A 115,343-nucleotide genomic window follows, 5' to 3' on the forward strand; every position below is an offset into this window, starting at 1 on the left:
CGCCCGCCGCCACCGCTGGCGGCAGGCCCTGCTGCACGGAGCCGTCGACATCCTGGGCATCGGCTCGGCCTCCCTCGGGCTGGCCGCCTTCGCCGTCCATCCGTCAGTCGAACAGCCCTGGTATCCCGCCACATGGGGGATGGCCGCCGTCCCCGCGGTCGTCATCTGCGCCCTCGCCTACCTCGCTGCGACCCGCGCCCTGCTGTGGTACGCCATCGTGCCGCGCGACGGCGGCCTGCCCACCGTCGCCCGGACGGCCCTGATCCGGCAGGGCCTGGTCGGTGTCGCCCTGCTGGGCATCTCGCCGCTGATCATCGTGGTCGCCGTCCAGCTCCCGGTCCTGCTGCCGCTCTTCGCGGTGCCGCTGATCGCCCTGGACTCCACGCTCTGGATCGCCCGCGCCCGCGCCGAGGAGCAGCTGCGGGACCCGCTGACCGGTCTGCCCAACCGCCAGTGGCTGCTGGAACGCGCCTGGACGGCGATCGACGACGCGGAGCGGGGCGGCGAGCGCACCGCCCTGGTCCTGATCGACCTGGACAAGTTCCGGTCCGTCAACGACACACTCGGCCACATGGCGGGCGACCGGCTGCTGCTCCAGATCGCCGACCGCCTGCGGCTCGCCCTGCCCCGGGGCGCCGAGGCCGCCAGGCTCGGCGGCGACGAGTTCGCGGTGCTGCTGCCCACCTGCGACTCACCGACCAGGGCCCAGCGCATCGCCCGCTCGCTGGTGGGCGCGCTGAGCTCGCCGTTAAGTCTCGACGGACTCACCCTGGTGCTGGAGGCCAGCGCCGGGGTCGCCGTCTACCCCGATCACGCCTCCGACGCGGAGGGCCTGCTGCGGCGCGCCGACGTCGCCATGTACCAGGCGAAACGCGACCGCAGCGGCGTGGAGGTCTACGAGGCCAAGCGGGACGGCAACACCCCCGACCGCCTCGGCCTGCTGGGCGACCTTCGGCGCGCCCTGGACGCCGGCGACGTCGAGCTGCACTACCAGCCGAAGGTCCGGTTCGACGGGCAGGTGGCCGGGCTTGAGGCGCTGGTGCGCTGGGTGCACCCCGAGCGGGGCCGGGTCAGCCCCGAGGACTTCATCGCCATCGCCGAGACGTCCGGGCTGATGCCCCGGCTCACCGAGTACGTGCTGGAGAAGGCCCTCGGCCAGATCGCCCGCTGGCGGGCGATGGGTCTGGAGGTCCCGGTCGCGGTGAACGTCTCCCCGCGTGACGTGCACTCGCCCGGTTTCGCCGGGGCGGTCGCCGCCCGGCTCGCCCGGCACGGCGTCCCGCCCGGGTCGCTGCAGCTGGAGATAACGGAACACGTACTGCTGGAGGACCCGCAGCGGGCCGCCGACACCCTCGCCGGTCTCACCGGCCACGGTGTGAAGATGTCGCTGGACGACTTCGGTACCGGCTACTCCTCGCTGGTGCATCTGCGGCGGCTGCCGGTCAGCGAGCTCAAGATCGACCGGTCGTTCGTGGCCAGGCTGGTGGTCGACACGGAGGACGCGGAGATCGTGCGCTGCACGGTCGACCTCGCGCACTCGCTCGGCCTGCTGGTCGTCGCCGAGGGCGTCGAGGACGACGAGACCTGGGAACGCCTGCGTGACCTGGGCTGCGACGCCATCCAGGGCTGGCTCGTCGCCGCCGCGATGCCTCCGGACGAGGCGACGGCGTGGCTCCGGCTGCGCGGCCGTACCGGATGGCACCGCCCCGCCGAGCTCGAAGCCGCGCGGGCGTCGGCCGCGGCCACGGCCGTGGCTGCCGCCACAGCGACCGCCGCGGCGGCGGCCACGGCAGCCGTGACGGCTCCCGCGCCCGCGGCGCGGGCCGTGCCGGACGCCGGCTGAGCCGCCCTCCCGGGCCCCGCCGGCCGGTGCCTCGCGACGGCCCTCGCGACGGCCCCGCGACGGCCCGCCGCCGACCGTTTCGCCCCGGGGGCGGCCGCCCCCATAGGATTGGGCCGGAAACCACCGAACTCACTCCCAGAGGATCGCTGCATGCCTGGCATCACGCGCGAGGAGGTCGCCCACCTCGGCCGGCTGTCGCGTCTTGAGCTGAAGGACGAAGAGCTCGACCACTTCGCCTCGCAGCTGGACGAGATCATCGGCGCGGTCGCCCGCGTCTCCGAGGTGGCCGGCGAGGACGTACCACCGACCTCCCACCCGCTGCCGCTGACCAATGTCATGCGCCGTGACGAGGTCAGGCCCGGCCTGACCTCGGCCGAGGCCCTGTCCGGCGCCCCGGCCCAGGAGCAGCAGCGCTTCAAGGTGCCGCAGATCCTGGGGGAGGACTGATCATCATGACGGAACTGACCAGGCTCAACGCAGCCGAGACCGCCGCGGTCGTCGCCAAGGGCGAGGCCTCCGCCGTCGAGGTCGCCCAGGCGCACCTGGACCGCATCGACGCGGTCGACGAGAAGGTGCACGCCTTCCTGCACGTCGACACCGAGGGTGCGCTGAAGGCGGCCCGGGCCGTCGACGACAGGCGCGCCGCGGGCGAGACGCTCGGCCCGCTGGCCGGCGTCCCCCTCGCACTGAAGGACATCTTCACCACCAAGGGCGTTCCGACGACCGTCGGCAGCAGGATCCTCGAAGGCTGGATCCCGCCGTACGACGCGACGCTCACCACCCGCCTGCGCCGGGCCGGCATCGTGATCCTCGGCAAGACCAACATGGACGAGTTCGCCATGGGGTCCTCCACCGAGAACAGCGCCTACGGCCCGACCGGCAACCCCTGGGACCTCACCCGGATCCCCGGCGGTTCCGGCGGCGGCAGCGCGGCAGCGCTCGCCTCCTTCCAGGCGCCGCTGGCGATCGGCACGGACACCGGCGGCTCGATCCGCCAGCCCGCCGCCGTCACCGGCACGGTCGGCGTCAAGCCGACGTACGGCGCGGTGTCGCGCTACGGCATGGTGGCGTTCAGCTCGTCCCTGGACCAGGGCGGGCCCTGCGCCCGTACGGTCCTGGACGCGGCCCTGCTCCACGAGGCCATCGCCGGCCACGATCCGCTGGACTCGACCTCTGTCGACGCTCCCGTACCGCCGGTCGTCGAGGCCGCGCGCAACGGCAACGTCAAGGGGCTGCGGGTCGGCGTCGTCAAGGAGTTCGGCGGCGAGGGCTACCAGTCCGGTGTCGTCGAGCGCTTCAACGACGCGGTCGAGCTGCTGCGCGAGCTGGGCGCCGAGATCGTCGAGCTGTCCTGCCCGTCGTTCACGTACGCGCTGGCCGCGTACTACCTGATCGCGCCGTCCGAGGCATCCTCGAACCTGGCCCGCTTCGACGGCCTGCGCTACGGCCTGCGGGTCGGCGACGACGGCACCCGCTCCGCCGAGGAGGTCACCGCGCTGACCCGCGAGGCCGGTTTCGGCCCCGAGGTCAAGCGCCGGATCATGCTCGGCACGTACGCGCTCAGCTCCGGATACTACGACGCGTACTACGGCAGCGCCCAGAAGGTCCGCACCCTGATCACGCGGGACTTCGAGCGCTCCTTCGGCCAGGTCGACGTGATCATCTCGCCGACCACGCCGACCACCGCCTTCCCCATCGGGGAGCGGGCGGACGACCCGATGGCGATGTACCTCGCCGACCTGTGCACCATCCCGGCCAACCTGGCGGGCAACTCGGCCATGTCCGTACCCTGCGGCCTCGCGCCGGAGGACGGGCTCCCGGTCGGGCTGCAGATCATCGCGCCCGCCCTGGCCGACGACCGGCTCTACCGTGTCGGTGCCGCCGTGGAGGCGGGCTTCACCGCACGCTGGGGACACCCGTTGCTGGAGGAGGCTCCGACGCTGTGAGCAAGCTGGAGAAGGCCAAGGGCTTCAAGAAGTCCAGGCCTGGCACCTATCTGTCCATCGGTACGACCCTCTTCGGCGCCGTCAGCGTCATCAAGCAGGTGAAGCGGGGCCGGTCCGAGAGCGACAAGCTGCTTCTGCTGGACGCGGTCATCAGTGCCGCGGCGATCGCCACCGGCGTGGCCCTGCTGGTGCGTGAGCTGCGCCGGCTGGGTGACGACGACGTGCTGGCCGGTTGATAGGGATGACTGAGGAATGACTGTGACTGACGACCTGGTGTCGTACGAGGACGCCCTCGCGGTGTACGACCCGGTGATGGGCCTTGAGGTCCACGTCGAACTCGGCACCGCGACCAAGATGTTCTGCGGGTGTTCGACGACGCTGGGTGCCGAGCCCAACAGCCAGGTCTGCCCTGTCTGTCTGGGCATGCCCGGCGCGCTGCCGGTGGTCAACGCGATCGGCGTGGAGTCGGCCATCAAGATCGGCCTCGCGCTCAACTGCGAGATCGCGCAGTGGTGCCGCTTCGCCCGGAAGAACTACTTCTACCCGGACATGCCGAAGAACTTCCAGACCTCGCAGTACGACGAGCCGATCGCCTTCAACGGCTATCTGGACGTCTCGCTGGAGGACGGCGAGGTCTTCCGGGTGCAGATCGAGCGCGCCCACATGGAGGAGGACACCGGCAAGTCCACCCACGTGGGTGGTGCCACCGGCCGTATCCACGGCGCCTCGCACTCCCTCCTGGACTACAACCGGGCCGGCATCCCGCTGATCGAGATCGTCACCAAGCCGATCGAGGGCGCGGGCGCCCGCGCCCCCGAGGTCGCCAAGGCGTACGTCGCCGAACTGCGCGAGCTCATCAAGGCGCTCGGTGTCTCCGAGGCCCGGATGGAGATGGGCCAGATGCGCTGCGACGTCAACCTGTCGCTGCGTCCGCACGGCCGGGAGAAGTTCGGCACCCGCAGCGAGACCAAGAACGTCAACTCGCTGCGCAGTGTCGAGCGCGCCGCGCGCTTCGAGATCCAGCGGCACGCGGCCGTGCTCAACGGCGGCGGCACGATCATCCAGGAGACCCGGCACTTCCACGAGGAGGACGGCTCCACCACCGCCGGCCGCATCAAGGAGGAGGCCGAGGACTACCGGTACTTCCCCGAGCCGGACCTGGTCCCGATCGCGCCGGCGCGCGAGTGGGTCGAGGAACTGCGCGGCGCACTGCCCGAGCTGCCGAGCGTCCGGCGCAAGCGCCTGCAGGAGGGCTGGGGCATCTCCGACCACGAGATGCAGTCGGTCCTCAACGCCGGGGCGATCGATCTGATCGTCGCCACCGTCGACGCGGGCGCCGACGCGGCCTCCGCCCGCAAGTGGTGGATGGGCGAGCTGGCCCGCCGCTCCAACGAGGACGCCGTGGAGCTCGCGGAGCTGCCGATCACCCCGGCGCAGGTCGCCCGGGTCTCGGCGCTGGTCGCGGCCGGTGACCTCAACGACAAGCTGGCCCGCCAGGTCATCGAGGGCGTACTCGCCGGCGAGGGCGACCCGGACACGGTCGTCGAGAAGCGCGGCCTGAAGGTCGTCTCGGACGAGGGGGCGCTCGGCGCCGCCGTCGACGAGGCCATCGCGGCCAACGCGGCGATCGCCGACAAGATCCGCGGGGGCAACCTCGCGGCGGCCGGCGCGCTCATCGGCGCGGTCATGAAGATCACCCGGGGCCAGGCCGACGCCAAGCGCGTCCGTGAGCTGGTGCTGGAGAAGCTGGGCGTGCAGGGCTGACACCTGCCCGCGTGCGGGCATGCGCGTCGGCTCGCGTCGGCTCGCGACGGCTCGCGACGGCTCGCGACGGCACGAGGCGGTCCTCCCGGTCGGGAGGGCCGCCTCCTGTCATGAGCAGCCCGATTTGACCCTGTCTGGGAATTCCGTTAGCGAGCTGTGACCATTCCCACGTAGCCCCCTGTGGATCTTTTCGGCCTGAAACAGTGGCCTGCGTATCTGTTGTGTTCTTTGAGGGTGATTCCCCTGAAAGATCCAGCTTCGTCCAGGGGAAGAGCAGAGGGAATGGCCGCACTCGCACGCTGGTGTCTGAACCGTCGTCTCGTAGTCCTCGCACTGTGGCTCGCCGCCCTCGTCGGCCTGAGCACGGCGGCCGCCCTCGCCGGCTCCGCCTACACCAACGACTACGAGATACCGGGCACGGAGTCGGGTCAGGCCACCGCCCTGCTCACCCAGGCCTTCCCCGGCCGCTCCGGCGACAGCGACACCATCGTCTGGCACACGGCCAAGGGCACGGTACGCGCCACCGACGTCCAGGAGCGCCTGACCAAGGCCCTGGACAAGGTCGCCGCACTGCCCGGCGTGGCCTCCGTCACCAGCCCGTACGGGACCGACGGCGCCGCCCGGATCAGCGACGACGGCCACACCGCCTACGCGACCGTGACCTTCGGCCGGCAGGCGCAGGACATCGGCACCGGCGAGGCGCAGGCGGTCGTCGACGCGGCGAAACAGGCCGCGAGCGACAACGTCGAGGTCGAGCTCGGGGGCAGCGCGATCGCCCTGACGGAGCCCACCACGACACACCTCAGCGAGCTGGTCGGGGTCGCCGTCGCGGCCGTCGTGCTGCTGCTGGCCTTCGGGTCGCTCTTCGCGATGTTCCTGCCGATCATCACCGCGCTGGTCAGCGTCGGCACCGCCTACATGGGCATCGTGCTGCTCGGCCACGTCATGACGGTCGCCGACTTCGCGCCGATGCTCGGCATGCTGATCGGCCTGGGCGTCGGCATCGACTACGCGCTCTTCATCGTCACCCGGCACCGCAGAGGCCTCAAGCAGGGCCTGCCGGTGCGCGAGGCCGCCGAGAAGGCGGTCAGCACCACCGGCAGGGCGGTGGTCTTCGCGGGCGGCACGGTCTGCGTGGCGCTGCTGGGGATGCTGATCCTGCGGCTGAGTTTCCTCAACGGCGTCGCCGTCGCCGCCTCACTGACCGTGCTGCTGACGGTGGCCGCCTCGGTGACCCTGCTGCCCGCGCTGCTGGGCATGATCGGGATGAAGGCACTCAGCCGGCGCGAACGGGCCCGGCTCAGCGAGCACGGCCCGCAGCCCACCCTGCCCACCGGGTTGGCCGCCCGCTGGTCGGCCTTCGTCGAACGCCACCCCCGGCTGCTCGGCACGGCCGCCGCCGCCGTGATGCTGGTGCTGGCGCTGCCCACGCTCTCCCTGCACCTCGGCTCCTCCGATCAGGGCAACAACGCGTCGACGACCACCACCCGCAAGGCGTACGACCTGCTGTCCGACGGATTCGGCCCCGGCTTCAACGGGCCGCTCCAGCTGGTCGCCCAGACCGGCAACGCCGCCGACAAGGTCGCCCTGGAGCAGCTGACCGCCACCCTGCGGCACACCGAGGGGGTCGCCGAGGTCGGCGTGCAGTCCGCCGGGCACGGCAGCGAGATCGAGGTCGTCACGGTCGTCCCCGCCACCTCCCCGCAGTCACAGGCCACCGACGACCTCGTGCGGCACCTGCGCGACGACGTCATCCCCGCCGCCGAGGACGGCACCTCGCTGCGGGTCCGTGTCGGCGGGGTGACGGCCAGCTACGGCGACTTCGCCTCGGTGGTCATCGGCAAGCTGCCGCTCTTCATCGGTTCGGTGGTGGCCCTGGGCTGCCTGCTGCTGCTCCTGGCCTTCCGCAGCATCGGCATCCCGCTCAAGGCCGCCGTCATGAACATCGCGGCCGTCGCCTCCTCCTTCGGCATCGTCGTCGCGATCTTCCAGTGGGGCTGGGGGAGCGAGCTGCTGGGCCTGGGCAGCGCCGGGCCGATCGAGCCCTTCCTGCCGGTCATCATGGTCTCCGTGCTCTTCGGGCTCTCCATGGACTACCAGGTCTTCCTGGTCAGCCGCATGTACGAGGAGTGGCAGGAGACCCACGACAACCGCCGGGCGGTCCGGGTCGGCCTGGCCGAGACCAGCCGGGTGATCAACTCGGCGGCCGTCATCATGATCTCGGTGTTCCTCGCCTTCGTCCTGAGCGGCGACCGCACGATCGCGATGTTCGGCATCGGGCTCGCGGCGGCCGTCGCCCTGGACGCCTTCATCCTGCGCACCCTCCTGGTACCGGCCCTGATGCACATGATGGGCAGCTGGAACTGGTGGCTCCCGGCCTGGCTGGAGCGCCGCCTTCCGCGCCTGAGCATCGAAGGCCCGGCGCCGGCGGCCGTCCCGGCCACGGATTCCGCGGAAACGCTCAGAGAACTCTCAGAATCCGCACCTACGGTGAGCGCCCATGGAGACCACGAAGACCGCTGAGGCGGCCGAAAGCGCCACCGGTACCGAAATCGACGCCACGGCGGCCGAGGTCGAGACGGACAAGGATCTTCTCGTCGAAGGCGAGAACGACACCGCGGACAACGAGCACGAAGACAGCGACGCGGACGACGAGCACTACGCGCACAAGGACACGGCCGGCGCCGCGCCCGCCGCCAAGGCGCCGGTCCTGGCCGGTGCCGCCGCCGTGATCGCGGCGGGCCTGGGCCTGTCCTCGCTGACCGGCACCTGGATCGCCGACCTGATGGCCGAGCGGCAGAACATCATCGCCCAGGCCGCGGGCACGGCCACCACCACCAACCAGCAGATCGCGATGCTCTACGGCACGCCCTGGCACACCACCGCCCTGTTCAACGGCCTGTTCGCGTTCGCCGCGATCCTGGTCGGCGGCATCGTGCTGCTCACCGCCAGGACCTCCGCCCCCTGGGTGCGCGCCCTGGCCTGGGGCGCCCTCGCCCTCGGCGTGATCGGCCTGTTCATCGCCGGTGTGATGTGGTTCGACGTGTTCACCGACATCCCGCATGTGGCCGAGACGGCCACGACCTCCAGCAGCACCGGCTGACCCCGGCCGGCCCCGGCCGCCCCGGGCGACGGCCTGAGGCGTGAGGCACCGGGCATAAGGCACCTGAGGCGTCGCCTAAGGCCCCGGGGCCCCGGAGTCGGGGCAGTTGCCCGATGCGGCGCACCCCCCTTGGAGACGAGTCTTGTCGTAACGCGACAGACACGTCTCCAAGGGAGCACACCATGTACGAGTACGAACTCGCCCAGCTGAAGTCCGCCGAACTCCGCCGCCAGGCGCAGCAGTGGCGCCGGGCGAACGCCGCCACCGACGCCGCCCGGCTCGTCAGTGAGACCGAGGGGCGGGTGGTCGGGCGCGGGCGCGGTGGTCTACGGCATGCCCTGCGGGCCCTACGTCCGCACAGCGCCTCGTGACCACGGCGGCGGACGGAGAATCCGGTACCGCGGTGTCGGACCCGCGTGCGATGCTCGGGACCGTGCAGACCCAGTCCGTCAGCCCCGTCTTCGTCGGCCGCAGCCGCGAGTTGACCCGCCTCACCTCAGCGCTCGCCCGCGCACACGCGGGCGAGCCGCAGGCGTTGCTGGTGGGCGGTGAGGCGGGGGTCGGCAAGAGCCGTCTGCTGGAGGAGTTCCTCGGCGCGGCCGGCGCCACCGAGTTCGTGGCGGCGGTCGGCGGCTGCATCGAGATCGGCGCGGAAGGCCTGCCCTTCGCCCCGGTGTCGACCGTGCTGCGCTCACTGCACCGCGCCCTCGGCGAGGAACTGCCCGCCGCGGCGGCCGGCCAGGAGGGCGAACTGGCCCGGCTGCTGCCCGAGCTCGGCACCCCCGACGCGGTCCGTGACTCGCACGACGAGCACGGCCGGGCCCGGCTCTTCGAGCTCACCGCCCGCCTGCTGGAGCGGCTCGCCGAGACCCGCACCCTGGTCATCGTCCTGGAGGACCTGCACTGGGCGGACCGCTCCACCCGCGAGCTGCTGGCCTACCTCTTCCGTTCGCTCGGCCGGGGCCGGCTGCTCGTCCTGGCCACCTACCGCTCCGACGACATCCACCGCCGGCACCCGCTGCGCCCCTTCCTCGCCGAGCTCGACCGGATGCGCACCGTCGACCGGATCGAGCTGCGCCGCTTCAACCGGGACGAGGTGCGCGAACAGGTCGCCGGGATCCTCGCCGGTGAGCCCGTCCAGACGCTCGTGGACACCGTCTTCAGCCGCTCCGACGGCAACCCCTTCTTCGTCGAGGAGCTGGCCTGCAGCATCAGCCAGGGCTGCCGCAGCGGCCTGAGCGACAGCCTCCGCGACCTGCTGCTGGTCCGGGTGGAGATGCTGCCCGACGCCGCGCAGCGGGTGGCCCGGGTGGTCGCCGAGGGCGGCTCCACCGTGGAGTACGCCCTGCTCGCGGCAGTCGCCGGCCTCGCCGAGGACGAACTGATCGAGGCACTGCGGGCCGCCGTCGGCGCCAACATCCTGCTGCCCACCGACGACGGGGACGGGTACCGCTTCCGCCACTCCCTGGTCCGCGAGGCCGTCGGTGACGATCTGCTGCCCGGCGAGCGCGGCCGGATAGCCCGCCGCTACGCCGAGGCACTGGAGGCCGACCCCTCGCTCATCCGCGGTGACGAGTTCCCCGCCAGACTGGCCAGCTACTGGTATCACGCCCATGACGCCGCCAAGGCCCTGCCCGCCGTGCTGCGTGCCTCGGTCGCCGCCCGGTGCCGGCATGCCTACGCCGAGCAACGGCACATGCTGGAACGGGCGTTGGAGCTGTGGGACAGCGTCGACGACGAGGTCAGGAAGGGGTTCTTCCTGGCCGACTACGGCGAGATCCACCGGACCTGGTGCGCCTGCGACCCGCACACGACACCGCTGCGGTATCTGGATCTGCTGTGCGAGATCACGGTCGCCGCGACGTACAGCGGCGATCAGGCGGCGGCGTACGAGATCGCCAAGCGGGCTCTGCGGCTGCTGGAGGACGGCCAGGAGCCCCTGCGCGCCGCCTGGTTCTGGATACGCAGCTCCCAGCTCAAGCGGGCGCTGGCGCGCGGCGACGGCTGGGCGGAGATCGCCCGGGCGCAGGAACTGGTGCGCGGGCTGCCGCCGTCCGCCGTGCACGCCGAGGTGCTGGAGATCGCCGCGGGCTGGGGCATGAACTACAACCCCGGCCCGGACAGCATCGGCACCGCCGAACGGGCCATCGAGGTGGCCCGGTTGGTGGGCGCCGAGGACATCGAGATGTACGCGAGGATGACCCTGGGCATCCTGATGGTCGACTCCGGCTCGGTGGAGGACGGCCTGGCCGAGCTGACCGCCGTCCACGAGCGGGCACGCACCTTCGACGACCACGGCAAACTGTTCGTCAATGTGTCCGCGAACCTCGCGGCCGCCCTGGAGGGTGTGGGACGGTCGGCGGAGGCGGTGAAGGTGGCCCGCGCCGGGGCGGAGGCGGCCGTGCGCGGCGGACTGCGCGACCCCGCCGCGTTCGCCCTCGCCAACCAGGCCGAGTCGCTGCTCGCCCTGGGTCAGTGGGACGAGGCCGGCCGACTGGCGGCCCGCGGCCGGTCCGACACCAAACACGCCCTCTACCTCGGCTGGGCGGCCACCACCACCGCCCAGCTCGCCGTGCTGCGCGGCGACTTCGATACCGCCGTCACCGAACTGGACGCGGCCCGCAGCCGGTTCGGCTCCGACGACCACCAGCCGCAGAACGCCATCCCGCTGCGCCATGTGGCCGCCGCCGTCGCCGCCGGACGCGGCCGCTTCGCCGAGGCCCGCGCCGAGGTCGAGGCCGCACTCGACGAGGGCTTCGCCCCCGGCATGCACCGCTACGCGTGGCCGCTGCTGCACACCGCCGCCGCCGTCGAGGCCGACGCCGCCGGACTGCCCGCCACCGAACCCGGCCGCGCCGGGGTGATCGCCCGGATCCGCAAGGCCGCCGCCCGGCTCCCCACCCTCGCCCCCGTCTGGGCCGCCCACGCCCTGCTGGTCGAAGCCGAACTCGCCCGCGCGCAGGGCCACGTCGACCCCGCCCTCTGGTCGGCCGCGCAGGCCGCGTTCGCCGTCCTCGACCGGCCCTACCAGCTCGCCCGGATCCGTCTGCGGCACGCCGAGGCACTGGTCGCCTCGGGGGAGCGCGAGGACCGCGAGTGCGCCGCGGACCTCCTGTTCGCCGCCCACGCCACGGCCGACCGCCTCGGCGCCCTGCCCCTGCGTGACGCCGCCGCCCAACTCGCGCAGCGCGCCCGCCTCTCCCTGCGGGCGGCACCCGCGGCGGTCGCGGTCCCCGTCGAACCCTTCGGCCTCACCACCCGCGAACGCGAGGTGCTGCGCCGGGTCGCCGCCGGCTACACCAACCGCAGGATCGCCGAGGAGCTGTTCATCTCACCCAAGACCGCGAGCGTCCATGTCTCCAACATCCTCGCCAAGCTGGCCGTCTCCAGCCGTGGTGAGGCCGCGGCCCTGGCGCACCGGCTCAGGCTGTTCGCGGACGCCGTATGACCACCGCGCCCGAGCCGAGGTCTGCCGGACCGCGGCCCGGGTCGCTGTCCCCGGCCTTGTCCCGGTGCAGCTCAAGGCGGTTGTGCTGGTCCTCGGTGTGCTGACGGCCCGGTGCGAACAGTTCATCGACGAGGCCGAACATCGCGTCCCCCCGGCGGCACGGCTTCGCGCCGGCGTACGTCAGCGCACCGACAGCCGCAGGATCCGGTCGTCACCGCTGCGGGGATCGCCCCGGCCGTCGGTGTTGCTGGTGGTGAGCAGCAGACCGCCGTCCTGGTCGGCGACGACCGTACGCAGCCTGCCGTAACGGCCGGTGAAAAAGGCGCGCGGGGCGCCCGCCCCCTTCGCCCGCAGCGGGATCCGCCACAGCCGCGCGCCCTTGAGCGAGGCCATCCAGATCGAGCCCCGGGCGTACGCGATACCGCTCGGCGAGGCGTCGTCGGTGTGCCACACGGCGACCGGGTCGGCATACCCCTTCCGGTGACCGACGCCCTCGACGACCGGCCAGCCGTAGTTCCGGCCCGGCTTGACCAGGTTGAGCTCGTCCCAGGTGTCCTGGCCGAACTCCGCCGCCCACAGCCGCCCCCGGGCGTCCCACGCCAGGCCCTGCACATTGCGGTGGCCGTACGAGTAGACCACCGACCCCGGGAAGGGGTTGCCCTCGGCGGGTTCGCCGTCGGGCGTCATACGGAGGATCTTGCCGCCCAGGGACGCGCGGTCCTGCGCCTTCCCGCGGTCGCCGCTCTCCCCGGTGCCGGCGTAGAGCATCCCGTCCGGGCCGAAGGCGATCCGCCCGCCGTTGTGGATCGCCCCGTGCGGGATGCCCCGCAGGACGGTGTCGGGCGCCCCGAGCTGCTCGCCCGAGGGCCGGTCCTCGTCGTACAGGAGGCGGGCCACGCGGTTGTCGGACACCGTGCTGAAGTACACGTACACCAGGTGGTCACCGGCGAAGTCCGGCGACAGGGTCAGCCCCAGCAGCCCGCCCTCACCCCCGGCGGACACCCCGGGCACCGTGCCGACGGTGGTCCTGCGGCCGGTCTTCGCGGCGACCCTGACGATCTTCCCGCTGTCGCGCGAGGCCACCAGCAGATCGCCCTCGGGAAGCAGCGCCACGCCCCACGGGGTGTTGAGCCCGGTCGTGACCGTCGCCGTCACCTCGGCCTTGCCCCGGGCCGGCGCCGCGGAGTCCGAGGCGTCCGGGTCCGGCGCCGTACCTCCCGTCCCCGTCCCCGCCGCCGTCGCCGACCGTGACGCCGGTCCTGAGGAGGCGTCCGGCAGGACCGGGCTCCTGGTGCCGGACGAGCACCCCGCCACCGGCAACGCGGCGACGGCGAGCACGACAGCGAGCACGACGGTGGCACTGCCGCTTCGGCTTCGGCTTCGCACGACGTTCCCTCCCCGGACGGTCGATGCCTCCAGCACACCACATCCGGCCGGTGGCCGCCCGGAAGACCGCGACCGGACCCGGAGCCCGGTCACCCCGGTCACGCCGGTCGCCTCAGTCCCAGGACCCCCGGGCGGCGGGGAGTGCGGCGATCTCCGCGAAGTCGGCCGCGGCCAGGCGGACTCCGGCGGCGGCCGCGTTCTCCGCGGTCCAGCGGGCCTGTTTGGCGCCGGGGACCGCGACGACCTGCCGCCCCTGCGCGAGGACCCAGGCCAGGGCGACCTGCGCGGGCGTCGCGCCGTGCCGTTCGGCGACCCTGCGCAGGCCGGCGACGATCGGCTGGTTGGCGGCCATCATCTCGGCGGTGAAACGCGGATGCCGGGCCCGTACGTCATCGGGCTCGAACCCCTGCCCCGGCGTCAACGTACCGGTGAGGTAGCCGTTGCCGAGCGGCATGGCCGCCAGGAAACCGACGCCGCGCGCGGCGCACCACGGGAGCAGGTCGTCCAGGGCGTCGGGCGACCACACCGACAGCTCGGCCTGCACGCAGCTGACCGGGAAGACCTGCTGGATCCGCCGCAGCTGCCGAAGCGTTTCGTCGTGCGTGCGCCCCGCGGACGCGCGCCGCCACCCCTGCGCGGAACCCGCGTTGCGCGGGCCTCTGCGGTTCTCGGGCCACCGCCCGGCGCGCGCCCCGACCGCGCACAGCCCCAGCGCGCGCACCTTGCCCGCCGCCACCAGTTCCGCCATCGCGCCCCAGGTCTCCTCGACCGGGATCTCCGGGTCGGCGCGGTGCAGTTGGTACAGGTCGATGACATCGGTCTGGAGCCGCCGCAGCGAGGCGTCACAGGCCCTTCTGACGTACCCCGGGCGCCCGTTGGCGACGATGTGCTGCTCACCGACGAGCAATCCGACCTTCGTCGACACGAAGACGTCCCGGCGCCGCTCCTTGAGCACCCGCCCCACCAGCAGCTCATTGGTGAAGGGCCCGTACATGTCAGCGGTGTCGAGCAGCGACGTGCCGGCGTCCAGCGCGGTGCGCACAGCGCGCAGCGAGGTCTCGCCGTCCTGCCGCGAAGCGCTGTACGCCCAGTTCATCGGCATGCACCCGAGCCCCACGGCGCCCACGTCAAGAGCCGCCGCGCCGATCGTCCTGCGCTCCACCTTGGCTGACCTCCCTCGGCCGCCCACTGTGCCATAGCGTGCCGACCATGACCGACCAAGCACCCCGGCCCGCCCCCACCGTGTGGCTGCCCATCCCTCCCGCCGAGATCGAGGGACTGCCCGAAGGCCCCGAATACGTCTTCTGGAACGGCGAACCGGACTTCCCGGCCGATCCGGCCCGCGCCGAGTTCTACGCCGTGCCCTACATGCAGCCGGCCGAGGTGACCGCCCGCCCGCTACCGCGGATGACGCGGCTGCGCGTCGTCCAGACCCTCAGCGCCGGCGTCGACCATGTCACCCCCCACCTGCCGCGACTCCCGGCCGGCGTACGGCTGTGCAACGCCAGGGGAGTGCACGAGGCGAGCACCGCCGAGCTGACCCTCGCGCTCGTCCTCGCCTCGCTGCGCGGCATCCCCCGCTTCGTGCACGGCCAGGACGCGCAGGAGTGGCACTCCGGCTTCTATCCGGCACTCGCCGACCGCACCGTGATGATCATCGGCTACGGAGCGATCGGCGCCGCCATCGAGGACCGGCTCGCGCCCTTCGAGTGCGGGCGGATCATCCGGGTCGCGCGCTCCGCGCGCGCCTCCGCGCGCGGGCCGGTGCACGCCCTGACCGAACTGCCGGGGTTGCTGCCCGCCGCCGACGTGGTGATCCTGTCCACGCCGCTCACCGACACCACCCGCCACCTGGCCGGGCCGGAGTTCCTGGCCCGCCTCAAGGACGGCGCCCTGCTGGTGAACATGGCCCGGGGACCCGTCGTCGACACCAGGGCGCTGCTGGCCGAACTGGAGTCCGGCCGGATCCGGGCCGCGCTCGACGTCACCGACCCCGAGCCGCTGCCGGCCGGGCATCCGCTGTGGCACGCCCCCGGCGTCCTCATCAGCCCCCATGTCGGCGGATCCACCTCGGCGTTCTGGCCCCGGGCCAAGCGGCTGCTGGCCTCCCAGCTCCGGCGGTTCGTGGCCGGCCAGGAACCGGACAACGTCGTCACGACCACCTGAACTCCGCTCCGTCACGCCGTGAACGCACCAGGTGACAACCGCCCCTGCCTGTAGTCACGCTGTGTAGAGGAACTATGTCCCTGAGTGACGGTACTGGTGTATCGTCCCGATCGGGGTATGCGCCTCGCGGGGCTCCGAGGACCGCGAACGGGCGCAGGAACACACAGGACTTGATGGGGGGCGACGGGCGTGCACTGCCAATGGAGAAAGAACCCGACGCGGGACCTCAGCGGGCTGCCACCGCGACGCCGGACCGCGCCGTGAGTGCCACCGGGGCACTGCTCGCCGGACCGCCCGTGCAGGGCGCCGGCCGGGCCGGCCTGCTGCCCCAGCTGCTGGTCGCGGTGTTCTGCGGAGGATACGCGACCGGCGCCGCCTTCGGCTGGGGCTCGCCCGAGCTCGCCCTGGTCATGGGCGACTTCGGCCTCTCGGCCGCCGCGCTCGCCGCCACCGTCTCCTGCGTGGTGTACGCCCGGCACGGCTCGGGCCGGCGGCACCGCCCCGCCTGGGCCCTGTTCGCCGTCTCCTCCTCCATGGTCGGGCTCGGCAACGGCGTCTGGGGCTGGTACGAGGTGGTGCTGCGCGCGCCGGTGCCGCGCACCTCCATCGCCGACTTCTGCTTCCTGCTCTTCGCCCCGCCCGCCATCGTCGGCCTGCTGCTGCTGGCCAAGCGCCCCGTCACCCGGGCCGGCTGGGTCTGCCTGGCCCTGGACGCCTGGCTGATCGGCGGCTCGCTGCTCACCCTGTCCTGGAGCCTGGCACTGGCCCACGCCGCCCAGTGGGAGGGCCGCAGCACCGCCCGCATCGCGCTCTCGCTCGCCTACCCGCTGCTGGACATCATGCTGGTCAGCATGGTGCTGGCACTGCACTTCCGGCGCACCTCGGCCAATCGCGCGGCCGTCAACACCGCCATCGCGGCGCTCGCCCTCACCGTGCTGTGCGACGCGCTGTTCACCTCACCCCTGCTGCGCGAGCACTACCGCTCCGGCCAGATCCTGGACGCGGGCTGGTTCGCCGGCAGCATGCTCCTCGCGTACGCCCCCTGGGTGGCCCGGCGCGAGCCCGACCGGCCCCGGCCCGCCCCGGGCCCGGCCCCCGCTCCCGCCCGCCGGGTCACCGGATCGCTGTCCGCCCTCACCCCGTACCTGGCAGCGGCCGTCAGTGTGCTGGGCATCCTCTACAACGCCATCGACGGCCACCGGATCGACCGCGTGGTGCTGCTCACCGGCTGCTTCGTGGTGCTCGCGCTCGTCGTACGCCAGGGCATCATGCTGCTGGACAACATCTGCCTCACCCAGGAGCTGGCCCAGAAGGAGAACCACTTCCGCTCCCTGGTGCAGGGCTCCAGCGACGTCATCATGATCGCCGCCCCGACCGGCGTCCTGCGCTACGTCAGCCCCGCCGCCCAGGGCGTCTACGGGCGGGACGCCGAGGACATGGTCGGCACCGAACTGGCCTCGCACATCCACCCCGAGGACCTGGGCCGGGTGCTGCACGAGGTGCGCCGCTTCCTGGCCGCCCACCCCGTCGACGAGCCCTGCACCCGGATCGAGTGCCGGATCCGCTCGGGCCGCGGCGGCTGGCTGCACGTCGAGTCCACCGTCAACCGCTACCAGGGCGGTCTGATCTTCAACAGCCGCGACGTCACCGAACGCGTACGTCTGCAGGCGCAGCTCCAGCACAGCGCCTCGCACGACGCGCTCACCGACCTGCCCAACCGGGCGCTGTTCACCGAACGCACCCGCCAGGCGCTCAGCGGCCGCCGGGCCGGGGACGGCGAGGCGGGCGGCGTCGCGGTGCTCTTCATCGACCTGGACGGCTTCAAGGCGGTGAACGACACGGTCGGCCACCAGGCCGGCGACGAACTGCTCGTCCAGGCCGCCCGCCGGCTCCACGAGTCCGTCCGGTCGGGCGACACCGCGGCCCGCCTGGGCGGCGACGAGTTCGCCGCCCTCATCTCCGGCTCCAGCACCGACCCCGGCAAGCGCGAGCAGCAGGTGCGCGAGATCGCCGACCGGCTGCGCGGCTGCCTCTCCGAGCCCTACCGCCTCGACGGCGCGGGCGCCGAGGTCCGCGTCGCCGCCAGCATCGGCGTCGCCTTCGCCGAACCCGGCATGGCCCCCGGCGAGCTGCTGCGCAACGCCGATCTGGCGATGTACCGCGCCAAACAGGCCGGCAAGGGACGCGTCGAGCTCTACGCGCCGCACATGCAGGCGGACCACCGGCGCGAGGTGGTGCGCAGGACCGAACTGGCCGGGCGGCTGCGCACCGCGCTCCAGGACGGCGAGTTCACCCTGCTCCACCAGCCCGTCGTGGAACTGCGCAGCGGCCTGGTCACCGCCGTGGAGGCACAGGCCCGCTGGCGCTCCGCCCAGGGCATCCTGTTCACCCCCGCCGAGTTCCTGCGCGTCGCCGAGGACTCCGACCGCACCAGCGAACTGAGCCGCTGGGTGCTCGCCGAAGCCGTCGGGCAGGCCGCGCTGCGCCAGGACCGCGGCCACGCCGTCCCGGTGGCCGTACGGGTCTCCGCGCACCGCCTGATGGACCGCGACTCCGCCGCCAAGGACATCGAGGCCCTGCTGACCCGCCACGAACTGCCGCCGGGCGGCCTGGTGCTGGAACTCACCGACCAGGACCCCCGGATCTCGCTCAGCGAACTGGAGCGCCGGCTGAGCGCGCTGCGCAGACTCGGCGTACGGATCGCCCTGGACGGCTTCGGAGCCGGCTTCGCCGCCCTGACCGCGCTGCGCAGGCTGCCGGTGGACGTGGTCCGGCTCGACCGCTCCTTCACCGACGGCGTGGTCGAGTCCCCGAGGGTCCACAAGATCACCGCTGGTCTGCTGAGGATCGCCGGCGAGCTCGGCATCCGCACCGTCGCCGACGGGGTGGACCGGCCGGAACAGGTCGCCGCGCTGCGCTCCATGGGCTGCACGCACGGCCAGGGCATGGCCTTCTCCGGTCCGCTCGACGAGCACCGGCTGCGCTCCGCGCTGTCCCGCGGCTGCTACCCCGTACCCAGGGAGGTGATGGCGCTGACCAGCGCGGCTCTCGCGGCGCACGGCAACCGTGTGACCGAGGAGCTACGCTCAAATAGTGAGACCGCAGTCCCGCCCGCTTGACACTCCGCACAGGCCAGGAGGAAGGTCAGTGCCATGCGCACCCGAATCCTCGTACTTGGAAAGCGCGTCGGCTGACCCGAGGTCCCTCACCACCTCGTGGAACGCACCGACGCGCTCCCCTCGCTTGCCTTCCGGCACGAGGGGTTTTTTGTTGCCCGGGACTTAGACAAACCACCCTCAAATCTTCGCCAGAGAAGAGATCGCAGATGACCGAGCAGGCCACCGGGGCCCACCACCCGCAGCCGCGGGCCCGCGGCGCCGCGCCGCAGACCGCCTCCGCCCCCGAGCGCGTCACCGGCGCCCAGTCCCTCATCCGCTCCCTGGAGGCGGTCGGCGCCGACACGGTGTTCGGTATCCCGGGCGGTGCGATCCTTCCCGCGTACGACCCGCTGATGGACTCCACCAAGGTCCGTCACGTCCTGGTCCGGCACGAGCAGGGCGCCGGCCACGCGGCCACCGGGTACGCCCAGGCCACCGGCAGGGTCGGCGTCTGCATGGCCACCTCCGGCCCCGGCGCCACCAACCTGGTGACCCCGATCGCCGACGCCCACATGGACTCGGTGCCGCTGGTCGCGATCACCGGCCAGGTCCCCTCCAAGGCGATCGGCACGGACGCCTTCCAGGAGGCGGACATCTGCGGCATCACCATGCCGATCACCAAGCACAACTTCCTGGTGACCGACCCGGACGACATCCCGCGCACCATCGCCGAGGCGTTCCACATCGCCTCCACCGGACGCCCCGGCCCGGTCGTGGTCGACATCGCCAAGGACGCGCTGCAGAACCAGACCACCTTCTCCTGGCCCCCGCAGACCGACCTCCCGGGCTACCGCCCGGTCACCAAGCCGCACGCCAAGCAGATCCGCGAGGCCGCCCGGCTGATCAACGAGGCCAAACGCCCGGTGCTGTACGTCGGCGGCGGCGTCCTGAAGGCCCGCGCCACCACCGAGCTGCGGATCCTCGCCGAGATCACCGGCGCCCCGGTCACCACCACCCTGATGGCGTTGGGCGCCTTCCCCGACAGCCACCCGCAGCACATCGGCATGCCCGGCATGCACGGCCAGGTCTCCGCCGTCGCCGCCCTTCAGCGGGCCGACCTGATCGTGGCGCTCGGCGCCCGCTTCGACGACCGCGTCACCGGCAAGCTGGACAGCTTCGCCCCGTACGCCAAGGTCGTGCACGCCGACATCGACCCGGCTGAGATCGGCAAGAACCGCGCCGCCGACGTGCCGATCGTCGGCGACGCCCGCGAGGTGCTGGCCGACCTGATCGTCGCCGTCCAGGCCGAGCAGGAGGCCGGCCACAAGGGCGAGGCCGCCAAGACCGGATACGCGGACTGGTGGAAGCAGCTCAACAGCTGGCGCGACACCTACCCGCTGGGCTACGACCTCCCCGAGGACGGCAGCCTGTCCCCGCAGCAGGTCATCCAGCGGATCGGCGAGCTGGCCCCGGAGGGCACCCTGTTCGCGGCCGGCGTGGGCCAGCACCAGATGTGGGCCAGCCAGTTCATCAGGTACGAGAAGCCCAACACCTGGTTCAACTCCGGCGGCGCCGGCACCATGGGCTACGCCGTCCCCGCGGCGATGGGCGCCAAGACCGGTATGCCCGACGCGACCGTCTGGGCCATCGACGGCGACGGCTGCTTCCAGATGACCAACCAGGAACTGGTCACCTGCGCGCTGAACAACATCCCGATCAAGGTCGCCATCATCAACAACGGCGCCCTCGGCATGATCCGCCAGTGGCAGTCGCTCTTCTACAACCAGCGCTACTCCAACTCCGTCCTGCACGCCGGTGACACCAACGCCGGCCAGAGCTCCCACCACGGTGCCAGCGCCGCGCCGAACGCCGGCACCCGCATCCCGGACTTCGTCAAGCTGTCCGAGGCCATGGGCTGCGTGGGACTGCGCTGCGAGGACCCCGCCGACCTGGACGCGGTCATCGCCAAGGCCAACTCGATCAACGACCGCCCGGTGGTCGTCGACTTCATCGTCCACGAGGACGCCATGGTGTGGCCGATGGTCGCCGCCGGCACCTCCAACGACGAGATCATGGCGGCCCGCGACGCGCGTCCCGACTTCGGCGACGCGGCCGACGACTGAGCCCACGACCGAGCAGAGGAACGACACCCGACATGTCCAAGCACACCCTCTCCGTCCTGGTCGAGAACAAGCCCGGTGTCCTCGCCCGGATCACGGCCCTGTTCTCCCGGCGCGGATTCAACATCGACTCCCTGGCGGTCGGCACCACCGAGCACCCCGAGATCTCGCGCATCACCATCGTGGTGAACGTGATCGAGGCACTGCCGCTGGAGCAGGTCACCAAGCAGCTCAACAAGCTCGTCAACGTCCTGAAGATCGTCGAACTGGAACCCGGTGCGGCCGTTCAGCGGGAACTCGTTCTGGTGAAGGTGCGGGCCGACAACGAGTCCCGCTCCCAGATCGTGGAGATCGTCCAGCTGTTCCGCGCCAAGACCGTGGACGTCTCGCCGGAGGCCGTCACCATCGAGGCCACCGGCAGCGCCGACAAGCTGGAAGCCATGCTCAAGATGCTGGAGCCCTTCGGTATCAAGGAACTCGTCCAGTCCGGCACCATCGCCATAGGGCGCGGCGCCCGATCCATCACCGACCGCTCGCTGCGCGCGCTCGACCGGTCCGCGTAAGCCCGCGACCGCATAGCGAGACCCCGAAACCTTCATCCGCCCACCGGACGTAACCTGTGGGCAACCCGCCAGATCCAAGGAGAGACCCCAAAGTGGCCGAGCTGTTCTACGACGACGACGCCGACCTTTCGATCATCCAGGGCCGCAAGGTCGCGGTCATCGGCTACGGCAGCCAGGGCCACGCCCACGCGCTGTCGCTGCGCGACTCGGGCGTCGACGTCCGTGTCGGCCTGCAGGAGGGCTCGAAGTCCAAGGCCAAGGCCGAGGAGCAGGGCCTGCGCGTCGTCTCCGTCGCCGAGGCCGCGGCCGAGGCCGACGTCATCATGATCCTCACCCCGGACCCGATCCAGGCCCGTGTCTACGAGGAGTCCATCAAGGGCAACCTCAAGGACGGCGACGCGCTGTTCTTCGGCCACGGCCTGAACATCCGCTACGGCTTCATCAAGCCCCCGGCCGGCGTCGACGTCGCCCTGGTCGCCCCCAAGGGCCCGGGCCACCTGGTCCGCCGCCAGTACGAAGAGGGCCGCGGCGTCCCCTGCATCGCCGGTGTCGAGCAGGACGCGACCGGCAACGCCTTCGCGCTCGCGCTCTCTTACGCCAAGGGCATCGGCGGCACCCGCGCCGGCGTCATCAAGACCACCTTCACCGAGGAGACCGAGACCGACCTCTTCGGTGAGCAGGCCGTGCTCTGCGGCGGCACCGCCGCCCTGGTCAAGGCCGGTTTCGAGACCCTGACCGAGGCCGGCTACCAGCCGGAGATCGCGTACTTCGAGTGCCTCCACGAGCTCAAGCTCATCGTGGACCTCATGTACGAGGGCGGCCTGGAGAAGATGCGCTGGTCGATCTCCGAGACCGCCGAGTGGGGCGACTACATCACCGGCCCCCGCATCATCACGGACCAGACCAAGGCCGAGATGAAGAAGATCCTCGCCGAGATCCAGGACGGCACCTTCGCCAACAACTGGATCGCCGAGTACAACGCCGGCCTGCCCCGGTACAACGAGTACAAGAAGGCCGACGAGAACCACCTGCTGGAGACCACCGGCCGCAAGCTCCGCAAGCTGATGAGCTGGGTCGACGAGGAGGCGTGAGCCCCCACGCCGGGGCCCGGGGCACCGCCCCCCGGCCCCGGCGGTCCGCGCCCCCCGGACGCCACGGCACAAGCGAGGCTTTGTCCAGGGCGTACACCCTTACGAGGGTGATCCTTCCAGGAAGGCGCAGGACGCCGTCCGGCGCGCCGATACACTCCATCAACAAGCGCGTCAGGCTCACAGCGTCGTGCGTCTTCCACGCGGCATGCCATCCCTCTCCACCGCCTTCGGCCGTCGGGACGCGGCCGTCGGCCAGGGACTAGTGAGGACTCACGTGAGCAACCCCGTCGTACTCATCGCTGAAGAGCTGTCGCCTGCGACCGTCGACGCCCTTGGACCGGATTTCGAGATCCGGCACTGCAACGGCGCCGACCGAGCCGAGCTTCTGTCCGCGATCACCGATGTCGACGCCATCCTGGTGCGCAGCGCCACCAAGGTCGACGCGGAGGCCATCGCCGCCGCACCGAAACTGAAGGTCGTCGCCCGCGCGGGCGTCGGTCTGGACAACGTCGACGTGGCCGCCGCCACCAAGGCCGGCGTGATGGTCGTGAACGCCCCGACCTCCAACATCGTCACCGCCGCCGAGCTGGCCTGCGGTCTGCTGATCTCCGTCGCCCGCAACATCGCGCCCGCCAACGCCGCGCTCAAGCAGGGCGAGTGGAAGCGCAACAAGTACACCGGCGTGGAGCTGGCCGAGAAGACCCTCGGCGTCGTCGGCCTCGGCCGGATCGGCGCGCTGGTCGCCCAGCGCATGTCGGGCTTCGGCATGACGATCGTCGCGTACGACCCCTACATCCAGCCCGCGCGCGCCGCGCAGATGGGCGTGAAGGTGGTCTCCCTCGACGAGCTGCTGGAGATCTCCGACTTCATCACCGTGCACCTCCCCAAGACCCCCGAGACGGTGGGGCTGATCGGCGAGGACGCGCTGCACAAGGTCAAGCCGTCGGTCCGGATCGTCAACGCCGCGCGCGGCGGGATCGTGGACGAGGAGGCGCTGGCGTCGGCCCTGAAGGAGGGCCGGGTCGCGGGCGCGGGCCTGGACGTCTACGCCAAGGAGCCGTGCACCGACTCCCCGCTGTTCCAGTTCGACAACGTGGTGGCCACCCCGCACCTGGGCGCCTCCACCGACGAGGCGCAGGAGAAGGCCGGTATCGCCGTCGCCCGTTCGGTGCGGCTGGCCCTCGCGGGCGAACTGGTGCCGGACGCGGTCAACGTCCAGGGCGGCGTCATCGCCGAGGACGTCAAGCCGGGTCTGCCGCTCGCCGAGAAGCTGGGGCGGATCTTCACCGCGCTGGCCGGTGAGGTCGCGGCCCGCCTCGACGTCGAGGTCCGCGGCGAGATCACCCAGCACGACGTGAAGGTGCTGGAACTCTCCGCGCTCAAGGGCGTCTTCGAGGACGTCGTCGACGAGACGGTGAGTTACGTCAACGCCCCGCTCTTCGCGCAGGAGCGCGGCGTCGAGGTGCGGCTGACCACCTCCAGCGAGTCCCCGGACCACCGCAACCTGGTCACCGTGCGCGGCACGCTGGCCGACGGCCAGGAGATCGCGGTCTCCGGCACGCTGGCCGGTCCCAAGCACATCCAGAAGGTCGTGGCCGTCGGTGACGACGACGTGGACCTGGTCCTCGCCGACCACATGGCCTTCCTCCGCTACACCGACCGCCCCGGCGTGGTCGGCACCGTCGGCCGGATCCTCGGCGAGGCCGGCATCAACATCGCCGGCATGCAGGTGGCCCGCGCGGTGCCCGGCGGCGAGGCGCTCGTGGCGCTGACCATCGACTCCGCGGTCCCGGCGCAGGTCCTCACCGACATCGCCGAGGAGATCGGGGCGAGCTCCGCCCGCGCGGTCAACCTCGAAGCCTGACCCGACCGCCGACCGCCGACCGCCGACCGCCGACCGCCGACCGCCGACCGCCGACCGCCGACCGCGGACCGCCGGCCGGCGCGACCGGCCGCACAGCGCACACATCAGGCCCCGGGAGGATTCCCGGGGCCTGGTGCGCATGATCGGGGCCGGTTAGGGTTACCCGGTCGGTGATGAGGACGGTGGGGAGACCGGTACGCATGGGGGCGGGACGGACCGCGGAGCACGGCGTCACCACACTCGCACCGGACCGCACCCGGATCCGTAGCCGGACACGAATAGGCCTGAGCACGGTCGCCCTGACCCTGCTCTGCTTCGCCGTCATGCTCGGCGTCGGCCTCCAGCAGTGGTCCGACGCCCGCCTCGGCGGCTTCGACCTCGGCATCTTCGACCAGGCGATCCGCGAGTACGCGCACTTCCACCTGCCGCGCTCACCCATCAAGAACTTCCACCACGAGTTCCCGCCCGGCTTCTCCCTCCTCGGCGACCACTTCTCCCCGGTCCTGGTGCTCCTCGCGCCGCTGTACTGGCTCTGGGACGACCCCCGGATGCTGCTGGTCGCCCAGGCCGCGCTCTTCGCCGCCGGGGTGCCCCTGGTCCGCCGCATCACCGCCCGCTGCTTCGCCGACGCCGCCCCCGAGATCACCCGTACGGCCTCCGCCCTCGCAGCCCTGGTGTACGCGCTGGGCTGGCCGCTGTTCATGGCCTCCCGCGAGGGCTTCCACGAGGTGGCCTTCGCCGTGCCGCTGACCCTGCTGATGCTCGAACGCGGCCAGGCCCGCCGCTACGGCGGGGTGGGCGTCGCGGCCCTGCTGCTGGTGTGCACCAAGGAGGACCTGGGGCTGCTGGTGGCCGCGTACGGCACCGTACTGGCCGTACGCGGATACGGCCGGGAGGACGACCGGCGCGGGGTGTGCACCGGGCTGGCGCTGCTGGCCGCCGGTCCGGCCGCCAGCTGCGCGGCGATCCGCTGGCTGATCCCCGCCATGGGCGGCGAACCGGGGTACTACTGGAACTACGGACGGCTCGGCCCCGACATCGGCTCGGTCGCCGCCCGCCTGCTGACCGACCCGGTCACCTCGTTCTCGCTGGCCGCCGACAACTGGGCCAAGGTCTCCCTGCTGCTGTGGCTGTTCCTGCCGCTGCTGTTCCTGCCGCTGGGCTCCGGTACCGCGCTGTGCGCGCTGCCGCTGCTGGCGGAGCGGCTGTTCTCCGACAACCCCAGCCACTGGTCGATGTCCCACCACTACGACGCCTTCCTGTGGCCCCTGCTGCTGGTCGCCGCCGTCGAGTCGCTGGGCCGGATGTACCGGCTCGCCCCGGTCCGGGCCCGCCAGTGGGCCGCCGTCGCGGTCACCGCCTGCCTCGCCCTGGGCGTGGCCATGGGCGTGGCCCGGCTCGCCGACCCCGCCCACTGGACCCCGAACGCCTCCGAACGGGCACTGGCCGAGGCCGCCACGTACATCCCCGACGGCGTCACCGTCGAGGCCGACAACAGCATCGCCCCGCACCTGACCGCCCGTACCCGCACCGTCATCGCCGACGGCACCCCGCGCGGCGCCGACTACGTCCTGCTCCAGAGCGTGAAACGGACCTTCCCGTTCGGCTCCGCCGCCGAGGAGGGTGCCCGCGTGCCGCTGCTCCTGGCTCACGGTTACGAGAAGCTGTGGGCCCGTGACGGCGTCGTACTGCTGGTCCGCGCCGAGGACCGGGCCATCCCCGGCATGAGCCGGCCGGACGAGAACAGCACACCGGTCAAGGACGTGCCGTGACAGCCGCGCCGACCGGGCCCGGGCCCGCCGCGCCCGCGCGCGCCGCGCCCGCCGCGCCCGCCCGGATCAGACTCACGGCGGCCGGGGCCGCCCTGCTGACGGTCGCCACGGCGCTGGGCATCAGGGCAGGCTGGCACGGCGAGGCCGCCAAGTACGCCGGCGACGCGCTCTACACCGTGCTGCTCCACACCCTGGCCGTACTGGCGGTGCCCCGGGTCCGGCCCCGGACCGCGGCGGCCACCGCGCTGGCGGTCAGCTGGCTGATCGAGTTCCTCCAGCTCACGCCGGTCCCCGCGGAACTGTCCGGGCGCAGCACCCTGGCCCGCCTCGTCCTGGGTTCCACCTTCAACGCCCCCGACCTGCTCTGGTACGCGGTGGGCGCCGCCGCGGCCTGGCTCGCGCACACCGCGGCGCGCCGAGCGGGCAGGGCGGACCTCGACCTGTAGGTTCCACGACTTCGTGCGCACCGGCTGCCCAGGGCGGCCGCGTCGAGCGGGCCGCGGCCGTCGGGGGAGACGAGCCGGTGCGCGCGCGACGGGGGAGGACCCGGGGGCACACGGTCGGATGCGGGAGCAGGCCGGTGCTCGGGACGGGTCCGAGAGTGGTACGCGGTATGACGATGGAGCGGTTCGGGTCGGCGTGCCGCCGTGAGGCGCTCAGTCGCGGTAGGCGGTGACCGCGATCTGGACGAACGAGCGGATCAATGGATTCGTGTCGCTCTCGTTCCATGCCACCACCACACGGCTCGGCGGCATGTCGATCAGCGGCACCACGGTGAGCCCCTGTGCCGGCTCGTGGGCCAGGAGTGTCATGCCGACCGTGCCGTTCCAGAGAACGGCTTGCCGGCATTCCTGGACGGCGCGTACCACCGGCCCCTCGCGAGGTTCTCCGCCGTTCCAGTACGACTGCCAGACCGGATCGGTTCCCTCCGGGAACAGGAACCAGCGGTGGTCGGCCAAATCGGCCAGCTTCAGGCTGTTGCGGCAGGCCAGCGGATCGTCGGCGCGCAGCAGTGCTCCCACCGGGTCGGCGCGCAGCTCGCGCACGGTCAGGCCGGTCTCGTCGAACGGCCCGCGGGTCAGGGCGACGTCGACCAGCCGGGCGTGCAGCCCGCAGGTGGGATCGGTCAGGCCGGTCTCGCGGATGCGGACCCCGACGCGTGGGTGTCGCCGGTGGTACGCGTCGGCCAGCCGGGTTGCGTCCGGGTCGGTGCCGTCACCCAGGATGCCGACGGTGAGAGTCGCGGTGCCGGCCGCCGCGGCCACACGTGCGCGTCCCCGGTCTGCCTGGTCGAGAAGGGCGCGCGCTTCGTCGAGCAGTACCACCCCCACCGCAGTGAGCGCGACCCCGGCGGACGACCGGTCGAACAGCGTGGCGCCGATCTCGGTCTCCAGCTGCTTGATCGCCCGGCTCAGCGGCGGCTGACTCATGTGCAGCCGGGCGGCGGCCCGGCCGAAGTGGAGTTCCTCGGCGACCGCCACGAAATAGCGCAGCGTGCGTAGCTCCATGCCGCAACGATACCTTTACGGTATCGAGGTCACGGGATGGGTCTTGGACAGCCGCAGCTCCCCGGCAGTGCAATCGACGCATGAACGTCGCGTATTGGATCCTTGCCGGCCTGCTCGCCCTCTTCTACCTCTACGGGGGCGGAGTGAAGGTGGTCCGCAGCCGTGAGCAGCTCCGACCGATGATGGCCTGGGTGGACAGCACCCCGATGCCGGCCGTCCGGGCCATCGGGGTGATCGAAGTGCTCGGTGCGTTCGGGCTGATCCTGCCGCCGATGACCGGCATCGCGCCCTGGCTGGCCCTGGCTGCGGCGATTGGGTTCGTGGTCCTGCAGATCGCCGCGACCAGGGTTCACCTGAGCCGCGGAGACCGGCAGATCGCCCTCAACATCGGGCTCATTGTCGCGGGGGCCGTGACCATCTGGCCGGCGACAACATGGCTGTGACTTCAGGCATGACCAGTGACCTGCGAGTTCGCAATACGATCACGAGCCGGCGCTCTTGAGGCGGTGCCAGTAGATCTGTGCGCAGGCCAACGAGGCGAAGGCGCAGTCGAGTTCGCGTCGTCGTTCCCAGCGCACAGCGAGCCCTGTACTGCGGCGACGCCATGGGCACCCTGTGGTTTCGGTGACCCCGCCAGGCTCCGTACCGGCCTCCGCCGGACGGTACGGAGCAGCCGGTACCGGGACGCCGAGAGCCGGATTGCCGCGGACCGCGGAACCTGGAAGGGCTGTAGGGAGAACGGGCCCGGCGGGCCGGGACTCGGCCTCGCAGCGATGCGACCATCGAGGGGGCGCTGGCCATCGTGCGTGACCTTGCCCTCTTCCTTGCCGACGAACGTGGCAAGCCGGACTGGGCACTTGCCGACCTCCAAGACGTCGAAGCCTTCCTCGCTGGTCAGCCCAAGGGCCGACAGCGTCGACTGGTCGTGCTCGGACGATAAGGCAGCCCCCTCCGGCGCCGTCGAACAGATGGCGCCGGGCAGCCAGACCTCCGAGAAGACCGTCGCCGCGGCGACGAGACCCCTCGCCTCCGCCTCAGGTACCGATTCCGCGTACCTGAGGCGGAGGCAGCGCGGGCAATGGATCGGGACAGTGGGAGCGTGCTCGGCCGCACCGTGTCCGATGTGCGGCGGGACGTCATTGCCGATCGCTGCAGAAAGGCTGGCCCCGTCATGTTCGCCACGCAGAGGCGCGAGATCGCACCGCTCTCGTCGGACCGTTCCACGCTGAAAATGGTCGCGGGATGCCTCGGCGCCGGACTCGCGCTGGGTGTCACGACGAACTTGGCGCAGGGCTGGCTGCCGGGCGACTGGAATCAGATCGCCAACTCGGGGGCGGTCTGGTCGGCGGTCGCCTTCGTCGCCGGCGCGCTGCTGGCGCACCGGGGCGTGCGGGTGGCGGTGGCCGGAGGCCTGACCGCGGAGGTGGGCCTGGTCACCGGCTACTACGCGTTCGCCGAATTCGGCCGTGGCGGCATGGGCATGCTGACAACCGGGCTGGTGTGGCTGGTCATGGCGGTCGTGGCCGGACCGCTGTTCGGCGCCGCCGGGGCATGGTGGCGGTGCGGCAGCCTCCGGCGCCGTATCGTGGGGGGCGCCTCAGTGGCCGGAGCGATCGGCGCGATGCCGGCGGAAACCAGACGATGCCGCCCAGTTCGACCAGGTTGAAGAGACCCAGGGCGTCAAGCGGGTCGTCGCCGTCTCGGCGCTCGGCCGCGGTACCCCCATGGCCGAGCACGCCGGATACGTCACCGCCTCGCTCGCCATGGACGACCTGCTGGCCAGCAGCGGCATCGGTTACCGGGCGCTGACAATGCCCTCGTTCATGGAAAACCTGCTGCGCCAGACCGCGCTGCTCAAGAGCCAGGGGATGTTCACCTCGCCCATCACCGGAGAGCGCCGGATGCCCTTCTGCGCCGTCAGGGACATCGCCGAGGTTGCCGCCAACCTCCTGCTCGACGACACCTGGAGCGGCGTCGATGAGGTTCCCGTGCTGGGGGCGGAGGACCTGTCCTTCGACGACATGGCGCAGATCATGTCTGAGGTCCTGCAGCGCCCTGTCCGCTTCCAGCAGGTATCGGGCGCGGACTTCAAGGCCCGGATGATGCAGTTCGGCACGTCCGACGCCATGGCCCAGGGAGCGCTGGACATGGCGTTGGCCAAGGACGCCGGGATGGACAACGCGGTGGCACGCACCGTTCAGGCCAGCACACCCACCAACTTCCGCCAGTGGTGCCAGGACGTACTCAAGCCGGCCGTCCTCGCCTGAGCCCGACGGCGACGAAAGGCGAAACGAACCCATGACCGGACAGCACATGACCACAACCAGCACCGTGCTGAACGAGGACCAGATCCAGGACAAGCTCCAGGACAAGCTCCAGCACTTCGCCGACGGGTTCTGCTTCCAGCGGCGTTCTCCGATCCTGCACGCCCCGTCCGACCAGGGGCTCGACTACGAGGAGGTCACGTTCCCCTCCAGGGACGGAGTGCCGTTGGAGGGCTGGTTCATCCCGGCGTCCGGCTCGGACAAGCCGTCCACCACCTGGTCCCACGCCTGCTCCACATCGGCCTCGGGCACCACACCGGGGCGCCGGTAGCCGGCCAGGAACCGTACGTTCTCCAGCAGGACCGGAACCGCTCCGGACCAGATCTCGTACTCCCAGCCGTGCTGCCTGAACAGCTCACCCGGCCAGGCCAGGGCTTCCACGATCTCCGGGTCCTGCAGCCGGTCCGCCGGTTTGACGTTGACCACCCGCACTGTTCCCGAGCGCATGACCAGCAGGAAGTCAGGGACATGGTGCCGCACCCGGTCACCGATCCGAGCCGCCAGCCAGCACGGCTGGGCGAAGATCCCCTGCACCGCAGGATCAAAATCCGCCAGCAGCAGCCGGGCCAGCTCCAACCGGCTCTCATGGACCACGTGCCCGCCCGTCGTCGCGCACGAGTACTTCCCCGAGTGGTGGGCCATCCCATGTACCGACCGGACATCCCGCCACGGTTTCGACTCCGTGAAGTCCGCCAAACGCAGCCGTTGTACCGGCACCTCACGTACTGAAGCGTCCTCGTACCGGATCGACGCCGTTGGAACCGTGCGTGTACGACGGGTGTCGCCCGCTCTCCGTACTGCCATGCTGGGACGGTACGGAGCGCGAACGGCACGCACTCACGGAAGATCGAAAGAGACCGCTACTGAACGTAGACGCTGTCAACGGAATCGCGGATTTGCTAATCCACTGCTAACGAACTGCCCTCATTGCTAGCGGAGTTGCGGATCCTAGACGGATCCTACAAGGGCCTCAGAGGCGGGCGGCCTTGAGGCCCATGTGCAGCAGCAGCCGGTCCTCGCCGCTGTCCAGGTCGAGTCCGGTGAGCTGCTCGACCCGGGACAGCCGGTAGTACAGCGTCTGGCGGTGGATGCCCAGCTCGGACGCGGTACGCCCGGCCTGCCCCGCGCAGTCGAGGTAGACCTCGGCGGTACGGGCGAGCTCGGCGTGCTGGGGCTCCAGCAGAGGACGTACGGCGGGGTCGGGGGCGGTGGTGAGCGCGGCCAGCAGACGGTAGGGGCCCAGGGTGGACCAGTCGGCGACCGGACCGAGGGCGGGACGGGCACGGGAGGCGCGGGCGGCGGCCTGGGCCTCGTGCCAGGCGTCGGCCAGGCCCTCCAGACCCCGGCGCGGCGCGCCGACCCCGGCGCCCGCCCCCGCCGAGGCCTCCAGCAGCCGGCCGCCGGCGGTGTGCGCGGGGGACAGCACCTCGGGCGACCGCAGCCGGACCAGCGCCGCCAGCGCCGGCCCCTGCGGTACCAGGCACAGGGCCGCAGCCCCCGGCACCGTACGGATCCCCGGCGCCTCGCCCGCCGTCCAGGGCAGCACGCAGACCAGGGCGTGCCACGCCTGCGCGTCGCTGCCCAGCAGCGCGCGCAGCGGGTCGGCGGAGCCGCCGGCCAGCGCGCTGCCCAGCTCACGCCCCAGGTCGCCGCCCGCCCGCACCTCGTCGGCCAGCAGCGCGCCGATCCGCTCGGCCACCTCCATGGCGGCGGCCAGCTGCGCCCCGGTGTGCTCGGCGTCGTCCAGCAGCCATACGTAGCCGTGGACCACGCCCCCGTGGCGTACCGGCAGGCACAGGCGCGGCCGGTGCACCCCGGCGTCGGGCGCGGCGGGGATGCTGACGGGGGCGTCGGCGCGGGTGATGCCGAAGCGCTCGAACCAGGCGCGGACCTCGGCGGTGGAACGCCGGGTGAGGATCGACCGGGTCCGGACCGGGTCCGTGGACGCCTCGCTGAAGGCGGCCTCGCTGTCGTGGGCACCGAAGGCGATCAGCCGGAAGTCGCGGTCCTCCAGGGTCGCCGGGGCATGCAGAAGGGAGGAGACCTCGTCGACGAGTTCCTGATAGTCAGCGCGCACGTCGCCATTGTCTCTCAGACATCTGTATGAGGGACACAACCCGGATGCGTGACAGCTGTCGATGGTCCGGGGGAAGGAGACAACCATAGATTCACGGCGAATCCCGCCGCACCCAGGAGGAGCCCGTGCTGGGTCCCGTGTTGCTCGCCGCCTCGCGCAGCGACCGCATCCGACGCGTCGTCGCCGCCGCGCCGGTCACCCGTCCCGTGGTGAACCGTTTCGTCGCCGGTGACGAGCTGCGCCCCGCCATGGAGAGCGTGCGCGAGCTGACCGTCTCCGGCCTCGACGTCACCCTCGACCACCTCGGCGAGGACGTCACCGACAAGGCCACCGCGACCGCCACCCGCGACGCGTATCTGCGGCTGCTGGAAGCCCTGCGCGACGAGGGACTCGGCACCCGCGCCGAGGTCTCCGTCAAACTGTCGGCGTTCGGCCAGGCGCTGCCGGACGGCGGACATGACATCGCCCTGGAGAACGTCCGCCGGGTCGTGGAACTGGCCGGCGACGTCGGCACCACGGTCACCCTCGACATGGAGGACCACACCACGGCCGACTCCACCCTGGCGATCCTCGCCGAGCTGCGCGAGCGGCACCCCGCCACCGGCGCCGTGCTGCAGTCGTACCTCTTCCGCACCGAGGACGACGCCGCCCGCCTGGCCACCGAGGGCTCCCGGGTCCGCCTGGTGAAGGGCGCCTACAAGGAGCCCGCGAGCGTCGCCCACCAGAGCAAGAAGGACGTCGATCTGGCCTATGTGCGCTGCCTGCGGATCCTGATGGCCGGCGACGGCTATCCGATGATCGGCTCGCACGACCCGCGCCTGATCGCCATCACCCAGGAACTCGCCGGCCGCGGCGGCCGCAAGCAGGGCAGCTACGAGTTCCAGATGCTCTACGGCATCCGCACCGCCGAGCAGCGGCGCCTGGCCGAGGAGGGCGAGCGGGTCCGTATCTACGTTCCCTACGGAGCAGACTGGTACGGGTACTTCATGCGCCGCCTCGCCGAGCGCCCGGCCAACCTGGCCTTCTTCCTGCGGTCGTTCCTCCCCGCGCGCTGACCGCTCGCCGACCACTCGCCGGTCCCTCGCTGATCGCCGGCCGGTCCCTCGCCGATCACTCGCCGATCACACGCTGATTCCCCAAGGAGATCATCCCCATGGACGCTGTGACCCAGGTCCCCGCCCCGGTCAATGAGCCGATCCACTCCTACGCCCCCGGGAGCCAGGAGCGGGCCCGCCTGGAGGCGAAGCTGAAGGAGCTGGCCGGCAACCCCGTCGAGCTGCCCATGACCATCGGCGGCGAGCGCCGGATGGGCGGCGGCGAGCGCTTCGACGTCGTACAGCCGCACAACCACGGCTCGGTGCTGGGCACGTACGCCAACGCCACGCACGACGACGCGCGCGACGCGATCGACGCCGCCCTGGCCGCCGCCCCGGCCTGGCGCGCGCTGTCCTTCGACGACCGCGCCGCGATCATCCTGCGCGCCGCCGAACTGCTGGCCGGCCCCTGGCGCGAGACCATCGCCGCCTCCACCATGCTCGGCCAGTCCAAGACCGCCCAGCAGGCCGAGATCGACAGCCCCTGCGAACTGGTCGACTTCTGGCGCTTCAACGTCCACTTCGCCCGCGGGATCCTCGCCGAGCAGCCCCCGGCCAACTCCCCGGGCGTGTGGAACCGCAGCGACCACCGGCCGCTGGAGGGCTTCGTCTACGCGATCACGCCCTTCAACTTCACCGCCATCGCCGGCAACCTGCCCACCGCGCCCGCTCTGATGGGCAATGTCGTGGTCTGGAAGCCCTCCCCGACCCAGACCCACTCCGCCGTGCTGCTCATGCGGCTGCTGGAGGAGGCCGGGCTGCCCAGGGGCGTCATCAACCTGGTGACCGGTGACGGCGTTGCCGTCTCCGAGGTGGCCCTGGAACACCCGGAGCTGGCCGGCATCCACTTCACCGGCTCGACGCGCACCTTCCAGTACCTGTGGAAGACCGTCGGCAACAACATCGAGAAGTACCGCAACTACCCGCGGATCGTCGGCGAGACCGGCGGCAAGGACTTCGTCTTCGCCCACCCCTCCGCCGACCCGGGCATCCTCAGGACGGCCCTCACCCGTGGCTCCTTCGAGTACCAGGGCCAGAAGTGCTCGGCCTCCTCCCGCGCCTACATCCCGCGCTCCATCTGGGACAACGGCTTCAAGGAGCAGTTCGCCGCCGAGGTCGACGCCATCACCATGGGCGATGTCACCGACCTGTCCAACTTCATCGGCGCCCTCATCGACGAGCGCGCCTTCGCCAAGAACAAGGCCGCCATCGACCGCGCCAAGGCCGACCCGACGGTCGAGGTCGTGGCCGGCGGTACCTACGACGACAGCGTCGGCTGGTTCGTCCGGCCGACCGTGCTGGTCTCCACCGACCCGGAGAACGAGATCTTCCGCGAGGAGTACTTCGGCCCGGTCCTGGGTGTGTACGTCTACGACGACGAGCGGTACGAGGAGACGCTGACCCAGATGGAGTCGGTGTCCAAGTACGCCCTCACCGGCTCGGTCATCGCCCAGGACCGCGCCGCGGCCGCCGACGTGATGGACAAGCTGCGCTACGCCGCCGGCAACTTCTACATCAACGACAAGTCGACCGGCGCCGTGGTGGGTCAGCAGCCCTTCGGCGGCGGCCGCGCCTCGGGCACCAACGACAAGGCGGGTGCCGCCACCAACCTCACCCGCTGGACCTCGACCCGCTCCATCAAGGAGACCCTGGTCCCGCCGACCGACTACCGCTACCCGCACATGGGCTGAGCGCCGCCGCGCCGCCCGAAGCGCGACTGCCCCCGCACCCGGGAGACCGGGTGCGGGGGCAGTCGCGCTGTCGCTCTGCGCAGGCGCGCGTCTCAGATAGTAGGAAGTCCGACTAACTGTGGAGACAGATGCGCCGAGCTGTCCTAGCTTTGTAGAAGCCGAACGTCTCGCTCCACCAGCGATCGGCGGAAGAGAGCCGCGCCATCTGCTCCGGGTCACCCCCGCAGCGCGCTCCCCGCCCCGTTCTGTGGCGACCTGCCCACTCCTGATTCCCCTTGGAGTTGTTCACCATGGACGAGACCGCCCGTAAGAACGCCGCCGAAGCCCTCCAGCGCGCCCTGGACCGCCGCGACAACGGCGGCAGCACAGGGCACGAGGCACGCTGACGAACGGATATGCCATACGGTGTATGAGATACGACGTATGGCATATGTTGTATGGCGTATGTCGTACACCGTATGGCGTATGGCGTGTGACCGTGACGCTTACTTCGCCTTCCGGGCCACCGTGAAGTGGTCGACCCGCTCGCCGCTCTCCGCGAGCGCGGACACCGTGAGCGTCGTGGTGTGCCCGGACACGGCCGGCTGGACCTCGACGGCCAGGAACGAGTAGCCCGTGTAACGGACCCGGGACCACTCCACCGTCTCGGTGGCCTTCACCTGGCCCTTGGTCCAGTGGTAGGTGTCGACGCTGTCCCGGTCCGCGACATGCCCCTCGTAGCTGTCCGGCACCGGGAAGCTGTACAGGCTCCGGCCCGCGCCGCCGGCCGTGACGTAGACGATGCCGTCCCGCTCGGAGTGCACTGTCGTGCCGATCGGGGCCTGCTTGGAGACCGCGCCGCCCTTGATGGCGTCCGTGCGCTCGTACACATGGTTGTGGCCGTTGACCACCAGATCCACGCCGTGCTTCTCGAACAGCGGCACCCACGCCTCCCGCACCCCGCCCTCCGACGCGTGCGAACTGGTGGTCGAGTACGAGCAGTGGTGGAAGAACACCACGATGAAGTCGACCCCGCTGCGCTTGCGCAGCCGGCCCAGCTCCCGGTCCAGCCACGCCGTCTGGCTGCCGCCGCTGATGCCCAGGTTGGCCGGGATCTCGTAGGAGACGTCGTTCGCGTCGAGCGCGACCACGCCCACGTTGCCGTAGGTGAAGGAGTAGACGCCCGGCAGCTTCTCGGGGTCCGGGCCGTTGCCCGGCAGCGTCCAGCGGGCCTCCTGGCCGCCGTAGCCGTTCGGCGAGTACCAGGCCTCCATGTCGTGGTTGCCGACCGCGACCATCCAGGGCACCCGGGAGGCCACCGACTCGGTCTGCGCCAGGAACTGGTCCCACACGCGGGCGTCGTACGTGTCGTCGTTCTTGCCCTGGCCCGAGGAGTCGGCGTAGCAGATGTCGCCGGCGTGCAGATGGAACGACGGGTTCTGCGCGAGGATCAGGCTGTCGTTGGCGAGCGCGTGATAGCTGACGCCCTGGTCGCCGAAGGCGGTGAAGACAAAGCGCTCGTGGTGCGCCGGGGCGGTGGTGAAGGAGCCGACGGTCGCGAAGGCACTGGCGGACGCCGGGTCGAAGCCCTCGTGGCCGACGCCGTAGTAGTACGTCGTGCCCGGGTGCAGCCCGTCGAGGGCGGCGTGCAGGTAGTACTGGGTGACCGCGGGGAGCGCGGAACTGAGCGAGGCCGTGTGCAGTGGACGCACCTCCGCCTCGATCTTGTGGCCCAGCGCCCACGGCTTGAGCCCGACGCGCACGAAGGGCTTCTTCACCGCCAGCGGCACCTGCCAGGAGATGCGGAACTGGGTCTTGGGGTCGGCGCCGAACGCGAGGTGCCGGCCGAAGGGCGCGACCAGCGAGCCGTCCACCCGGCCGGTGGCGGGCGCCGCCAGCGGGCTGCCGGCGAGGGTGGTGTCCGCGTAGGCCGGATAGGCCGAGGAGCCCAGCAGTCCGGCCCCGGCCACCGTCCCGGCCACCGCGGCGCCGCCGCGGATCACCCGGCGGCGCGAGAACTTCGCCCGCAGGTATTCGTGCTGCTCGGCCATGCTCATGCGCTCGGCGAGGCTGTCGTCGATCCCCATGCGTGGTGTGTCCATGAGTGGAAAGTTCCCATCCCGCGTCAACCGTGCGAGGTCGTGCGGGTGAACGCCACCTGACCGGATGTTCAAGTGTCCGTCATGCGGACACGCGATGTCATTCAATGGGACGCGGAGTACTGTGCACGGCATGTCTCGCAGCATCAGTCTCGCAGTGATCCCCGGTGACGGCATCGGCCAGGAGGTCGTGGCCGAGGGACTCAAGGTCCTCGCCGCCGTCCTCCCGCAGGACGTCAAGCTGGAGACCAAGGAGTACGACTTCGGCGCCAAGCGGTACCACGCGACGGGGGAGACCCTCACCGACGCCGATCTGGCCGCGCTCAAGGCGCACGACGCGATCCTACTGGGCGCCATCGGCGACCCGTCGGTGCCGTCCGGTGTGCTGGAGCGGGGCTTCCTGCTCAAGCTGCGCTTCGCCTTCGACCACCACGTCAACCTGCGGCCCTCGAAGCTGCTCCCCGGTGTCGCCACTCCGCTGGCCGGCTCCCCGGAGATCGACTTCGTCGTCGTCCGCGAAGGCACCGAGGGCCCGTACACCGGCAACGGCGGCTCGATCCGCACCGGCACCCCGCACGAGGTCGCCACCGAGGTCAGCCTCAACACGGCCTTCGGCATCGAGCGCGTGGTCCGGGACGCGTATGCCCGCGCCCAGGCCCGCCCGCGCAGGAAGCTGACGCTCGTCCACAAGAACAACGTGCTGGTGCACGCCGGCCACCTGTGGACCAACATCTTCAACAAGGTCGGCGAGGAGTTCCCCGACGTCACGACGGACTACCTGCACGTGGACGCGGCGACGATCTTCCTCGTCACGCAGCCCGAGCGGTTCGACGTGATCGTCACCGACAATCTCTTCGGTGACATCATCACCGACCTCGCCGCCGCCGTCTCCGGTGGCATCGGCGTCGCCGCCAGCGGCAACATCAACCCCAGCGGTGACTTCCCCTCGATGTTCGAGCCGGTGCACGGCTCCGCCCCGGACATCGCGGGCCAGGGCAAGGCCGACCCGACCGCCACCGTCCTGTCGGTCGCCCTGCTGCTCCGGCACCTCGGCTACCCGGACGAGGCCGCGCGGATCGACGACGCCGTCGCCACGGACCTCGCCGAGCGCACCACCGCCCGTTCCACCTCCGAGGTCGGCGACGTCCTCGCCGCGCGAGTAGCCGGCTGACCGCCGGGTTGTTTCCGCCAGTCGGCCCGGACGGTCAGTGAACCGTATTCACGACTGACCCAGCACCTCTCGGGCCGCACGTGTATGTCCACGGCCCCACCGCTGCGATAATCGGCGGTGGGGCCGCAGTGCGAGGGGAAACTCGGACGTCCTAGCACCACCGGGAACGGGACGGCGAGTGCGGTCCGCCCTGACCCTGATGGCCTTCACGGCAAAGGACACCACAGATGACCACGACGCCAACGATCGAGCTCAAGCCGTCCTCGCACCCGCTGTCCGACGCGGAGCGCGAGGCGATCCTGGCCAGCCCCGGGTTCGGCCGGCACTTCACCGACCACATGGTGACGATCCGCTGGACCGAGGGCCGTGGGTGGCACGACGCCCAGCTCGTCCCCTACGCGCCGCTGTCCATCGACCCGGCGAACATGACCCTCCACTACGCGCAGACGATCTTCGAGGGTCTCAAGGCCTACCGTCAGCCCGACGGCTCCGTCGCCACCTTCCGGCCGGAGGCCAACGCCGCCCGCTTCCAGTCCTCCGCCCGGCGCCTGGCCATGCCCGAACTGCCGGCCGAGACCTTTATCGCGGCGGTGGACGCACTCGTCCAGCAGGACAGGGCTTGGGTGCCCGCGCACGGCGGCGAGCAGTCGCTCTACCTGCGCCCCTTCATGTTCGCGGCCGAGGTCGGCCTGGGGGTGAAGCCCGCCAACGAATACCTCTTCATCGTCATCGCCTCGCCCGCGGGGGCCTACTTCCCCGGCGGTGTGAAGCCCGTCTCGATCTGGCTGTCCGAGGACCGCGTCCGCGCCGTTCCCGGCGGCATGGGCGACGCCAAGACCGGCGGCAACTACGCCGCCTCCCTGCTCGCCCAGGCCGAGGCCGCCGCCAGGGGCTGCGACCAGGTCGCCTACCTCGACGCGGTCGAGCACAAGTGGGTCGAGGAACTCGGCGGCATGAACCTGTACTTCGTCTACGGCGACAGGATCGTCACCCCGACGCTGACCGGTTCCCTGCTCGCCGGTGTGACCCGCGACTCGCTGCTCACCGTCGCCGGTGACCTCGGCTACGCGTCGGAGGAGGCCCGGGTCTCCATCGACCAGTGGAAGGCCGACGGCGAGAACGGCACCCTCACCGAGGTCTTCGCCTGCGGCACCGCCGCCGTCATCACCCCGGTCGGCACCGTCAAGTGCGACGCGGGCGAGTGGGCGCACAGCGGCGGGCAGCCCGGCGAGGTGACGCTGAAGCTGCGCGAGGCGCTGCTCAACATCCAGCGCGGCACCGCCGCCGACACCCACGGCTGGATGCACCCGCTGGGCGACTGACCCCGCCCGGCGTCCCGCGCCCGCTGAACCGAAGGCCGTACCCGCACATCATGGGTGCGGCCTTCGGCATGCCGGGAGCGAACCCCCTCCGACAGTTAGAGCACTGTTCGAACTCCTCTCAATGTGGACCACGCTGACGCGAAGGTCAATACTTCCCATCACTGAATTGTTACGTTAGAGTGACGTTCAAATTCTTCGGTCATGGGAGGTGTGGCGTCATGCGGCTGACCCCGACGGAACGCGACCGGCTGCTGCTGTTCGGCGCCGCCGAGCTGGCCCGGGCGCGCCGGGCGCGCGGCCTGCGGCTCAACGTCCCGGAGGCGACGGCGCTGATCGCCGACACGGTCTGCGAGGCCGCCCGGGACGGCGCCCGGCTCGCCGAGGCGATCGAGGCGGCCCGCAGGGTGCTCGGCCCCGACGACGTACTGCCCGGCGTCGCCGATGTCGTCACCGAGGTGCATGTCGAGGCCGTGTTCGACGACGGCTCGAGGCTCGCCGTGGTCTGCGACCCGATCGGCGGCGGTTCCCTCGGGGCACTGGCCCCCGGTGCCGTGCTGCCCGGCCCGGCCCGGCCCGACCCCGTGGCCGCCGTTCTGGTGACCGTGCGGAACGCTGCGACGGTGCCGGTCAGCGTCACCTCGCACTTCCACTTCTTCGAGGCCAACCCCCGGCTGGACTTCGACCGTGCCGCCGCCTACGGCATGCGGCTGAACGTGCCCGCCGGCTCCTCGGTCCGCTTCGGGCCGGGGGACACGGCGCAGGTCGGCCTCCTGCCGATCGGGGGCGACCGGATCGCCATCGGCTTCGCCGGCCTCGTCGACGGCCCCCTCGACGCCCCCGGCGCGAAGGAGGAGGCGCTGCGCCGCGCGGCCGCCTGCGGCTATCTGGGAACGGAAGCGGGAGCCGGGCGATGAGCATCGATCCGTACGAGTACGCCGCCGTCCACGGCCCGCGTGCCGGTGACCGGGTCCGGCTCGGCGACTCGGGCCTGGTGGTCCGCGTCGAGTCCGACTCGCAGCGGCCCGGCGACGAGTTCCTGGCCGGCTTCGGCAAGACCGCGCGGGACGGACTGCACCTCAAGGCCGCCGCCGTCCGGGAGACCTGCGACGTCGTGATCAGCAACGTCCTGGTCATCGACACCGCCGTGGGCATCCGCAAGGTCTCCGTCGGAATCCGTGAGGGCCGGATCCACTCCATCGGGCGGGCCGGGAACCCGGACACCGTGGACGGCGTCGACGTCGTGGTCGGCACCGGCACCTCCATCGTGTCCGGGGAGGGCCTGATCGCCACCGCCGGGGCCGTGGACACCCATGTCCATCTGCTCTCGCCGCGCATCATGGAGGCCTCACTGGCCTCCGGCGTGACCACCGTCATCGGCCAGGAGTTCGGCCCGGTGTGGGGGGTCGGCGTCAACTCGCCGTGGGCGCTGCGCCACGCCTTCAACTCCTTCGACGCCTGGCCGGTCAACATCGGCTTCCTCGGCCGGGGATCGTCCTCCGACCCGGCCCCGCTGGTGGAGGCGCTGGCCGAGGGCGGCGCCTGCGGCTTCAAGGTGCACGAGGACATGGGCGCCCACACCCGCGCCCTGGACACCGCGCTGCGGGTCGCCGAGGAGCACGACGTCCAGGTCGCGCTGCACAGCGACGGGCTGAACGAGTGCCTGTCGGTCGAGGACACCCTGTCGGTGCTCGACGGCCGCACGATCCACGCCTTCCACATCGAGGGCTGCGGCGGCGGACATGTGCCCAACGTCCTGAAGATGGCCGGCGTGCCGAATGTCATCGGCTCGTCCACCAACCCCACCCTGCCCTTCGGCCGGGACGCGGTCGCCGAGCACTACGGCATGATCGTCTCCGTCCACGACCTCAAGCCCGACCTGCCCGGCGACGCCGCCATGGCCCGCGACCGGATCCGCGCCGGGACGATGGGCGCCGAGGACGTGCTGCACGACCTGGGCGCGATCGGTATCACCTCGTCGGACGCGCAGGGCATGGGCCGGGCCGGCGAGACCGTACGCCGCACCTTCGCGATGGCCGGGAAGATGAAGGCCGAGCTGGGACCGCTCCTCGGGCGCGGCGGCGAGCCCGGCGACGGGCCGGACGACGACAACGCCCGCGTCCTGCGCTACATCGCCAAGCTCACCATCAACCCGGCGATCGCCCACGGCCTGGCGCACGAGATCGGCTCCATCGAGGTCGGGAAGCTCGCCGACATCGTGCTGTGGCGGCCCGCGTACTTCGGGGCCAAACCGCAGATGGTGCTCAAGTCCGGCTTCCCCGCGTACGGCGTCACGGGCGATCCCAACGCCGCCACCGACACCTGCGAGCCGCTGGTCCTCGGGCCGCTGTTCGGGGCGCACGGCGCCACCGCCGCCGATCTGTCGGTGGCGTTCACCGCCCGCGCGGCCGTGGAGTGCGAGGACGACCGGATGCCCACCCGCCGCCGCCGGGTCGCCGTGCGCGGCACCCGGGGGATCGGCCCGGCCGACCTCGTCCTCAACTCCCGTACCGGTCAGGTCGATGTCGACGGCCGCACCGGCCTGGTGACGCTCGACGGCGCCCCGATGCGCTCCGAGCCCGCCGACAGCGTCAGCCTCAGCCGCCTCTACTTCCTGTGACGAGGACCCGCACCATGAGCGACCAGCGCCGCCCCGCCGACGACGGCTACTCGATGCCCGCCGAATGGGCCCCGCACGAGCGCACCTGGATGGCCTGGCCCTCCCCGAACACCACCTTCGAGGACGGCGCGGAGCTGGCCGGAGCCCGCGCCGCCTGGGGCGAGGTGGCCCGTACGATCGCCCGCTTCGAACCGGTGACGGTCGTGGCCCGCCCGCAGGACGCCACCGGCGCGCGCACCCTGCTGGGGGAGGGAGTCACCGTCGTCCAGGCCCCGCTCGACGACGCCTGGATGCGCGACATGGGTCCCACCTTCCTCACCGGTGACGGCGGACTGGCCGCCGCCGACTGGGTGTTCAACGGCTGGGGCGCCCAGGAGTGGGCGGCCTGGGGGCACGACTCCGCAATCGCCGCCCATGTCGCCGGTCAGGCCGGTGCCCGCCGCTACACCACGTCCTTCGTCAACGAGGGCGGCGGCATCCATGTCGACGGAGAGGGCACCGTGCTGCTCACCGAGACCGTCCAGCTCGACCCCGGCCGAAACCCCGGCTGGACCCGCGAGCGGGCCGAGGCCGAGGTGCACGCCTTCCTGGGCACGAGCGAGGCGATCTGGCTGCCCCGGGGACTGACCGCCGACTACGGGCGCTTCGGCACCCGGGGCCATGTCGACATCGTGGCCGCCTTCGTCCGTCCCGGGGTGGTCGTCGTCCACAGCCAGCGGGATCCGGGCCACCCCGACCACGCCGTGTCCCAGGAGGTCGCCGAGCTGCTCCGCGCCTCCACCGACGCCCGGGGACGAAGGCTCCAGGTCGTCGAACTGCCCGCGCCGGGGATCCGCGAGGCCGACGGCGAGCTGGTCGACTACTCGTATGTGAACCACTACCTGTGCAACGGCGCGGTCGTCCTCTGCGCCTTCGACGACCCGGCCGACCGGATCAACGCCGCAATCTTCGCCGAGCTCTTCCCGGACCGCGAGGTCGTCCTGGTGGACGCCCGGACGATATTCGCCCACGGCGGCGGCATACACTGCATCACCCAGCAGCAGCCCAGGGCCTGACCAGCACGGAGGACGCGGTGACCGACTCGGCTCCACGCCCCCGGCGGCGCCAGAAACAGCCCCGTGAGGACGTCATGGCGGCCGCCATGCAGACCATCGCCGAACACGGACTGTCCGAGCTGACCATCGCGGGCCTGGGCCGCCAGGTCGGTATGAGCAGCGGCCATGTCCTCTACTACTTCGGCAACAAGGACGAACTGCTGCTGCAGACCCTGGAGTGGAGCGAGGAGCAGCTCGGCCACGAGCGGCGCCGGGCCCTCGCCCGCCGGGCCGGCCCGCGCGAGCGGCTGGAGGCGGTCATCGACCTCTATCTGCCCGACGGCCGCCGGGACCCCCGCTGGGCGCTGTGGTCCGAGGTCTGGAACCGCACCACGGCGGCCGAGGAGGTGCTGCTGCGCCAGCTCGAACTCGAACTGGTCTGGCACCGCGACCTGGTGGCCCTGCTGGCCGAGGGCATCTCCCGGGGCGACTTCCGCACCGTGGATCCCGAGCGCTTCACGGTCCGGCTGCGGGCCCTGCTCGACGGCTTCGGGGTGCCCCTCGTCGTCGGACTGCCGGGCACCGACCGCGAGCAGGTCCTCGGTCATGTCCGGGAGTTCCTGGACGAGACGCTGCTGCCCCGGGCGTGACCGCATCGTGAGACCCGGTCCCGGGGGCAGGTGAAGCTGTGCCACACTGCGCTCGTGCTCTCGCTCGCCATGACGATTATTGGCAGGGCGCGCCGGTCCGCAGTGACCGCCCCGTAGACCAGGTACGGAGCGGTAACCGTGTCCCAGACCCGCGCGCAGACCTCTCGCACCCGCGAGAGGTTTTTTCGTTTTCCGGCCCACCCACGCCGGACAGCGGAGCGCGAGGGATGATGGGGGCAAGTGGAGCCCGGTCCTCCGGATAGTTTCCGGATTCGGATACCACTCACCCGACAGGAGTTGGAACAGACCATGACGGCCGAACTGGACGACAGCTTTCACGTCTTCGACACCACGCTGCGCGACGGCGCGCAGCGCGAGGGCATCAACCTCACCGTCGCCGACAAGCTGACGATCGCCCGGCACCTGGACGACTTCGGGGTGGGCTTCATCGAAGGCGGCTGGCCCGGCGCCAACCCCCGCGACACCGAGTTCTTCGCCCGCGCCGCGACCGAGCTCGAACTGCGGCACGCGCAGCTCGTGGCCTTCGGCGCCACCCGCCGGGCCGGTGGCAACGCCGCCGAGGACCAGCAGGTCAAGGCACTGCTCGACTCCGGCGCCCCGGTCGTCACGCTGGTCGCCAAGTCCCACGACCGGCACGTCGAACTCGCCCTGCGCACCACCCTCGAAGAGAACCTGGAGATGGTCCGCGACACCGTCTCCTACCTGCGTTCCCAGGGCCGCCGGGTCTTCGTCGACTGCGAGCACTTCTTCGACGGCTACCGCGCCAACCCCGAGTACGCCAAGGCCGTCGTCCGCGCCGCCCACGAGGCCGGAGCCGATGTCGTCGTGCTCTGCGACACCAACGGCGGCATGCTCCCCGCCCAGGTCCAGGCCGTGGTCGGCGTCGTCCTGGCCGACACCGGCGCCCGCCTGGGCATCCACGCCCAGGACGACACCGGCTGCGCCGTCGCCAACACCCTGGCCGCCGTCGACGCCGGAGCCACCCACGTCCAGTGCACCGCCAACGGCTACGGCGAGCGGGTCGGCAACTCCAACCTCTTCCCGGTCGTCGCCGCCCTGGAACTGAAGTACGGCAAGCGGGTCCTGCCGGCGGGGGCGCTCGCCGAGATGACCCGCATCTCGCACGCCATCGCCGAGGTCGTCAACCTCGCGCCCTCCACCCACCAGCCCTATGTGGGTGTTTCCGCCTTCGCCCACAAGGCCGGGCTGCACGCCTCCGCGATCAAGGTCGACCCCGACCTCTACCAGCACATCGACCCCGAGCAGGTCGGAAACACCATGCGCATGCTGGTCTCCGACATGGCCGGCCGCGCCTCCGTCGAGCTCAAGGGCAAGGAACTCGGCGTCGACCTCGGCGCCGACCGCCAGGCCATCGGCCGCGTCGTCGAGCGGGTCAAGGAGCGCGAACTCCAGGGGTACACCTACGAGGCCGCCGACGCCTCCTTCGAGCTGCTGCTGCGCGAGGAGGTCGAGGGCCGGCCCTACCGCTACTTCCGGGTCGAGTCCTGGCGCGCCATCGTCGAGGACCGCCCCGACGGCACCCACGCCAACGAGGCCACCGTCAAGGTCTGGGCCAAGGGCGAGCGCATCGTCGCCACCGCCGAGGGCAACGGCCCCGTCAACGCCCTCGACCGCGCGTTGCGGGTGGGCCTGGAAAGGATCTACCCGCAGCTCGCCAAGCTGGAGCTCGTCGACTACAAGGTCCGCATCCTCGAAGGCAAGCACGGCACCGAGTCCACCACCCGGGTCCTGATCACCACCTCCGACGGCAGCGCCGAATGGTCCACGGTCGGCGTCGCCGAGAACGTCATCGCCGCGTCCTGGCAGGCCCTGGACGACGCCTACGCCTACGGCCTCCTGCGCGCCGGCGTGGAGCCCGAACCGCAGGGCTAGGCACCGCCGCCGCGCTTGTCCTCCAACGCGGGACGGGCTGAAGTCAGCTCACCGGCTACCGCTGGGTGGGGGTACCCCCGGTCCGGCGATCGAGGACGAAAGGCCGCAGGCCGCTGTCACGGCAGGATCACCGACCGGGTGAGATGGCGCGGCCGGTCCGGATCGAGACCGTGCGCCTCGGCGACCGCCACCGCGAGCCGCTGCGCCCGCACCAGGTCGGCGAGCGGATCCAGGCCGCTCGCCTCCAGGCGACCGCCCGTGCGCGCGACCTCGGCGCCGAGTCCGTCCGGCACCTCGCCGAACACCCAGGCGACCCGCCCCGGCCTGGTGACCGAGATCGGCCCGTGCCGGTACTCCATGGCCGGATAGGCCTCGGTCCACGCGCCCGCCGCCTCGCGCATCTTCAGCGCGGCCTCCAGGGCCATGCCGTACGTCCAGCCGGTGCCGAGGAAGGTGAACTGCCCGGCGCCCGGCAGCCCTTCGGGCAGCGGCTCGGCGATCGCCCGCCGTGCCCCGGCGACGGCCGGCCCGAGGTCCTGGCCGAGATGCGCACGCAGCAGGGCGAGCACGGTGGTCGCGAAGCGCGTCTGCACCACCGACTTCTCGTCGGCGAAGTCCAGCACCACCAGGTCGTCGACGAGTCCGTCCGCCGCGACCGGGGTGTCCGGATCACCGACCAGGGCGGTGGTGCGGACCGTACCGGACACCTCGCGCAGCAGCTCCAGAACCTCGGTGGTGGTGCCCGAGCGGGTGATCGCCACGATCCGGTCGTAGGCCCGGCCGCGCGGGAACTCCGAGGCGGCGAAGGCGTCCGTCTCGCCCTGACCGGTGTGCCGCTCGCGCAGCGCGGCGTAGGCCTGGGCCATGAACCACGAGGTGCCGCAGCCGACGACCGCGACGCGCTCACCCGCGGCCGGCAACACCCCTGTGAGGCCGACCGCCAGGGCCGCGGCCCGCTCCCAGCACTCCGGCTGGGTGCTGATCTCTTCGGAGGTGATCGACATACCGGGAATCTCCCCGCCGCCCGGGCCGCTCAAGCCCCGCCCTCACCGTCCAGGACCCAGAACGCCAGATACCAGATATCAGACGCCGGATATCTGATACCAGATACCAGATACCAGATATCAGATACCGGGCGCCGTCAGTCGGCCAGCAGCTCCGGCAGCTTGCGCATGTCGTCGAAGACCACCGTGCCCGGTCCCTCCAGCCGTGCCGCCGGGGTGACCCCGCCCGCGTAGCCGAACGCGCGCATTCCGGCGGCGCGGGCCGCCAGCACCCCGGGGCGGCTGTCCTCGACCACGACGCAGGCGGCGGGCTCCACGCCCATGACGCGGGCGGCGTGCAGGAACAGGTCCGGGGCCGGCTTGCCCCGGGCCACCTGCGGGTTGTCCTGCGCGCTGAAGATCCGGCCCGCGAAGTGGTCGTACAGGCCGGTGCGGCCCAGGGTGTGGCGCATTTTGGCGTGCCCGCCGCTGGAGCCGACGCAGGTGGCCGGCCCCAGGGCGGCGACCCCGGCGAGTGCCTCGTGGATGCCGTCCACGACGGTGAGCCCCGCGTCCACGTACTCGGCGTGCAGGGCCCGGAACCGGGCCAGCCAGGGGCCGGCGGTGCCCGCGCCCAGGCGGGTGTCGACCTCGTCGGTCATGGCCTGCGCGTTGCGGCCGATGAAGCGCTCCACGATCTCGGCCTCGGTGAGCGGCCAGCCGAACTCCGGTCCCATGGCGGTCAGTACGCGTACGGCGATCCGCTCGCTGTCCACCAGCACGCCGTCGCAGTCGAAGATGACGAGCCTTATTCGTTCGCTCACCCGCGCATGCTCGCATACGTTTGCGCGGTGACTTCGCAGACCTCCCCACCGACCTCCCCGCCGCCCGGCATCCGGCCCGCGGGCCCCGCCGACGCGGCCGTGATCGCCCGGATCCACATCGCCTCGCGCGAGGGGACCATGCCCTACCTGCCGCCCAGCACGCGCGCCGAGGCCGACGTGCGGTACTGGGTGGAGGAGATCGTGTTCAAGGAGTGCCGGGTCTGGCTCGCCGAGCAGGACGGCGAGGTCCTGGGCTACGCGGCGCTCGAAGGCGATCTGCTCGACCAGCTCTACCTGCTGCCCGCCGTCCGCCGCCGGGGCATAGGCACCCTGCTCCTGGACGAGGTCAGGCGGCACAGCCCCGAAGGCCTGTCGCTGCACGTCTTCCGGCAGAACACCGACGCCCGCGCCTTCTACGAACGGCACGGCTTCACCGTCACCGCCACCGACGACGGCGGCGCCAACATGGAGAACCTGCCGCAGCTGACCTACCGCTGGACGCCGTCCTCCCGGACCTCCTCCCAGGCCTCCTCCCAGACCTGAACGAGCACCGGGTCACCGACCGCGATCGTGCCCGGCCGCAGCACCGCCGCCTTGGCGGCGAAGCTGACGTTGCCGTCGTACTCGGGCTCCCGCCGGTAGCCGGCGAGGGTGCGGATCGGTTCGGGGCCCGCCGTACGGCCGGTGGCCTGGTCGACCATCGGTACGGAGCAGCGCATGGCGCGCACCGAGTAGCCCAGGCCGGTGGTGCCGATGGTCATCCGGCGGAAGCGGTCCTCGGTGTGGGGCCCGGGCCAGCCGGCGACGACGATGTTGGCCCGGAAGCGGTCCATGGGCACCGGCTCGGCGCCCCGGTCGGCGATGCGCCGGTTGAGGGCTTCCAGTGAGGCCAGGGAGACCACCGACAGGGCGTGCGCGTCCGCGAAGTTGACCTTTCCGGGGAGTTCGCCCCAGCCGTCGCGGTCGAAGCCGGGACGGACCCGGACCAGCCGCGACGCGGCGCGCAGGATGCCGGAGAACCAGTCGGCGGCGTCGTCGCCCTGGTCCACGGCCTCGCCCACGGCCCGGCCGAAGAGGCTGACCTCCCGCCGCCGCCCGTCCTGCGCCACGTCCAGCTCCAGGGCGTCCGTCCCGGGCGCCGTCAGCCGCAGCCGCTTGCCCGCGTCCATCACCTGGGCGCGGAGGACCGCCATCCGCGGGTTGGTGCGCTGGCTGCGGAAGGAGCCGTCGGCGGCGTCGACGACCATGAAGGTCCGGTCGTGGGCGAGCCCGGTCGCGGTGACCTCGGCGCTGGTGGCGTCGACGCCGGCGCAGCCCTTGACGGGGTAGTACGTCAGGGAGTGCACGACGGCGCAGGGCGTGGCAGACATGGTAAAGACCGTATCGAAGCAGCGGTGACCAATGGCACACGTACCGACCAGTAACGTAGCCGTCGCCGCGGCATAAGGTGTCGGCCGTACCTCCCCACCCCCGAACCGACCTGGGAGATCGCATGCGTTCCGCGAAGGACTTCTTCCGACCGCTCGCAGTGGGGGCTCCGGACCCCGTACGGGAGGTCCCGTTCCGGCCGTCGCGGATGATCCACTTCTTCGATCCGGGCAACGAGAAGATGGCCGCGAAGGTCCCCTCGATCGTGCCGAAGGTGGACGTCCTGCTCGGCAACCTGGAGGACGCGATCCAGGCCGACCGCAAGGAGGCCGCACGGACCGGCCTGGTGGAGATCGCCAAGGCCACCGAGTTCGGCGAGACCCAGCTGTGGACGCGGATCAACAGCCTGGACTCCCCGTGGGCGCTGGACGACCTGCTGACCCTGGTCACCGAGATCGGGCACAAGCTGGACGTGGTGATGGTGCCCAAGGTCGAGGGCGCCGAGGACATCCACTACGTGGACCGGCTGCTGGCCCAGCTGGAGGCCAAGGCGGGCCTGAGCCGACCGATCCTGGTCCACGCGATCCTGGAGACCGCCACCGGTGTGGCCAACGTCGAGGAGATCGCCGGGGCCAGCCCGCGCATGCAGGGCATGTCGCTGGGCCCCGCCGACCTCGCCGCGAGCCGGCGGATGAAGACCACCCGCGTCGGCGGCGGGCACCCGGGCTACCTGGTCCGTGAGGACCCCAAGGACCCCGACATGCAGGTCGAGCTGCCCCGGCTGACCTACCAGCAGGATCTGTGGCACTACACGATCGCCCGCATGGTCGACGCCTGCGCCGCGCACGGCATCCTGCCGTACTACGGTCCCTTCGGGGACATCCGGGACACCGTCGCCTGCGAGGACCAGTTCCGCAACGCCTTCCTGCTGGGCTGCGTCGGGGCTTGGAGCCTGCACCCGGTGCAGATCGACATCGCCAAGAAGGTCTTCTCGCCGGCCCCCGCCGACGTGGCCTGGGCCCGCAGGGTGATCGACGCCATGGGCGACGGCACGGGCGCGGTGATGATCGACGGGAAGATGCAGGACGACGCCACCTTCAAGCAGTGCCAGGTCGTCGCCGAACTGGCCGACGCGCTGGCCGCCCGTGACCCCGAGCTGGCGCGGGCCTACGAAGCCGCCTACAAGGAGCTGAACCGATGACCGACGCCGTGCTGCGCCCCCGGCGCTCCGTGCTCTACATGCCCGGCGCCAACGAGCGGGCGCTGGAGAAGGCCAGGACCCTCCCCGCGGACGCGCTGATCCTGGACCTGGAGGACTCGGTCGCCCCCGACGCCAAGGCCGACGCCCGCAAGCGCGTCGCCGCCGCGGCGGCGTCGGGCGAGTACGGATACCGGGAGCTGACCATCCGGGTGAACTCGCCCGGCACCCCCTGGCACGACGACGACCTGCGGGCCGCCGCCGAGGCCGGCCCGGACGCGATCGTGGTCCCCAAGGTGGACTCGCCGCAGACCGTGCACGCCATCGAGCGTGCCCTGGAAGCCGCCGGGGCCCCGGACCGCACCGCGATCTGGGCGATGCTGGAGACCCCGCAGGCCATGCTGGACGCCCGCGCGATCGCCGCCGCCTCCGACCGGCTGACCGTCCTGGTGATGGGCACCAACGACCTCGCCAAGGAGCTGCACGCGGAGCACGTCCCGGGCCGGGCCCCGCTCCTGACGGGGCTGTCGCTCGCGCTGCTGGCCGCCCGCGCCACCGGCAAGGTCATCCTCGACGGTGTCTACAACGACGTCACCGATCTCGACGGCTTCGAGGCCGAGTGCGTCCAGGGCCGCCGGTTCGGCTTCGACGGCAAGACGCTCATCCACCCGAAGCAGGTGGAGATCTGCAACAAGGCCTTCGCCCCCTCGGAGGAGGAAGTCAACAAAGCGGCCCGCATCATCGCCGCCTTCGACGAGGCCGTCGAGCAGGGCCGCGGCGTCGTCACGGTCGACGGAAGGATGATCGAGAACCTCCATGTGGAGGATGCTCGCCGTGTCCTCGCACTTGGCGAGGCTGTTGCCGGGAGGTAACGCCGAGCAGTACGGACGATACAAAGAAACGGCCCCGCAGCTGTCGTGCGGGGCCGTTCTTCTGTTGGTTCTGTCCAGATGCTCCATGAACTGGGGCCGGAGTCTGTGCGGAATCGACGCCGATTTACCGGGGCCATCGCTCGTAAGGTCGATGGCATGACCGTTTTGGACGAAGTCCCGGCCGAGCCCGCCGAGGCGAACGACGCCCGTGGCAGGGTCGCAGAACTGCACGCCATCCGCGAGCAGGTCCGGCGCGGGCCCAGTGACCGCGCGACCGAGGCCCAGAAGGCCAAGGGCAAGCTGACGGCTCGCGAGCGCATCGACCTGCTGCTCGACGAGGGTTCGTTCAACGAGGTGGAGCCGCTGCGGCGGCACCGCGCCACCGGCTTCGGCCTGGAGGCGAAGAGGCCCTACACCGACGGCGTCATCACCGGCTGGGGCACCGTCCACGGCCGTACCGTCTTCGTCTACGCCCACGACTTCCGGATCTTCGGCGGCGCGCTGGGCGAGGCCCACGCCACCAAGATCCACAAGATCATGGACATGGCCATCTCGGCCGGTGCCCCCCTGGTCTCCCTCAACGACGGCGCCGGCGCCCGGATCCAGGAGGGCGTCTCCGCCCTCGCCGGCTACGGCGGCATCTTCCAGCGCAACACCCGCGCCTCCGGCGTCATCCCGCAGATCTCCGTGATGCTCGGCCCGTGCGCGGGCGGCGCGGCCTACAGCCCGGCGCTGACCGACTTCATCTTCATGGTCCGCGAGACCTCGCAGATGTTCATCACGGGCCCGGACGTCGTACAGGCCGTCACCGGCGAGAAGATCACCCAGAACGGCCTGGGCGGCGCCGACGTCCACTCCGAGGTCTCCGGCGTCTCGCACTTCGCCTACGACGACGAGCAGACCTGCATCGAGGAGGTCCGCTACCTGCTGTCGATGCTGCCGCAGAACAACCGCGAGAACCCGCCGCCCACCCCCACGTCCGACCCCGTCGACCGGCGCGGCGACGTGCTGCTGGATCTGGTTCCGGCCAACGGCAACCAGGCGTACGACATGCACAAGGTGATCGAGGAGCTCGTCGACGACGGCGACTTCCTGGAGATCCACGAGCGCTGGGCGACCAACATCATCGTCGCCCTCGCCCGCCTCGACGGCCAGGTGGTCGGCATCATCGCCAACCAGCCCCTCGTCCAGGCCGGTGTCCTGGACATCGAGGCCAGCGAGAAGGCCGCCCGCTTCGTGCAGATGTGCGACGCGTTCAACATCCCCCTCGTCACCCTTCTGGACGTCCCCGGCTTCCTCCCGGGCGTCGACCAGGAGCACGGTGGCATCATCCGGCACGGTGCCAAGCTGCTGTACGCGTACTGCAACGCCACCGTGCCGCGGATCTCGCTGATCCTGCGCAAGGCCTACGGAGGTGCGTACATCGTCATGGACAGCCAGTCCATCGGTGCCGACCTCACCTATGCCTGGCCCACCAACGAGATCGCGGTGATGGGCGCCGAAGGTGCCGCCAACGTCATCTTCCGCAAGCAGATCGCCGAGGCCGACGACCCCGACGCCGTGCGCACCGCCATGGTCAAGGAATACAAAAGCGAGCTCATGCACCCTTACTACGCAGCGGAGCGTGGCCTGGTGGATGACGTGATCGACCCGGCGGAGACCAGGCAGGTCCTCATCCGGTCGCTCGCGATGCTGCGCACGAAGCACGCCGACCTGCCGTCGCGCAAGCACGGTAACCCGCCCCAGTAAGGGAGAAACGACCACTGTGAGCACCCCTACTGCCGACAGCGCCCTCGTCCGCGTCGAGAAGGGTCTGGCCAGCGACGAAGAGCTGGCCGCCCTGACCGCCGTCCTGCTGGCCCGTGCCGGCGCCGCCTCGGGCGGCGACGGGGCCACGGCCACGGACTACGTCAAGCCCCGCTCCGTCGCCGGGTGGCGCCGCCTGGAGCGGCAGTCCGGCTTCGCCGCCCCGCACTCCTGGCGCAGCTGAGCGCGAACGTCCCTCACGGGAACACAGTGGGCCCGCACCGACCGGTGCGGGCCCACTGTGTTTGTGCTGCTGCGGCCGGTGCTGCGGCCGGTGCCGCGGCCGCTGTCGCGACCGCGGCGGCGAACCCTAGCGCAGGCGTGCCATCAGCGCGTGCTCGACCAGCGTGATGAGGGCGCTCTTGGCCTCGCCGCGGTGGCGCGCGTCGGTGATGATGATCGGCGCCTCGGGGCCGATCTGCAGGGCCTCGCGGACCTCTTCGGGCTTGTAGGGCTGCTGGCCGTCGAAGCCGTTGAGGGCGATGACGAACGGCAGACCGCTGTTCTCGAAGTAGTCGACCGCGGGGAAGCAGTCGGCGAGCCGGCGGGTGTCGACGAGCACGACCGCGCCGATCGCGCCGCGCACCAGGTCGTCCCACATGAACCAGAAGCGGTCCTGGCCCGGGGTGCCGAACAGGTAGAGGATCAGGTCCTGGTCGAGCGTGATACGGCCGAAGTCCATGGCCACGGTGGTCGTGGTCTTGTCCGGCGCGTGGGTCAGGTCGTCGATCCCGGCGGACGCCGATGTCATCACGGCCTCGGTGCGCAGCGGGTTGATCTCCGATACGGCACCGACGAACGTGGTTTTGCCCACGCCGAAGCCGCCCGCCACCACAATCTTCGCTGAGGTGGTTGAGCGAGCTGGACCGCTAGAGCTTGCGAAGTCCACTGAGCACCCTTTCGAGCAATGTCACGTCTGGCTGACCGCCCGCGGCTTCGTCGCCACCGGGCTGGTGGATCGCGACGAGGCCGGCCTCGGCCAGATCGGCTACGAGGATTCGGGCAACGCCGAGGGGGATGGAGAGGAGCGCGGAGATCTCCGCGACCGACTTGATCTCCCGGCAGAGGATGCAGATCCGCTGGTGCTCCGGCAACTGCCCCCGCAGTTGCGCCGGTTCGGCCGAGGTGCTGACCAGTGCCTCAAGGGCGAGCTGGTAGCGCGGCCGGGTACGGCCACCGGTCATCGCGTACGGACGGACCAATGGCTGTGAGTCCGAACCGACCGGTGTGGGGCGAGCCGCCCTCGGTGCGCGCGAGGACGGGGACTGCGGAGACTCGTACGGCTGATTCCTCGGCTGCCGGTGTTGTGGCTGGTTACCAGGAGCACCGTGCACGGGCTCCTGGCTCGGAGTCGAGGGGAAGTTGTACCGCTGGTAAGGCGGCTGCTGATACGGATTGCCGTACTGATCTCCGCCTGGGGGCGTTGCCACGGTTCCTCCTCCAGCTGGTCGACGCGTCCGATGCACCTTACGGCGCATCAGACGCGTCCGCATGCCTGTCCGTTAGTTGAGCAGGCTGCCCTGCAGTTCAGCGCGCAGATCGGGGGTGAGAACGGATCCCGCCCGGTCGACGAGCAGCGCCATCTCGTAGCCCACGAGGCCGATGTCGCACTCGGGGTGCGCGAGGACGGCCAGTGAGGAACCGTCGGATACGGCCATGAGGAAGAGGAATCCGCGTTCCATCTCCACCACGGTCTGGTTGACGCTGCCGCCCTCGAAGATGCGGGAGGCTCCCGCGGTCAGCGAGGTCAGTCCCGAGGCGACCGCGGCGAGCTGGTCCGCCCGGTCTCTCGGGAAACCCTCGGACATCGCCAGCAGCAGGCCGTCGGCAGAGACCACAACCGTGTGGGACACCCCGGGGGTGTTGTCCACGAAGTTGGTGATCAACCAGTTCAGGTTCTGTGCCGCCTGGCTCATCGGACTCAACTAACGCTCCTGGTGATTGGGGCCGAAGCCCTGGCCGTTCGTGTCAGTTCCCGCAGTGCGTCCCTGCTGGACACCGCGTCGCAGATTACTCAGCCGGCCGCGGATGTCCTCGGGTGCACGAGAGACCGAAGGGCCGCTCTGCGGAGTCTGCTGTGCGGTGCCCGGGACCAGGTTGGCCTTGGGGACCCGCCGGGGCAGGCCGGAGGGGGTGACCCCGCCGGCCTTGGGCTCGCGGGCCTGCTCGGCCCGCTGCCAGTTCTGGTCGTTGGCCGACCGCCACTCCGCGGGGTCGTCCTGCGACGGCCGCACCGGAGCGGCGCTCTGCGCCTGCTGTGGCTGGTTCTGTGCCGGAACCGCCGGCTGCTCGGGCTGCTGCCAACCACTGCGGTCACGACGCGGCAGGCCGGCGTCGGTCAGCGAGTTGGAAACACTGGAGCTGGGGCCCGGTCGTTCGAAGCCTACGCGCTCCGGAGCCTCAAAGGGGGCGATCCCGGAGGAAGCAGCGGATACGGGAGCGGAGCCGGGGGCCTGCTGCTGGTAGGGCAGCGGCTCCTGGTAGCCGAACCCGTTGCCGTTGCTCTCGTACGACGGCTGCTGCGGCTCGGTGTACCCCTGCACCGGCTGCGGCCAGTCGTCCTGGTACGTCTGCTCCGGGTAGAGCTGCTCGTCGTAGGACTGCTGCTGCGGCGGCTGCTCGGAGTAGGAGTGTTCGTCGTACCCCTGGGGGGCCACCTGCCCGTTGGACCCGTTGGACCCGTTGGACCCGTTGACCCCGCCGGCCCCGTTGAGCTCGCCGGCTCCGTTGACCCCGTTCAGGAGGCCGTTGCCCCCACCGACTCCGTTGGAGCCGTTGGAGCCGTTGGAATCGTAGCCGTTCGGAGCGTAGGCCTGCGGCTCGAAGCCCTGGTCGTACGACTGCTGCTGACCCCCGTAGCCGCCCTGCTCCGGGACCCTGTCCCCGGTGCCGGATTCCAGCTGCGCGCGGCGTTCCTCGCGCATGAGGGAGCGGCCGACGGGGTCGAGGGAGCGGGCGTCGTCGGGGATCTGGAGGGCGTCGTAGCGGGAGTCGTCGAAGCCGAGTTCGGCGGCGGTGGGCGCGTAGGCGGCGAACTGGTCGGTCTCGTGCTGGGGGAAGATGCGGGAGACGGTGAAGTCGTCCTCGGGGGAGACCTCCTCGCCGCCGCCTCCGTGGGTGATGGGTTCGGGGAGCATGACCAGGGAGGTGGTTCCGGCCTGCTCGCCGGAGGGGCGGAGCTGGACGCGGATGCCGTGGCGGTCGGCGAGGCGGCCGACCACGAACAGGCCCATGCGCTTGGAGATGGAGGCGTCGACGGTGGGCGGGTCGGCGAGTTTGTGGTTGATGTCGGCGAAGTCCTCGGCGGTCAGGCCGATGCCCTTGTCGTGGATCTCGACCATGACGCGGCCGTCGGGGAGCCGGGTGGCGGTGACGCGGACCTTGGTCTGGGGGGAGGAGAAGGTGGTGGCGTTCTCCAGGAGCTCGGCCAGGAGGTGGACGAGGTCGGTGACGGCGGTGCCGTGGATCTCGGTCTCGGGGATGCCGACGAGTTCGATGCGTTCGTAGGCCTCGACCTCGGAGGCGGCGGCGCGCAGGACGTCGACGAGGGGGACGGGCTGGTTCCAGCGGCGGCCGGGTTCCTCGCCGGCCAGGACCAGGAGGTTCTCGCCGTTGCGGCGCATGCGGGTGGCGAGGTGGTCCATCTTGAAGAGGTGTTCGAGCTGGTCGGGGTCGGCCTCGTTGTTCTCCAGCTCGGTGATGAGGGTGAGCTGGCGCTGGATGAGGCCCTGGTTGCGGCGGGAGAGGTTGGTGAAGATCGCGTTGACGTTGCCGCGGAGCAGGGCCTGTTCGGCGGCGAGGCGGACGGCTTCGCGGTGGACCTGGTCGAAGGCGCGGGCGACCTCGCCGATCTCGTCCGTGGAGTTGATCGGGATGGCCTGGATGCGGGTGTCGACCCGGCCGGGCTCGGTGCGCGAGAGCTGGTCGACCAGGGCGGGCAGGCGCTGCTCGGCGACCTCGAAGGCGCCGTTGCGCAGGCGGCGCATGCTGTTGCTCATCGAGCGGGCCATCATCGCGGCCACGATGAACGCGATGATCAGCGCCACCAGCACCACCGCCGAGTTGACGATCGCGTCCGTGCGCGCGCTGGACGCGATGTCCTGCGAGTCGCTGTAGGCCTGGCCCGAGAGGTGCTGGGAGATGTTGCGGTAGGCGTCGAAGGCCAGCGTTGACGCGGCGAACCAGCTCTGCGCGGTGACGCCCTTGCTCTTGAGCGTGCTGGGCGAGGCACCGGAGGCGATGAGTTCGATCATCGTCGTGATGTTCGGCGGGGCCTTGAAGGCCACACCGGCCGCGGCCGCCTGCTCGGCGGCCTTGGTGGCCTGCTCCTTGCCCTTCTTGGTGGCCGCGGTCTGCTCGTCCTTCAGCCGCTGCAGGTCCTCGTCGGTGCCGCCGCCCTGGTACTCCTGGAGGGCGATCTGCTGGAGGTAGGCCCAGGAGGCGAAGGAGGTCAGCTGCGTGTCGAGTTCACCCTTGGCGAGCTTGCTGCGGTCCTCGACCAGCAGGTGCGTGCCGATGGACCGGCTCAGCGACTCCGAGGCCTGCGCGAGCACGATGGCGTAGAGCGTACGGCCGTAGGCGGCGATGTTGCCGGTGCCGAAGCCGAGTTCGTTGGCCAGCTCCATCAGCGGGTGCTGGACGGCGATGTAGCCCTCTTCGGTCTGCACCCCCGACAGCGCCTTGGTGAAGGCGACCGAGCGGAGCTTGGTCAGCTGCTTCTCGCCCGTGCGCACCGCCGTGACGCGACGCTGCAGACGCTCGGTGTCGGGCATGTCGGTGACGGCCTGGTCGAACCCGGCCTTGGCCGTGTCGGTGGCCGCGCGGGCCTGGGTGACCGTCTTGTTCTTGGTGTCGCCCTGGAGGAGGGGAACCACGGACACATCGCGCTCGTTGATCAGAGCGGTGCTGTACGTCATGGCCGTACGGACCACCTCGGCGGTACGCACCGCGTCGTCGGCCTGCTGCCAGGTCTGCACCGAGCTCTGCACCCGGAATCCGCCGAACACCAGGGCGACGAGCACCGGGATGAGGAGGATGGCGTTCAGGCGCGTGCCCACCCGCCAGTTGCGAATGGCAAAGCGACTGCCCGGCCCTGCCGGGGCCTCGGCCACCGGCTCGGACGGGGAGGGAGACGGGGCTCCCGGGGTGCTCGCGTATCGCGCAGGCGGTGTGAAATTGCCACGCGGGTGGTCCGCGGGACCCGGCTCTGCTCGCCTTGTGTTCCTCACTCGACCAACAACCTCTCGGCGACGGCACTGATGGGGCCGTTACTACTGTCGGGTTCAGCGAATTCCAGCACGTCATGGGGGTGCTCTACAAACGTTGTGCCGGGGGCTCTCCGAGCTGGAATCACGCCTGATAAAACGGGCATAAGGTTGAAGCGGTAGCAAATTGTCGGGCGATGAGTGCTCTATGAAACCGTCCGGGAGCAGCTTGTGTTCGCGGCCGGTTTGATTCTCTGTCGAAACGTTATGAACACAAGGACCGGCCGTGTCAGAAGACACAGCCGGTCCGTGCCGCAACTGGCAAACTGGAGTGCTTACTTGAGGCGAGCGAGCAGCGCGTGCTCCACGAGCGTGATCAAAGCGCTCTTCGCCTCGGCACGGTGCCGGGCGTCCGTGGTGATGATCGGGGCGTCGGGGCCGATCTGCAGGGCCTCGCGCACCTCCTCCGGACGGTAGGGCTGGTGCCCGTCGAAGCCGTTGAGGGCGATGACGAACGGCAGACCGCTGTTCTCGAAGTAGTCGACCGCGGGGAAGCAGTCGGCGAGCCGGCGGGTGTCGACGAGCACGACCGCGCCGATCGCGCCGCGCACCAGGTCGTCCCACATGAACCAGAAACGGTCCTGGCCCGGGGTACCGAACAGGTACAGGATCAGGTCGTCGTCGAGCGTGATACGGCCGAAGTCCATGGCCACGGTGGTCGTGGTCTTGTCCGCGACATGGCTCAGGTCGTCGATCCCGGCCGACGCGGAGGTCATCACGGCCTCCGTGCGCAACGGGCTGATCTCCGAGACCGCGCCGACGAACGTGGTCTTGCCCACGCCGAAGCCGCCCGCCACCACGATCTTGGCCGAGGTGGTGGAACGAGCGGCAGGCGGACTTCCGTACGCCGCCTGCTGCCCGGGCCTAGAGCTTGCGAAGTCCACTGAGCACCCTTTCGAGCAATGTCACATCGGGCTGTCCGCCGGCCTCACTGCTGCTCGGCTGGTGGATGGAGACCATTCCGGCCTCCGCCAGGTCGGCCACCAGGATCCGGGCCACGCCGAGCGGAATGGCCAGCAGCGCCGAGATCTCCGCGACCGACTTGAGCTCGCGGCACAGATGGCAGATGCGCTGGTGCTCGGGGAGCAGCCCCTGGTACGCACTCGGGTCGGCGGATGTGCTGACCAGCGCCTCGATGGCGAGCTGGTAGCGGGGCCGGGTGCGGCCACCGGTCATGGCGTACGGCCGCACCAGCGGCTGGTCGCCTTCCACCCCGTACGGCGCGTGGTGGGACGCGCCGTACGGGCCGGGCGAGGCGGGCGGCGGTGTCATGGGTCCTCCGGATCGAGCGGAAGCGGTCGCGAATCGTGGTGCGGTGCTTGGGCGGCCTACTCAGCCCATCAAGCTGCCTTGCAGTTCTGCGCGCAGGTCGGGGGTGAGCACGGCGCCCGCCCGGTCGACGAGCAGCGCCATCTCGTAGCCCACGAGGCCGATGTCGCACTCGGGATGCGCGAGAACGGCCAGCGAGGAGCCGTCGGACACCGACATCAGGAGGAGAAAGCCGCGTTCCATCTCCACGACGGTCTGGTTGACGCTGCCGCCCTCGAAGATGCGGGAGGCTCCCGCGGTCAACGAGGTCAGACCGGAGGCGACGGCTGCCAACTGATCGGCGCGGTCCCGGGGGAAGCCCTCGGACATCGCCAGCAGCAGGCCGTCGGCGGAGACCACGACCGTGTGGGACACCCCGGGGGTGTTGTCCACGAAGTTCGTGATCAACCAGTTCAGATTCTGTGCCGCCTGGCTCATGGTGCTCAACTAACGCTCCTGCTGGTGAGTGTTGCTGCCCCACTGGCTTTCGGGGGCTCGACCGCCGTTGCCAGTCCCGGGAGCGGGAGTGGCCTGACGGCCTTGCTGGATACCGCGCCGGAGGTTGGTCAGGCGTCCGCGCACGTCGTCGGGTGCCCGCGAGACCTGCGGACCGCCCTGGGGGGCCTGCGGTGCCGCGCCCCCGGGAACCAGATTGGCACGCGGTACGCGACGGGGAAGCCCGGACGGCGTGATTCCGCCGGCCGACGGCTCGCGTACCTGCTCGGCACGCTGCCAGACCTCGTCGTTGGGCGTCGGCCGCCAGGCCGGGGTCTCACGGCGCGGCGGCTGCGTGGGCTGGTAGGACTGCTGCTCGGCCTGCGCCTGCGCCGGGGCCTGCTGCTGGTGCTGCGGCGCCGAGGTACCGGGGCGCTGCGGCTGGTGCTGCGGGCGCGTGGGCTGCGCGGCGACCGGAGCCGGCGCCTGGGTCCGCTGAGCCTGCTGCGGGACCTGCTGCCGGCTGGGAGCCGGGGCGGCGGGCTGCTGGGCCGGGGCCCGGTGCTGGTTCGGCTGGCGGTCCCGCGCCGGGGCCGGCTGCTGCTGCTGGTGCGACTGCGCCTGCTGCTGAGCGGGAGCGGACGAGCCGTTGGCCGCGCTCTCCACGTGCACCTGCTGCATCCGCTCGGCCCGGCCGCTGCGGAACCAGTCCGACTCCAGGGCCTCGAAGATCGGGCTGCGCTCGTCCTCGCGCACCGGGGCCGGCGGCAGTGCCATCGGCTCGGCGACGGCCGGCAGCTGGGGCTCCGCGCCGCGGTTGGCCTGCGGCGCGGGGGCCGGAGCCGGAGCGGGGGCCTGCGGACGCGGCGGCTGGGGCCGCTGCGGCTGCTGGAACACGTCGCTGCGGGTGAACCCGCCCTGCTGGGGCTGGCTCTGCGGGGCGTTGCCGCCCCCGCCGAAGGCAGGGGGAGTGTGCGGGGTGTTGTCGAACTCCGCCCGGGGGGCCGCCGGGGCCGGGGGCTGCTGCGCCGGAACCGGCGCCGGCGGCGCGGCCGGACGCTGACCGCCGACCGGGCCGCGCTGCGGACCGGAGCCGTTCCCGCCGAAGGCGGGGGAGGTGTGCGGTACGTCGTTGAAGTCGGGGCGCTCGAACTGCTGGGTGGAGTCGACGTCCTCGTGTCCGCGCGCCCGGTCGGCCGGGGCCGACACCGGCTGCGGGGCGTTGCCGCCCTGCTGCGGCTGCTCGACCCAGCCCGGGTTCGTCCGCTGCGGGGGCTGGGCCTGGTGACGGCCGCCGCCCTGCGGCGCACCGCCGAAACCGGGGCCGCCCGGGCCGGAGTTCAGTGCCGGGCGCGGCTCGGAGGCCGGCACCTGGCCGCGCTGCGGCGGACGGCCCACCTGGCCGTTGCCCACGGCGGTGCCCTTGCCGAGACCGCCGAGGCCGCCGGGGCCGCCGGGCAGACCGGCGCCACCAGGGCCGCCGGGACCGCCGGGCATACCCGGCTGCTGGCCACGGCCGGCGGCGCCGGGCCTGGCCTTGCCGCCCTGGGTGACGTCCACCGGCAGCATGACCAGTGCCGTGGTGCCGCCGGAGTCGGAGGGACGGAGCTGGATCCGGATGCCGTGTCGCAGGGACAGGCGGCCGACCACGAACAGGCCCATGCGGCGGGAGACGGAGACGTCCACCGTCGGCGGGTTGGCGAGGCGCTCGTTGATGTCGGCCAGGTCCTCGGGGGACAGGCCGATGCCGGTGTCGTGGATCTCGATCAGTACGCGGCCGTCGGGCAGCGCGTGACCGGTGACCCGCACCTTGGTCTGCGGAGAGGAGAACGACGTGGCGTTCTCCAGCAGCTCGGCGAGCAGGTGGACGAGGTCGTTGACGATACGGCCGGTGACCTCGGCGGCGGGCACCGAGGTCAGCTCGATGCGCTCGTACTGCTCCACCTCGGAGGCCGCGGCACGCAGCACGTCGACCAGCGGGACCGGCCGCGTCCAGCGGCGGCCCGGCTCCTCGCCCGCGAGGACGAGGAGGTTTTCGCCGTTACGGCGCATACGGGTCGCGAGGTGGTCCAGCTTGAACAGCGAGGACAGCTGGTCCGGGTCGGCCTCACGGGACTCCAGTTCGGATATGAGGCTCAGCTGACGCTGGATCAGACCCTGGCTGCGGCGCGAGAGGTTGGTGAACATCGCGTTGACGTTGCCTCGCAGCAGCGCCTGCTCGGCGGCCAGTCGGACCGCCTCGCGGTGGACCTCGTCGAACGCGCGGGCCACCTGGCCGATCTCGTCACGGCTGGTGATACCGATCGACTCGACGGAGGTGTCCACGTCCTGCGGGTCGGACTCCGACAGGTGCTTGACCAGCTCGGGCAGCCGCTTCTGGGCGATGTCCAGCGCGCCTTCCTGCAGCCGGCGCAGCGAGCGGATCATGGAGCGGGCCACCACGAAGGCGCCGACGACCGAGATGCCCAGCACCAGCAGGATGATGGCGCCGTTGAGGTACTCCTCCTGCTCGGCCTCGTTCTGAAGCTCAAGTGCCTTCTGCGTCATGTCGTTCAGCAGCTGGGACTCGATCTTCTTCATGATGTCGAGCTTGGTCTGGGCGTTGTCGTCCCAGTCCAGGTAGGAGCCGTCGAGGCTCTTGATGCCGTCCTCGGTCGCGCGGACCCGGTCCTGCTCGTCGTTGACGGTCTTGAGCGTGGGGCTCTTGTCCGCGCTCAGCGGCTCCAGCAGCGCCTCGGCGGCGGCCTTGCCGTAGATCTGGCTGAACTGCTGGAGGGTGGTCTTCTCCGAGATGAACGCGTTGCGGTCGTAGCGCCAGTCGTTCGGCTGGAGGTTCTTGCTGTTGGCGAGAGCGGCGCTGATCATGGCGCGCTGGATGGAGTCGAACTCCTTGGCGGCGGAGAAGGTCGCAAGAGCACGGGTGCTCTTGATCATCTCCTCGCTGCCGGAGGCCTGCGCCATGTCCTCGGAGAGCTGCAGCAGCTGGGTGATCAGCTCGTTGTACTCGGTGACCGTCTGCGCGATGTAGTTCTCGTCGGTGTACGCGTTGTCGCGGATGGTCGTGAGGTCGCCGAGCTGCTTGTTGATCGCGACCAGCGAGGCGCTCACACCGGTGAGGTCCTGGGGGATGCCCTCGTTGCTCGCGGCGATGAAGGCGGTCTTGGCCCGCTCCGTCGCCTCGCGCTTGGCAACGACGGCGTCGTTCTTCTCGTTGCGGCTGGCGCTGTTGAGCGGACCGGCGGAGCTGTCGCGTTCCTCCTGGAGCGCGTTCGCGAGCTTGGTCGCGGTCTCCGTCAGGTCGGTCAGCGTCTGCACGTTGCCGAGCTGCGTGACGTTGTCCAGCGAACTCTGGATACGCAGCGCGCCGAGCGACGTCGCGGCGACCACCGGCAGCGCGAGCAGCGACACCAGCCGAGTGCTGATGCGCCAGTTGCGCATGGCGATGCGCGAGCCGTGCCTGGGGCCCGTGTTCGTGCCACGGACCGGGCCCGCGCTCGTCTGCGCGTCCTTGGTCCCGGCTTCCGCGGGCTCGTCCGGTCGGCGCGGTGTCGGACCGTGATCGGCCCCACCGAGCTGTCCCGGGTCGCTGCCGGCAGCGCCGCCATCCCTCTTGAAACGTCCCTGCACTAGCGTCGCAACCTCTGGACCAGGCGTCCCCCGCGCGGGCGGCGGGACGGTGTCGAGTTTGGCAGGCCCGCCCTCCCCGGCGGGTGCCCTGTTCGCCGCCGCGCTGCGCTCGAACGCGCCCCCTGCGCGCCGGTCGATTGATGCGGCGGTCCGGGGAATTGCAGCACAGTGCGCGAGGCGGCAACAAGGGCCGAGGCCCTTTCGTTGAGAATGAGCGGAATCTGTGACTCAGCGCAGCGGGCGGGTCACCCGTTGTCGGTCGCGGATTCGGGTATATCCCCTCATTTCCGACTCAATTCCCGCGAGTCGCAGGGGGTTCCGGAGGGTCTTCCGGGAGGTGGTCGTGGGTGGATAGTGATGTTTTGAGTCTGATGTCGGATTCGCTGACCTTGATCCACTGTCCGACTCGGGGTGTTTGTCCCGTAGTTCGTGAGCAAAATCACAGCGTGCTCGCCGTATCGCGCGCCGGAAGAGGGGAATGGACGCCACTAATCTGGCGCTTTACAGCATGTTGCAAGCCGTCAATCGGCGCGATAGTGCGCCCTGGAACACCCGAGGTCCGACCGGCCCATGAAGACGACCATGATCATCCGCCCGATAGCCAACCCGCGTCGCACCACCCTCGCGCACCTGAAGGACGCGGAACCGCTGGGCGCGCAGTCGCCGGCCGGTGAGGGGCGGAACACGGACGCCGGGGCCGGGGAGCTCCCCGCGCTGCCCCGGCAGACGGCCAACCCGCGCCGTACGGTCCTGGTCGACCTGCCCGTGGCCGCCGCGGCCGAATAGACGAGAGGCCGCGCCGCCCCCGGGATAACCTGGAGCATCAGTCTCCGGCACCCAGTGAGGGGCAGCAGCTTCCCGTGCGCATCGCCAGGTTCTCCATCGACGGCAATGTCGCCTTCGGCGCGGTCGAGGGCACGGACTCCGTGCCCGACGGCCTCGTCCTCGACATCATCAAGGGCGTCCCGTTCGCCGACTTCGAGCTCTCCGGGACGAAGGTCCCGCTGAGCAAGGTCAGGCTGCTGCCGCCCGTCCTGCCCAGCAAGGTCGTGGCCATCGGCCGCAACTACGCCGAGCACGCCGCCGAGCTGGGCCACGAGGTGCCCGCCTCGCCGTGGGCGTTCTTCAAGCCGTCCACCTCGGTGGTGGGCCCCGGCGACCCGATCGTGTACCCCACCTTCTCCAACGAGGTGCACCACGAGGCAGAGCTGGCGGTCGTCATCGGCCGGATGTGCCGCGAGGTGCCGCGCGAGCGGGTCAAGGACGTCATTCTCGGCTACACCTGCGCCAACGACGTCACCGCCCGCGACACCCAGCGGGCCGAGAAGCAGTGGGCCCGGGCCAAGGGCTTCGACTCCTCCTGCCCGCTCGGCCCGTGGATCGAGACCGGCCTGGACATCGCGGCCGCCTCCGACCTGGCGATCACCGCGACCGTCAACGGCGAGCTGCGCCAGGCAGGCCGCACCAGCCAGATGGTCCACTCCATCGAGGACCTGATCGTCACCATCACCGAGGCCATGACGCTGCTCCCCGGCGACGTCATCCTCACCGGCACCCCGGCCGGCGTCGGCCCGGTCGACGTCGGCGACGAGGTCGCCGTCACCATCGAAGGCATCGGCACTCTCACCAACAAGGTGATCAAGCGTGGCTAGCGCACCCTCATCGAACGTCCGCGTACGTTTCTGTCCCTCGCCGACCGGCAACCCCCACGTGGGCCTGGTCCGTACCGCCCTGTTCAACTGGGCCTTCGCCCGGCACCACCAGGGCACCCTGGTCTTCCGCATCGAGGACACCGACGCGGCGCGCGACTCCGAGGAGTCGTACCAGCAGCTGCTGGACTCCATGCGCTGGCTCGGCTTCGACTGGGACGAGGGCCCCGAGATCGGCGGCCCGCACGCGCCCTACCGCCAGTCGCAGCGGATGGACATCTACGCCGACGTCGCCCGCCGCCTCCAGGCGGCCGGCCACGCGTACCGCTGCTACTGCACCACCGAGGAGCTCGACGAGCGCCGCGACGCGGCCCGCGCGGCCGGCCGCCCCTCCGGCTACGACGGCCACTGCCGTGACCTCACCGCCGAGCGGATCGCCGGGTACGAGGCCGAGGGCCGCACCGCCATCGTCCGCTTCCGGATGCCCGACCACCCCATCACCTTCACCGACCTGGTGCGCGGCGAGCTGACCTTCACCCCGGACAACGTGCCCGACTACGGCATCGTCCGGGCCAACGGCGCCCCGCTCTACACCCTGGTCAACCCGGTCGACGACGCGCTCATGGAGATCACCCATGTGCTGCGCGGCGAGGACCTGCTGTCCTCCACCCCGCGCCAGATCGCGCTGTACGCGGCGCTGAGCGAACTGGGCATCGCCAGGACCGTCCCGGAGTTCGGCCACCTGCCGTACGTCATGGGCGAGGGCAACAAGAAGCTCTCCAAGCGCGACCCGCAGGCCTCCCTCAACGTCTACCGTGAGCGCGGCTTCCTGCCCCAGGGCCTGCTGAACTACCTGTCCCTGCTGGGCTGGTCCTTCTCCGCCGACCAGGACATCTTCACGATGGACGAGATGGTCGCCGCGTTCGACATCAAGGACGTCAACGCCAACCCGGCCCGCTTCGACCTCAAGAAGTGCGAGGCGATCAACGCCGACCACATCCGCCGGCTCGACGTCAAGGCCTTCATCGAGGCCTGCGACCCCTGGCTGCGGGCCCCGCACGCCAACTGGGCGCCCGAGGCGTACGACCAGGCGGCTTTCGAGGCCATCGCCCCGCACGCCCAGAGCCGGCTGACGGTGCTGTCCGACATCACCGCCAACGTCGACTTCCTCTTCCTCGACCAGCCGGTTCACGACGAGCCGTCCTGGCAGAAGGCGATGAAGGACGGCGCGGCCGCGGCCGCCCTGCTGGGTACCGCCCGCGCCGGCCTCGCCGCGGCCGACTGGAACGCCGAGGCCCTCAAGAACGCGGTGCTCGCCGCCGGTGAGAGCCACGGCCTCAAGCTCGGCAAGGCCCAGGCCCCGGTCCGGGTGGCCGTCACCGGCCGCACCGTCGGCCTGCCGCTCTTCGAGTCCCTGGAGATCCTGGGCCGCGACCGCACCCTGGCCCGGATCGACGCGGCGCTGGCGAAGCTCGGCGGCTGACCGCGTATGCCGGTCCGCGCCGTGCTCTGGGACCTCGACGACACGATCTTCGACTACACCGGGACGGAGCGGGCCGGCGCGCTCGCGCACTTCGAGGCCGAGGGCCTGCTCGCCGCGCACGGCGGTCCCGAGCGCGCCCTCGGCCTCTGGCGTGAGGTGATGGAGTTCCACTACGCCCGGTTCGTGTCCGGGGAACTGACCTTCGCCGGCCAGCGCCGCGCCCGCGCCCGGCACTTCCTGGGCCCGGCGGTGCCCGACGCCGAGGCCGACGCGTGGTTCGACCGCTACCGGGCGCACTTCGAAGCCGCCGGCCGGCCCGCCTTCCCCGATGTCGCGCCGGCCCTGGAGGCACTGGCCGCCGCCGGCTACCGGCACGGTGTCCTGTCGAACTCCAGCGCCGCCCAGCAGGAGCCCAGGCTGCGCATGCTCGGTCTGCGCGACCGCTTCGAGGTGCTGCTCTGCTCCGCCGAGCTGGGCTGGGCCAAGCCCGCGCCGGAGGCCTTCCTCGCCGGCTGCGACGCGCTCGCACTGCCGCCGCACCAGGTGGCGTACGTGGGTGACCGGGCCGACACGGACGCGCGCGGCGCGGACGCCGCCGGTCTGACCGGCATCTGGCTTGACCGGGGCCGCCCCGGCGCCGCGCCGGAAACGCCGGACCCGCACCCCGACCTGCGACGTATCACCGGGCTCGCCGAACTGCCCGCACTCCTGGCGGGCGATACCCGTTTTGGAGCCCCGTCTCCCATCGGGTAATGTTCTTCCTGCGCCGCCCGGGAGGGCCGAAAGGCCAGGCCGGAGAGCGTAACCAAACAAAACCCCCCATGTGGGGGTTGAGTTTTGGTGGGGTATGGTGTAATTGGCAGCACGACTGATTCTGGTTCAGTTAGTCTAGGTTCGAGTCCTGGTACCCCAGCGCATCAATTTCGCAGTGCAAGCCCCCGTTGTGTAGCGGCCTAGCACGCCGCCCTCTCAAGGCGGTAGCGCCGGTTCGAATCCGGTCGGGGGTACGGGATCTCTCCTCGCGGAGTGATCCGGCTGGGGCCCCCGTTGTGTAGCGGCCTAGCACGCCGCCCTCTCAAGGCGGTAGCGCCGGTTCGAATCCGGTCGGGGGTACTTGACAGGCCATGGGGTATGGTGTAATTGGCAGCACGAGTGATTCTGGTTCATTTAGTCTAGGTTCGAGTCCTGGTACCCCAGCGCAGTATCCGCAGTAGTACGACATGTGCTTGCCCCCGTTGTGTAGCGGCCTAGCACGCCGCCCTCTCAAGGCGGTAGCGCCGGTTCGAATCCGGTCGGGGGTACGTGAAGCGAAGGGCCCGGCGCCGATGGCGCCGGGCCCTTCGCGCTATCGACGGCCGTGTTCCTGGTTTTCCTGCTTTTCCTGATGTTCCTCGTGTTCATCGGGTTCCTCGTCGCCGAAGCGCCGGTTGGACTCCTCGGCCGCCGCCATCCGGCGCAGCGCGAGCAGTACGGGTTCCGACAGCACCGTCAGTGCCACGGCGGCCTCGACCTGACCCAGGGGAGTGCCGTACGCCTCGATCAAGTCGAGGTCGTGCACGGCCTGTCGGGCCGCCAGCCGGGCGTAGGGGAGCAAATGCCCGCGGGTCACGGGGTATCCGAACCTGTTCATGGCCGCGACGGCCGACACCAGCATCCGGTAGGAGGGCGAGAGCTCACCGACGGCGCGGGTGAAGGGCCAGCCCAACTCGTCCACGAGCCGCTCGACTTCACCCCGCGCGGCAACCGCCGCCGGATCCTCCCGCTCGTCGTCCCGCTCGTCCTCGCGCGTCTCCTGCGGGCCGTGCGGCAGCGCCCAGACCGCGGCCCCGACCCGGGTGTGCTGGTCCAGGGACTCGTCCTCCACCGCCGCCAGCACCTCGCGGGCGGTGGTCACCGGCACCCGGCCGATCTGGATCAGCGCGCGCACCAGGCGCAGCCGGCGCAGATGCCCCTCGTCGTACTCGGCCTGGGTGGCGGTGATCCGGCGGCCGGGCGGCAGCAGACCCTCGCGCAGGTAGTACTTGATCGTGGTGGTGGAGAGCCCGCTGCGCTCACTCAGCTCCGCCAGCCGCATGCTCTTGCACCCTTCCTTGGAGAGTGCAACGATCCAAGCATGGATAGTGCGGCTATCCAATGCTCGGGTCCGTATGTGTCAGCACAGCTCCGCACAGCTTCCGCACGTCTCCGCACGTCTCCGCATGTCTCCGCATGTCTGCGTACAGGGGGGATCCTCATGAGTGCCAAGCCGATTCCGGGCCGCTGGACCGCCGCCGCCGACAGTGATGTCGTGGTCTTCCTGATCGGAATGCGCATCAACCGCTTCTGGGCGGTGCACAACTGGCTCCCGGTCTTCCGTGCCATGCCGCGCATGCTGCGGGAGCTGTCGCAGGACAGCGACAGCGGGCTGCTCGCGCATCACCTGCTGACCGCCGACCCGCGCACGTACTACGTGGTCCAGTACTGGGAGTCCAAGGAGAAGCTGCTCGCCTTCGCCGCCGACCAGGACCGGCTGCACCACCCGGCCTGGGTGGCCTTCAACCGCTTCGCGCGGGCCAGCCGGGGGCGGGTCGGCATCTGGCACGAGACCTATGTGGTGCCCGCCGGCTCCTATGAGTCGATCTACTTCGACATGCCCGCCTACGGCCTCGCGGCGGCCACCGGGGTCATCCCGGTCGCCCAGCGCGGCGAGAGTGCCGAGGAACGTCTCGCGCGGGAGGCGTCGGTCTCCGAGCACTGACGAGGTTCACCGGCGCGCCGGTGACCTTCCGCGGCCACGGCCCTAGCCGTTGCGGCGCAGGGCCTCCGAGAGCCGTCCGGCGGCGTCGATGACGGCCTGGGCGTGCATGCGGCCCGGGTGGCGGGTGAGGCGCTCGATGGGGCCGGAGACGGAGACGGCGGCCACCACGCGGTTGGAGGGCCCGCGCACCGGCGCCGACACCGAGGCCACGCCCGGCTCGCGCTCGCCGATCGACTGGGCCCAGCCACGGCGGCGTACGCCCGACAGCGCCGTGGCGGTGAACCTGGCACCCTGGAGACCGCGGTGCAGCCGCTCGGGCTCCTCCCAGGCCATCAGTACCTGGGCGGCGGAGCCGGCCTTCATGGGCAGCGTGGAACCCACCGGGACGGTGTCCCGCAGCCCGGAGAGCCGTTCCGCGGCGGCCACGCAGATCCGCATGTCCCCCTGGCGGCGGTAGAGCTGCGCGCTCTCGCCGGTGACATCCCGCAGGTGCGTGAGCACCGGGCCGGCCGTGGCCAGCAGCCGGTCCTCACCGGCCGCGGCGGCCAGCTCGGAGAGCCGGGGGCCGAGGATGAAGCGGCCCTGCATGTCGCGCGCCACCATACGGTGGTGTTCAAGGGCGACCGCCAGGCGGTGCGCGGTGGGGCGGGCCAGCCCGGTGGCGCCGACGAGACCGGCCAGGGTGGCCGGGCCGGACTCCAGTGCGCTGAGCACCAGAGCCGCCTTGTCGAGAACGCCGACGCCACTACTGTTGTCCATGCAACGATACTCGCGTCTCACTCTGTGAAACGCAAGTTCAATTTTCCGGAGAAGGCGTCACGCTTGAAACACAACGCAATGGCGCCTCCGCCCCACAAGGGCCCCGCCCGGGGAATCCGGAGAACCAGTGCATCGGACGAGTTGGCCGGCAATGCGGCCGGTCGGAGGGAAAGCGATGGGTAGGACACTCGCGGAAAAGGTCTGGGACGATCATGTCGTCCGGCACGCCGAAGGCGAGCCCGACCTCCTCTACATCGACCTGCATCTGCTCCACGAGGTCACCAGCCCCCAGGCCTTCGACGGCCTGCGGATGAACGGCCGCCCGGTGCGCCGTCTGGACCTCACCATCGCCACCGAGGACCACAACACCCCGACCCTGGACATCGACAAGCCGATCGCGGACCCGGTCTCGCGCACCCAGCTGGAGACGCTGCGCAAGAACTGCGCCGAGTTCGGGGTCCGCCTGCACCCGCTGGGCGACGTCGAGCAGGGCGTGGTGCACGTCGTCGGCCCGCAGCTCGGCCTGACCCAGCCCGGCATGACGGTGGTCTGCGGCGACAGCCACACCTCCACCCACGGCGCTTTCGGCGCGCTGGCGTTCGGCATCGGCACCTCGCAGGTCGAGCACGTCCTGGCCACCCAGACGCTGCCGCTGGCGCCCTTCAGGACCATGGCCATCACCGTCGACGGCGAACTGCCCGACGGGGTCACCGCCAAGGACCTGATCCTGGCGATCATCACCCGGATCGGCACCGGCGGCGGCCAGGGTTACGTCATCGAGTACCGCGGCTCGGCCATCGAGAAGCTGTCGATGGAAGCCCGGATGACCATCTGCAACATGTCGATCGAGGCCGGCGCCCGGGCGGGCATGATCGCCCCGGACCGGACCACCTTCGACTACCTCCAGGGCCGCGACCACGCGCCCGAGGGCGAGGACTGGGACGCCGCCGTCGCGTACTGGAAGACCCTGAAGACCGACGAGGACGCCGTCTTCGACGCCGAGGTCGTCATCGACGCCGCATCCCTGTCCCCGTTCGTCACCTGGGGCACCAACCCGGGCCAGGGCGCCCCGCTGAGCGCCACCGTCCCGGACCCGGCCTCCTTCGAGGACCCGTCGGACCGCATGGCCGCCGAAAAGGCCCTGGAGTACATGGCCCTGGAGGCCGGTACGCCGCTGCGCGAGGTCAAGGTCGACACCGTCTTCCTGGGCTCCTGCACCAACGGCCGGATCGAGGACCTGCGCGCCGCCGCCGCCGTCGTCGAGGGCCGCAAGGTCGCGGACGGCGTGCGCATGCTGGTCGTGCCCGGCTCCGTACGCGTCGCCCTGCAGGCCGTCGAAGAAGGCCTGGACAAGGTGTTCAAGGCCGCCGGCGCCGAATGGCGTCACGCGGGCTGCTCGATGTGCCTGGGCATGAACCCGGACCAACTCGCCCCTGGCGAGCGCTCCGCGTCCACCTCCAACCGCAACTTCGAGGGACGGCAGGGCAAGGGCGGCCGCACCCACCTGGTCTCCCCGCAGGTCGCCGCCGCCACCGCCGTCACCGGCACCCTCTCCTCGCCCTCCGACCTGACTCCTGTGGAGGCCTGACCAGTCATGGAAGCGTTCACCACCCACACCGGCCGGGCCGTCCCGCTGCGCCGCAGCAACGCCGACACCGACCAGATCATCCCGGCCCACTGGCTGAAGAAGGTCACCCGCAACGGCTTCGAGGACGGCCTGTTCGAGGCCTGGCGCAAGGACCCGGCCTTCATCCTCAACCAGCCCGAGCGCGCCGGTGCCACCGTCCTGGTGGCCGGCCCCGACTTCGGCACCGGCTCCTCCCGCGAGCACGCCGTCTGGGCCCTGCAGAACTACGGCTTCAAGGCCGTGATCTCCTCCCGCTTCGCCGACATCTTCCGCGGCAACTCGCTGAAGAACGGCCTGCTCACCGTGATCCTCCCGCAGGCGACGGTCGAACAGCTGTGGAAGCTGACCGAGGCCGACCCCACCGCCGAGATCACCGTCGACCTGGAGGCACGCGAAGTTCGGGCCGACGGCATCACCGCGCCGTTCGAACTGGACGACAACGCCCGCTGGCGGCTGCTCAACGGCCTGGACGACATCAGCCTGACCCTGGGCAACGAGGCCGACATCGCCACGTTCGAGGCGAAGCGCCCCTCTTTCAAACCCCGGACGCTGAGCGCCTGACGCCCGTCTGACCTGGCAGAACCGCAGCGCCCCCGGCCGACCGGCCGGGGGCGCTGCGGTCTGTTCGGCCCGGTCCTGGGCGACAACTCGCCTCAGATGACACAATTGGCGCATGGAACGCGAACACCAACTCATGCTGTACGCGTCCCTCGCTGCCAGGTTGAAGCAGGCCCACACCCGGGTGGCGGGTCTGCAAGTGCCGGAGGAGACCCGGGTTCAGTTGAGCCGGAAACTCCTCGTCATCACCGCCGCGGCGAAGCACGATCTCGCAGGTGCGGCAAGGCGTCTGGATGCTCTGATGAAGGACCTCGATGAAGGCCGATTCCCCGATCAAGGCTCTTCCTGAGCGCCGAGTTCGTTGCGGCACAAGGGTGATTCGCCCGTTTCGTATTTGATTTGCGGTATATATCCGCCTAGCGTGCGAAAAAGCCCGAACCCAATCGCCGGGCAAAGTTCCGAAGGGGAAGACGTGAACAAGGCGCAGCTCGTTGAAGCGATTGCCGACAAGGTCGGCGGTCGGCAGAACGCGGCGGACGCGGTGGACGCGGTCCTGGACGCGATCGTCCGTGCGGTTGTCGCAGGGGACCGGGTCTCGGTCACCGGATTCGGCTCGTTCGAGAAGGTGGAGCGTCCCGCCCGCTACGCCCGCAATCCCCAGACCGGGGAGCGGGTCCGGGTCAAGAAGACCTCCGTACCGCGCTTCCGCGCCGGTCAGGGCTTCAAGGACCTGGTCAGCGGGACCAAGAAGCTTCCCCGCGGCGGCGAGGTCTCGGTGAAGAAGGCGCCCAAGGGCAGCCTGTCGGGCGGGGTGACCGCCAAGGCCACCACCAAGAAGGCCGCGGCGAAGAAGACCACCGCCAAGAAGGCCGCCGCGAAGAAGACCGCGGCCACCGCCAGGACCACGGCCGCCAAGAAGACCGCGGCGGCCAAGACGGACCACCGCCGCGACCAAGAAGGCCACCACGGCCAAGAAGGCCGCCGCCAAGAAGACCACGGCCAAGACCACCGCCCCGGCGAAGAAGGCGACCGCCAAGAAGGCCCCCGCCAAGTCGGCCGGGCGCAAGACGGCGACCAAACGCGCCGTCAGCCGCTGACCGTACCCGCAGGCCGCGACGGGCCGGGCCCCCACCAGGGAGCCCGGCCCGCGCCGCGTGCGCGGGCAGCCTCAGCCCTGGGGGTCGGGGAAGGTCTGCAGGGTCACGAACACCACGTGGCGGGCGTCACCGCTGCCCTCCGTACGGATCCGCACCCGCTGCCCGGCCCGGAGCAGCCGCAGCCCCCCGGCGTCAAAAGCCGCCGCGTCGAAGGGCAGCGGGGTGCCGTCGTCCAGCAGCACGCTGCCGGACCGGCTGTCGGGGTCGTACGTGTACGCGGTCGCCTGCATGCGCTTGAGCCTAGTGCCCGTTCCGGCGCCGGCCGCCGTGCGACGGCACGCGCGGCGGCTCCAGCCGGGCGGCCGAGGCGGTTGTGCGCGGCCCGGCGCCCAGGGCGAGCGCGACGCGCAGATCGGCCGGTGTGTCCACGTCCTGGCGTACGGAGTCCACACCGGTCAGGGTGATCTCCCGGGCCCCGGAGGCGAGGTGCCGGGCCCGGGAGCGGCCGGAGAAGGCGGGAGCCAACGGCGCCGAGGGCGGGGCGGCGAGGAGCGTGGTGCCGATGCCGGCGGCGTCGGCCAGGAAGGCCCGGAGCCCGCCGGCCGCCGCGTCGTCGAGCACGTGGCGCAGCTCCGCGGGGCGCAGGGCGGGGAGATCGGCGTTGAGCGCCGCCACCGCGGCACCCGGCCGCGCGGCCAGGACCGCGGCCGCCCCGTGCCGCAGCGCGGCGTTGAGGCCGGCCGACGGTTCGTCGGGCACGATCCGCGCCCCGAGGGCGGCCAGTTCCGTACCGGCCAACGGGTCGTCGGTGACAACCGTCACGTCCCGCACCGCCGAGCACGCCAGCGCCGCCGCCACCGTGTCCAGCGCGAAGGCCAGCGCCAGCCCGGCCCGCACCGGGCCCGGGGACACCGCGTCGGCCAGCCGGCTCTTGGCCACGGCGAGCGGCTTGAGCGGGACGACGAGGGACCATTCCACAGGTGGGGACACCGAACTATTGTGCTCGGGGCGCGCAGCCACCGCCGACCGGCATCCGCCCTGGCGTTACGGTTGGCCTACCGGCGACACTGGTCCGCCGCGCCGCCGCAGGCAACAAGGAGGAAGTTCTGGTGTCCCGCCGCAGAATCGGCTTCTGGTACCGGCTCGCAGCTGTCATCGCGAAACCACCGCTTCTTCTTCTCTTCAACCGGGACTGGCGCGGAATGGAGAACATTCCGGCCGACGGCGGATTCATCACCGCGGTGAACCACAACTCCGCCCTCGACCCCCTGTCGTACGCGCATTTCCAGTACAACACCGGACGCGTTCCCCGCCTGCTCGCGAAAGCCACTCTCTTCGACGTCTTCTTCGTCGGCATGATGCTGCGCGGCACCGGCCAGATCCCGGTGTTCCGCGAGTCCACCGACGCCGCCAACGCCTTCCGCGCCGCCGTGGACGCCGTCAACCGGGGCGAGTGCGTCGCCTTCTACCCCGAGGGCACCCTCACCCGGGATCCCGACCACTGGCCGATGGTCGGCAAGACCGGTGTCGCCCGGGTCGCCCTCGCCACGAAGGCCCCGGTCGTGCCCGTCGCGCAGTGGGGGGCGAACAAGGCCCTGCCGCCCTACGGCAAACCACATCTGTTCCCGCGCAAGACGCTTCTGGTGAGCGCCGGACCGCCGGTCGACCTGAGCCCGTACTACGGCACTGACCCGACGCCCGAGGTGCTGCGGGAAGTGACCGACGTCATCATGGCGGCCATCAGCGGGGAACTCGCCGGGCTGCGCGGCGAGCCCGCGCCCGCCGTACGCTTCGACCCGCGCAACCAGAAGGGGAACTCCACGTGACGACGCGCTGCGCGGTGTACGGAACCGGCTCCTGGGGCACCGCCTTCGCCATGGTGCTCGCCGACGCCGGCGCCGAGGTGACCATGTGGGGCCGCCGCCCCGAACTGGCGGAAGCGGTCAACGCCACCCACACCAACCCCGACTACCTGCCCGGCATCGAGCTGCCGACCGCGATCCGGGCCACCACCGACCCGGCCGAGGCCGCCCGCGGCGCGGAGTTCGTCATACTCGCCGTACCGTCGCAGACCCTGCGCGGCAACCTCGCGGAGTGGGCGCCGCTGCTGCCGTCCGACGCCGTCCTGGTGAGCCTGATGAAGGGCATCGAACTGGGCACCACCAAGCGGATGAGCGAGGTCATCGAGGAGGTCGCCAAGGCCGGACCCGAGCGCGTCGCCGTGCTGTCCGGGCCCAACCTCGCCAAGCCGATCGCCGCCCGCCAGCCCGCCGCCTCGGTGGTCGCCTGCGTCGACGAGGCGGTCGCCAAGCGGCTGCAGACCGCCTGCCACACCTCGTACTTCCGCCCGTACACCAACACCGACGTCGTGGGTGTCGAACTCGGCGGCGCGGTCAAGAACGTCATCGGGCTGGCTGTCGGCATCGCCGACGGCATGGGCCTGGGCGACAACACCAAGGGCTCCCTGATCACCCGAGGCCTGGCCGAGACCACCCGCCTGGGAGTGGCCATGGGCGCCGACCCGCTCACCTTCTCCGGCCTCGCGGGCCTGGGCGACCTGGTGACCACCTGCTCCTCGCCGCTGTCGCGCAACCACACCTTCGGCACCAACCTGGGGCGCGGGATGACCCTGGAGGAGACCATCGCGGTCACCCGGCAGACCGCCGAGGGCGTCAAGTCCTGCGAGTCCGTGGCCGATCTGGCCCGCCGGTACGGCATCGACATGCCGATCACCGAGACCGTCGTCGACATCGTCCACAACGGCAAGCAGCCCGCCGTGGCGGTGAAAGAGCTGATGTCCCGCTCCGCCAAGTCCGAACGCTGAGGCGGAGACGGTAAGGTCAGGACGACATGAGCAACCAGCCTTCTTCGAAAAGCAAGCCGCGCGTCGCGGTCGTCTTCGGCGGCCGCAGCTCCGAGCACGGCGTCTCCGTCGTGACCGCCGGTGCCATCCTGCGCGCCATCGACCGCACGAAATACGACGTGCTGCCCATCGGCATCACCACCGACGGCCGCTGGGCACTGACCGCCGACGACCCGGAGCGGATGGCGATCACCGACCGCCGTCACCCCAGCGTCGACCAGCTCGCCGAGGCCGAGGAAGGCTCCGTGCTGCTCCCGGTCGACCCCGGCAGCCGCGAGGTCGTCTACTGCGAACCCGGCTCCGTGCCCAAGGCCCTCGGCGACGTCGATGTCGTCTTCCCGATGCTCCACGGCCCGTACGGCGAGGACGGCACCCTCCAGGGCCTGCTGGACCTGTCCGGGACGCCGTACGTCGGCTCCGGCGTCCTGGCGTCGGCCGTCGGCATGGACAAGGAGTACATGAAGCGGGTCTTCACCTCCTTCGGTCTCCCGGTCGGCCCGTACACCGTCGTGCGCCCCCGCGAGTGGGAGAACGATCCGGCCGCCGCCCGCAAGAAGATCGTCGACCTGGCGGCCGTGCACGGCTGGCCGCTCTTCGTGAAGCCCGCCCGGGCCGGCTCCTCCTTCGGCATCAGCAAGGTCGACTCGCTCGCCGGCCTCGACGAGGCGATCGAGGAAGCCCGTCGCCACGACCCCAAGGTCGTCGTCGAGGCGCTGCTGCGCGGCCGCGAGATCGAATGCGGCGTCCTGGAGTTCGAGGACGGCCCGCGCGCGAGTGTGCCCGCCGAGATCCCGCCCGTCAGCGCCCACGCGTTCTACGACTTCGAGGCCAAGTACATCGACTCGGCCGAGGGCCTGGTCCCGGCGCCGCTGACCGCCGACCAGACGGCGGAGGTGCAGCGGCTGGCCGTGGCCGCCTTCGAGGCGGCGTCGTGCGAGGGACTGGTCCGGGCGGACTTCTTCCTGCTCGACTCCGGTGAGTTCGTCATCAACGAGATCAACACGATGCCCGGCTTCACCCCGATCTCGATGTACCCGCGCATGTGGCAGGAGTCGGGCGTCTCCTACCCGGAGTTGGTCGACCTGCTCCTCCAGGCGGCGCTGCGGCGCCCGACCGGCCTGCGCTGACGGCTCCGCCCGCGGGTCGTGGGCCGTCCCACGACCCCGGGGCGGGGACCGCGGCCGGGGCGGCGCTGCCGGCTACAGCTCGCCCGGCACGGACTTCCGGACCGCCGCCGCCAGATCGGTCAGCGGATTGACCTCGGGCGCGTACCGGGCCGGCACCGACACCTCCACGAACGCCACGCGCCCGGTGGTGGTGAACCGGTAGCCGTCCGCCGTCCGCTGGACGAGCCAGCTCACGCCGTTCACGTCGGCGGCGTCCGAGGTCGGGTCGTACGTCCTGCTGCCCGGCGTGAGTACCTCCGGCCGGGCCACCCCGCAGCGCAGTACCACCGTAGGATCGCCCCAGCCGGCGGTCAGCCGGGAAGCGGGCTCAAGGGTGTGCCGGGGGAGTCCGTCGACCTCGGCGGGCAGCGCGGCCGCGAGTCCGGCGCACAGCGCCCTGGTCTTCGCCGAGGGCGACGGCACCGCGACGCGGTCGTCGTCCCCGCCGGAGGCGTACACGTGGACCGCCGCCGCGGACAGGCACGCGACGGCGGACACGGACAGCACGAGAACGAGGCGACGGCGGGGGCGGCGGAATATCACCCGTCGAGTCTAGAGGGGCACCGGGAAGGACTCAGAGGTGGACGACCGGACAGGTCAGTGTGCGGGTGATCCCGTCCACCTGCTGTACCTTCGCGACCACCAGCCGGCCGAGATCGTCGACCGTGTCGGCCTCGGCACGCACGATCACGTCGTACGGGCCGGTGACGTCCTCGGCCTGGATGACACCGGGGATCCTGGAAATCACCTCCGCTACTGCCGAAGCCTTTCCGACCTCGGTCTGGATCAGAATGTACGCCTGTACCACGGAACCTCCAGGGCGGCTACGAGGATCATGTGGGAGGGACCGCAACGGTACCGCGTCGCCGGACGCCACGGGGAGACCCGCGCGGGCACGTCCGCGGGCGCGTTCGCGCCGCGGGGAGAATGACCAGGTGAAGGGGACAGACAGATGAAGGGGACCGTGGGCGAGTTGGGGGAGTTCGGGCTGATCAGGGAGTTGACCTCCCGGCTCACCTCCAGCCCCGCCGTACGGCTCGGACCCGGCGACGACGCGGCTGTGATCGCCGCGCCGGACCGCCGGGTGGTGGCCACGACGGACGCGCTGATCGAGGGACGGCACTTCCGCCGCGACTGGTCCACCGCCTACGACGTCGGCCGCAAGGCGGCGGCCCAGAACCTCGCGGACATCGCCGCGATGGGCGCCGTCCCGACCGCCGTGCTGCTGGCCCTGGTCGTCCCCGCCGACCTGCCGGTGACCTGGCCGGTCGAGCTGATGGACGGCATCCGCGACGAATGCCAGGTCGCGGGCGCCGCGGTGGCGGGCGGTGACGTCGTGCGCGGCGACACGATCATGGTCTCCATCACCGCCCTCGGTGATCTGCGCGACCGCGAGCCGGTCACCCGCTCCGGGGCCCGCCCCGGCGACATCATCGCCGTCACCGGCTGGCTCGGCTGGTCGGCGGCCGGGTTCGCCGTGCTGTCCCGGGGGTTCCGCTCCCCGCGCGCCTTCGTCGAGGCCCACCGCAGGCCCGAGCCGCCGTACCACGCCGGTCCGGCCGCCGCCGATCTGGGCGCGACCGCCATGACCGACGTCAGTGACGGACTCGTCGCCGACCTCGGGCACGTCGCCACCGCCAGCGGCGTACGGATCGACCTCAAGACCGCCGACATCGACGTACCGGCCCAGATGTCCGACATCGGGCAGGCCGTCGGGGTGGATCCGCTGCACTGGGTGCTCACCGGGGGAGAGGACCACGCGATCGTGGCCGCCTTCCCGAGGGACGCGAAACTGCCCGCGCGCTGGCGGGTCATCGGCGAGGTGCTGGCGGCCGTCCCCGGGCCGCCCCGGGTCACCGTGGACGGCGCACCCTGGGACAAGGCCGGCGGCTGGGACCACTTCGGGGCGCAGGAATGACGCCGGGGACGACACCCGCCCCCCCGCCGCGCGTCCTCACCGTCGCCGGATCGGACTCCGGTGGCGGAGCGGGCATCCAGGCCGACCTGAAGACCATGCTGGCCCTGGGCGTGCACGGGATGAGCGTCGTCACGGCGGTCACCGCGCAGAACTCGGTGGGCGTGCAGGGCGCCTGGGAGCTTCCGGCCGAGGCGGTACGCGCCCAGTTCCGCAGCGTCGTCGACGACATCGGCGTCGAGGCCGTCAAGACCGGCATGCTCTCGTCCCCCGAACTGGTGGCGGCCGTCGCCGACCTGCTGACGGGCGTCGCGGTGCCGGTCGTCGTCGACCCGGTCGGTGTCTCCAAGCACGGCGACCCGCTGCTCGCCGGCGAGGCCGTGGACACCGTACGTACCCGGCTGCTGCCACTGGCCACCGTCGCCACCCCGAACCTGGACGAAGTGACGCAACTCACCGGGGTCGTGGTCCGGGACGAGGCCGGTATGCGGGAGGCCGCCGCCGCGATCCTCGCGTACGGCCCGCACTGGGTGGTCGTCAAGGGCGGTCATCTCGACGGTGACGCCGTCGACCTGCTCTCCGACGGCACCCGGGAGCACTGGCTGCACGCCCCCCGGCACGACAACCGCCACACCCACGGCACCGGCTGCACCCTGGCCAGTGCCATCGCCTCGTACCTCGCCCGGGGACTGGCGGTGCCCGACGCCGTCCACGCCGCCAAGCACTACGTCACCGGGGCCATCGCCGCCGGCTTCCCGCTCGGCGCGGGCATCGGCCCGGTCGACCACGGGTGGGCGGGCATGGCAAAGGCCGGTTCACCCTGAGGTGAACCGGCCCGAGTAGCCGCAAGGCTGCGCTACGACGAATGCGTCAGCGCGCGACCTTGCCGGCCTTGATGCACGAGGTGCAGACATTGAGGCGCTTCGGCGTCCGACCGACCACAGCACGCACCGTCTGGATGTTGGGGTTCCAACGACGGCGAGTACGGCGGTGCGAGTGCGAGATGTTATTGCCGAAGCCCGGCCCCTTGCCGCAGACGTCGCAGTTGGCAGCCACGGGTCACTCCAAAGACTTCAGATGCACGTACGGTGAAATCCCTGCGGCGCCCGAACGCCATTGACTGATGACCGGAAGTTCCGAGGGATGGCCCGGGATGGTCCCGGGCAACCGAAGCAGCATACTACGACCGCTCCGATGCAACGAAACTACCATGGTCAGAGGGGTCTCCGCCCCGGACGGCCCAGCTCACCGGCCTCCCGCTACTGTGCGTGCAGCCCACAGCCCTTCCCCCGGCTTTCCTGGAGGCTCACGTGCCCGTGCCGCCCACGCTCGACGCCTTTGCCGTGCGCGCGTGGTGCCGGCTGGCGCTGCAGGCCCTGGAGCGGGCCCGCGAGGAGATCGACGCGATCAACGTCTATCCGGTCGCGGACGGTGACACCGGTACGAACCTCTATCTGACCGTCGAGTCCGCCGCCGAGGCGCTGGACGCCACCGCTGACGGGGCCGGCCTGCCGGAGACCCTGCGGGCGATGGCCCACGGTGCCCTCATCGGCGCCCGGGGCAACTCCGGCACGATCCTCGCCCAGTTGCTGCGCGGTATGACCGGCGTCCTCGCGGGCGGCGGCGGCCTGGGACCGGCGATGCGCGAGGCCGCGGACTCGGCGTACCAGGCGGTGGCGCACCCGGTGGAGGGCACCATGCTGACCGTCGCCTCCGCCGCGGCGGAGGCCGCCGCGTCCGCCGCGTCCGCCGCCGCGGAGGCCGGGGACGACCTCGCGGTGGCCCGCGCCGCGTACGGGGCCGCCCGCCGCGCGCTCGCCGCGACACCGGGGCAGCTCGCCGAACTCGGCCGCGCCGGTGTGGTGGACGCCGGCGGCCGGGGCCTGGTGGCCGTCCTCGGCGCCCTCGCGGACGCCCTGGACGGGCGCGAACCGGCCGGCACCGACGCCCTCGGACCGGTGGGGACGGTGGTCCCCTTCGGCTGCGGATCCGACGGCGACCCCCACATCGTGCCGGGCGGCCCGGCGTTCGAGGTGGTCTATCTGCTGGAGGCCGACGACACCGCCGTCCCGGCACTGCGCGGACGGCTGGACGCGCTCGGCGACTCGCTGGTGGTCGTCGGCGGCGACGGCCTGTGGAACGTCCACGTCCATGTCGACGACGCGGGCGCCGCCGTCGAGGCCGGCATCGAGGCCGGCCGCCCGTACCGGATCAAGGTCACCCACTTCGGCGACCAGATCCGCGCCGCCGACCGGGCCCCGCGCGGCGAACGCGTGCTGCGCGCCGTGGTGGCCGTGGTCCCCGGCGCCGGACTCGCCGCGCTGTGCGCCGAGGCCGGCGCGGTCGTGGTCGCCGACGGCGCCGAACTGCCCGAGGCCATCCGCCGCGCCCACGCCCGCGAGGTCGTCCTCCTGCCCAACGACGCCGACCTGCGCGAAGCCGCCGCCGCGGCCGCCGACCAGGCCCGCGCCGAGGGCGTGCGGGTCGCCCTGATCCCCACCCGCTCCGCCGTCCAGGGCATCGCCGCCCTCGCCGTCCACGAACCCGCCCGGCGCTTCGACGAGGACGTCGTCGCCATGACCTCGGCGGCCGGCGCCACCCGCTACGCCGAACTCGCCTTCGCCGAAAGCGAGTTCTGGACCTCCGCCGGCATCTGCCAGGCCGGCGACATACTCGGCCTCATCGACGGCGACGTCGCCGTCATCGGCGGCAGCCTCGTCGAGACCGGCACCGTCGTCCTGGACCGGATGCTCGCCGCCGGCGGCGAGATGGTCACCCTGGTGCTCGGCGCCGGTACCCCCGGCGACCTCACCGAGCGCCTGGAGTCCCATGTACGCGAGGGCTACCTCGCCGTCGACACCGTCGTCTACCGGGGCGGCGAGGCCGGCTGCCCGCTGCTGATCGGCGTCGAGTAGCCGGGCCGGCCGGCCCCCGGCCGGGCGGTGGCGGCCCGGCGCCGCGCGTTGTCGGCGCCGTACGCGAAGATGGAGCCGATGTCTGCTGCCCTTGACGAACCCTTGAAGAAGTCGCTCGGCGGCCGCACCGCGAAGGTGTTCGCCGACCACCTCGGCCTGCACACCGTCGGCGACCTGCTGCACCACTACCCGCGCCGCTACACCGAGCGCGGCGAGCTCACCCGGCTCGCCGACCTCCCGCTCGACGAACACGTCACCGTGGTCGCCCAGGTGGCCAAGGCGACCAGGAAGACCTTCAACGCGGGCCGCGGCGTCCGCCTCGAAGTCGTGGTCACCGACGGCAGCGGAACACTGACCCTGGTCTTCTTCGGCAAGGGCGTCCACAAACCCGAGCACGACCTGCTCCCCGGCCGGCGCGGCATGTTCGCCGGCAAGGTGTCGGTCTTCAACCACCGGCTCCAGCTCGCGCACCCCGAGTACAGGCTGCTGGACGCCGAGGAGACCGACGACGAGCAGGCGGTCGACTCCTTCGCCAGCCGGCTGATCCCGCTCTACCCGGCCTGCAAACAGGTCGCCTCGTGGAGCATCGCCCAGTCCGTCGCCGTGGTCCTCGACTCGCTGAACTCGGCCGGCTGGTCCGGGGTCGGGGAGCCGCTGCCGGCCGCGCTGCGCGAGGCGCGGGCCCTGGCGCCGCTGCCCGAGGCGCTGGAGAAGGTGCACCGACCGCGTACGAAGGCGGATCTGGAGGACGCCAGGGCCCGGCTGAAGTGGGACGAGGCATTCGTCCTGCAGGTCGCCCTCGCCCGGCGCCGGGCGGCCGACTCGGCGCTGCCGGCGGTGCCGCGGGTGCCCTCGCGGCAGGGCCTGCTCGCCGACTTCGACCAGCGGCTGCCGTTCACCCTCACCGAGGGCCAGCTCAAGGTCACCGCGGAGATCTTCGGCGACCTCGCCACGGACCACCCGATGCACCGCCTGCTGCAGGGCGAGGTCGGCTCGGGCAAGACGATGGTGGCGCTGCGCGCGATGCTGGCCGTGGTGGACGCCGGCGGCCAGGCGGCGATGCTGGCTCCGACCGAGGTACTGGCCCAGCAGCACCACCGGTCGATCACCGAGATGATGGGCGACCTGGCCCACGGCGGGATGCTGGGAGGCGCCGAGCACGGCACCAAGGTGACCCTGCTCACCGGCTCGATGGGCACCGCCGCGCGTCGCCGGGCGCTGCTGGACCTGGTGACCGGCGAGGCCGGCATCGTGGTCGGCACGCACGCGCTGATCGAGGACAAGGTGCAGTTCCACGACCTGGGCCTGGTCGTGGTGGACGAGCAGCACCGCTTCGGGGTGGAGCAGCGCGACGCGCTGCGGGCCAAGGCCGCGCAGCCCCCGCACCTGCTGGTCATGACGGCGACACCGATCCCGCGCACCGTCGCGATGACGGTCTTCGGGGATCTGGAGACCTCGGTCCTGGACCAGCTGCCGGCCGGGCGTTCGCCGATCGCCACCCATGTGGTCCCCGCCGCGGACAAGCCGCACTTCCTGGCCCGGGCGTGGGAGCGGGTGCGCGAGGAGGCCGAGGGCGGCCACCAGGCGTACGTGGTCTGCCCCCGGATCGGCGACGAGGAGCCGGACCCCAAGAAGAAGACCGCGCAGGACGAGGCGGAGCGGCGCCCCCCGCTGGCCGTGCTGGACGTCGCCGGGCAGCTGGCCGCCGGACCCCTGGCCGGGCTCCGGGTGGAGGTCCTGCACGGCAGGATGCAGCCGGACGCCAAGGACGACGTCATGCGGCGCTTCGCGGCCGGCGAGGTGGATGTGCTGGTCGCCACGACCGTCATCGAGGTCGGGGTCGATGTGCCGAACTCCACGGCCATGGTGATCATGGACGCGGACCGCTTCGGTGTCTCGCAGCTGCACCAGCTGCGCGGCCGTGTCGGCCGGGGCACCGCACCCGGCCTGTGCCTGCTGGTGAGCGAGATGCCCGAGGCCAGCCAGGCCCGCGCCCGCCTGGACGCGGTGGCGGCCACCCTGGACGGCTTCGCGCTGTCCCGGATCGACCTGGAGCAGCGCCGGGAGGGCGACGTGCTGGGCCAGGCCCAGTCCGGCACCCGGTCGAGCCTGCGCATGCTGACCGTGATCGAGGACGAGGAGGTGATCGCCGCCGCCCGCGAGGAGGCCACCGCCCTGGTCGCGGCGGACCCGGAGCTGGCCGACAGCCCCGACCTGCGCAGCGCGTTGGAGAGCCTGGTGGACGCCGACCGCGAGGAGTACCTGGACAAGGGCTGAGCCGTATCGTAGGGAGTCAGCCGCCCCCTCAGCACCCAGGACGTGACATGACCCGCGTGATCGCCGGAGCCGCCGGTGGCCGCCGCCTCGCCGTACCTCCGGGTACGGGGACCAGGCCGACCTCGGACCGGGCGAAGGAGGGCCTGTTCTCCACCTGGGAGTCGCTGCGCGGCACCCTGCACGGGGCCCGGGTGATGGACCTGTACGGCGGGTCGGGCGCCGTCGGCCTGGAGGCGCTCTCGCGCGGGGCGGAGCACGTCCTGCTGGTCGAGGCCGAGCCGCGGGCCGCGCGGGTCATCCGGGAGAACGTCGCGGCGCTGGGCCTGCCGGGCGCCGAGGTGCGGCCCGGCCGGGCCGAGAAGGTCGTCGCCGGACCGCCGCCCGCGAAGCCGTACGACCTGGTCTTCCTGGACCCGCCGTACGCCGTGGCGGACGACGAGCTGCGGGAGATCCTGCTCACACTCGCCACCGGGGGCTGGCTGGACGCGGACGCGGTCGTCACGGTGGAGAGAAGCACCAGGAGCACCCGGGACGGGGGCTTCCGCTGGCCCGCGGGTTTCGACGGCCTGCGGGCCCGCCGTTACGGCGAGGGAACGTTTTGGTACGGTCGCGCCGCCCAGGTCACCGACGCGTCATGACGGAGCCCGTCACGCGCACGCAGAGCGAGGAGTTCCCATTGCGCCGCGCAGTCTGTCCGGGGTCGTTCGACCCCATCACCAATGGACACCTCGACATCATCGCCCGCGCGTCCCGGCTGTACGACGTCGTCCATGTGACGGTGATGATCAACAAGGCCAAGCAGGGCATGTTCGGCGTCGACGAGCGGATCTCCCTCATCGAGGAGGTCACCGCGGAGTTCGGCAACGTACAGGTGGAGGCCTTCCACGGGCTGCTGGTCGACTTCTGCAAGGAGCGCGACATCCCGGCCATCGTCAAGGGCCTGCGCGCGGTCAGCGACTTCGACTACGAGCTGCAGATGGCCCAGATGAACAACGGCCTGTCGGGCGTGGAGACCCTCTTCATCCCCACCAGCCCGACGTACAGCTTCCTGTCGTCCTCTCTGGTCAAGGAAGTCGCCCAATGGGGCGGCGACATCTCGCACTTGGTGCCCCCCACCGTCCTGCGGGCCCTCAACCGCAAGCTCGGGCAGCGCTAGGCTCTGCCCTGTGGACGTCCAGAAGAAGCTCGATGAGATCGTGGCCGCCGTCGAGGCCGCCCGGTCGATGCCGATGTCGGCCTCCTGTGTGGTCAACCGCGCCGAGCTGCTCGCCATGCTCGGTGATGTGCGGGCCGCGCTCCCCGACTCCCTGTCCCAGGCCGAGGCGTTGCTCGGCGGGCGGGAGCAGATGGTCGGCGAGGCACGCGCCGAGGCCCAGCGGATCATCGAGTCCGCGCACGCCGAACGCGGCTCCATGATCTCGGACACCCGGATCGCCCAGCAGTCGCAGGAGGAGGCCGAGCGCATCGTCGCCGAGGCCCGCCGCGAGGCGGAGGAGATCCGTGCCGAGGCCGACGACTACGTCGACAGCAAGCTCGCCAACTTCGAGGTGGTCCTCACCAAGACCATCGGCTCCGTCGACCGGGGGCGCGAGAAGCTCCTCGGCCACGGCCCGGGGCTCGACGAACAGGGCTACGAGGACGAGGACGCCCCCCAGCGCTCCGCCGACCCCGAGACGCTGCGCCGCAACGCCGACGCCTATGTCGACACCAAGCTGGGCGCCTTCGAGGCGGTGCTCTCCAAGACCCTGGAGGCCGTCGGCCGCGGCCGTCTCAAGCTCACCGGCCACAACCCGGTCGACGAGCTGAGCGCGCTGTCCGTCGCCCACGACGTCTCCGCCGGGCAGAGCGACGCCGAGTACCTGGCCGGCCTCGCCGCCCCCGTCGCGGAGCAGGCCCAGCCGGTGGACTACCAGCAGTACGACCCCAACGCCGGGTACGGCTACCAGCAGCCGGGCCAGGCGGACCAGGCCAGCCACTACACGGCGGACCCGTACGCCGCCCAGCAGGCCGAGCAGACCCAGCAGCAGGGCTACGGCTACCAGGACCCCGGCTACGGCTACCAGCAGCAGCCCGATCCGTACGCCCAGCAGCACCAGCAGGCCCAGCACACCGAGCAGTACGGCTACCAGCAGCACGACCAGCAACAGCAGCAGCAACAGCAGCACCAGCAGGCGCAGCAGCAGCCCGCGCTGGACGAGACCAGCTTCTTCGACACCGGGATGATCGACCTCGACCGGCTCCGTGAGCTGGAACAGGGCCGCGGTTTGGGCTGAGCCCGGGGGACCGGTATCCTGATCCCTCAGCCGTGTAATCCCCCCGGCGCTTTGGCGTGCCCTGTCTCACGGAGCACGCCGCACCGAAACGAAAGCAGGAAGCCATCAACACCCGCCTGGACCACCGCGAGCCGCTCGTGTTCGACACGCATGAGCTGGGTCGTCGTCCTGGCGCGATGAAGAAGGTCTCCCGTACGCTTCCGGCGCCCAAGGATCTCGGCATCGAGGTGATCGGCGTCCGCGAGGGCGCGGACATCCGCATTGACCTCCGCCTGGAGTCGGTCATGGAGGGGGTACTCGTCACGGGTACCGCCCGTGCGACGCTCTCGGGGGAGTGCGTAAGGTGTCTGGAGCCGATCGAGCGTGAGCTCGAAGCGGAGTTCCAGGAGCTGTACTCCTACCCCGACGCCGACACCCGGACCGGTGGGCACCACAAGCCCGTCGACGCCGGTGACGACGCCGAGGAGGAGGACACACTCCACCTCGAGGGCGACCTGTTCGACCTCGAACCCGTGCTGCGTGACGCGGTGGTTCTCGAACTGCCGCTGCAGCCGGTGTGCCAGGACGACTGTCCGGGCCTGTGCTCCCAGTGCGGAGCCCGGCTCGCGGACGACCCGGACCACCACCACGAGGCCACCGACATCCGTTGGGCGGCCCTGCAGGAATTTCAGAAGAGCGGTGCCGACCAGGGCGCCGACGAGAACCAGGAGAAGTAGCCGTGGCTGTTCCGAAGCGGAAGATGTCGCGCAGCAACACGCGCCACCGCCGTTCGCAGTGGAAGGCTGCGCCCGTGAGCCTCGTGGCGTGCGAGCGTTGCCACGAGCCGAAGCAGCAGCACATCGCGTGCCCGAGCTGCGGAACCTACAACCGTCGTCAGGTCCTCGAGGTCTGATCGGCGGGTGACGGGCTCCATGTCAGAAACGGCAGCCTCGTCCCACACGCTTCTGGAAGGGCGGCTCGGGTACACACTTGAGCCCGCCCTTCTGGTGCGTGCGCTGACGCATCGCTCCTACGCATACGAGAACGGTGGCCTGCCCACCAACGAGCGCCTGGAGTTCCTCGGGGACTCCGTGCTCGGCCTGGTGGTCACCGACACCCTCTACCGAACCCATCCCGACCTCCCCGAGGGCACCCTCGCCAAACTCCGGGCCGCGGTCGTCAACTCCCGCGCCCTGGCGGAAGTCAGCCGTGGTCTCGACCTCGGCAGCTTCATCCGCCTGGGACGTGGCGAGGAAGGCACCGGCGGCCGGGACAAGGCGTCGATCCTCGCCGACACCCTTGAAGCGGTGATCGGCGCGGTCTACCTCGACCAGGGTCTCGGGGCCGCCTCCGAGCTGGTCCACCGGCTCTTCGACCCGCTCATCGAGAAGTCCTCCAACCTCGGCGCCGGCCTCGACTGGAAGACCAGCCTCCAGGAACTCACCGCGAGCGAGAGCCTCGGCGTTCCCGAGTACGTCGTCACCGAGACCGGCCCGGACCACGAGAAGACCTTCACGGCTGCCGCCCGCGTCGGTGGTGTCGAGTACGGCACCGGCACCGGCCGCAGCAAGAAGGAAGCCGAGCAGCAGGCCGCGGAAGCGGCCTGGCGATCCATCTCGGCCCAGGTGGTGGGCAGCCCGTCCGCCTCCGCCTAGGCGGAGGCCGGGCCGCCCCCACCGGGGCACCACCCGGCACCACACCCGAAGGGAACGGCGCGTGCCCGAGCTGCCCGAGGTCGAGGTCGTACGGCGAGGCCTCGCCCGCTGGGTGAGCGGCCGTACGGTCGCCGAGGCCGAGGTGCGGCATCCCCGCGCCGTACGACGCCACCTCGCCGGCGCGGAGGACTTCGCGGACCGCCTCAAGGGGGCCACCCTCGGCGAGGCCCACCGCCGGGGAAAGTACCTGTGGCTCCCGCTCCCGGAGGCCGGCACCGCGCTCGTCGCCCACCTGGGCATGAGCGGCCAGCTCCTGGTGCAGCCCCAGGACGCCCCGCCCGAGACCCATCTGCGCATCAGGGTCCGCTTCACCGACGACCTCGGCACCGAGCTGCGCTTCGTGGACCAGCGCACCTTCGGCGGGCTCTCCCTGCACACCACGACGCCCGACGGGACGCCCCTGCCGCTCGGCCACATCGCCCTCGACCCGCTCGACGACGCCTTCGACGAGGCCGCGTTCCACGCCGCGCTGCGCCGCCGCCGTACGACGGTCAAACGGGCGCTGCTCGACCAGTCGCTGATCAGCGGCGTCGGCAACATCTACGCCGACGAGGCGCTGTGGCGTACGAAGCTGCACTACGAGCGCCCGACCGCAACCCTCACCCGGCCCCTGGTCACCGAACTCCTGACCCACATCCGCGAGGTGATGGGCGACGCGCTGGCCGCCGGGGGCACCAGCTTCGACAGCCTGTACGTCAACGTCAACGGGGAGTCCGGGTACTTCGACCGCTCCCTGGACGCCTACGGCCGTGAGGGCGAGCCCTGCCGCCGCTGCGGTACGCAGATCCGCCGCAGGCCGTGGATGAACCGCTCCAGCTACTACTGCCCGCGCTGTCAGCGCCCGCCGCGCGCCCCGTCGTAACGCGGCCGGGCGGCGAGCACCCCGGGCACGCGCTGCCCGGCGGGCACGATCAGGGCCCTCAGCCGCTCGCCCCACCGGGTCGAGCCATGACTTCCCGACGCCTTCTCACGGGGGCCGGGCCGAGCCCGCCACCGCCGGGCCTGACGGCGCCGGGCCTGACGGCGCCGGGCCTGACGGCGCCGGGCCTGACGGCGCCGGGCCTGACGGCGCCGGGCCTGACGGCGCCGGGCCGGTGCCCGGCCCGGCGCCGGCTAGCTCAGTAGCCGAAGTCCTGCGTCCACCAGGGGCCGCCGTCGCCCTCGAAGACGCCGACGCCGAGGGTGCGGAAGTTGCAGTTGAGGATGTTCGCCCGGTGGCCGGGGCTGTTCATCCAGGCGTCCATCACCGCGGCCGCGTCGGCCTGGCCGCGGGCGATGTTCTCGCCGCCGAGGCCGGTGACACCGGCTGCCTCGGCGCGGTCCCAGGGGTCGTTGCCGTCCGGGTCGACGTGGTCGAAGAAGTCCCGCGCGGCCATGTCCTTGCTGAAGGCCTCGGCGAGCTCGGCGAGCTCGGCGTCGGCGGTCAGCGGGACACAGCCGATCTTGGCGCGTTCGGCGTTGACCAGCGTCAGCACCTGGACCGCCGTGCTCGCGTCGGGGTCCGCGGGCGCGGTGGCGGTGCTGGACGCGCTGGCGCTCGGCGTGGGTGACACCGGGACGCTGCTACTGCTGCTGCTCGGCGCGCTCGGGCGGGCCGTCGGCGCCGAGGAGCTGGCGGAGGGCGTGGGCGTGGCCACCGGGGCGCTGGAGCGGTCGTTGCCGCGGCTGGCGGGGGTGGAGGCGCGGTCGGTCGGGGTCGGCGAGGAGCTGCCCTGGACGCCGGTGTTCTCGGCCTGGCCGCCGGCCTGGACCTGACCTGCGTTACTGCCGGGGAAGGTGTACCCTCCCGAGCCGTTCGGCGTCGGGAGCAGTCCCGCCGACACCGCGATCGCCCCTACGGCCATCGCCGCGGACGTGGCCAGCAGTCCGGTCCTGACCGGGTGGTGACGGCGCCGCTTCATGGTCGAGCGGTCCGCCGCCGCCGCGCGCCGGCGGCGGCCTCCACCGCTCCGGGCGATCACGGGCGGTGGGGCAGAACGTGAATGGCGACCCATCCGGTGCTGTCCTTGCGTCGATGGGGATCACCCGAACGGGCGAGTCCTGTTGCGGCGCGACTGTATCGAAAACCAAGAGTGACTGTGGTGAACCTGTGAGAACTCGCGGGATAACGTGCGAGACATGAACAAGAATGTCCGTCTCACCGCCTGGGTCCGCGGAAAGGTCCAGGGAGTGGGTTTCCGCTGGTGGACACGGGCGTACGCCCTGGAGACAGGGGGGCTGGCCGGCTATGTGAGCAATCTCGCAGACGGCCGGGTCCAGATCGTCGCCGAAGGGGACCGCGAGCGGTGCGAGCGGCTCCTGCTGTGGCTGCGGGACGGGGACACGCCCGGGAGGGTGGACGGCGTCACCGAGATCTGGGGTCTCCCCAGGGGTGGCTACGAGGGCTTCGAGATCCGCTGAGCCGCCACCGTCCTCGCAGGTGGACGCGCGGAGCACGACCCCGCCGGGAATCTCATGAACCAAGCTCTGCGGGGAGGTTGCCTTTTGCGGAACGGCATGCAAGGCTGCGGTCATCGAGGACGATCTACAGCCTCGCGGCATGCGACCGGCGCATATGCGGCGCCGTGATTTCTTAGGCATGCGCGACGAGTGGGCTGTGATCGTGTTGACCCTCAAACCATTTGGTGAGACGCTGGAAGCCCCGCCCACCGAGGTTGTTATGGCTTGAAAAAGACAACTCCGGAGCTACAGGGCGCGGGCCAAAACCCCTCACTCACGACCCAGACCGCTCCCGGTTCGGTCACTCAGCGTGGAGGACCATCCATCATGGCAAAGGCGCTTCTCGGTTACGTCGGCGGCCCCGACCCGCGACTTCTCTCCGAGATGCGAAGGCTGCAGCAGCGCGTTCAGGACCTGGAGTCCGAGCTTGTACGAATCCAGGCCGAGAACGATGCGCTTGCTGCCGCGTCGCACGAAGAGTCGCTGCTCAGCAGCATCGACGTACACCACGCGGAGCCCGTTCTCGCTTGATCCCGCTTTTCGGCGGATCAGTGGCGACGTGCCCCCTTGGGAATGTGCAAGGGACGCTCCGGCGTCCCTTCGTCATGTCCACCCCTGCCGCGCACCTGCGCCTGGCGTCTCCTCTGGACCTCCCGTGACCTCCACCCCTACGGTCTGATGTGCCCTGCGCGTACTCCCGTGAAACGCCGGGGCGGTCACCAAAGCGGAGGGTGAGCGGAGGGTAGGGTTCAGCGGCGTGCACCTCAAGAGCCTGACCCTGCGCGGGTTCAAGTCGTTCGCCTCGGCGACGACCCTGCGCTTCGAACCGGGCATCACCTGCGTCGTGGGCCCCAACGGCTCCGGCAAGTCCAATGTCGTGGACGCGCTGTCCTGGGTGATGGGCGAGCAGGGCGCGAAGTCGCTGCGCGGCGGCAAGATGGAGGACGTCATCTTCGCCGGCACCACCGGGCGGCCCCCGCTGGGCCGGGCCGAGGTGTCACTGACCATCGACAACAGCGACGGCGTGCTGCCCATCGAGTACGCCGAGGTCACCATCACGCGGATCATGTTCCGCGGCGGCAGCAGCGAGTACCAGATCAACGGCGACACCTGCCGGCTGCTCGACATCCAGGAGCTGCTCTCCGACTCCGGCATCGGCCGCGAGATGCACGTCATCGTCGGCCAGGGCCAGCTCGACTCCGTACTGCACGCCGATCCGATGGGCCGCCGCGCCTTCATCGAGGAGGCCGCGGGCGTGCTGAAGCACCGCAAGCGCAAGGAGAAAGCGCTGCGCAAGCTGGACGCGATGCAGGCCAACCTCGCCCGTGTCCAGGATCTCACCGGTGAACTGCGGCGACAGCTCAAGCCACTGGGACGGCAGGCGCAAGTGGCCCGCCGGGCAGCGGTCATCCAGGCCGATCTGCGCGACGCGCGCCTCCGGCTCCTTGCCGACGATCTTGTCACACTGCGGGACGCGCTGCGCACCGAAGTCGCCGACGAGGCGGCCCTCAAGGAGCACCGGGACACCGTCGGAGCGCTGCTCGCCGAGGCCGTCCGGCGCGAGGCCCGGCTGGAGGAGCAGGTCCGCGCCCTCGCCCCCCGGCTCGCCGACGCCCAGGCCACCTGGTACGGACTGTCGCAGCTGGCGGAGCGGGTCCGGGGCACCATCGGCCTCGCCGAGCAGCGGGTACGCCATGCCACCGGCCAGCCGCCCGAGGAGCGCCGGGGCCGCGACCCCGAGGACATGGAACGCGAGGCCGCCCGCATCCGCGAACAGGAGGCCGAACTGACGGAGGCGCTGGACGCCGCCCGGCGCGCCCTGGACGACACGGTCGGCCACCGGGCCGAACTGGAGCGCCGGCTGGCCGACGAGGACAAGCGGCTCAAGGCCGCCGCCCGCGCCCTCGCGGACCGCCGCGAAGGGCTCGCCCGGCTGCACGGCCAGGTCAACGCGGCCCGTTCCAGGGCCTCGTCGGCCGAGGCCGAGATCGGCCGGCTGTCCGCCGCCCGCCACGAGGCCCGGGACCGCGCCGAGTCCGCCCAGGAGGAGTACGAACAGCTCAGGGCGGAGGTCGAGGACCTGGACGCCGACGACTCCGAGCTCGACAAACGCCTGGACGCCGCCCAGCACGCCCGGTCCGCCGCCGACGCGGCACACTCCGCCGCCCGGGACGCCGCCACCGCCGCCGAACGCGAACGCGCCGCCACCGCCGCGCGGCACGACGCCCTCGCGCTGGGCCTTCGCCGCAAGGACGGCACCGGCGCCCTGCTGGCGGCGGGGGAGCGGCTGTCGGGTCTGCTCGGGCCCGCGGCGGGGCTGCTGACGGTCACCGCGGGATCCGAGGTGCCGGTCGCCGCCGCGCTGGGCGCCGCCGCCGACGCGGTGGCGGTCTCCGGCCCCGGGGCCGCCGCCGAGGCGCTGCGCCTGCTGCGCAGGGACGACGCGGGCCGGGCCGCGCTGCTGGTGGCGGACGGCGCCACCGCCGCCGGGCCGGGGGAGAGCGACCCGCACGGCGGGGGCGCGGTCCCCGCACGCGAGGCCGTGGCGGACGGCCGGGCCGTTCCGGCCGCGGGTCCTGCCGCCGGTCCTGCCGCCGGTCCCGCCTCGGGCCCCGCCGCCGGTCCCCAGCCGGCGTCGGCGCCCGCGCCCACCGTGACCGCCGCCGTCCCGCACGCCCGTACCGAGGCCGCCGACCCCGGGCTCGTCCACGCCGCAGCCCTGGTCTCGGGCCCCGCCGAACTGCTGCCCGCGGTACGGCGGTTGCTCCGGGACCACGTCGTCGTACCCACCCTCGCCGACGCGGAGGCGCTCGTCGCCGCGCACCCGCACCTCACGGCCGTCACCGCCGAAGGCGACATCCTGGGCGCGCACTTCGCGCAGGGCGGCTCCGCCGGCGCGCCCAGCCTCCTCGAAGTGCGGGCCGCCGTGGACGAGGCCGCCGCGGAGCTGGAGCGGCTGGCCGGGGTCTGCGAGGCCCTGGCCCAGGAGCAGAGCGGGGCGAAGGAACGCCGGGCGGCGGCGGCCCTCGTGGTGGACGAGCTGACCGGGCGGCGGCGCGCGGTGGAGAAGCAGAAGTCGTCCGTGGCCCAGCAGCTCGGCCGGCTGGCCGGCCAGGCGCGGGCGGCCGCCGGCGAGGCGGACCGTGCCGCGGCCGCCGTCGGCCGGGCGCAGGAGGCGATGGCCGCCGCCACCGAGGAGTTCGAGGAGCTGTCGTACCGCCTGGGCGAGGCCGAGGAGGCGGCCGCGGGCTCCGAGGACGGGGAGGAGCCGGACACCTCCGCCCGTGACCGGCTGGCCGCCGACGGCGCCAACGCCCGGCAGACCGAGATGGAGGCCCGCCTCCAGGCGCGCACCCACGAGGAGCGGGTCAAGGGCCTTGCCGGCCGGGCCGACGGCCTGGACCGGGCGGCCCACGCGGAGCGCGAGACCCGGGCCCGCGCGGCCCGCCGCAGGGCCCGTCTGGAGTACGAGGCCACCGTGGCCTCCGCCGTGCTGGCCGGAGCGCGCGGGCTGCTCGCCCACGTCCAGGTCTCGGTCACCCGGGCGGAGCAGGAGCGGGCGGCGGCCGAGGGGGCCAGGGCCGGGCGCGAGGCGGAACTCGGCGAGGAGCGCCGGCGGGGCCGGGAGCTGAAGTCGGAACTGGACCGGCTCACCGACGACGTCCACAAGGGCGAGGTCCTCGGCGCCGAGAAGCGGACGCGGATCGAGCAGCTGGAGGCCAAGGCGCTGGAGGACCACGGCATCGAGCCGGCCGGTCTGGTCGGCGAGTACGGTCCCGGGCTGCCGGTCCCGCCGTCGCCGCCCGCCGAGGGCGAGACGCTGCCGGAGGACCCGGAGCACCCGCGCAACCGGCCGCGTCCCTACGACCGCGCCGAGCAGGAGAAGCGGCTGAGGGCCGCCGAGAAGGCGTACGCGCAGCTCGGCAAGGTCAATCCGCTGGCCCTGGAGGAGTTCGCGGCGCTGGAGGAGCGGCACCAGTTCCTCAGCGAGCAGCTGGAGGACCTGAAGAAGACCCGGACGGATCTGCTCCAGGTCGTCAAGGAGGTGGACGAGCGGGTCGAGCAGGTCTTCACGGCCGCGTTCCACGACACGGCCCGGCAGTTCGAGGGGGTCTTCTCACGGCTCTTCCCGGGCGGTGAGGGCCGGCTGATCCTCACCGACCCGGAGAACATGCTGACCACCGGCGTCGACGTGGAGGCCCGTCCGCCGGGCAAGAAGGTCAAGCGGCTGTCGCTGCTGTCGGGCGGCGAGCGCTCGCTGACCGCCGTGGCGATGCTGGTGTCGATCTTCAAGGCCCGGCCGAGCCCGTTCTACGTGATGGACGAGGTCGAGGCGGCCCTGGACGACACCAACCTGCAGCGGCTGATCCGGATCATGGAGGAGCTGCAGGAGAGTTCGCAGCTCATCGTGATCACCCATCAGAAGCGCACGATGGAGGTCGCCGACGCGCTGTACGGGGTCTCCATGCAGGGGGACGGCGTGTCGAAGGTCATCAGCCAGCGGCTCCGCTAGAGAACTTGGTGTTTACATTCAACTAATAAATCAGGCCGACGACCCAGTATGGGGTCCCAGGCCGGATTTGGGCGCCCGCGGGGAAGTTTTGACTTCAATACTTGAAGGAATAAGGTCTTCAGCGATGTAACAGCCTTCGGGTGGTGCCGGTCGCCGTATCGGCTGACACTCAAAGATCAAGCCCCCCACCGGAGGGCTCAGCGCTGAGCCCCAGGAGTAACCGTGAGCAGCACCACACCCCAGGTCGACGCCGGAGGCCGCCGGGCCCATCCGGACCACCTCGGCCACGTCATCTTCATCACCGCGGCCGCCGCCATGGGCGGCTTCCTCTTCGGCTACGACAGCTCCGTCATCAACGGCGCCGTCGAAGGCATCCGCGGCAAGTACGACGTCGGCCCCGCCGCCCTCGCGCAGGTCGTCGCCATCGCCCTCATCGGCTGCGCGATCGGCGCCGCCACCGCCGGCCGGATCGCCGACCGCATCGGCCGTATCCGCGTGATGCAGATCGCCTCGGTGCTGTTCACCATCAGCGCCGTCGGCTCGGCGCTGCCCTTCGCCCTCTGGGACCTGGCCATGTGGCGGGTCATCGGCGGCTTCGCCATCGGCATGGCCTCCGTCATCGGCCCCGCCTACATCGCCGAAGTGGCCCCGGCGGCGTACCGCGGCCGGCTCGGTTCCTTCCAGCAGGCGGCGATCGTCACCGGCATCGCCATCTCCCAGCTCGTCAACTGGGGCATCCTGCAGGCCGCCGACGGCGACCAGCGCGGCACGCTCGTCGGCGGTCTCGAAGCCTGGCAGGTCATGCTCGGGGTGATGGTGGTCCCGGCCGTCCTCTACGGACTGCTGTCCCTGGCCATCCCCGAGTCGCCCCGCTACCTGATCGCCGCCGGCCGCATCCAGGACGCCGAGGCGGTGCTGCGCGACGTCGAGGGCTCCTCGGTCGATCTCGACGCGCGCATCGCCGAGATCCGCGACCACCTGCGCCGCGAGCACAAGCCCTCCTTCAAGGACCTGCTCGGCAGCCGCTTCAGCTTCCTGCGCATCGTCTGGATCGGTATCGGCCTGTCGGTCTTCCAGCAGCTCGTCGGCATCAACGTGATCTTCTACTACTCGGCGACGCTGTGGCAGTCCGTCGGTATCGACCCGAGCAGCTCCTTCCTCTACTCCTTCACCACGTCGATCATCAACATCATCGGTACCGTGATCGCGATGGTCTTCGTCGACCGCATCGGCCGCAAGCCGCTGGCCCTCATCGGCTCCGCCGGTATGACCCTCTCCCTCGCCCTGGTGGCCTGGGCCTTCGCCCACAAGACCGGCACCGGCGACAACATCAGCCTCCCGAACACCGAGGGCACGGTGGCCCTCGTCGGGGCCCACACCTTCGTGCTGTTCTTCGCGCTGTCCTGGGGTGTCGTGGTCTGGGTCTTCCTCGGCGAGATGTTCCCCAACCGGATCCGCGCCGCCGCCCTCGGCGTCGCCGCCTCCGCGCAGTGGATCGCCAACTGGGTCATCACGGCCAGCTTCCCGAGCCTGGCCGAGTGGAACCTGTCGGGGACCTACGTCATCTACGCGGCCTTCGCGGCCCTGTCGATCCCCTTCGTCCTGAAGTTCGTCCCGGAGACGAAGGGCAAGACGCTGGAGGAGATGGGCTGACCCCACGGTCCCCGCTGCCCGCTCGCCCCTCCCGCCGGTCTCCGGAGGCCCGGGCCCCGGCCCGGGCCGCCCGGCTCAGGCCTCCAGGCGCGGCACGACCTGCTCGGCGAAGAGCCGCAGGCTCCGCCAGCCCTCGTCGACGGGCATGCCGCCGCACAGCGGATGCAGCACCAGGCTCGCCTGCTCCCCGCCCGCCCCGGCCAGTTCGACGCACTCCTGCGGGGTGAGGATCCGGTAGACGCCCTCACGCCGCAGTTCGGCCACGGTCCGCGAGGCGGAGCGCACCGCCGAGCGGATGCCCTCGTTCTGCCAGGACGCGTACGTCAGCGCCTCCCGCAGCAGATACCCGCCGTACTCGGCCCAGGCCCGCTCCGGGTCCTCCGCGATGTGCAGCAGCGGCACCCGGGCCGGCGGCATGAGGCACCATCCCTCGGTGCCGTACTCCCGGGTCCGCGCCAGGTAGTAGGCCTCCAGCTCGGGCAGGTGCGCGCTGGGGAAGAAGGGCAGCCCCAGCCGGGCCGCCCGGCGCGCCGCCGCGCGTGAGCTGCCGGCGACCAGCAGCAGCGGGTGCGGCCGGGTGCACGGCACCGGGGTGACCCGGACGGTGCGGCCGCGGAAGGTGAAGGGCTCGCCGGTCCAGGCGGCGAGCAGGGTCTCCAGGACCTCGTCCTGCGCCGCGCCGCGCCGCTTCCAGTCGGCGCCGAGCGCCGCGTACTCCTCCTCGCGGTAGCCGATCCCGGCCACGGTGACCAGCCGGCCGCCGCCGAGCAGGTCGAGGACGGCGATGTCCTCCGCCAGCCGCAGCGGGTCGTAGAGCGGCCCGATCAGCGCGGAGACGGTGACCGCGATCCGCCGGGTCGCCCCCAGCACGGCTCCGGCGAAGACCAGCGGGGAGGGCAGCCAGCCGTCGGGGGAGGCGTGGTGCTCCTCGGTCTGGACGGTCGCCACGCCGTGCTCGTCGGCGTACGCGGCCATCTCCACGGCGGACCGGTAGCGGTGGGAGCGGGCATCGGGGGTACCGGCTGGGTCGACGAGATTGAAACGTACGACGGTGACGGCCATGGGCCGAAAATAACTGACACTGCGTCAGATGAATAGGGGTACGGCGGACGGCGGCGCCCTGCCGCCGCCCGCCTGCCGCGTGACCGATACTGGGGGAGTTATGGAAACCGTCATCCTTGCCGTAGTCATCGCCCTGGTCGCGGTCGTCGCGGCCGGCGGCCTCTTCGTGGGCACCCGCCGCAAGAAGCGGCAGCTGCCCCCCGCGCCGCCGTCCGCCGCACCGACGATCACCGCCCCGCCCGCCGAACCGCACGTCGGTGAGGACGCCGAGGTCCCCCGGGACGAACCCCGGCGGACCATCGAGGAAGTCGAGCTGCCCGAGGCTCCGGCCGGCCCCGCGGCGCCGGTTCTGGAGCTCGAACAGCCCGAACCCACCGCCGGCCGGCTGGTCCGGCTGCGTTCCCGGCTGTCGCGCTCCCAGAACACGCTCGGGAAGGGACTGCTCGCGCTGCTGTCCCGCGAGCACCTCGACGAGGACACCTGGGAGGAGATCGAGGAGACCCTCCTGACCGCCGACGTCGGCGTGACGCCGACCCAGGAACTGGTCGAGCGGCTGCGTACCCGGGTGAAGGTGCTCGGCACCCGTACGCCCGCCGAGCTGCGCTCACTGCTGCGCGAGGAACTGCTCAACCTGCTCGGCACGGACTTCGACCGCGCCCTGCGGACCGACGGCCACGAGGAGCAGCCGGCCGTCGTCATGGTCGTCGGCGTCAACGGCACCGGCAAGACCACCACCACCGGCAAGCTCGCCCGTGTCCTGGTCGCCGACGGCCGCAGCGTCGTCCTCGGCGCCGCCGACACCTTCCGCGCCGCCGCCACCGAGCAGCTCCAGACCTGGGGCGACCGGGTCGGCGCCCGCACCGTCCGCGGCCCCGAGGGCGGCGACCCCGCCTCGGTGGCCTTCGACGCCGTCAAGGAGGGCATCGCCGAGGGCGCCGACGTCGTACTCATCGACACGGCCGGGCGGCTGCACACCAAGACCGGCCTCATGGACGAGCTCGGCAAGGTCAAGCGCGTCGTGGAGAAGCACGGGCCCGTCGACGAGATCCTCCTCGTCCTGGACGCCACCACCGGCCAGAACGGCCTCGTCCAGGCCCGTGTCTTCGCCGAGGTCGTCGACATCACCGGCATCGTCCTGACCAAGCTCGACGGAACCGCCAAGGGCGGCATCGTCATCGCGGTCCAGCGCGAGCTGGGCGTGCCGGTGAAGCTGGTGGGCCTGGGCGAGGGCGCGGACGACCTGGCGCCGTTCGAACCGGAGGCGTTCGTGGACGCCCTGATCGGCGAGGCGTAGCAGCCCCGCGCCCCCCGGGGTGACCGCCCTGGGCCCGTCCGACAAATGGCGCCGGCCGTGCGGAGGGCGGGTCCCGCCCGCCGGCCGTGCGGAGGCGGCTCCCGCCCGGCTGCCTAGGCGCGGCCGCGCTGGCAGACGTACGCCAGGGTGCCGAGCAGGAGGCGGGCCTCGGGGGGCTGGGGGGCCGTGTCGAAGGCGGGCGCGCGCAGCCAGCGGACGGGGCCCAGCCCCGCGAGGTCGGACGGCGGAGCGGTGACGTGGTCGCCGGGGCCGAGACAGCGCAGGTCCAGGTCGGCGTCGTCCCAGCCCATCCGGTAGAGCAGGTGCGGCAGCTCCGCGGCGGCGCCGGGGGCCACGAAGAACTGGGCCCGCCCGGTGGGCGTGGCGGCCACGGGGCCGAGCCGCAGCCCCATGCGTTCCAGCCGGACCAGGGCGCGGAGCCCGGGGCGTTCGGCCACCTCGATGATGTCGAAACAGCGCCCCACCGGCAGCAGCACCGACGCGCCGGGGGCCTGGTCCCACGCGGCCGTGACCTCCTCCAGCGTGGCGCCGGCCGGGACCACCCCGGCGAAGGGGAGCGGATGCGCGCCGGGGGCGACGCAGTGCGCGACACCGCAGGAGCACTCGCCGCCGCGCGAGGCGCGCGCGCCGGGCGTGACGTCCCAGCCGCACAACCCGGTGTACTCCGCGACCGTCGTGCACGCCGAGGCTCGTGTCCGGCGGCGCGCGCCCTGCCGCATGTACGGCATGTCGCGAATGGTCCGCATGCTGCCGATAGTGAAGCCCATGACACCCCCAACGGGTCGCGGTCGCAGATGGTTACGCCCGCGCCTGATCAGCCGACTCCCGTGTGATCGGCATGTGTCAAGTGAATCGCCTATGGCCACGGCGTAGTTCATTCGAAGGGGTGGCGAATGGTGGCGATTCGCCACCGGGGCTCGCCGGACGGGTGATCGTAGGATTACTTTCGGTTCATCAAGCCGCGCGAAATCGCTTCCGCCGACGGTTGTGCCGGGGGCAAGCGGGGGAGTCGCGGATGTGATCAAGCCCTATCGTTGGCAACGGCGTTGGGCGTCGGGCGACCCGGGGCGACCCGGAATGTCGGAATGGGGGCCTCTCGGTGGCCGGCACACAGGACAAGCAGCCCAACGCGCAGCTGAACTCGTGGTTCGTGCGCAGCGGCTGGTCCAAGGGCGAGCTGGCGCGCCAGGTCAACCGCCGGGCCCGGCAGATGGGCGCACTGCACGTCAGCACCGACACCTCGCGGGTGCGCCGCTGGCTGGACGGCGAGCAGCCGCGCGAGCCGATCCCGAGAATCCTCTCCGAGCTGTTCTCCGAGCGCTTCGGCTGTGTGGTGCCGGTCGAGGACCTGGGGCTGCGTTCGGTGCACCAGCCGACCGCCTCCTCGGGAGTGGACCTGCCGTGGGCCGGCCCGCAGACCGTGCAGCTGATCAACGAGTTCTCCCGCAGCGACCTGATGCTCGGCCGTCGCGGCTTCCTCGGGGCCTCGCTGGCGCTGGCGGCCGGCCCGGCCCTGGTCGAGCCGATGCAGCGCTGGCTGCTGCCGGCCCCGCCGGGCTTCCCCGACGCCGGGCTCCCCCTGCCCCGGGACCCCGGGACAAGCGGCCGGGTCTCGCGCCTTTCGGAGCCCGAGCTGGAGCTGCTGGAGGCCACCACGGTGATGTTCCGCCAGTGGGACAGCCAGTGCGGCGGCGGGCTGCGCCGCAAGGCCGTCGTCGGGCAGCTGCACGAGGTGACCGACCTGCTCCAGGAGCCGCACCCGCAGCGGGTCGCCAGGCGGCTGTACCGGGTCACCGCCGACCTCGCGGCGCTGGCCGGCTGGATGTCGTACGACATCGGGCTCCAGCCGACCGCCCAGAAGTACTTCGTGCTGGCCCTGCACGCCGCCAAGGAGGCCGACGACCGGCCGCTGGGCGCCTTCGTGCTGTCCAGCATGAGCCGCCAGATGATCCACCTGAACCGCCCGGACGACGCCCTGGAGCTCATCCACCTCGCGCAGTACGGCAGCCGGGACAGCGCCGGCGCCACCACCCAGGCGATGCTGTACGCGATGGAGGCCCGCGCCTACGCGGGCATGGGCCAGGTCAGCAAGTGCCACCGGGCGGTGCGGATGGCCGAGGACAGCTTCACCGACTCCCGCGCCGCCGAGGACCCGGACTGGATCAGCTTCTTCAACGAGGCCGAGCTCAACGCGGAGAACGCCCACTCCTACCGCGACCTGGCCTACGTGGCCGGCCGCAGCCCCACCTACGCCTCGCTCGCCCACCCCGTCATGGCGCGGGCCGTCGAGCTCTTCGGCGAGGACCCGGTGCACCAGCGGGCGTACGCCCTCAACCTGATCGGCATGGCCTCGGTGCACCTGCTGCAACGCGAGCCGGAGCAGGCCGCCGACCTGACGATCCAGGCCATCGGGGTCGCCCGGAAGATCCGCTCCGAGCGGGTCAACACCCGTATCCGCAAGACCTCCGACACCGCCCTGCGCGACTTCGGGGACGTGCCCGCCGTGGCCCAGCTCACCGAGCGGCTGGCGACCCATCTGCCGGAGGTCGCGGAGACCGCCTGAGCCCCGCGCCGCGCCGCTTCCCGGCGCGCGCACCGCCCCTCCGCGCCGGGAGCTCCTCCGGTCCGGCGAAGAACCCCGGCCGCGGCCGCCATCCCGATCAGCCCGACTCGGCTCCCCCACGCCAGGTCAACCGGATGGTGACCGCGGCCGGTCCACTGTGTCCCGGCCAGTGTGTCCGGGCCCCCGTACGGCCCGCGCCCGGCCGACGTATACAGCTCGCGGGGGCCGCCAGGGGGTCACAGACTAGTCACGGCGGCAACCGGTGGGATGGCGATTCACCCCTACGTAACATGCCCGACTTGTTCGTCACGGCGACGAAACATCGAGCGGCACTGACGGAAACCCGCATTAGGCAATCTCATGGCCAAAACCGGCCCACCGTACTCACCCCCCGCACGGGCCGTTCGGATGACGAGATGACGAGGAGACGCCGATGGCAGCAAGCCTCCTGACGCTTGCCGCGGATGCACCCAAGATCGATACCGGCAATACGGCGTTCATGCTGATCAGCGCCGCGCTGGTGCTGGTGATGACCCCCGGTCTCGCTTTCTTCTACGGCGGCATGGTCCGGGTCAAGAGCGCCCTGAACATGCTGATGATGAGCTTTGTGGCCATCGCCATTGTGACGGTGCTCTGGACCCTCTACGGATTCAGCATCGCGTTCGACAGCGGCAGCGGCCTCCTGGGCGGCTTCGACTGGCTCGGCATGCGCGGAATCGGCAATACCGAGGTGTGGGTCAACGGCGTACCGACCTATGTCTTCGCCGTCTTCCAGCTGATGTTCGCGATCATCACCCCGGCCCTGATCAGCGGCGCCCTCGCGGACCGCGTGAAGTTCGTCGCCTGGTCGATCTACATCACCCTGTGGGTCACGATCGTGTACTTCCCGGTCGCCCACTGGGTCTGGGCCTCCGACGGCTGGCTCTTCAAGTACGGCGTGATCGACTTCGCCGGTGGTACGGCGGTCCACATCAACGCCGGTGCGGCGGCCCTGGGCGCGATCCTCGTCATCCGTAAGCGCGTCGGCTTCAAGAAGGACCCGTTCCGTCCGCACAGCCTGCCGCTGGTCATGCTCGGCGCCGGTCTGCTGTGGTTCGGCTGGTTCGGCTTCAACGCCGGCTCGTGGGTCGCGGCCGACGGTGTCGCCGGTATCGCCTTCACCAACACCCAGGTCGCCACCGCCGCCGCCGTCCTCGGCTGGCTGGCGTACGAGAAGATCAAGCACGGCTCCTTCACCACCCTGGGCGCGGCCTCCGGCGCGGTCGCCGGTCTGGTCGCCATCACCCCCGCCTGCGGTTCGGTCAGCCCGCTCGGCGCCATCGCGGTCGGCGTCATCGCCGGTGTCGCCTGCGCCGCCGCGGTCGGCCTGAAGTACAAGTTCGGCTACGACGACTCGCTCGACGTCGTCGGCGTCCACATGGTCGGCGGCATCGTCGGCTCCCTGCTCATCGGCTTCTTCGCCACCGGCGGCGTCGGCCAGGACGTCAAGGGCCTGTTCTACGGCGGCGGCGCGGCCCAGCTCGGCAAGCAGGCCGTCGGTGTCACCGTGGTCCTGTTCTACTCGCTGATCGTCTCCGCCATCCTTGCCAAGGTCATCGACCTGGTGATCGGATTCACCGTCAGTGAGGACGACGAGGTCGCGGGTATCGACCAGGTCGAGCACGCCGAGACCGCGTACGACTTCGCGGGTGTCGGCGGCGCCGCCCGCGCGGTCGCCTCCGCCCTGGACAGCAGCGACAGCAAGAAGGTGGACGCGTGAAGCTCATCACGGCGGTTGTCAAGCCGCACCGGCTGGACGAGATCAAGGAGGCGCTGCAGGCCTTCGGCGTACAGGGCCTCACGGTCACCGAGGCCAGCGGCTACGGCCGCCAGCGCGGACACACCGAGGTCTACCGCGGTGCCGAGTACACCGTCGACCTCGTCCCGAAGATCCGCATCGAGGTGCTGGTCGAGGACACCGACGCCGAACAGCTGATCGAGGTCGTCGTCAAGGCCGCCCGCACCGGCAAGATCGGTGACGGCAAGGTCTGGTCGGTCCCGGTCGAGACCGCGGTCCGGGTCCGTACCGGCGAGCGCGGCCCCGACGCGCTGTGACACCCCGGGGCGCGGCCAGGGAATTCCCTGGCCGCGCCCCACACTTGTTGCTGAAGGTATGTAGAGCCTGCGTCTGGAGTCAGCGTGACGGAAAGCGTCGAAGCGAAAGCCAGCGACGAAAACGACCCCGCAGGCTACGCGGCGGCCCGGCTGCGCCTCCTGACCGAGGAGGGGCCCTCGGGTCCGCCACGCCGCAAGGCCCTGGCGGACCTCACCGACCGCTGGCTGGCCGCGCTGACCCACGGCGCCGCCGCCGAGGCCGGGGTGACCGGCTTCGCCCTGGTCGCCGTCGGCGGCTACGGCAGGGGCGAACTCTCCCCGCGCAGCGACCTGGACCTGCTGCTCCTGCACGACGGCTCCGAGAAGGCCGGCCCGGTCGCCTCGCTGGCCGACAAGGTCTGGTACCCCGTCTGGGACCTCGGACTGGCCCTGGACCACTCCGTACGCACCCCCGCCGAGGCCCGCGGAACAGCGGCCGAGGACCTCAAGGTCCAGCTCGGACTGCTGGACGCCCGGCACATCGCCGGCGACGCCGCCCTCACCGCGGGCCTGCGCACCGCGATCCTCGCCGACTGGCGCAACCAGGCCCCCAAGCGGCTGCCGGCGCTGCACGAGCTGTGCGTCGAGCGCGCCGAACGGCAGGGCGAACTGGCCTATCTCCTGGAACCCGACCTCAAGGAGGCCCGGGGCGGCCTGCGCGACGCCACGGCCCTGCGCGCCGTCGCCGCGTCCTGGCTCGCCGACGCCCCCCGCGAGGGCCTGGAGGACGCCCGTACGCGCCTGCTGGACGCCCGCGACGCCCTGCACCTGGTCACCGGCCGTGCCACCGACCGGCTCGCCCTCCAGGAGCAGGACCAGGTCGCCACCACGCTCGGCCTGCTGGACGCCGACGCCCTGCTGCGGCAGGTCTACGAAGCCGCCCGCACCGTCTCCTACGCCTCCGACGTCACCTGGCGCGAGGTCGGCCGGGTGCTGCGCTCCCGCCAGATGCGCCCCAAGCGCCGCGGACTGCTCGGACTGGGCCGCGGCGAGGCCGCCCCGACCCCCGCCGAGCGCACCCCGCTCGCCGACGGCGTCGTCGAACACGACGGCGAGGCCGTGCTGGCCCGCTCCGCCAGGCCCGACCGCGACCCCGTCCTGCCGCTGCGCGCCGCGGCCGCCGCCGCGCAGACCGGACTTCCGCTGTCCCTGCACACCGTACGGCGGCTCGCGCAGGCCGCCCGGCCGCTGCCCGTGCCGTGGCCCGCCGAGGCCCGTGAGCAGCTGCTCACCCTGCTGGGCGCCGGCGAGTCCACCGTCCCGGTCTGGGAGGCGCTGGAGGCCGAGGGCCTGATCACCCGGCTGCTGCCCGACTGGGAGCGGGTCCGCTGCCGCCCGCAGCGCAACGCCGTCCACATCTGGACCGTCGACCGGCACCTGGTGGAGTGCGCGGTGCGCGCCTCGGCGCTGACCCGCCGCGTCAGCCGCCCCGACCTGCTGCTGATCGGCGCCCTGCTGCACGACATCGGCAAGGGCTGGCCCGGCGACCACTCGGTGGCCGGCGAGGTCATCGCCCGTGACGTCGCGGCCCGGCTGGGCTTCGGCCGCGCCGACGTCGACACCCTGGCCCTGCTGGTCCGCCACCACCTGCTGCTCATCGACACCGCCACCCGGCGCGACCTCGACGACCCCGCCACCGTGCAGGTCGTCGCCGACGCCGTCCGCGACACCGAGACGCTGGAACTGCTGCACGCCCTCACCGAGGCCGACGCGCTGGCCACCGGCCCGGCCGCCTGGAGCACCTGGCGGGCCTCGCTCGTCACCGACCTGGCCAAGCGGGTCGCCGAGGTCCTGTCCAGCGGAGCCGTCCCCGAGCCCACCGCGCCCGAGCCCACCGCCGAGGAGGAGCGGCTCGCCGTGGAGGCCGCCCGCACCGGCGGCCCGGCGCTGGCCCTGCACGCGCACGCCGAGCCCGACCCCGAGTCCGACACCGACTCCGAGGACAGCCGGCAGGTCGGCGTCGAGCTGCTGCTCGCCGTCCCCGACCGCCCGGGACTGCTCGCCGCGGCCGCCGGTGTCCTCGCCCTGCACCGCCTCACCGTGCGGGCCGCCGACCTGCGCTCCGTGGACCCCCTGGGCGGCGCCGCCGTCACCCTGCTGCGCTGGCGTGTCGCCGCCGAGTACGGCTCGCTGCCCGAGGCGGCCCGGCTGCGGGCCGACCTCGACCGGGCCTTCGGCGGCACCCTCGACATCGGCTCCCGGCTCGCCGAACGCGAGTCGGCCTATCCGCGGCGCCGGGGTGTCACCGCGCCGCCGCCGCGCGTCACCGTCGCCACCGGCTCCTCGGACTCCGCCACCGTCATCGAGATCCGGGCCCAGGACGCCCCCGGCCTGCTGCACCGCATCGGCCGCGCCCTGGAACTCACCGGCGTCAGCGTCCGCTCCGCCCGCATCAGCACCCTGGGCGCCAACGCGGTCGACGCCTTCTACGTCACCGGCGCCGACGGCTCGCCGCTGCCCGACGTACGGGCGGCGGAGGTCGCGCGTGACGTCGAGGCGGCGCTCCGCTGACGCGGGGCCGCCGCCCCTGCCTGCCGGATCCGGCAGGCAGGGATGATTGTCCGGCCGGGGCGGATACCCTAGAGGACGATCCACCCTGCCCCCGCCCCCGACCCTGAGGACCGACGAGCGCCGTGTTCGATACTCTCTCCGACCGCTTGGCGAACACCTTCAAAACCCTCCGGGGCAAAGGGAGGCTCTCCGAGGCGGACATCGACGCCACGGCGCGTGAGATCCGTATCGCTCTGCTCGAAGCGGATGTCGCGCTTCCGGTTGTCCGCGCGTTCATCGCGAAGATCAAGGAACGGGCGGCCGGCGCCGAGGTCTCGCAGGCGCTGAACCCGGCCCAGCAGGTCATCAAGATCGTCAACGAGGAGCTGGTCGGCATCCTCGGCGGCGAGACCCGCCGTCTGCGCTTCGCCAAGCAGCCGCCGACCGTCATCATGCTCGCGGGTCTGCAGGGTGCCGGTAAGACCACCCTCGCCGGAAAGCTCGGCCTGTGGCTCAAGGGCCAGGGCCACACCCCGCTGCTGGTCGCCGCCGACCTCCAGCGGCCCAACGCCGTCAACCAGCTGTCGGTCGTCGCCGAGCGGGCCGGGGTCACGGTGTTCGCCCCGGAGCCGGGCAACGGCGTCGGCGACCCGGTGAAGGTCGCCAAGGACTCGATCGAGTACGCCAGGACCAAGCTGCACGACGTGGTCATCGTCGACACCGCAGGCCGGCTCGGCATCGACGCCGAGCTGATGCGGCAGGCCGCCGACATCCGCGACGCGGTCAGCCCGGACGAGATCCTCTTCGTCGTCGACGCGATGATCGGCCAGGACGCGGTCAACACCGCCGAGGCCTTCCGCGACGGCGTCGGCTTCGACGGCGTCGTGCTGTCCAAGCTGGACGGCGACGCCCGCGGCGGTGCCGCGCTGTCGATCGCGCATGTGACCGGCCGCCAGATCATGTTCGCCTCCAACGGCGAGAAGCTGGACGAGTTCGACGCCTTCCACCCGGACCGGATGGCCTCGCGCATCCTCGGCATGGGCGACATGCTCAGCCTGATCGAGAAGGCCGAGCAGACCTTCTCCCAGGCCGAGGCCCAGAAGATGGCCGAGAAGCTGGCGAAGGGCCCGAAGGAGTTCACCCTCGACGACTTCCTCCAGCAGATGGAGCAGGTCCGGAAGATGGGATCGATCTCCAAGCTGCTCGGCATGCTGCCCGGCATGGGACAGATCAAGGACCAGATCGCCAACCTCGACGAGCGGGACGTGGACCGCACGGCGGCGATCATCAAGTCGATGACCCCCGCCGAGCGCCAGGACCCGACGATCATCAACGGCTCCCGCCGGGCCCGGGTCGCCCGCGGCTCGGGCGTGGACGTCAGCGCGGTCAAGAGCCTGGTCGAGCGGTTCTTCGAGGCCCGCAAGATGATGTCCCGGATGGCCCAGGGCGGCGGGATCCCCGGCATGCCGGGCATCCCGGGCATGGGCGGCGGCGCCGGCCGGCAGAAGAAGCAGGTCAAGCAGGCCAAGGGCAAGCGCAAGTCGGGCAACCCGATGAAGCGCAAGGCCGATGAGCAGGCGGCTGCCGCCCGGCGCGAGCAGCAGGCCGGCGGAGCCTTCGGCCTCCCGGCCGGGCAGGAGAACTTCGAGCTGCCCAAGGAGTTCAAGGACCTCCTGCCTCCCCAGTAGCGGGCGTTCCCGGCCCGGGTGGGCGTGAACGACAATGGCGCAATGCGAGTTACGATCCGCGAGCCGCGCCCCGCAGACATTCCCGCGTACGCCGAGGCCGTCGTCCGCTCCGCCGAGCATGTCGGCCGGTGGAATCCGGTCGATCCCGACGGGCTGCCCGAACTGCTGCGGCAGCAGGGCGCGTCGCTGCGTACCTTCCTGGTCATCGACGGGGCCGGCGGCGGCGGCGTGGCTGGGGGCGGGGGCGTCGGCGGGGGCGTCGGTGGGGGCGACGTCGGCGTCGGCGGGATCGTCGGCAAGTGCAATGTCGCGAACATCGCCCGGGGCCGCTTCCGCAACGCCACGCTGGGCTACGACAGCTATCTGCCGTACGCCGGGACCGGCCGGATGACCGAGGGCATGCGGCTGGTCGTCGACCGCTGCTTCGCGGCGAGCCCGGACGGTCTGGGGCTGCACCGGCTGGAGATCAATGTGCAGCCGGAGAACGAGCGGTCCATCGCGCTGGCGAAGCGGCTCGGTTTCCGGCACGAGGGTTTCTCGCCGCGCTTCCTGTTCCTGAACGACGCCTGGCGGGACCACGAGCGCTTCGCGCTGACGGTGGAGGACTGGCCCGGACTCTGATCGCCGGCCCCGGTCGCCCCGGCCCCGGTCGCCCCGGGCCCGGCCCGGCGGGCCACGCTCCGGGGGCGACACCCCAGCTCTTGTCCGTATTGTTCTAATATGAGCAATTCTGTGCCGCCCCGGCAGAAGCCCGACGACCCGTGGCGTTCGGAGGGTGCGCCCAAGCCGCCCACGTCCCCGCGCCGACGGCTGGGCGGCTGGGGCTGGATGATCCTCACCGCGGTGGCGGTCTTCGTGGTCACGGATCTGGTGCTCTCCCTGCTCACCGGGGGCAGGACGCCGACGGTGTCGTACACCGAGTTCGACAGGCAGCTCGGCGCCGACAACATCTCGAAGATCTACTCCAAGGGCGACGCCATCGAGGGGCAGCTCAAGAAGGAGCAGCCCGTTCCCCCCGGTGACGGCGGCGGGAAGTACACCAAGTTCAAGACCCAGCGGCCGGTCTTCGCCGACGACGACCTGTGGGCCACGCTGGCCCGTAACAAGGTCACCGTCACCGCAGAGCCGGTGGTCAAGGAACGCAGCGTCATGTACAACCTGCTGATCTCGCTGGCGCCGATGGCGGTCCTCGTCCTGCTGTGGATCCTCATCGGCCGCCGGCTGAGCCGGGCCATGGCCGGCGGGGGAGGCCTGGGCGGCGGACTCGGCGGCTTCGGCCGCAAGGCACCGCCCAAACCCGTGGTCCGGGAGGAGGGCCGGCGCACCACCTTCGAGGACGTGGCCGGCATCGACGAGGTCGAAGCCGAGTTGAGCGAGGTCGTCGACTTCCTCAAGCGGCCCGACGCCTACCGCGCGCTGGGCGCCCGGATGCCGCGCGGAGTGCTGCTGGCCGGCCCGCCCGGCACCGGCAAGACGCTGCTGGCCCGCGCCGTGGCGGGAGAGGCCGACGTGCCGTTCTTCTCGGCCTCGGCGTCGGAGTTCATCGAGATGATCGTCGGTGTCGGCGCGGGACGGGTCCGGGAACTGTTCGCCGAGGCCCGCAAGGTCGCCCCGGCGATCATCTTCATCGACGAGATCGACACCATCGGCCGGGCCCGGGGTGCCGCCGGCGGCATCGGCGGCCACGACGAGCGCGAGCAGACGCTCAACCAGATCCTCACCGAGATGGACGGCTTCTCCGGCTCCGAGGGCGTCGTCGTCGTCGCCGCCACCAACCGTCCCGACGTCCTCGACCCCGCCCTGACCCGGCCGGGACGCTTCGACCGTACGGTCCACGTCAGCCCGCCCGACCGGCCCGGCCGTGAGGCGATCCTGCGCATCCACACCCGCGAGGTCCCCCTGGAGGACAACGTCGACCTCCTGCAGGTCGCCCGCACCACCCCCGGCATGACCGGCGCCGAACTCGCCAACCTCGCCAACGAGGCGGCGCTGCTCGCCGTCAAGCGAGGCAAGAGCGCCGTCGGGCAGTCCGAGCTCTCCGAGGCCCTGGAGAAGATCCAGCTCGGCGCGGAACGCCCGCTCGTCATGCCTCAGGAGGAGCGCCGCCGCACCGCCTACCACGAGTCCGGGCACGCACTGCTGGGCATGCTCCAGCCCGGCGCGGACCCGGTCCGCAAGATCACCATCGTGCCGCGCGGCCGGGCCCTCGGCGTCACCCTCTCCACCCCCGACGCGGACCGCTACGCCTACACGGAGGAGTACCTGCGCGGCCGCATCATCGGCGCACTGGGCGGTATGGCCGCCGAACACGTCGTCTTCGGCGTCATCACCACCGGCGCCGAGAACGACCTGGAGCAGGTCACCAAACTCGTCCGCGGCATGGTCGGCCGGTGGGGCATGAGCGAACGGGTGGGCCCGCTCAGCGCCATCCCGGGCGACGGGCAGCAGCCGTACGGGCTGTCCGCCGCGCCCGCGACGCTCGATGTCGTGGACGCGGAGATGCGGCGCATCGTGGACGAGTGCTACGGCACCGCCTGCCACCTGCTCGGCGCACACCGCGACCAGCTCGACGCGCTGTCGGCCGCGCTGCTGGAGGCGGAGACCCTGGAGGAGGCCGAGGCGTACGCGGCCGCGGGCATCACGCGCCTGGCCAAGACCGAGGGCTGACGGGCCGGGACCGGGGCCCGGGCGGGACCGGGGCCGGGGCCGGGGTCGTGCGAGGGCCGGGGGTCGGGGGTCGGGCGCCGGGGGCGAGGCCTTTGAGGGGGCCTTCCTACGTCCGGGCGATGAGATACCGGAAGACGTTCTCCATGCGCACGCCGCCGTCCGGACGGCGGTAGGGGTGCAGGGCCTCGGCGAGTTCCTTCTCGACCTGCTCCTGGTCGGTGGCGGCCACGGCGTCGTCGAAGAGCCCGGTGGAGAGCATCCCGCGCACCGCGCTGTCCATGTCGGCGTAGCCGAAGGGGCAGGAGACCCGGCCCGAGCCGTCCGGCCGCAGGCCTGCGGCCCGGGCGAGTTCCTCCAGGTCGTCACGGCCGCTGAGCCGCAGCCGGCCCGCCGGCCCCCGGGGCTCGGCGAGACGGGCGGCGACCCGGAGCACGCGGTGGGTGGCACAGCGTTCGGAGGGTCCCCAGCCGGCCAGGACCACGGGGGTGCCGCGTCCGCCGAGAGCGGCGGCCGCCGCGAGCGCCGGGGCCGGTAAACCGGCCCGGGTGGCCGGGTCGAGAGCGGTGACCAGGGTGAACGGTCCGGCCGAGGCGGGCAGCCGCTCGGGTCCGCCGAGCACCAAGCGGACGGCGTCCGGCCGGCCCCGGCCCGCCGCCGGGGCGCCGTATCGCGGCGGCCCGGGCGGCAGCAGCCGCTCCCGGGCCAGCTCCAGCCGCCGTTCGTCCGGTTCGCACCCGGTGACGCGGGCGCCCCGGGCCGCCGCCATGAGCAGCGCAAGACCCGAACCGCAGCCCAGGCCGAGCATCCTTGTGCCAGGGCCCACACCGAGCCGCTCGTACACGGCCTCGTACAGCGGGACGAGCATCCGTTCCTGGATCTCTGCCCAGTCCCGGGCCCCTTCCCGGGCTCGTTCCAGGGCCCCGGAGCGGGCCCGGGAACGGAAATGGACGCGTGCGCGTGCGAGGGTAGGTGTCATCGAGCCAGCCCCAATCCGCCGAGTCGTCGCTTTCCCCCGTGTGCGATGTCCCGAAAGCCAGACAACTCCCCTTCGGGCCCCGCGTCCAGGGGTTGGGGACGGTTCCTTGTGTGCGGACCGTGTGCGCTCCGGTACAGCGCGCCAGATCGCCGATTCACGTTTGACCACCCCGCCGCCGTACCATCTGCGCCATGGCAAAGGCTCCCGTACTCACCCCCCAGGCGGCCGACTTCCCGCGCTGGTACCAGGACCTGGTCAACAAGGCCGAGCTGGCCGACAACGGTCCGGTGCGCGGCACCATGGTCATCCGGCCCTACGGGTACTCCCTCTGGGAGCGGATGCAGCAGGAGATGGACGCGCGCATCAAGGAGGCCGGTGCGCAGAACGCCTACTTCCCGCTCTTCATCCCGCAGTCGTACCTGACCCGCGAGGCCGAGCACGTCGAGGGCTTCGCCCCCGAGCTCGCGGTGGTCACGCACGGCGGCGGCAAGGAACTGGACGAGCCGGTCGTCGTCCGCCCCACCTCCGAGACGATCATCAACGAGTACTTCTCCAAGTGGGTGCAGAGCTACCGCGACCTGCCACTGCTGATCAACCAGTGGGCGAACGTGGTCCGCTGGGAGATGCGGCCCCGGGTCTTCCTGCGCACGACGGAATTCCTCTGGCAGGAGGGCCACACCGCGCACGCCACCTACGAGGACGCCCGCGCCTACGCCGCCATGATCCACCGTGAGGTGTACGGCGACTTCATGACCAACGTCCTCGGCATCGACGTCGTCCTGGGCCGCAAGACCGCCCGGGAGCGTTTCGCCGGCGCGATCAACACCCTGACCCTCGAAGGGATGATGGGCGACGGCAAGGCCCTGCAGATGGGCACCAGCCATGAGCTGGGCACCAACTTCGCCAAGGCCTTCAACACCTCGTACCTGTCCGCCGAGGGCAAGCAGGAACTTGTCTGGCAGACCTCGTGGGGTGTCTCGACCCGCATGGTCGGCGGCCTGATCATGTCCCACGGCGACGACAGCGGCCTGCGCGTGCCGCCGAGGCTGGCACCCGTCCAGGTGGTCGTCCTGGCGATCAAGGGCGACGACACGGTCATCGCCAAGGTCCGTGAGATCGGCGCCGCGCTCAAGGCGGCCGGCCTCCGGGTCCAGGTCGACGACCGCACCGACACCCCGTTCGGACGCCGGGCGGTGGACTGGGAGCTCAAGGGCGTACCGGTGCGGGTCGAGGTCGGCCCGCGCGACCTGGAGAACGGCACCGCGATGCTGGCCCGCCGCATTCCGGGCGGCAAGGAACCGGTGGCCCTCGACGCGCTGGACGCCCTGCTCCCCAAGGTGCTGGAGGAGGACCAGGCCACCCTGCTGCGCCAGACGCGCGAGCGCCGTGAGGCCCGGACCGTCGATGTGACCGGTATCGGCGAGGCCGTCGAGGCCGCCGCCACCGGCTGGGGCCGCATCCCGTGGGCCGACCTGGGCCCGGAGGGCGAGGCCCGCCTCGCCGGGCAGGGCGTCTCCGTACGCTGCCTGGTCGCCGAGGACGGCTCGGTACCGGCCGCGGACGACGCGCCGGGCACCGTCGCGATCGTCGCACGGGCCTACTGACGGCCTCCGGTCGGACGATGACCGAAAAGCGGCGTAGGTAATCGGTAGTACGTCCCGGCTTATGGGCGGGTGCGCGGGTTCTCCCCTGTTCTCCGCACCCGCCCTCAGTCATGGGAATCACTCAGAACTGACCGTTGAGTGCAAATTATTTGGGATGCCCCGGAATCGGAACACCGGGCGGTCCCGGCTCGTTGTCACGACGTGAGCACGACACCACCAGTTCTCGCCGCCGAACTGGCAGTCGCGTGGGCCGACATTCAACGGCACCACCCCGAACTGCCGGATCTGGCCGCCCCAGAGTCCCTGATCGGAGAGTCCTCGTCCGCCTGCGGCGTCGAGCTCTCCTTCGAACGGCTGCTGCACGAGGCCGTGCACGGAGTCGCCGCCGCCCGCGGCATCCGTGACACCTCGCGCGCGGGCCGTTACCACAACCGACGCTTCCTGGCGATCGCCGACGAACTCGGCCTGGACCACTCCGAGGAGCCGCATCCCAGTAGCGGCTTCTCCCTGGTCCAGCTACGCCCGGACACCAAGAAGCGCTATCGAGCCACTATCGACAGGCTCCAGCGCGCCCTCAAGGCCCACACCGCGGCGACCACCGCCGACACCGCCCGCAGCTTCCGCGGCCCGGCGGCCCGGCACGGCTCGTCCGGGGGCGGCGTCCGGGTGAAAGCCGTGTGCGACTGCGGGCGCAACGTCCGGGTCGTACCGTCCGTGCTGGCGCAGGCACCGATCGTCTGCGGCGCGTGCGGCACCCCCTTCCGTATCCCGGAGGCGGCGGCGGTCGCCTGAACGGCCGGCCCTTCTGCCGTGCGGCGAGCACGTACGGGGCGTACGGCAGCGTGCCCGCCGTATGGCAGAATGGTCAGCTGAGCACTCGGCAGCCGTGCAGGACCCCTCTCTCCTTCGGCTGACGCGTCCATCGGACGCTCGGGAACCACAACCCCACGTGGTGCTCCGTCGCGTCCAAACACGTCAAGACCAGGAGACCCCACTCCAGTGGCAGTCAAGATCAAGCTGAAGCGTCTGGGCAAGATCCGTTCGCCTCACTACCGCATTGTCGTCGCCGACTCCCGTACCCGCCGTGACGGCCGGGCCATCGAGGAGATCGGCCTGTACCACCCGGTGCAGAACCCGTCGCGCATCGAGGTCGACTCGGAGCGCGCCCTGTACTGGCTGGGTGTCGGCGCGCAGCCGACCGAGCCCGTCATGGCGATCCTCAAGCTCACCGGTGACTGGCAGAAGCACAAGGGCCTGCCGGCCCCGGCGCCGCTGCTGACCGCCGAGCCCAAGGCCGACCACCGCGCCCTCTTCGAGGCCGTGACCGCCGGCGACGAGCCCAAGGGTGAGGCCATCACCCCCAAGGCCAAGAAGGCCGACAAGAAGGCCGATGACGCTGCCGAGGCTGCTGCCCCGGCCGAGTCGACCGAGGCCTGAGGGTGCTCGAAGAGGCGCTTGAGCATCTGGTCAAGGGCATCGTCGACAATCCCGACGAGGTGCAGGTCGCGTCCAAGACCCTGCGTCGTGGGCGGGTTCTCGAGGTCCGGGTGCACCCCGACGACCTCGGCAAGGTGATCGGCCGCAATGGCCGTACCGCCCGTGCCCTGCGCACCGTCGTTGGCGCACTCGGCGGCCGTGGTGTCCGCGTCGACCTGGTCGACGTGGACGAGGTCCGCTGAAGCAGTACGTAGCACCGGCACGGGCCGGGGAGGGCTGGATCAGCCGTCCCCGGCCCGTTTCCGTATCTTGTATCGCGCATTTCATATCTCGTATCTCGTATCTCGTATCCCGGATTCCGCAGAGCGCAGGAGAGCACGCAGTGCAGTTGGTAGTCGGACGGATCGGCCGCGCCCATGGCATCAAGGGCGAGGTCACGGTGGAGGTGCGCACCGACGAGC

General features: G+C 71.5%; 103 protein-coding genes, 5 tRNA genes and 1 pseudogene (2 of these 109 cut by a window edge). 80 read left to right on the forward strand and 29 right to left on the reverse strand.

Annotated features, from left to right (window positions below):
- The 9 genes from RWE79_RS27915 to RWE79_RS27955 form a co-directional block, all read left to right on the forward strand.
- Positions 1–1,843: the 3' portion of a putative bifunctional diguanylate cyclase/phosphodiesterase gene (locus RWE79_RS27915; protein ID WP_475946150.1), read on the forward strand. 353 nt of this gene lie to the left of the window's left edge; the window shows 1,843 of its 2,196 coding nt (coding positions 354–2,196); the start codon falls outside the window, past its left edge; the stop codon is at positions 1,841–1,843.
- Between the two features lie 150 nt (positions 1,844–1,993).
- On the forward strand, positions 1,994–2,290 hold the full coding sequence (gene gatC / locus RWE79_RS27920) for an Asp-tRNA(Asn)/Glu-tRNA(Gln) amidotransferase subunit GatC (protein WP_475942827.1): 297 nt from the start codon (positions 1,994–1,996) through the stop codon (positions 2,288–2,290).
- Between the two features lie 5 nt (positions 2,291–2,295).
- Positions 2,296–3,789 (forward strand): Asp-tRNA(Asn)/Glu-tRNA(Gln) amidotransferase subunit GatA, encoded by a 1,494-nt coding sequence (gene gatA / locus RWE79_RS27925; protein ID WP_475942828.1) that lies wholly within the window; start codon positions 2,296–2,298, stop codon positions 3,787–3,789.
- Entirely contained in the window at positions 3,786–4,025 is a 240-nt protein-coding gene (locus RWE79_RS27930) for a hypothetical protein (RefSeq protein WP_475942829.1), read from the forward strand. Before gatA ends, RWE79_RS27930 begins: the two co-directional genes overlap by 4 nt.
- A gap of 16 nt (positions 4,026–4,041) precedes the next feature.
- Positions 4,042–5,553, forward strand: a complete 1,512-nt coding sequence (gatB, locus tag RWE79_RS27935) for an Asp-tRNA(Asn)/Glu-tRNA(Gln) amidotransferase subunit GatB (RefSeq protein WP_475942830.1) — start codon at positions 4,042–4,044, stop codon at positions 5,551–5,553.
- Positions 5,554–5,835: 282 nt separating this feature from the next.
- Complete coding sequence (locus RWE79_RS27940; RefSeq protein ID WP_475942831.1) at positions 5,836–8,076, forward strand: MMPL family transporter; 2,241 nt, start codon at positions 5,836–5,838, stop codon at positions 8,074–8,076.
- Positions 8,054–8,656, forward strand: a complete 603-nt coding sequence (locus tag RWE79_RS27945) for a hypothetical protein (protein WP_475942832.1) — start codon at positions 8,054–8,056, stop codon at positions 8,654–8,656. The genes RWE79_RS27940 and RWE79_RS27945 overlap by 23 nt, the downstream gene beginning before the upstream one ends.
- 182 nt (positions 8,657–8,838) lie before the next feature.
- A complete protein-coding gene (locus tag RWE79_RS27950; protein WP_475942833.1) occupies positions 8,839–9,027 on the forward strand; it encodes a hypothetical protein in 189 nt (62 codons plus the stop codon).
- Between the two features lie 50 nt (positions 9,028–9,077).
- Positions 9,078–12,104: a helix-turn-helix transcriptional regulator gene (locus tag RWE79_RS27955; protein WP_475946152.1), complete on the forward strand. Its 3,027-nt coding sequence runs from the start codon at positions 9,078–9,080 to the stop codon at positions 12,102–12,104.
- Here the strand turns inward: RWE79_RS27955 and RWE79_RS27960 are convergent.
- The 3 genes from RWE79_RS27960 to RWE79_RS27970 all read right to left on the reverse strand — a co-directional run bounded on the left by RWE79_RS27960 (position 12,079) and on the right by RWE79_RS27970 (position 14,652).
- Positions 12,079–12,246 (reverse strand): DUF6191 domain-containing protein, encoded by a 168-nt coding sequence (locus RWE79_RS27960; protein WP_475942834.1) that lies wholly within the window; start codon positions 12,244–12,246, stop codon positions 12,079–12,081. The two genes, RWE79_RS27955 and RWE79_RS27960, sit on opposite strands and share 26 nt — an antisense overlap.
- A gap of 38 nt (positions 12,247–12,284) precedes the next feature.
- Positions 12,285–13,490, reverse strand: a complete 1,206-nt coding sequence (locus RWE79_RS27965) for a PQQ-dependent sugar dehydrogenase (RefSeq protein WP_475942835.1) — start codon at positions 13,488–13,490, stop codon at positions 12,285–12,287.
- 112 nt (positions 13,491–13,602) lie between these two features.
- The gene (locus RWE79_RS27970; RefSeq protein ID WP_475942836.1) at positions 13,603–14,652 is read right to left on the reverse strand and encodes an aldo/keto reductase; all 1,050 of its coding nucleotides are present in this window, start codon (positions 14,650–14,652) and stop codon (positions 13,603–13,605) included.
- 47 nt (positions 14,653–14,699) lie between these two features.
- Between RWE79_RS27970 and RWE79_RS27975 the strand changes: the two genes are divergently transcribed.
- The 8 genes from RWE79_RS27975 (at position 14,700) to RWE79_RS28010 (ending at position 26,610) form a co-directional block, all read left to right on the forward strand.
- Positions 14,700–15,656 (forward strand): 2-hydroxyacid dehydrogenase, encoded by a 957-nt coding sequence (locus RWE79_RS27975; protein WP_475942837.1) that lies wholly within the window; start codon positions 14,700–14,702, stop codon positions 15,654–15,656.
- 260 nt (positions 15,657–15,916) lie between these two features.
- Positions 15,917–18,775, forward strand: coding sequence for a putative bifunctional diguanylate cyclase/phosphodiesterase (locus RWE79_RS27980; RefSeq protein WP_475942838.1), 2,859 nt, complete (start codon positions 15,917–15,919; stop codon positions 18,773–18,775).
- Positions 18,776–18,981: 206 nt separating this feature from the next.
- On the forward strand, positions 18,982–20,877 hold the full coding sequence (locus tag RWE79_RS27985) for an acetolactate synthase large subunit (protein WP_475942839.1): 1,896 nt from the start codon (positions 18,982–18,984) through the stop codon (positions 20,875–20,877).
- A 32-nt stretch (positions 20,878–20,909) separates the two neighbouring features.
- Complete coding sequence (gene ilvN / locus RWE79_RS27990; RefSeq protein WP_475942840.1) at positions 20,910–21,437, forward strand: acetolactate synthase small subunit; 528 nt, start codon at positions 20,910–20,912, stop codon at positions 21,435–21,437.
- A gap of 92 nt (positions 21,438–21,529) precedes the next feature.
- Positions 21,530–22,528 carry a ketol-acid reductoisomerase gene (ilvC, locus tag RWE79_RS27995; protein ID WP_475942841.1) on the forward strand — a complete coding sequence of 333 codons (999 nt, stop codon included), beginning with the start codon at positions 21,530–21,532 and terminating at the stop codon, positions 22,526–22,528.
- Positions 22,529–22,802: 274 nt separating this feature from the next.
- On the forward strand, positions 22,803–24,392 hold the full coding sequence (gene serA, locus RWE79_RS28000) for a phosphoglycerate dehydrogenase (RefSeq protein ID WP_475942842.1): 1,590 nt from the start codon (positions 22,803–22,805) through the stop codon (positions 24,390–24,392).
- 200 nt (positions 24,393–24,592) lie between these two features.
- A complete protein-coding gene (locus RWE79_RS28005) occupies positions 24,593–26,164 on the forward strand; it encodes a DUF2079 domain-containing protein (protein WP_475942843.1) in 1,572 nt (523 codons plus the stop codon).
- 65 nt (positions 26,165–26,229) lie between these two features.
- On the forward strand, positions 26,230–26,610 hold the full coding sequence (locus tag RWE79_RS28010; protein ID WP_475946153.1) for a ribosomal maturation YjgA family protein: 381 nt from the start codon (positions 26,230–26,232) through the stop codon (positions 26,608–26,610).
- Between the two features lie 210 nt (positions 26,611–26,820).
- Here the strand turns inward: RWE79_RS28010 and RWE79_RS28015 are convergent, their stop codons facing one another.
- Complete coding sequence (locus RWE79_RS28015) at positions 26,821–27,672, reverse strand: LysR family transcriptional regulator (protein ID WP_475942844.1); 852 nt, start codon at positions 27,670–27,672, stop codon at positions 26,821–26,823.
- Between the two features lie 80 nt (positions 27,673–27,752).
- Between RWE79_RS28015 and RWE79_RS28020 the strand changes: the two genes are divergently transcribed.
- The 3 genes from RWE79_RS28020 to RWE79_RS28030 all read left to right on the forward strand — a co-directional run bounded on the left by RWE79_RS28020 (position 27,753) and on the right by RWE79_RS28030 (position 29,939).
- A complete protein-coding gene (locus RWE79_RS28020) occupies positions 27,753–28,115 on the forward strand; it encodes a DoxX family protein (protein ID WP_475942845.1) in 363 nt (120 codons plus the stop codon).
- Positions 28,116–28,771: 656 nt separating this feature from the next.
- Positions 28,772–29,338, forward strand: a complete 567-nt coding sequence (locus RWE79_RS28025; protein WP_475942846.1) for a DUF6518 family protein — start codon at positions 28,772–28,774, stop codon at positions 29,336–29,338.
- A 58-nt stretch (positions 29,339–29,396) separates the two neighbouring features.
- Positions 29,397–29,939: an NmrA family NAD(P)-binding protein gene (locus tag RWE79_RS28030; protein ID WP_475942847.1), complete on the forward strand. Its 543-nt coding sequence runs from the start codon at positions 29,397–29,399 to the stop codon at positions 29,937–29,939.
- Between the two features lie 183 nt (positions 29,940–30,122).
- On the opposite strand, the gene RWE79_RS28035 is transcribed toward RWE79_RS28030, so the two are convergent.
- Positions 30,123–30,713 (reverse strand): TnsA-like heteromeric transposase endonuclease subunit, encoded by a 591-nt coding sequence (locus RWE79_RS28035; protein WP_475942848.1) that lies wholly within the window; start codon positions 30,711–30,713, stop codon positions 30,123–30,125.
- A 253-nt stretch (positions 30,714–30,966) separates the two neighbouring features.
- Positions 30,967–32,073, reverse strand: a complete 1,107-nt coding sequence (locus tag RWE79_RS28040) for a PucR family transcriptional regulator (RefSeq protein WP_475942849.1) — start codon at positions 32,071–32,073, stop codon at positions 30,967–30,969.
- A gap of 125 nt (positions 32,074–32,198) precedes the next feature.
- Between RWE79_RS28040 and RWE79_RS28045 the strand changes: the two genes are divergently transcribed.
- Together RWE79_RS28045 and pruA are read left to right on the forward strand one after the other, a co-directional pair.
- Complete coding sequence (locus tag RWE79_RS28045; protein WP_475942850.1) at positions 32,199–33,128, forward strand: proline dehydrogenase family protein; 930 nt, start codon at positions 32,199–32,201, stop codon at positions 33,126–33,128.
- A 98-nt stretch (positions 33,129–33,226) separates the two neighbouring features.
- The gene (gene pruA, locus RWE79_RS28050) at positions 33,227–34,858 is read left to right on the forward strand and encodes an L-glutamate gamma-semialdehyde dehydrogenase (RefSeq protein ID WP_475942851.1); all 1,632 of its coding nucleotides are present in this window, start codon (positions 33,227–33,229) and stop codon (positions 34,856–34,858) included.
- A 485-nt stretch (positions 34,859–35,343) separates the two neighbouring features.
- Here pruA and RWE79_RS28055 read toward each other — a convergent pair whose 3' ends face one another.
- Positions 35,344–36,939 (reverse strand): purple acid phosphatase family protein, encoded by a 1,596-nt coding sequence (locus RWE79_RS28055; RefSeq protein ID WP_475942852.1) that lies wholly within the window; start codon positions 36,937–36,939, stop codon positions 35,344–35,346.
- A 130-nt stretch (positions 36,940–37,069) separates the two neighbouring features.
- On the opposite strand from RWE79_RS28055, the gene RWE79_RS28060 reads away from it, so the two are divergent.
- The 7 genes from RWE79_RS28060 (at position 37,070) to cimA (ending at position 45,644) form a co-directional block, all read left to right on the forward strand.
- The gene (locus RWE79_RS28060) at positions 37,070–38,107 is read left to right on the forward strand and encodes a 3-isopropylmalate dehydrogenase (RefSeq protein WP_475942853.1); all 1,038 of its coding nucleotides are present in this window, start codon (positions 37,070–37,072) and stop codon (positions 38,105–38,107) included.
- Between the two features lie 227 nt (positions 38,108–38,334).
- Positions 38,335–39,429 (forward strand): branched-chain amino acid aminotransferase, encoded by a 1,095-nt coding sequence (locus tag RWE79_RS28065; RefSeq protein ID WP_475942854.1) that lies wholly within the window; start codon positions 38,335–38,337, stop codon positions 39,427–39,429.
- A 218-nt stretch (positions 39,430–39,647) separates the two neighbouring features.
- On the forward strand, positions 39,648–40,343 hold the full coding sequence (ureA, locus tag RWE79_RS28070) for an urease subunit gamma (RefSeq protein WP_475942855.1): 696 nt from the start codon (positions 39,648–39,650) through the stop codon (positions 40,341–40,343).
- Positions 40,340–42,046, forward strand: coding sequence for an urease subunit alpha (locus tag RWE79_RS28075; protein WP_475942856.1), 1,707 nt, complete (start codon positions 40,340–40,342; stop codon positions 42,044–42,046). The genes ureA and RWE79_RS28075 overlap by 4 nt, the downstream gene beginning before the upstream one ends.
- A 14-nt stretch (positions 42,047–42,060) precedes the next feature.
- Positions 42,061–43,101: an agmatine deiminase family protein gene (locus RWE79_RS28080; RefSeq protein WP_475942857.1), complete on the forward strand. Its 1,041-nt coding sequence runs from the start codon at positions 42,061–42,063 to the stop codon at positions 43,099–43,101.
- Positions 43,102–43,175: 74 nt separating this feature from the next.
- Positions 43,176–43,730: a TetR/AcrR family transcriptional regulator gene (locus RWE79_RS28085; RefSeq protein ID WP_475946155.1), complete on the forward strand. Its 555-nt coding sequence runs from the start codon at positions 43,176–43,178 to the stop codon at positions 43,728–43,730.
- A 309-nt stretch (positions 43,731–44,039) separates the two neighbouring features.
- Positions 44,040–45,644, forward strand: coding sequence for a citramalate synthase (cimA, locus tag RWE79_RS28090; RefSeq protein WP_475942858.1), 1,605 nt, complete (start codon positions 44,040–44,042; stop codon positions 45,642–45,644).
- Between the two features lie 116 nt (positions 45,645–45,760).
- Here the strand turns inward: cimA and RWE79_RS28095 are convergent, their stop codons facing one another.
- Together RWE79_RS28095 and RWE79_RS28100 are read right to left on the reverse strand one after the other, a co-directional pair.
- Positions 45,761–46,648 carry an SIS domain-containing protein gene (locus RWE79_RS28095; protein ID WP_475942859.1) on the reverse strand — a complete coding sequence of 296 codons (888 nt, stop codon included), beginning with the start codon at positions 46,646–46,648 and terminating at the stop codon, positions 45,761–45,763.
- A 137-nt stretch (positions 46,649–46,785) separates the two neighbouring features.
- A complete protein-coding gene (locus RWE79_RS28100; RefSeq protein WP_475942860.1) occupies positions 46,786–47,451 on the reverse strand; it encodes an HAD family hydrolase in 666 nt (221 codons plus the stop codon).
- Positions 47,452–47,478: 27 nt separating this feature from the next.
- Between RWE79_RS28100 and RWE79_RS28105 the strand changes: the two genes are divergently transcribed.
- A complete protein-coding gene (locus RWE79_RS28105; protein WP_475942861.1) occupies positions 47,479–47,994 on the forward strand; it encodes an N-acetyltransferase family protein in 516 nt (171 codons plus the stop codon).
- Here the strand turns inward: RWE79_RS28105 and RWE79_RS28110 are convergent.
- Entirely contained in the window at positions 47,940–48,821 is an 882-nt protein-coding gene (locus RWE79_RS28110; protein ID WP_475942862.1) for an MOSC domain-containing protein, read from the reverse strand. The genes RWE79_RS28105 and RWE79_RS28110 overlap by 55 nt on opposite strands.
- A gap of 122 nt (positions 48,822–48,943) precedes the next feature.
- On the opposite strand from RWE79_RS28110, the gene RWE79_RS28115 reads away from it, so the two are divergent.
- The 4 genes from RWE79_RS28115 (at position 48,944) to RWE79_RS28130 (ending at position 52,879) form a co-directional block, all read left to right on the forward strand.
- Entirely contained in the window at positions 48,944–50,020 is a 1,077-nt protein-coding gene (locus RWE79_RS28115; protein WP_475942863.1) for an HpcH/HpaI aldolase/citrate lyase family protein, read from the forward strand.
- Positions 50,017–50,889, forward strand: coding sequence for an HpcH/HpaI aldolase/citrate lyase family protein (locus RWE79_RS28120; RefSeq protein ID WP_475942864.1), 873 nt, complete (start codon positions 50,017–50,019; stop codon positions 50,887–50,889). The genes RWE79_RS28115 and RWE79_RS28120 overlap by 4 nt, the downstream gene beginning before the upstream one ends.
- A gap of 156 nt (positions 50,890–51,045) precedes the next feature.
- Entirely contained in the window at positions 51,046–52,638 is a 1,593-nt protein-coding gene (locus tag RWE79_RS28125; RefSeq protein ID WP_475942865.1) for an acyl-CoA carboxylase subunit beta, read from the forward strand.
- A gap of 16 nt (positions 52,639–52,654) precedes the next feature.
- Positions 52,655–52,879 (forward strand): acyl-CoA carboxylase epsilon subunit, encoded by a 225-nt coding sequence (locus tag RWE79_RS28130; RefSeq protein WP_475942866.1) that lies wholly within the window; start codon positions 52,655–52,657, stop codon positions 52,877–52,879.
- 126 nt (positions 52,880–53,005) lie between these two features.
- Here the strand turns inward: RWE79_RS28130 and RWE79_RS28135 are convergent, their stop codons facing one another.
- The 8 genes from RWE79_RS28135 to RWE79_RS28170 all read right to left on the reverse strand — a co-directional run bounded on the left by RWE79_RS28135 (position 53,006) and on the right by RWE79_RS28170 (position 63,329).
- A complete protein-coding gene (locus RWE79_RS28135) occupies positions 53,006–53,584 on the reverse strand; it encodes a GTP-binding protein (protein ID WP_475942867.1) in 579 nt (192 codons plus the stop codon).
- Positions 53,565–54,125: a DUF742 domain-containing protein gene (locus RWE79_RS28140; RefSeq protein ID WP_475942868.1), complete on the reverse strand. Its 561-nt coding sequence runs from the start codon at positions 54,123–54,125 to the stop codon at positions 53,565–53,567. Before RWE79_RS28140 ends, RWE79_RS28135 begins: the two co-directional genes overlap by 20 nt.
- Positions 54,126–54,197: 72 nt before the next feature.
- Positions 54,198–54,611, reverse strand: a complete 414-nt coding sequence (locus RWE79_RS28145; protein ID WP_329311891.1) for a roadblock/LC7 domain-containing protein — start codon at positions 54,609–54,611, stop codon at positions 54,198–54,200.
- A gap of 9 nt (positions 54,612–54,620) precedes the next feature.
- Positions 54,621–57,923 carry a nitrate- and nitrite sensing domain-containing protein gene (locus tag RWE79_RS28150; protein WP_475942869.1) on the reverse strand — a complete coding sequence of 1,101 codons (3,303 nt, stop codon included), beginning with the start codon at positions 57,921–57,923 and terminating at the stop codon, positions 54,621–54,623.
- 311 nt (positions 57,924–58,234) lie between these two features.
- Entirely contained in the window at positions 58,235–58,843 is a 609-nt protein-coding gene (locus RWE79_RS28155; RefSeq protein WP_475942870.1) for a GTP-binding protein, read from the reverse strand.
- Entirely contained in the window at positions 58,824–59,231 is a 408-nt protein-coding gene (locus RWE79_RS28160) for a DUF742 domain-containing protein (protein WP_475942871.1), read from the reverse strand. Before RWE79_RS28160 ends, RWE79_RS28155 begins: the two co-directional genes overlap by 20 nt.
- A gap of 60 nt (positions 59,232–59,291) precedes the next feature.
- Entirely contained in the window at positions 59,292–59,705 is a 414-nt protein-coding gene (locus RWE79_RS28165) for a roadblock/LC7 domain-containing protein (RefSeq protein ID WP_018562063.1), read from the reverse strand.
- A gap of 9 nt (positions 59,706–59,714) precedes the next feature.
- A complete protein-coding gene (locus RWE79_RS28170; RefSeq protein WP_475942872.1) occupies positions 59,715–63,329 on the reverse strand; it encodes a sensor histidine kinase in 3,615 nt (1,204 codons plus the stop codon).
- A gap of 570 nt (positions 63,330–63,899) precedes the next feature.
- Here RWE79_RS28170 and RWE79_RS28175 point away from each other — a divergent pair.
- The 9 genes from RWE79_RS28175 to RWE79_RS28215 all read left to right on the forward strand — a co-directional run bounded on the left by RWE79_RS28175 (position 63,900) and on the right by RWE79_RS28215 (position 67,762).
- Positions 63,900–64,115: a hypothetical protein gene (locus RWE79_RS28175; RefSeq protein ID WP_475942873.1), complete on the forward strand. Its 216-nt coding sequence runs from the start codon at positions 63,900–63,902 to the stop codon at positions 64,113–64,115.
- A gap of 74 nt (positions 64,116–64,189) precedes the next feature.
- Positions 64,190–64,981: a fumarylacetoacetate hydrolase family protein gene (locus RWE79_RS28180; RefSeq protein WP_475942874.1), complete on the forward strand. Its 792-nt coding sequence runs from the start codon at positions 64,190–64,192 to the stop codon at positions 64,979–64,981.
- Complete coding sequence (gltX, locus tag RWE79_RS28185; protein WP_475942875.1) at positions 64,974–66,461, forward strand: glutamate--tRNA ligase; 1,488 nt, start codon at positions 64,974–64,976, stop codon at positions 66,459–66,461. The genes RWE79_RS28180 and gltX overlap by 8 nt, the downstream gene beginning before the upstream one ends.
- Before the next feature lie 6 nt (positions 66,462–66,467).
- A complete protein-coding gene (locus tag RWE79_RS28190) occupies positions 66,468–67,214 on the forward strand; it encodes an HAD family hydrolase (protein ID WP_475942876.1) in 747 nt (248 codons plus the stop codon).
- Positions 67,215–67,302: 88 nt separating this feature from the next.
- A tRNA-Gln gene (locus tag RWE79_RS28195) sits at positions 67,303–67,374 on the forward strand.
- A 21-nt stretch (positions 67,375–67,395) separates the two neighbouring features.
- Positions 67,396–67,468 (forward strand) — tRNA-Glu (locus tag RWE79_RS28200).
- A 33-nt stretch (positions 67,469–67,501) separates the two neighbouring features.
- A tRNA-Glu gene (locus tag RWE79_RS28205) sits at positions 67,502–67,574 on the forward strand.
- 12 nt (positions 67,575–67,586) lie between these two features.
- Positions 67,587–67,658, forward strand: a tRNA-Gln gene (locus RWE79_RS28210).
- Positions 67,659–67,689: 31 nt separating this feature from the next.
- Positions 67,690–67,762: transfer RNA gene (locus RWE79_RS28215), tRNA-Glu, on the forward strand.
- A 44-nt stretch (positions 67,763–67,806) separates the two neighbouring features.
- On the opposite strand, the gene RWE79_RS28220 is transcribed toward RWE79_RS28215, so the two are convergent.
- Positions 67,807–68,535 (reverse strand): MerR family transcriptional regulator, encoded by a 729-nt coding sequence (locus RWE79_RS28220; RefSeq protein WP_475942877.1) that lies wholly within the window; start codon positions 68,533–68,535, stop codon positions 67,807–67,809.
- A 159-nt stretch (positions 68,536–68,694) separates the two neighbouring features.
- On the opposite strand from RWE79_RS28220, the gene RWE79_RS28225 reads away from it, so the two are divergent.
- Positions 68,695–69,198 carry a DUF4188 domain-containing protein gene (locus RWE79_RS28225; protein WP_475942878.1) on the forward strand — a complete coding sequence of 168 codons (504 nt, stop codon included), beginning with the start codon at positions 68,695–68,697 and terminating at the stop codon, positions 69,196–69,198.
- Between the two features lie 42 nt (positions 69,199–69,240).
- Here the strand turns inward: RWE79_RS28225 and ndgR are convergent, their stop codons facing one another.
- Entirely contained in the window at positions 69,241–69,957 is a 717-nt protein-coding gene (gene ndgR / locus RWE79_RS28230; RefSeq protein WP_127356438.1) for an IclR family transcriptional regulator NdgR, read from the reverse strand.
- A gap of 175 nt (positions 69,958–70,132) precedes the next feature.
- Between ndgR and leuC the strand changes: the two genes are divergently transcribed.
- From leuC to RWE79_RS28250, 4 genes and pseudogenes are all read left to right on the forward strand, one after another.
- Positions 70,133–71,545, forward strand: a complete 1,413-nt coding sequence (leuC, locus tag RWE79_RS28235) for a 3-isopropylmalate dehydratase large subunit (RefSeq protein WP_475942879.1) — start codon at positions 70,133–70,135, stop codon at positions 71,543–71,545.
- 6 nt (positions 71,546–71,551) lie between these two features.
- The gene (leuD, locus tag RWE79_RS28240; protein WP_475942880.1) at positions 71,552–72,145 is read left to right on the forward strand and encodes a 3-isopropylmalate dehydratase small subunit; all 594 of its coding nucleotides are present in this window, start codon (positions 71,552–71,554) and stop codon (positions 72,143–72,145) included.
- 112 nt (positions 72,146–72,257) lie between these two features.
- Positions 72,258–72,491 carry an SCO5555 family protein gene (locus tag RWE79_RS28245; RefSeq protein WP_475942881.1) on the forward strand — a complete coding sequence of 78 codons (234 nt, stop codon included), beginning with the start codon at positions 72,258–72,260 and terminating at the stop codon, positions 72,489–72,491.
- Between the two features lie 123 nt (positions 72,492–72,614).
- Positions 72,615–73,239 (forward strand): annotated as a pseudogene (locus RWE79_RS28250) (HU family DNA-binding protein).
- 71 nt (positions 73,240–73,310) lie between these two features.
- On the opposite strand, the gene RWE79_RS28255 reads toward RWE79_RS28250, so the two are convergent.
- Together RWE79_RS28255 and cofC are read right to left on the reverse strand one after the other, a co-directional pair.
- A complete protein-coding gene (locus tag RWE79_RS28255; RefSeq protein ID WP_475942882.1) occupies positions 73,311–73,529 on the reverse strand; it encodes a hypothetical protein in 219 nt (72 codons plus the stop codon).
- Positions 73,530–73,539: 10 nt separating this feature from the next.
- On the reverse strand, positions 73,540–74,217 hold the full coding sequence (cofC, locus tag RWE79_RS28260) for a 2-phospho-L-lactate guanylyltransferase (protein ID WP_475946157.1): 678 nt from the start codon (positions 74,215–74,217) through the stop codon (positions 73,540–73,542).
- 131 nt (positions 74,218–74,348) lie between these two features.
- Here cofC and RWE79_RS28265 point away from each other — a divergent pair, with 131 nt between their 5' ends.
- From RWE79_RS28265 to RWE79_RS28275, 3 genes are read left to right on the forward strand one after another with little or no spacing between them, the layout of a single operon-like run.
- A complete protein-coding gene (locus RWE79_RS28265; protein ID WP_475942883.1) occupies positions 74,349–75,065 on the forward strand; it encodes a lysophospholipid acyltransferase family protein in 717 nt (238 codons plus the stop codon).
- Positions 75,062–76,063 (forward strand): NAD(P)H-dependent glycerol-3-phosphate dehydrogenase, encoded by a 1,002-nt coding sequence (locus tag RWE79_RS28270; RefSeq protein WP_475942884.1) that lies wholly within the window; start codon positions 75,062–75,064, stop codon positions 76,061–76,063. Before RWE79_RS28265 ends, RWE79_RS28270 begins: the two co-directional genes overlap by 4 nt.
- A 26-nt stretch (positions 76,064–76,089) precedes the next feature.
- Entirely contained in the window at positions 76,090–77,229 is a 1,140-nt protein-coding gene (locus tag RWE79_RS28275; protein WP_475942885.1) for a D-alanine--D-alanine ligase family protein, read from the forward strand.
- 72 nt (positions 77,230–77,301) lie between these two features.
- On the opposite strand, the gene RWE79_RS28280 is transcribed toward RWE79_RS28275, so the two are convergent.
- Positions 77,302–77,766, reverse strand: a complete 465-nt coding sequence (locus tag RWE79_RS28280; protein WP_475942886.1) for a DUF3515 family protein — start codon at positions 77,764–77,766, stop codon at positions 77,302–77,304.
- A 76-nt stretch (positions 77,767–77,842) separates the two neighbouring features.
- Positions 77,843–78,076, reverse strand: a complete 234-nt coding sequence (locus RWE79_RS28285) for an Lrp/AsnC family transcriptional regulator (RefSeq protein WP_475942887.1) — start codon at positions 78,074–78,076, stop codon at positions 77,843–77,845.
- A 144-nt stretch (positions 78,077–78,220) separates the two neighbouring features.
- Here RWE79_RS28285 and RWE79_RS28290 point away from each other — a divergent pair, with 144 nt between their 5' ends.
- Entirely contained in the window at positions 78,221–79,186 is a 966-nt protein-coding gene (locus RWE79_RS28290) for a thiamine-phosphate kinase (protein ID WP_475942888.1), read from the forward strand.
- Positions 79,183–80,007 (forward strand): bifunctional hydroxymethylpyrimidine kinase/phosphomethylpyrimidine kinase, encoded by an 825-nt coding sequence (gene thiD / locus RWE79_RS28295; protein WP_475942889.1) that lies wholly within the window; start codon positions 79,183–79,185, stop codon positions 80,005–80,007. The genes RWE79_RS28290 and thiD overlap by 4 nt, the downstream gene beginning before the upstream one ends.
- A 46-nt stretch (positions 80,008–80,053) precedes the next feature.
- On the opposite strand, the gene rpmB is transcribed toward thiD, so the two are convergent.
- Positions 80,054–80,239 carry a 50S ribosomal protein L28 gene (gene rpmB / locus RWE79_RS28300; RefSeq protein WP_014628431.1) on the reverse strand — a complete coding sequence of 62 codons (186 nt, stop codon included), beginning with the start codon at positions 80,237–80,239 and terminating at the stop codon, positions 80,054–80,056.
- Positions 80,240–80,499: 260 nt separating this feature from the next.
- Between rpmB and RWE79_RS28305 the strand changes: the two genes are divergently transcribed.
- From RWE79_RS28305 to mutM, 9 genes are all read left to right on the forward strand, one after another.
- Positions 80,500–82,098 (forward strand): DAK2 domain-containing protein, encoded by a 1,599-nt coding sequence (locus RWE79_RS28305; protein WP_475946159.1) that lies wholly within the window; start codon positions 80,500–80,502, stop codon positions 82,096–82,098.
- Positions 82,099–82,167: 69 nt separating this feature from the next.
- Complete coding sequence (gene recG, locus RWE79_RS28310; RefSeq protein ID WP_475942890.1) at positions 82,168–84,375, forward strand: ATP-dependent DNA helicase RecG; 2,208 nt, start codon at positions 82,168–82,170, stop codon at positions 84,373–84,375.
- 47 nt (positions 84,376–84,422) lie between these two features.
- Positions 84,423–85,013 carry a 16S rRNA (guanine(966)-N(2))-methyltransferase RsmD gene (gene rsmD / locus RWE79_RS28315; protein ID WP_475942891.1) on the forward strand — a complete coding sequence of 197 codons (591 nt, stop codon included), beginning with the start codon at positions 84,423–84,425 and terminating at the stop codon, positions 85,011–85,013.
- 38 nt (positions 85,014–85,051) lie between these two features.
- Entirely contained in the window at positions 85,052–85,531 is a 480-nt protein-coding gene (gene coaD, locus RWE79_RS28320) for a pantetheine-phosphate adenylyltransferase (RefSeq protein ID WP_475946161.1), read from the forward strand.
- 10 nt (positions 85,532–85,541) lie between these two features.
- Positions 85,542–86,648, forward strand: coding sequence for an ATP synthase F0 subunit B (locus RWE79_RS28325; protein ID WP_475942892.1), 1,107 nt, complete (start codon positions 85,542–85,544; stop codon positions 86,646–86,648).
- 137 nt (positions 86,649–86,785) lie between these two features.
- Positions 86,786–87,364, forward strand: coding sequence for a YceD family protein (locus RWE79_RS28330; RefSeq protein ID WP_475942893.1), 579 nt, complete (start codon positions 86,786–86,788; stop codon positions 87,362–87,364).
- Between the two features lie 2 nt (positions 87,365–87,366).
- The gene (gene rpmF, locus RWE79_RS28335; RefSeq protein WP_026251550.1) at positions 87,367–87,540 is read left to right on the forward strand and encodes a 50S ribosomal protein L32; all 174 of its coding nucleotides are present in this window, start codon (positions 87,367–87,369) and stop codon (positions 87,538–87,540) included.
- Between the two features lie 19 nt (positions 87,541–87,559).
- Positions 87,560–88,282, forward strand: coding sequence for a ribonuclease III (rnc, locus tag RWE79_RS28340; RefSeq protein WP_475942894.1), 723 nt, complete (start codon positions 87,560–87,562; stop codon positions 88,280–88,282).
- 61 nt (positions 88,283–88,343) lie between these two features.
- The gene (gene mutM, locus RWE79_RS28345) at positions 88,344–89,204 is read left to right on the forward strand and encodes a bifunctional DNA-formamidopyrimidine glycosylase/DNA-(apurinic or apyrimidinic site) lyase (protein WP_475942895.1); all 861 of its coding nucleotides are present in this window, start codon (positions 88,344–88,346) and stop codon (positions 89,202–89,204) included.
- A gap of 256 nt (positions 89,205–89,460) precedes the next feature.
- Here the strand turns inward: mutM and RWE79_RS28350 are convergent, their stop codons facing one another.
- Positions 89,461–89,817: a CAP domain-containing protein gene (locus RWE79_RS28350; protein ID WP_475942896.1), complete on the reverse strand. Its 357-nt coding sequence runs from the start codon at positions 89,815–89,817 to the stop codon at positions 89,461–89,463.
- Here RWE79_RS28350 and RWE79_RS28355 point away from each other — a divergent pair.
- From RWE79_RS28355 to RWE79_RS28375, 5 genes are all read left to right on the forward strand, one after another.
- A complete protein-coding gene (locus RWE79_RS28355; protein WP_475942897.1) occupies positions 89,801–90,097 on the forward strand; it encodes a hypothetical protein in 297 nt (98 codons plus the stop codon). The genes RWE79_RS28350 and RWE79_RS28355 overlap by 17 nt on opposite strands.
- A gap of 363 nt (positions 90,098–90,460) precedes the next feature.
- Positions 90,461–90,742 (forward strand): acylphosphatase, encoded by a 282-nt coding sequence (locus RWE79_RS28360; protein ID WP_475942898.1) that lies wholly within the window; start codon positions 90,461–90,463, stop codon positions 90,740–90,742.
- 366 nt (positions 90,743–91,108) lie between these two features.
- Entirely contained in the window at positions 91,109–91,312 is a 204-nt protein-coding gene (locus RWE79_RS28365; protein ID WP_475942899.1) for a hypothetical protein, read from the forward strand.
- A gap of 226 nt (positions 91,313–91,538) precedes the next feature.
- Positions 91,539–95,294: an AAA family ATPase gene (locus RWE79_RS28370; RefSeq protein ID WP_475942900.1), complete on the forward strand. Its 3,756-nt coding sequence runs from the start codon at positions 91,539–91,541 to the stop codon at positions 95,292–95,294.
- Between the two features lie 222 nt (positions 95,295–95,516).
- A complete protein-coding gene (locus RWE79_RS28375) occupies positions 95,517–96,947 on the forward strand; it encodes a sugar porter family MFS transporter (protein WP_475942901.1) in 1,431 nt (476 codons plus the stop codon).
- A gap of 75 nt (positions 96,948–97,022) precedes the next feature.
- On the opposite strand, the gene RWE79_RS28380 is transcribed toward RWE79_RS28375, so the two are convergent.
- Complete coding sequence (locus tag RWE79_RS28380; RefSeq protein WP_475942902.1) at positions 97,023–98,009, reverse strand: LLM class flavin-dependent oxidoreductase; 987 nt, start codon at positions 98,007–98,009, stop codon at positions 97,023–97,025.
- A gap of 100 nt (positions 98,010–98,109) precedes the next feature.
- On the opposite strand from RWE79_RS28380, the gene ftsY reads away from it, so the two are divergent.
- Positions 98,110–99,303, forward strand: a complete 1,194-nt coding sequence (gene ftsY / locus RWE79_RS28385) for a signal recognition particle-docking protein FtsY (RefSeq protein ID WP_475942903.1) — start codon at positions 98,110–98,112, stop codon at positions 99,301–99,303.
- 113 nt (positions 99,304–99,416) lie between these two features.
- Here ftsY and RWE79_RS28390 read toward each other — a convergent pair whose 3' ends face one another.
- On the reverse strand, positions 99,417–100,091 hold the full coding sequence (locus RWE79_RS28390; RefSeq protein ID WP_475942904.1) for a bifunctional DNA primase/polymerase: 675 nt from the start codon (positions 100,089–100,091) through the stop codon (positions 99,417–99,419).
- A gap of 332 nt (positions 100,092–100,423) precedes the next feature.
- Here RWE79_RS28390 and nsdA point away from each other — a divergent pair, with 332 nt between their 5' ends.
- From nsdA to ftsH, 7 genes are all read left to right on the forward strand, one after another.
- Positions 100,424–101,887, forward strand: coding sequence for a transcriptional repressor NsdA (gene nsdA, locus RWE79_RS28395; protein WP_475942905.1), 1,464 nt, complete (start codon positions 100,424–100,426; stop codon positions 101,885–101,887).
- 433 nt (positions 101,888–102,320) lie between these two features.
- Positions 102,321–103,646: an ammonium transporter gene (locus tag RWE79_RS28400; protein WP_475942906.1), complete on the forward strand. Its 1,326-nt coding sequence runs from the start codon at positions 102,321–102,323 to the stop codon at positions 103,644–103,646.
- Positions 103,643–103,981 carry a P-II family nitrogen regulator gene (locus RWE79_RS28405; RefSeq protein ID WP_475942907.1) on the forward strand — a complete coding sequence of 113 codons (339 nt, stop codon included), beginning with the start codon at positions 103,643–103,645 and terminating at the stop codon, positions 103,979–103,981. The genes RWE79_RS28400 and RWE79_RS28405 overlap by 4 nt, the downstream gene beginning before the upstream one ends.
- 84 nt (positions 103,982–104,065) lie before the next feature.
- Positions 104,066–106,531 carry a [protein-PII] uridylyltransferase gene (locus RWE79_RS28410; protein ID WP_475942908.1) on the forward strand — a complete coding sequence of 822 codons (2,466 nt, stop codon included), beginning with the start codon at positions 104,066–104,068 and terminating at the stop codon, positions 106,529–106,531.
- Positions 106,532–106,653: 122 nt separating this feature from the next.
- Positions 106,654–108,198 carry a signal recognition particle protein gene (gene ffh, locus RWE79_RS28415; RefSeq protein WP_475942909.1) on the forward strand — a complete coding sequence of 515 codons (1,545 nt, stop codon included), beginning with the start codon at positions 106,654–106,656 and terminating at the stop codon, positions 108,196–108,198.
- A gap of 42 nt (positions 108,199–108,240) precedes the next feature.
- A complete protein-coding gene (locus RWE79_RS28420) occupies positions 108,241–108,819 on the forward strand; it encodes a GNAT family N-acetyltransferase (RefSeq protein ID WP_475942910.1) in 579 nt (192 codons plus the stop codon).
- A gap of 99 nt (positions 108,820–108,918) precedes the next feature.
- Positions 108,919–110,865 carry an ATP-dependent zinc metalloprotease FtsH gene (gene ftsH, locus RWE79_RS28425; protein ID WP_475942911.1) on the forward strand — a complete coding sequence of 649 codons (1,947 nt, stop codon included), beginning with the start codon at positions 108,919–108,921 and terminating at the stop codon, positions 110,863–110,865.
- Between the two features lie 106 nt (positions 110,866–110,971).
- On the opposite strand, the gene RWE79_RS28430 is transcribed toward ftsH, so the two are convergent.
- The gene (locus RWE79_RS28430) at positions 110,972–111,841 is read right to left on the reverse strand and encodes a class I SAM-dependent methyltransferase (RefSeq protein WP_475942912.1); all 870 of its coding nucleotides are present in this window, start codon (positions 111,839–111,841) and stop codon (positions 110,972–110,974) included.
- Between the two features lie 191 nt (positions 111,842–112,032).
- Between RWE79_RS28430 and proS the strand changes: the two genes are divergently transcribed.
- From proS to rimM, 5 genes are all read left to right on the forward strand, one after another.
- Positions 112,033–113,445 (forward strand): proline--tRNA ligase, encoded by a 1,413-nt coding sequence (gene proS, locus RWE79_RS28435; RefSeq protein WP_475942913.1) that lies wholly within the window; start codon positions 112,033–112,035, stop codon positions 113,443–113,445.
- Positions 113,446–113,646: 201 nt separating this feature from the next.
- Complete coding sequence (locus tag RWE79_RS28440) at positions 113,647–114,237, forward strand: hypothetical protein (RefSeq protein WP_475942914.1); 591 nt, start codon at positions 113,647–113,649, stop codon at positions 114,235–114,237.
- 207 nt (positions 114,238–114,444) lie between these two features.
- On the forward strand, positions 114,445–114,882 hold the full coding sequence (gene rpsP, locus RWE79_RS28445; protein WP_475942915.1) for a 30S ribosomal protein S16: 438 nt from the start codon (positions 114,445–114,447) through the stop codon (positions 114,880–114,882).
- A 2-nt stretch (positions 114,883–114,884) separates the two neighbouring features.
- The gene (locus tag RWE79_RS28450; RefSeq protein WP_475942916.1) at positions 114,885–115,124 is read left to right on the forward strand and encodes an RNA-binding protein; all 240 of its coding nucleotides are present in this window, start codon (positions 114,885–114,887) and stop codon (positions 115,122–115,124) included.
- Between the two features lie 140 nt (positions 115,125–115,264).
- Positions 115,265–115,343: the 5' portion of a ribosome maturation factor RimM gene (rimM, locus tag RWE79_RS28455; RefSeq protein ID WP_475942917.1), read on the forward strand. 443 nt of this gene lie beyond the right edge of the window; the window shows 79 of its 522 coding nt (coding positions 1–79); its start codon is at positions 115,265–115,267; the stop codon falls past the right edge of the window.

Source organism: Streptomyces sp. RLA131 (genome assembly GCF_056270125.1).

Coding starts and splice junctions, on each gene's coding strand:
- gatC (WP_475942827.1), top strand. CDS start 1,994: ATGCCTGGCATCACGCGCGAGGAGGTCGCCCACCTCGGCCGGCTGTCG.
- gatA (WP_475942828.1), top strand. CDS start 2,296: ATGACGGAACTGACCAGGCTCAACGCAGCCGAGACCGCCGCGGTCGTC.
- gatB (WP_475942830.1), top strand. CDS start 4,042: ATGACTGTGACTGACGACCTGGTGTCGTACGAGGACGCCCTCGCGGTG.
- RWE79_RS27940 (WP_475942831.1), top strand. CDS start 5,836: ATGGCCGCACTCGCACGCTGGTGTCTGAACCGTCGTCTCGTAGTCCTC.
- RWE79_RS27945 (WP_475942832.1), top strand. CDS start 8,054: ATGGAGACCACGAAGACCGCTGAGGCGGCCGAAAGCGCCACCGGTACC.
- RWE79_RS27950 (WP_475942833.1), top strand. CDS start 8,839: ATGTACGAGTACGAACTCGCCCAGCTGAAGTCCGCCGAACTCCGCCGC.
- RWE79_RS27955 (WP_475946152.1), top strand. CDS start 9,078: ATGCTCGGGACCGTGCAGACCCAGTCCGTCAGCCCCGTCTTCGTCGGC.
- RWE79_RS27960 (WP_475942834.1), bottom strand. CDS start 12,246: ATGTTCGGCCTCGTCGATGAACTGTTCGCACCGGGCCGTCAGCACACC.
- RWE79_RS27975 (WP_475942837.1), top strand. CDS start 14,700: ATGACCGACCAAGCACCCCGGCCCGCCCCCACCGTGTGGCTGCCCATC.
- RWE79_RS27985 (WP_475942839.1), top strand. CDS start 18,982: ATGACCGAGCAGGCCACCGGGGCCCACCACCCGCAGCCGCGGGCCCGC.
- ilvN (WP_475942840.1), top strand. CDS start 20,910: ATGTCCAAGCACACCCTCTCCGTCCTGGTCGAGAACAAGCCCGGTGTC.
- RWE79_RS28005 (WP_475942843.1), top strand. CDS start 24,593: ATGGGGGCGGGACGGACCGCGGAGCACGGCGTCACCACACTCGCACCG.
- RWE79_RS28015 (WP_475942844.1), bottom strand. CDS start 27,672: ATGGAGCTACGCACGCTGCGCTATTTCGTGGCGGTCGCCGAGGAACTC.
- RWE79_RS28020 (WP_475942845.1), top strand. CDS start 27,753: ATGAACGTCGCGTATTGGATCCTTGCCGGCCTGCTCGCCCTCTTCTAC.
- RWE79_RS28030 (WP_475942847.1), top strand. CDS start 29,397: ATGGCCGAGCACGCCGGATACGTCACCGCCTCGCTCGCCATGGACGAC.
- pruA (WP_475942851.1), top strand. CDS start 33,227: ATGGACGCTGTGACCCAGGTCCCCGCCCCGGTCAATGAGCCGATCCAC.
- RWE79_RS28055 (WP_475942852.1), bottom strand. CDS start 36,939: ATGGACACACCACGCATGGGGATCGACGACAGCCTCGCCGAGCGCATG.
- RWE79_RS28060 (WP_475942853.1), top strand. CDS start 37,070: ATGTCTCGCAGCATCAGTCTCGCAGTGATCCCCGGTGACGGCATCGGC.
- RWE79_RS28065 (WP_475942854.1), top strand. CDS start 38,335: ATGACCACGACGCCAACGATCGAGCTCAAGCCGTCCTCGCACCCGCTG.
- ureA (WP_475942855.1), top strand. CDS start 39,648: ATGCGGCTGACCCCGACGGAACGCGACCGGCTGCTGCTGTTCGGCGCC.
- RWE79_RS28075 (WP_475942856.1), top strand. CDS start 40,340: ATGAGCATCGATCCGTACGAGTACGCCGCCGTCCACGGCCCGCGTGCC.
- RWE79_RS28080 (WP_475942857.1), top strand. CDS start 42,061: ATGAGCGACCAGCGCCGCCCCGCCGACGACGGCTACTCGATGCCCGCC.
- RWE79_RS28085 (WP_475946155.1), top strand. CDS start 43,176: ATGGCGGCCGCCATGCAGACCATCGCCGAACACGGACTGTCCGAGCTG.
- cimA (WP_475942858.1), top strand. CDS start 44,040: ATGACGGCCGAACTGGACGACAGCTTTCACGTCTTCGACACCACGCTG.
- RWE79_RS28095 (WP_475942859.1), bottom strand. CDS start 46,648: ATGTCGATCACCTCCGAAGAGATCAGCACCCAGCCGGAGTGCTGGGAG.
- RWE79_RS28110 (WP_475942862.1), bottom strand. CDS start 48,821: ATGTCTGCCACGCCCTGCGCCGTCGTGCACTCCCTGACGTACTACCCC.
- RWE79_RS28115 (WP_475942863.1), top strand. CDS start 48,944: ATGCGTTCCGCGAAGGACTTCTTCCGACCGCTCGCAGTGGGGGCTCCG.
- RWE79_RS28120 (WP_475942864.1), top strand. CDS start 50,017: ATGACCGACGCCGTGCTGCGCCCCCGGCGCTCCGTGCTCTACATGCCC.
- RWE79_RS28125 (WP_475942865.1), top strand. CDS start 51,046: ATGACCGTTTTGGACGAAGTCCCGGCCGAGCCCGCCGAGGCGAACGAC.
- RWE79_RS28145 (WP_329311891.1), bottom strand. CDS start 54,611: ATGAGCCAGGCGGCACAGAACCTGAACTGGTTGATCACCAACTTCGTG.
- RWE79_RS28160 (WP_475942871.1), bottom strand. CDS start 59,231: ATGACACCGCCGCCCGCCTCGCCCGGCCCGTACGGCGCGTCCCACCAC.
- RWE79_RS28165 (WP_018562063.1), bottom strand. CDS start 59,705: ATGAGCCAGGCGGCACAGAATCTGAACTGGTTGATCACGAACTTCGTG.
- RWE79_RS28175 (WP_475942873.1), top strand. CDS start 63,900: ATGAAGACGACCATGATCATCCGCCCGATAGCCAACCCGCGTCGCACC.
- RWE79_RS28190 (WP_475942876.1), top strand. CDS start 66,468: ATGCCGGTCCGCGCCGTGCTCTGGGACCTCGACGACACGATCTTCGAC.
- RWE79_RS28220 (WP_475942877.1), bottom strand. CDS start 68,535: ATGCGGCTGGCGGAGCTGAGTGAGCGCAGCGGGCTCTCCACCACCACG.
- RWE79_RS28225 (WP_475942878.1), top strand. CDS start 68,695: ATGAGTGCCAAGCCGATTCCGGGCCGCTGGACCGCCGCCGCCGACAGT.
- ndgR (WP_127356438.1), bottom strand. CDS start 69,957: ATGGACAACAGTAGTGGCGTCGGCGTTCTCGACAAGGCGGCTCTGGTG.
- leuC (WP_475942879.1), top strand. CDS start 70,133: ATGGGTAGGACACTCGCGGAAAAGGTCTGGGACGATCATGTCGTCCGG.
- leuD (WP_475942880.1), top strand. CDS start 71,552: ATGGAAGCGTTCACCACCCACACCGGCCGGGCCGTCCCGCTGCGCCGC.
- RWE79_RS28245 (WP_475942881.1), top strand. CDS start 72,258: ATGGAACGCGAACACCAACTCATGCTGTACGCGTCCCTCGCTGCCAGG.
- RWE79_RS28255 (WP_475942882.1), bottom strand. CDS start 73,529: ATGCAGGCGACCGCGTACACGTACGACCCCGACAGCCGGTCCGGCAGC.
- RWE79_RS28275 (WP_475942885.1), top strand. CDS start 76,090: ATGAGCAACCAGCCTTCTTCGAAAAGCAAGCCGCGCGTCGCGGTCGTC.
- RWE79_RS28290 (WP_475942888.1), top strand. CDS start 78,221: ATGAAGGGGACCGTGGGCGAGTTGGGGGAGTTCGGGCTGATCAGGGAG.
- thiD (WP_475942889.1), top strand. CDS start 79,183: ATGACGCCGGGGACGACACCCGCCCCCCCGCCGCGCGTCCTCACCGTC.
- recG (WP_475942890.1), top strand. CDS start 82,168: ATGGAGCCGATGTCTGCTGCCCTTGACGAACCCTTGAAGAAGTCGCTC.
- rsmD (WP_475942891.1), top strand. CDS start 84,423: ATGACCCGCGTGATCGCCGGAGCCGCCGGTGGCCGCCGCCTCGCCGTA.
- rnc (WP_475942894.1), top strand. CDS start 87,560: ATGTCAGAAACGGCAGCCTCGTCCCACACGCTTCTGGAAGGGCGGCTC.
- RWE79_RS28360 (WP_475942898.1), top strand. CDS start 90,461: ATGAACAAGAATGTCCGTCTCACCGCCTGGGTCCGCGGAAAGGTCCAG.
- RWE79_RS28365 (WP_475942899.1), top strand. CDS start 91,109: ATGGCAAAGGCGCTTCTCGGTTACGTCGGCGGCCCCGACCCGCGACTT.
- RWE79_RS28380 (WP_475942902.1), bottom strand. CDS start 98,009: ATGGCCGTCACCGTCGTACGTTTCAATCTCGTCGACCCAGCCGGTACC.
- ftsY (WP_475942903.1), top strand. CDS start 98,110: ATGGAAACCGTCATCCTTGCCGTAGTCATCGCCCTGGTCGCGGTCGTC.
- RWE79_RS28390 (WP_475942904.1), bottom strand. CDS start 100,091: ATGGGCTTCACTATCGGCAGCATGCGGACCATTCGCGACATGCCGTAC.
- RWE79_RS28400 (WP_475942906.1), top strand. CDS start 102,321: ATGGCAGCAAGCCTCCTGACGCTTGCCGCGGATGCACCCAAGATCGAT.
- RWE79_RS28420 (WP_475942910.1), top strand. CDS start 108,241: ATGCGAGTTACGATCCGCGAGCCGCGCCCCGCAGACATTCCCGCGTAC.
- ftsH (WP_475942911.1), top strand. CDS start 108,919: ATGAGCAATTCTGTGCCGCCCCGGCAGAAGCCCGACGACCCGTGGCGT.
- RWE79_RS28430 (WP_475942912.1), bottom strand. CDS start 111,841: ATGACACCTACCCTCGCACGCGCACGCGTCCATTTCCGTTCCCGGGCC.
- proS (WP_475942913.1), top strand. CDS start 112,033: ATGGCAAAGGCTCCCGTACTCACCCCCCAGGCGGCCGACTTCCCGCGC.